110 protein-coding genes and 1 riboswitch (1 of these 111 running past the window's edge) are annotated in these 115343 nt (G+C 39.9%); of the genes, 58 read left to right on the top strand and 52 right to left on the bottom strand.

The window, feature by feature from the left end; translation table 11 throughout:
* The 7 genes from C7Y70_RS04090 to C7Y70_RS04060 all read left to right on the top strand — a co-directional run.
* A protein-coding gene (locus C7Y70_RS04090) for a TetR/AcrR family transcriptional regulator (RefSeq protein ID WP_167850788.1) crosses the window boundary here: on the top strand, positions 1–517 show its 3' portion. The gene continues 41 nt to the left of window position 1, outside the view; 517 of the gene's 558 nt are visible here — the last part of the coding sequence; its start codon lies off the left edge, out of view; the stop codon is at positions 515–517.
* Positions 518–723: 206 nt separating this feature from the next.
* Positions 724–1215 carry a DUF417 family protein gene (locus C7Y70_RS04085; protein WP_099293557.1) on the top strand — a complete coding sequence of 164 codons (492 nt, stop codon included), beginning with the start codon at positions 724–726 and terminating at the stop codon, positions 1213–1215.
* A 450-nt stretch (positions 1216–1665) separates the two neighbouring features.
* Positions 1666–2265, top strand: a complete 600-nt coding sequence (locus C7Y70_RS04080) for a class I SAM-dependent methyltransferase (protein ID WP_135473475.1) — start codon at positions 1666–1668, stop codon at positions 2263–2265.
* Positions 2262–3359 carry an HNH endonuclease domain-containing protein gene (locus C7Y70_RS04075; RefSeq protein ID WP_135473474.1) on the top strand — a complete coding sequence of 366 codons (1098 nt, stop codon included), beginning with the start codon at positions 2262–2264 and terminating at the stop codon, positions 3357–3359. The genes C7Y70_RS04080 and C7Y70_RS04075 overlap by 4 nt, the downstream gene beginning before the upstream one ends.
* 498 nt (positions 3360–3857) lie before the next feature.
* Positions 3858–4562: a hypothetical protein gene (locus tag C7Y70_RS04070; RefSeq protein WP_135473473.1), complete on the top strand. Its 705-nt coding sequence runs from the start codon at positions 3858–3860 to the stop codon at positions 4560–4562.
* Between the two features lie 78 nt (positions 4563–4640).
* Positions 4641–6485, top strand: a complete 1845-nt coding sequence (locus C7Y70_RS04065; RefSeq protein ID WP_135473472.1) for a hypothetical protein — start codon at positions 4641–4643, stop codon at positions 6483–6485.
* A 45-nt stretch (positions 6486–6530) separates the two neighbouring features.
* Complete coding sequence (locus C7Y70_RS04060) at positions 6531–8573, top strand: transposase (RefSeq protein WP_135473471.1); 2043 nt, start codon at positions 6531–6533, stop codon at positions 8571–8573.
* Between the two features lie 5 nt (positions 8574–8578).
* Here C7Y70_RS04060 and C7Y70_RS04055 read toward each other — a convergent pair whose 3' ends face one another.
* Complete coding sequence (locus C7Y70_RS04055; protein ID WP_135473470.1) at positions 8579–11731, bottom strand: DEAD/DEAH box helicase; 3153 nt, start codon at positions 11729–11731, stop codon at positions 8579–8581.
* 382 nt (positions 11732–12113) lie between these two features.
* Complete coding sequence (locus C7Y70_RS04050; protein ID WP_135473469.1) at positions 12114–12593, bottom strand: PD-(D/E)XK nuclease superfamily protein; 480 nt, start codon at positions 12591–12593, stop codon at positions 12114–12116.
* A gap of 691 nt (positions 12594–13284) precedes the next feature.
* Here C7Y70_RS04050 and C7Y70_RS04045 point away from each other — a divergent pair.
* The 6 genes from C7Y70_RS04045 (at position 13285) to C7Y70_RS04015 (ending at position 20249) form a co-directional block, all read left to right on the top strand.
* Positions 13285–13836, top strand: a complete 552-nt coding sequence (locus C7Y70_RS04045) for a hypothetical protein (RefSeq protein ID WP_135473468.1) — start codon at positions 13285–13287, stop codon at positions 13834–13836.
* Complete coding sequence (locus C7Y70_RS04040; protein ID WP_135473467.1) at positions 13829–14164, top strand: hypothetical protein; 336 nt, start codon at positions 13829–13831, stop codon at positions 14162–14164. The genes C7Y70_RS04045 and C7Y70_RS04040 overlap by 8 nt, the downstream gene beginning before the upstream one ends.
* A 628-nt stretch (positions 14165–14792) precedes the next feature.
* Positions 14793–15509: a hypothetical protein gene (locus tag C7Y70_RS04035; RefSeq protein WP_135473466.1), complete on the top strand. Its 717-nt coding sequence runs from the start codon at positions 14793–14795 to the stop codon at positions 15507–15509.
* A 99-nt stretch (positions 15510–15608) separates the two neighbouring features.
* Complete coding sequence (locus C7Y70_RS04030; RefSeq protein ID WP_135473465.1) at positions 15609–16457, top strand: MBL fold metallo-hydrolase; 849 nt, start codon at positions 15609–15611, stop codon at positions 16455–16457.
* Between the two features lie 667 nt (positions 16458–17124).
* Complete coding sequence (locus tag C7Y70_RS04020; RefSeq protein WP_135473463.1) at positions 17125–19008, top strand: AMP-binding protein; 1884 nt, start codon at positions 17125–17127, stop codon at positions 19006–19008.
* A gap of 152 nt (positions 19009–19160) precedes the next feature.
* Positions 19161–20249, top strand: a complete 1089-nt coding sequence (locus C7Y70_RS04015; protein WP_135473462.1) for a hypothetical protein — start codon at positions 19161–19163, stop codon at positions 20247–20249.
* A 5-nt stretch (positions 20250–20254) separates the two neighbouring features.
* Here the strand turns inward: C7Y70_RS04015 and C7Y70_RS04010 are convergent, their stop codons facing one another.
* The 4 genes from C7Y70_RS04010 to C7Y70_RS03995 all read right to left on the bottom strand — a co-directional run bounded on the left by C7Y70_RS04010 (position 20255) and on the right by C7Y70_RS03995 (position 22594).
* A complete protein-coding gene (locus C7Y70_RS04010) occupies positions 20255–21079 on the bottom strand; it encodes a transporter substrate-binding domain-containing protein (protein ID WP_210114656.1) in 825 nt (274 codons plus the stop codon).
* 104 nt (positions 21080–21183) lie between these two features.
* Positions 21184–21570, bottom strand: a complete 387-nt coding sequence (locus C7Y70_RS04005) for a response regulator (protein ID WP_099293553.1) — start codon at positions 21568–21570, stop codon at positions 21184–21186.
* A 35-nt stretch (positions 21571–21605) separates the two neighbouring features.
* On the bottom strand, positions 21606–22148 hold the full coding sequence (locus C7Y70_RS04000) for a hypothetical protein (RefSeq protein ID WP_135473460.1): 543 nt from the start codon (positions 22146–22148) through the stop codon (positions 21606–21608).
* Positions 22145–22594, bottom strand: a complete 450-nt coding sequence (locus tag C7Y70_RS03995) for a YaiI/YqxD family protein (protein WP_099293062.1) — start codon at positions 22592–22594, stop codon at positions 22145–22147. Before C7Y70_RS03995 ends, C7Y70_RS04000 begins: the two co-directional genes overlap by 4 nt.
* Before the next feature lie 150 nt (positions 22595–22744).
* On the opposite strand from C7Y70_RS03995, the gene C7Y70_RS03990 reads away from it, so the two are divergent.
* Positions 22745–23275 carry a lipocalin family protein gene (locus C7Y70_RS03990; RefSeq protein ID WP_135473459.1) on the top strand — a complete coding sequence of 177 codons (531 nt, stop codon included), beginning with the start codon at positions 22745–22747 and terminating at the stop codon, positions 23273–23275.
* A 231-nt stretch (positions 23276–23506) separates the two neighbouring features.
* Here C7Y70_RS03990 and C7Y70_RS03985 read toward each other — a convergent pair whose 3' ends face one another.
* The 3 genes from C7Y70_RS03985 to C7Y70_RS03975 are packed head-to-tail and all read right to left on the bottom strand — an operon-like array spanning position 23507 to position 25790.
* The gene (locus C7Y70_RS03985) at positions 23507–23842 is read right to left on the bottom strand and encodes a DUF3325 domain-containing protein (protein ID WP_099293058.1); all 336 of its coding nucleotides are present in this window, start codon (positions 23840–23842) and stop codon (positions 23507–23509) included.
* On the bottom strand, positions 23839–25449 hold the full coding sequence (locus tag C7Y70_RS03980) for a PepSY-associated TM helix domain-containing protein (protein ID WP_135473458.1): 1611 nt from the start codon (positions 25447–25449) through the stop codon (positions 23839–23841). The genes C7Y70_RS03985 and C7Y70_RS03980 overlap by 4 nt, the downstream gene beginning before the upstream one ends.
* Positions 25446–25790, bottom strand: a complete 345-nt coding sequence (locus C7Y70_RS03975; protein ID WP_099293054.1) for a hypothetical protein — start codon at positions 25788–25790, stop codon at positions 25446–25448. Before C7Y70_RS03975 ends, C7Y70_RS03980 begins: the two co-directional genes overlap by 4 nt.
* Before the next feature lie 307 nt (positions 25791–26097).
* Between C7Y70_RS03975 and C7Y70_RS03970 the strand changes: the two genes are divergently transcribed.
* From C7Y70_RS03970 to C7Y70_RS03960, 3 genes are all read left to right on the top strand, one after another.
* A complete protein-coding gene (locus C7Y70_RS03970) occupies positions 26098–26838 on the top strand; it encodes a ferredoxin--NADP reductase (RefSeq protein WP_135473457.1) in 741 nt (246 codons plus the stop codon).
* A gap of 80 nt (positions 26839–26918) precedes the next feature.
* A complete protein-coding gene (locus C7Y70_RS03965) occupies positions 26919–27701 on the top strand; it encodes a nuclear transport factor 2 family protein (RefSeq protein ID WP_135473456.1) in 783 nt (260 codons plus the stop codon).
* 168 nt (positions 27702–27869) lie between these two features.
* A complete protein-coding gene (locus tag C7Y70_RS03960; protein ID WP_099293048.1) occupies positions 27870–28190 on the top strand; it encodes a hypothetical protein in 321 nt (106 codons plus the stop codon).
* Here the strand turns inward: C7Y70_RS03960 and C7Y70_RS03955 are convergent.
* From C7Y70_RS03955 to C7Y70_RS03945, 3 genes are all read right to left on the bottom strand, one after another.
* Complete coding sequence (locus C7Y70_RS03955; protein ID WP_099293046.1) at positions 28187–29077, bottom strand: tetratricopeptide repeat protein; 891 nt, start codon at positions 29075–29077, stop codon at positions 28187–28189. The genes C7Y70_RS03960 and C7Y70_RS03955 overlap by 4 nt on opposite strands.
* A gap of 455 nt (positions 29078–29532) precedes the next feature.
* Positions 29533–30309, bottom strand: coding sequence for an EAL domain-containing protein (locus C7Y70_RS03950; protein ID WP_135473455.1), 777 nt, complete (start codon positions 30307–30309; stop codon positions 29533–29535).
* Between the two features lie 539 nt (positions 30310–30848).
* Positions 30849–32153, bottom strand: a complete 1305-nt coding sequence (locus C7Y70_RS03945) for an NAD(P)/FAD-dependent oxidoreductase (RefSeq protein WP_135473454.1) — start codon at positions 32151–32153, stop codon at positions 30849–30851.
* Positions 32154–32639: 486 nt separating this feature from the next.
* Here C7Y70_RS03945 and C7Y70_RS03940 point away from each other — a divergent pair, with 486 nt between their 5' ends.
* Together C7Y70_RS03940 and C7Y70_RS03935 are read left to right on the top strand one after the other, a co-directional pair.
* A complete protein-coding gene (locus C7Y70_RS03940; RefSeq protein ID WP_135473453.1) occupies positions 32640–34577 on the top strand; it encodes a RecQ family ATP-dependent DNA helicase in 1938 nt (645 codons plus the stop codon).
* 45 nt (positions 34578–34622) lie between these two features.
* The gene (locus C7Y70_RS03935) at positions 34623–34940 is read left to right on the top strand and encodes a YkgJ family cysteine cluster protein (RefSeq protein WP_099293038.1); all 318 of its coding nucleotides are present in this window, start codon (positions 34623–34625) and stop codon (positions 34938–34940) included.
* A gap of 44 nt (positions 34941–34984) precedes the next feature.
* Here the strand turns inward: C7Y70_RS03935 and C7Y70_RS03930 are convergent, their stop codons facing one another.
* Both C7Y70_RS03930 and C7Y70_RS03925 read right to left on the bottom strand, forming a co-directional pair.
* Positions 34985–36352, bottom strand: coding sequence for a TrkH family potassium uptake protein (locus tag C7Y70_RS03930; RefSeq protein WP_135473452.1), 1368 nt, complete (start codon positions 36350–36352; stop codon positions 34985–34987).
* Complete coding sequence (locus C7Y70_RS03925) at positions 36349–37008, bottom strand: TrkA family potassium uptake protein (protein ID WP_135473451.1); 660 nt, start codon at positions 37006–37008, stop codon at positions 36349–36351. Before C7Y70_RS03925 ends, C7Y70_RS03930 begins: the two co-directional genes overlap by 4 nt.
* A 181-nt stretch (positions 37009–37189) precedes the next feature.
* Here C7Y70_RS03925 and C7Y70_RS03920 point away from each other — a divergent pair, with 181 nt between their 5' ends.
* On the top strand, positions 37190–38512 hold the full coding sequence (locus tag C7Y70_RS03920; protein ID WP_135473450.1) for a DUF4118 domain-containing protein: 1323 nt from the start codon (positions 37190–37192) through the stop codon (positions 38510–38512).
* On the top strand, positions 38505–39173 hold the full coding sequence (locus C7Y70_RS03915) for a response regulator transcription factor (RefSeq protein ID WP_099293030.1): 669 nt from the start codon (positions 38505–38507) through the stop codon (positions 39171–39173). The genes C7Y70_RS03920 and C7Y70_RS03915 overlap by 8 nt, the downstream gene beginning before the upstream one ends.
* Positions 39174–39235: 62 nt before the next feature.
* On the opposite strand, the gene C7Y70_RS03910 is transcribed toward C7Y70_RS03915, so the two are convergent.
* Positions 39236–39853 carry a glutathione S-transferase gene (locus tag C7Y70_RS03910; RefSeq protein ID WP_135473449.1) on the bottom strand — a complete coding sequence of 206 codons (618 nt, stop codon included), beginning with the start codon at positions 39851–39853 and terminating at the stop codon, positions 39236–39238.
* A 41-nt stretch (positions 39854–39894) separates the two neighbouring features.
* The gene (locus C7Y70_RS03905; RefSeq protein ID WP_135473448.1) at positions 39895–40926 is read right to left on the bottom strand and encodes an NADP-dependent oxidoreductase; all 1032 of its coding nucleotides are present in this window, start codon (positions 40924–40926) and stop codon (positions 39895–39897) included.
* Between the two features lie 455 nt (positions 40927–41381).
* Between C7Y70_RS03905 and C7Y70_RS03900 the strand changes: the two genes are divergently transcribed.
* The 3 genes from C7Y70_RS03900 (at position 41382) to C7Y70_RS03890 (ending at position 43283) form a co-directional block, all read left to right on the top strand.
* Positions 41382–42212 (top strand): acyl-CoA thioester hydrolase/BAAT C-terminal domain-containing protein, encoded by an 831-nt coding sequence (locus C7Y70_RS03900; RefSeq protein ID WP_167850787.1) that lies wholly within the window; start codon positions 41382–41384, stop codon positions 42210–42212.
* 241 nt (positions 42213–42453) lie between these two features.
* Positions 42454–42921: a hypothetical protein gene (locus C7Y70_RS03895; RefSeq protein WP_135473446.1), complete on the top strand. Its 468-nt coding sequence runs from the start codon at positions 42454–42456 to the stop codon at positions 42919–42921.
* A gap of 152 nt (positions 42922–43073) precedes the next feature.
* A complete protein-coding gene (locus C7Y70_RS03890) occupies positions 43074–43283 on the top strand; it encodes a hypothetical protein (RefSeq protein ID WP_135473445.1) in 210 nt (69 codons plus the stop codon).
* Between the two features lie 72 nt (positions 43284–43355).
* Here the strand turns inward: C7Y70_RS03890 and C7Y70_RS03885 are convergent, their stop codons facing one another.
* Together C7Y70_RS03885 and C7Y70_RS03880 are read right to left on the bottom strand one after the other, a co-directional pair.
* The gene (locus C7Y70_RS03885; protein ID WP_055016941.1) at positions 43356–43970 is read right to left on the bottom strand and encodes a response regulator transcription factor; all 615 of its coding nucleotides are present in this window, start codon (positions 43968–43970) and stop codon (positions 43356–43358) included.
* A complete protein-coding gene (locus tag C7Y70_RS03880) occupies positions 43948–45093 on the bottom strand; it encodes a histidine kinase (RefSeq protein ID WP_013463100.1) in 1146 nt (381 codons plus the stop codon). Before C7Y70_RS03880 ends, C7Y70_RS03885 begins: the two co-directional genes overlap by 23 nt.
* 150 nt (positions 45094–45243) lie before the next feature.
* Between C7Y70_RS03880 and C7Y70_RS03875 the strand changes: the two genes are divergently transcribed.
* The 4 genes from C7Y70_RS03875 (at position 45244) to C7Y70_RS03860 (ending at position 48060) form a co-directional block, all read left to right on the top strand.
* Positions 45244–46413 (top strand): acyltransferase family protein, encoded by a 1170-nt coding sequence (locus C7Y70_RS03875; protein WP_135473443.1) that lies wholly within the window; start codon positions 45244–45246, stop codon positions 46411–46413.
* Positions 46414–46466: 53 nt separating this feature from the next.
* Positions 46467–46766, top strand: a complete 300-nt coding sequence (locus C7Y70_RS03870; RefSeq protein ID WP_013463102.1) for a hypothetical protein — start codon at positions 46467–46469, stop codon at positions 46764–46766.
* Between the two features lie 105 nt (positions 46767–46871).
* Positions 46872–47453, top strand: coding sequence for a hypothetical protein (locus C7Y70_RS20570; RefSeq protein ID WP_210114655.1), 582 nt, complete (start codon positions 46872–46874; stop codon positions 47451–47453).
* Positions 47454–47640: 187 nt separating this feature from the next.
* Positions 47641–48060, top strand: coding sequence for a hypothetical protein (locus tag C7Y70_RS03860; protein ID WP_099293010.1), 420 nt, complete (start codon positions 47641–47643; stop codon positions 48058–48060).
* A 193-nt stretch (positions 48061–48253) separates the two neighbouring features.
* Here the strand turns inward: C7Y70_RS03860 and C7Y70_RS03855 are convergent, their stop codons facing one another.
* Together C7Y70_RS03855 and C7Y70_RS03850 are read right to left on the bottom strand one after the other, a co-directional pair.
* Positions 48254–48766 carry a TetR/AcrR family transcriptional regulator gene (locus C7Y70_RS03855; RefSeq protein ID WP_135473442.1) on the bottom strand — a complete coding sequence of 171 codons (513 nt, stop codon included), beginning with the start codon at positions 48764–48766 and terminating at the stop codon, positions 48254–48256.
* Positions 48767–48790: 24 nt separating this feature from the next.
* Complete coding sequence (locus C7Y70_RS03850; RefSeq protein ID WP_135473441.1) at positions 48791–48979, bottom strand: hypothetical protein; 189 nt, start codon at positions 48977–48979, stop codon at positions 48791–48793.
* On the opposite strand from C7Y70_RS03850, the gene C7Y70_RS03845 reads away from it, so the two are divergent.
* Both C7Y70_RS03845 and C7Y70_RS03840 read left to right on the top strand, forming a co-directional pair.
* Positions 48953–49738 carry a DMT family transporter gene (locus C7Y70_RS03845; protein WP_135473440.1) on the top strand — a complete coding sequence of 262 codons (786 nt, stop codon included), beginning with the start codon at positions 48953–48955 and terminating at the stop codon, positions 49736–49738. The genes C7Y70_RS03850 and C7Y70_RS03845 overlap by 27 nt on opposite strands.
* 262 nt (positions 49739–50000) lie before the next feature.
* Positions 50001–51206, top strand: coding sequence for an anhydro-N-acetylmuramic acid kinase (locus C7Y70_RS03840; RefSeq protein ID WP_135473439.1), 1206 nt, complete (start codon positions 50001–50003; stop codon positions 51204–51206).
* 16 nt (positions 51207–51222) lie between these two features.
* Here C7Y70_RS03840 and C7Y70_RS03835 read toward each other — a convergent pair whose 3' ends face one another.
* Complete coding sequence (locus tag C7Y70_RS03835; RefSeq protein WP_135473438.1) at positions 51223–51720, bottom strand: hypothetical protein; 498 nt, start codon at positions 51718–51720, stop codon at positions 51223–51225.
* Positions 51721–52473: 753 nt separating this feature from the next.
* On the opposite strand from C7Y70_RS03835, the gene C7Y70_RS03825 reads away from it, so the two are divergent.
* The 3 genes from C7Y70_RS03825 to C7Y70_RS03815 all read left to right on the top strand — a co-directional run bounded on the left by C7Y70_RS03825 (position 52474) and on the right by C7Y70_RS03815 (position 55672).
* A complete protein-coding gene (locus C7Y70_RS03825) occupies positions 52474–52659 on the top strand; it encodes a hypothetical protein (RefSeq protein ID WP_135473437.1) in 186 nt (61 codons plus the stop codon).
* A gap of 371 nt (positions 52660–53030) precedes the next feature.
* Positions 53031–54125, top strand: a complete 1095-nt coding sequence (locus tag C7Y70_RS03820; RefSeq protein ID WP_135473436.1) for a serine hydrolase domain-containing protein — start codon at positions 53031–53033, stop codon at positions 54123–54125.
* A 110-nt stretch (positions 54126–54235) separates the two neighbouring features.
* A complete protein-coding gene (locus C7Y70_RS03815) occupies positions 54236–55672 on the top strand; it encodes an MBL fold metallo-hydrolase (protein ID WP_135473435.1) in 1437 nt (478 codons plus the stop codon).
* Between the two features lie 232 nt (positions 55673–55904).
* Here C7Y70_RS03815 and C7Y70_RS03810 read toward each other — a convergent pair whose 3' ends face one another.
* Complete coding sequence (locus C7Y70_RS03810) at positions 55905–56750, bottom strand: tetratricopeptide repeat protein (RefSeq protein WP_135473434.1); 846 nt, start codon at positions 56748–56750, stop codon at positions 55905–55907.
* 337 nt (positions 56751–57087) lie between these two features.
* On the opposite strand from C7Y70_RS03810, the gene C7Y70_RS03805 reads away from it, so the two are divergent.
* The gene (locus C7Y70_RS03805) at positions 57088–57507 is read left to right on the top strand and encodes a hypothetical protein (RefSeq protein ID WP_135473662.1); all 420 of its coding nucleotides are present in this window, start codon (positions 57088–57090) and stop codon (positions 57505–57507) included.
* Between the two features lie 32 nt (positions 57508–57539).
* On the opposite strand, the gene C7Y70_RS03800 is transcribed toward C7Y70_RS03805, so the two are convergent.
* Positions 57540–58430: a LysR family transcriptional regulator gene (locus tag C7Y70_RS03800; RefSeq protein ID WP_135473433.1), complete on the bottom strand. Its 891-nt coding sequence runs from the start codon at positions 58428–58430 to the stop codon at positions 57540–57542.
* A gap of 120 nt (positions 58431–58550) precedes the next feature.
* Here C7Y70_RS03800 and C7Y70_RS03795 point away from each other — a divergent pair, with 120 nt between their 5' ends.
* The 6 genes from C7Y70_RS03795 to C7Y70_RS03770 all read left to right on the top strand — a co-directional run bounded on the left by C7Y70_RS03795 (position 58551) and on the right by C7Y70_RS03770 (position 63498).
* Positions 58551–59036, top strand: a complete 486-nt coding sequence (locus C7Y70_RS03795; RefSeq protein WP_099292988.1) for a VOC family protein — start codon at positions 58551–58553, stop codon at positions 59034–59036.
* Between the two features lie 162 nt (positions 59037–59198).
* A complete protein-coding gene (locus tag C7Y70_RS03790; protein ID WP_135473432.1) occupies positions 59199–59510 on the top strand; it encodes a hypothetical protein in 312 nt (103 codons plus the stop codon).
* A gap of 34 nt (positions 59511–59544) precedes the next feature.
* Positions 59545–60372 carry an alpha/beta hydrolase-fold protein gene (locus tag C7Y70_RS03785; RefSeq protein ID WP_135473431.1) on the top strand — a complete coding sequence of 276 codons (828 nt, stop codon included), beginning with the start codon at positions 59545–59547 and terminating at the stop codon, positions 60370–60372.
* 335 nt (positions 60373–60707) lie between these two features.
* Positions 60708–62369: a diguanylate cyclase gene (locus C7Y70_RS03780; RefSeq protein WP_135473430.1), complete on the top strand. Its 1662-nt coding sequence runs from the start codon at positions 60708–60710 to the stop codon at positions 62367–62369.
* A gap of 14 nt (positions 62370–62383) precedes the next feature.
* Entirely contained in the window at positions 62384–62848 is a 465-nt protein-coding gene (locus C7Y70_RS03775; protein WP_135473429.1) for a thioredoxin, read from the top strand.
* A 56-nt stretch (positions 62849–62904) separates the two neighbouring features.
* Positions 62905–63498 (top strand): DUF4202 domain-containing protein, encoded by a 594-nt coding sequence (locus C7Y70_RS03770; protein WP_135473428.1) that lies wholly within the window; start codon positions 62905–62907, stop codon positions 63496–63498.
* A 522-nt stretch (positions 63499–64020) separates the two neighbouring features.
* Here C7Y70_RS03770 and C7Y70_RS03765 read toward each other — a convergent pair.
* Positions 64021–66441 (bottom strand): DUF2309 domain-containing protein, encoded by a 2421-nt coding sequence (locus C7Y70_RS03765; protein ID WP_135473427.1) that lies wholly within the window; start codon positions 66439–66441, stop codon positions 64021–64023.
* The gene (locus C7Y70_RS03760) at positions 66438–68009 is read right to left on the bottom strand and encodes an NADH-quinone oxidoreductase subunit L (protein WP_135473426.1); all 1572 of its coding nucleotides are present in this window, start codon (positions 68007–68009) and stop codon (positions 66438–66440) included. Before C7Y70_RS03760 ends, C7Y70_RS03765 begins: the two co-directional genes overlap by 4 nt.
* A 98-nt stretch (positions 68010–68107) precedes the next feature.
* On the opposite strand from C7Y70_RS03760, the gene C7Y70_RS03755 reads away from it, so the two are divergent.
* On the top strand, positions 68108–68986 hold the full coding sequence (locus C7Y70_RS03755; protein ID WP_099292972.1) for a LysR family transcriptional regulator: 879 nt from the start codon (positions 68108–68110) through the stop codon (positions 68984–68986).
* A 59-nt stretch (positions 68987–69045) separates the two neighbouring features.
* On the opposite strand, the gene C7Y70_RS03750 is transcribed toward C7Y70_RS03755, so the two are convergent.
* The 11 genes from C7Y70_RS03750 to ndk all read right to left on the bottom strand — a co-directional run bounded on the left by C7Y70_RS03750 (position 69046) and on the right by ndk (position 80414).
* Positions 69046–69282: a hypothetical protein gene (locus C7Y70_RS03750; RefSeq protein WP_135473425.1), complete on the bottom strand. Its 237-nt coding sequence runs from the start codon at positions 69280–69282 to the stop codon at positions 69046–69048.
* 112 nt (positions 69283–69394) lie between these two features.
* Positions 69395–69775: a VOC family protein gene (locus C7Y70_RS03745; protein WP_099293551.1), complete on the bottom strand. Its 381-nt coding sequence runs from the start codon at positions 69773–69775 to the stop codon at positions 69395–69397.
* A 150-nt stretch (positions 69776–69925) separates the two neighbouring features.
* Positions 69926–71389: a ribosome biogenesis GTPase Der gene (gene der, locus C7Y70_RS03740; protein ID WP_135473424.1), complete on the bottom strand. Its 1464-nt coding sequence runs from the start codon at positions 71387–71389 to the stop codon at positions 69926–69928.
* Between the two features lie 73 nt (positions 71390–71462).
* Complete coding sequence (gene bamB / locus C7Y70_RS03735; RefSeq protein ID WP_099292966.1) at positions 71463–72641, bottom strand: outer membrane protein assembly factor BamB; 1179 nt, start codon at positions 72639–72641, stop codon at positions 71463–71465.
* A 9-nt stretch (positions 72642–72650) separates the two neighbouring features.
* On the bottom strand, positions 72651–73271 hold the full coding sequence (locus C7Y70_RS03730) for a tetratricopeptide repeat protein (protein WP_099292964.1): 621 nt from the start codon (positions 73269–73271) through the stop codon (positions 72651–72653).
* A 16-nt stretch (positions 73272–73287) separates the two neighbouring features.
* The gene (gene hisS / locus C7Y70_RS03725) at positions 73288–74568 is read right to left on the bottom strand and encodes a histidine--tRNA ligase (RefSeq protein ID WP_099292962.1); all 1281 of its coding nucleotides are present in this window, start codon (positions 74566–74568) and stop codon (positions 73288–73290) included.
* Positions 74569–74689: 121 nt separating this feature from the next.
* Positions 74690–75808: a flavodoxin-dependent (E)-4-hydroxy-3-methylbut-2-enyl-diphosphate synthase gene (gene ispG, locus C7Y70_RS03720; protein WP_135473423.1), complete on the bottom strand. Its 1119-nt coding sequence runs from the start codon at positions 75806–75808 to the stop codon at positions 74690–74692.
* Positions 75809–75813: 5 nt separating this feature from the next.
* Entirely contained in the window at positions 75814–76653 is an 840-nt protein-coding gene (locus C7Y70_RS03715; RefSeq protein WP_135473422.1) for a RodZ domain-containing protein, read from the bottom strand.
* Entirely contained in the window at positions 76650–78584 is a 1935-nt protein-coding gene (gene pilW, locus C7Y70_RS03710; RefSeq protein WP_135473421.1) for a type IV pilus biogenesis/stability protein PilW, read from the bottom strand. Before pilW ends, C7Y70_RS03715 begins: the two co-directional genes overlap by 4 nt.
* A 111-nt stretch (positions 78585–78695) precedes the next feature.
* A complete protein-coding gene (locus tag C7Y70_RS03705) occupies positions 78696–79826 on the bottom strand; it encodes a bifunctional tRNA (adenosine(37)-C2)-methyltransferase TrmG/ribosomal RNA large subunit methyltransferase RlmN (RefSeq protein ID WP_099292954.1) in 1131 nt (376 codons plus the stop codon).
* 156 nt (positions 79827–79982) lie between these two features.
* Positions 79983–80414, bottom strand: coding sequence for a nucleoside-diphosphate kinase (ndk, locus tag C7Y70_RS03700; protein ID WP_008111339.1), 432 nt, complete (start codon positions 80412–80414; stop codon positions 79983–79985).
* Between the two features lie 230 nt (positions 80415–80644).
* Between ndk and C7Y70_RS03695 the strand changes: the two genes are divergently transcribed.
* The 3 genes from C7Y70_RS03695 to C7Y70_RS03685 all read left to right on the top strand — a co-directional run bounded on the left by C7Y70_RS03695 (position 80645) and on the right by C7Y70_RS03685 (position 83003).
* Positions 80645–81241 (top strand): hypothetical protein, encoded by a 597-nt coding sequence (locus tag C7Y70_RS03695; RefSeq protein WP_135473420.1) that lies wholly within the window; start codon positions 80645–80647, stop codon positions 81239–81241.
* A 118-nt stretch (positions 81242–81359) separates the two neighbouring features.
* Positions 81360–82754 (top strand): tRNA 5-hydroxyuridine modification protein YegQ, encoded by a 1395-nt coding sequence (yegQ, locus tag C7Y70_RS03690; RefSeq protein WP_135473419.1) that lies wholly within the window; start codon positions 81360–81362, stop codon positions 82752–82754.
* Positions 82755–82757: 3 nt separating this feature from the next.
* Entirely contained in the window at positions 82758–83003 is a 246-nt protein-coding gene (locus tag C7Y70_RS03685) for a YfhL family 4Fe-4S dicluster ferredoxin (RefSeq protein ID WP_135473418.1), read from the top strand.
* Between the two features lie 68 nt (positions 83004–83071).
* Here C7Y70_RS03685 and dld read toward each other — a convergent pair whose 3' ends face one another.
* The 4 genes from dld to C7Y70_RS03665 all read right to left on the bottom strand — a co-directional run bounded on the left by dld (position 83072) and on the right by C7Y70_RS03665 (position 86837).
* On the bottom strand, positions 83072–84760 hold the full coding sequence (dld, locus tag C7Y70_RS03680; RefSeq protein WP_135473417.1) for a D-lactate dehydrogenase: 1689 nt from the start codon (positions 84758–84760) through the stop codon (positions 83072–83074).
* A 13-nt stretch (positions 84761–84773) separates the two neighbouring features.
* A complete protein-coding gene (locus C7Y70_RS03675; protein WP_099292921.1) occupies positions 84774–85172 on the bottom strand; it encodes a ribbon-helix-helix domain-containing protein in 399 nt (132 codons plus the stop codon).
* A gap of 44 nt (positions 85173–85216) precedes the next feature.
* Complete coding sequence (locus C7Y70_RS03670; RefSeq protein ID WP_099292919.1) at positions 85217–85774, bottom strand: DJ-1/PfpI family protein; 558 nt, start codon at positions 85772–85774, stop codon at positions 85217–85219.
* Positions 85775–85952: 178 nt separating this feature from the next.
* A complete protein-coding gene (locus C7Y70_RS03665) occupies positions 85953–86837 on the bottom strand; it encodes a LysR family transcriptional regulator (protein WP_135473416.1) in 885 nt (294 codons plus the stop codon).
* A 124-nt stretch (positions 86838–86961) separates the two neighbouring features.
* Between C7Y70_RS03665 and C7Y70_RS03660 the strand changes: the two genes are divergently transcribed.
* The 3 genes from C7Y70_RS03660 to C7Y70_RS03650 all read left to right on the top strand — a co-directional run bounded on the left by C7Y70_RS03660 (position 86962) and on the right by C7Y70_RS03650 (position 89395).
* Complete coding sequence (locus C7Y70_RS03660; protein ID WP_135473415.1) at positions 86962–87594, top strand: NAD(P)-dependent oxidoreductase; 633 nt, start codon at positions 86962–86964, stop codon at positions 87592–87594.
* A gap of 62 nt (positions 87595–87656) precedes the next feature.
* Entirely contained in the window at positions 87657–88679 is a 1023-nt protein-coding gene (locus C7Y70_RS03655) for a kelch repeat-containing protein (RefSeq protein WP_135473414.1), read from the top strand.
* A complete protein-coding gene (locus C7Y70_RS03650; protein WP_135473413.1) occupies positions 88676–89395 on the top strand; it encodes a Sir2 family NAD-dependent protein deacetylase in 720 nt (239 codons plus the stop codon). The genes C7Y70_RS03655 and C7Y70_RS03650 overlap by 4 nt, the downstream gene beginning before the upstream one ends.
* 48 nt (positions 89396–89443) lie before the next feature.
* On the opposite strand, the gene C7Y70_RS03645 is transcribed toward C7Y70_RS03650, so the two are convergent.
* The 3 genes from C7Y70_RS03645 to C7Y70_RS03635 all read right to left on the bottom strand — a co-directional run bounded on the left by C7Y70_RS03645 (position 89444) and on the right by C7Y70_RS03635 (position 94050).
* Positions 89444–91516, bottom strand: coding sequence for a bifunctional diguanylate cyclase/phosphodiesterase (locus C7Y70_RS03645; RefSeq protein ID WP_135473412.1), 2073 nt, complete (start codon positions 91514–91516; stop codon positions 89444–89446).
* Between the two features lie 385 nt (positions 91517–91901).
* Positions 91902–92582 (bottom strand): SDR family oxidoreductase, encoded by a 681-nt coding sequence (locus C7Y70_RS03640; RefSeq protein WP_135473411.1) that lies wholly within the window; start codon positions 92580–92582, stop codon positions 91902–91904.
* 472 nt (positions 92583–93054) lie between these two features.
* Entirely contained in the window at positions 93055–94050 is a 996-nt protein-coding gene (locus C7Y70_RS03635; RefSeq protein ID WP_135473410.1) for a DUF4382 domain-containing protein, read from the bottom strand.
* A 257-nt stretch (positions 94051–94307) separates the two neighbouring features.
* Between C7Y70_RS03635 and C7Y70_RS20485 the strand changes: the two genes are divergently transcribed.
* A complete protein-coding gene (locus C7Y70_RS20485; RefSeq protein WP_167850786.1) occupies positions 94308–94451 on the top strand; it encodes a hypothetical protein in 144 nt (47 codons plus the stop codon).
* Between the two features lie 304 nt (positions 94452–94755).
* Positions 94756–95061, top strand: coding sequence for a hypothetical protein (locus C7Y70_RS03625; RefSeq protein WP_135473409.1), 306 nt, complete (start codon positions 94756–94758; stop codon positions 95059–95061).
* Between the two features lie 85 nt (positions 95062–95146).
* Here C7Y70_RS03625 and astB read toward each other — a convergent pair whose 3' ends face one another.
* Together astB and C7Y70_RS03615 are read right to left on the bottom strand one after the other, a co-directional pair.
* Entirely contained in the window at positions 95147–96487 is a 1341-nt protein-coding gene (gene astB, locus C7Y70_RS03620) for an N-succinylarginine dihydrolase (protein WP_135473661.1), read from the bottom strand.
* Between the two features lie 59 nt (positions 96488–96546).
* On the bottom strand, positions 96547–96777 hold the full coding sequence (locus C7Y70_RS03615) for a hypothetical protein (protein ID WP_099292901.1): 231 nt from the start codon (positions 96775–96777) through the stop codon (positions 96547–96549).
* 487 nt (positions 96778–97264) lie between these two features.
* On the opposite strand from C7Y70_RS03615, the gene C7Y70_RS03610 reads away from it, so the two are divergent.
* Positions 97265–97954 (top strand): alpha/beta hydrolase, encoded by a 690-nt coding sequence (locus C7Y70_RS03610; protein WP_245321354.1) that lies wholly within the window; start codon positions 97265–97267, stop codon positions 97952–97954.
* A gap of 9 nt (positions 97955–97963) precedes the next feature.
* Positions 97964–98977: an acyltransferase gene (locus C7Y70_RS03605; RefSeq protein ID WP_135473408.1), complete on the top strand. Its 1014-nt coding sequence runs from the start codon at positions 97964–97966 to the stop codon at positions 98975–98977.
* A gap of 65 nt (positions 98978–99042) precedes the next feature.
* Here the strand turns inward: C7Y70_RS03605 and C7Y70_RS03600 are convergent, their stop codons facing one another.
* Positions 99043–100053, bottom strand: a complete 1011-nt coding sequence (locus tag C7Y70_RS03600) for a zinc-binding alcohol dehydrogenase family protein (RefSeq protein WP_135473407.1) — start codon at positions 100051–100053, stop codon at positions 99043–99045.
* 88 nt (positions 100054–100141) lie between these two features.
* Positions 100142–100579, bottom strand: coding sequence for a MarR family transcriptional regulator (locus C7Y70_RS03595; RefSeq protein ID WP_135473406.1), 438 nt, complete (start codon positions 100577–100579; stop codon positions 100142–100144).
* Between the two features lie 121 nt (positions 100580–100700).
* Between C7Y70_RS03595 and C7Y70_RS03590 the strand changes: the two genes are divergently transcribed.
* From C7Y70_RS03590 to C7Y70_RS03575, 4 genes are all read left to right on the top strand, one after another.
* The gene (locus C7Y70_RS03590) at positions 100701–101129 is read left to right on the top strand and encodes an organic hydroperoxide resistance protein (protein ID WP_135473405.1); all 429 of its coding nucleotides are present in this window, start codon (positions 100701–100703) and stop codon (positions 101127–101129) included.
* A 187-nt stretch (positions 101130–101316) separates the two neighbouring features.
* A complete protein-coding gene (locus tag C7Y70_RS03585; protein WP_135473404.1) occupies positions 101317–103437 on the top strand; it encodes a methyl-accepting chemotaxis protein in 2121 nt (706 codons plus the stop codon).
* A 277-nt stretch (positions 103438–103714) separates the two neighbouring features.
* Positions 103715–104164, top strand: coding sequence for a hypothetical protein (locus tag C7Y70_RS03580; protein ID WP_135473403.1), 450 nt, complete (start codon positions 103715–103717; stop codon positions 104162–104164).
* A gap of 87 nt (positions 104165–104251) precedes the next feature.
* Entirely contained in the window at positions 104252–104704 is a 453-nt protein-coding gene (locus tag C7Y70_RS03575) for a hypothetical protein (RefSeq protein WP_135473402.1), read from the top strand.
* 607 nt (positions 104705–105311) lie between these two features.
* On the opposite strand, the gene C7Y70_RS03570 is transcribed toward C7Y70_RS03575, so the two are convergent.
* From C7Y70_RS03570 to C7Y70_RS03555, 4 genes are read right to left on the bottom strand one after another with little or no spacing between them, the layout of a single operon-like run.
* Positions 105312–107237 carry an EAL domain-containing protein gene (locus C7Y70_RS03570; protein ID WP_135473401.1) on the bottom strand — a complete coding sequence of 642 codons (1926 nt, stop codon included), beginning with the start codon at positions 107235–107237 and terminating at the stop codon, positions 105312–105314.
* The gene (locus tag C7Y70_RS03565; protein ID WP_245321352.1) at positions 107230–107910 is read right to left on the bottom strand and encodes a transglutaminase-like cysteine peptidase; all 681 of its coding nucleotides are present in this window, start codon (positions 107908–107910) and stop codon (positions 107230–107232) included. The genes C7Y70_RS03570 and C7Y70_RS03565 overlap by 8 nt, the downstream gene beginning before the upstream one ends.
* A gap of 45 nt (positions 107911–107955) precedes the next feature.
* Positions 107956–109263, bottom strand: coding sequence for an O-antigen ligase family protein (locus C7Y70_RS03560; protein ID WP_135473400.1), 1308 nt, complete (start codon positions 109261–109263; stop codon positions 107956–107958).
* Between the two features lie 47 nt (positions 109264–109310).
* Positions 109311–109718: a hypothetical protein gene (locus C7Y70_RS03555; protein WP_135473399.1), complete on the bottom strand. Its 408-nt coding sequence runs from the start codon at positions 109716–109718 to the stop codon at positions 109311–109313.
* 313 nt (positions 109719–110031) lie between these two features.
* Positions 110032–110116, top strand: a riboswitch (cyclic di-GMP riboswitch).
* 40 nt (positions 110117–110156) lie between these two features.
* On the opposite strand from C7Y70_RS03555, the gene C7Y70_RS03550 reads away from it, so the two are divergent.
* From C7Y70_RS03550 to C7Y70_RS03540, 3 genes are all read left to right on the top strand, one after another.
* Complete coding sequence (locus C7Y70_RS03550) at positions 110157–111752, top strand: calcium-binding protein (protein WP_135473398.1); 1596 nt, start codon at positions 110157–110159, stop codon at positions 111750–111752.
* A gap of 72 nt (positions 111753–111824) precedes the next feature.
* On the top strand, positions 111825–113447 hold the full coding sequence (locus C7Y70_RS03545) for an ATP-binding cassette domain-containing protein (protein WP_135473397.1): 1623 nt from the start codon (positions 111825–111827) through the stop codon (positions 113445–113447).
* The gene (locus C7Y70_RS03540; RefSeq protein WP_135473396.1) at positions 113440–114711 is read left to right on the top strand and encodes an HlyD family type I secretion periplasmic adaptor subunit; all 1272 of its coding nucleotides are present in this window, start codon (positions 113440–113442) and stop codon (positions 114709–114711) included. The genes C7Y70_RS03545 and C7Y70_RS03540 overlap by 8 nt, the downstream gene beginning before the upstream one ends.
* 62 nt (positions 114712–114773) lie before the next feature.
* On the opposite strand, the gene C7Y70_RS03535 is transcribed toward C7Y70_RS03540, so the two are convergent.
* The gene (locus tag C7Y70_RS03535; RefSeq protein ID WP_135473395.1) at positions 114774–115154 is read right to left on the bottom strand and encodes a hypothetical protein; all 381 of its coding nucleotides are present in this window, start codon (positions 115152–115154) and stop codon (positions 114774–114776) included.
* Positions 115155–115343 lie beyond the last annotated feature (189 nt).

Genomic DNA, 115343 nt, shown 5'->3' with positions numbered 1-115343 from the left:
GCTAATTCAACTCAAGGGGTTTAATGGCTTTAGCTATGCAGATTTATCAAAAACATTGGGCATTACCAAAGCCAGTATTCATCATCACTTTCCTTCAAAAGCTGATTTGGGTTTGGCGTATTGTCAGCAAAAGTGTGATGCATTAGCGCAGCTAGACTCACAACTTAAAACTAAGCAGCACGCGGTAGACCAACTAAAAGGTTACTTTGCGATTTTTGAAAGCTGCGCAGAACAACAGCAAATGTGTGGTATTTACGCCATGCAAACAGATTTACAATTGATGAGCGAGCCACTGCAAAAGCAAGTAAATAAATTGGCAGGTTTAGAGTTACAAATACTCTCACGTATTTTAGAACAGGGTAAGCAAAACGGTGAGTTTTCGTTTAAGGCAACACCTTACCAACAAGCCGTTATTATTTGTTGTGCCATAAAAGGCGCACTTATGCTTAACCGAGGCCAACATCAAGGGCTATTTGAGCAAACTTGCGAGGCAAGTATAAGCATGCTGGTGGCTTAACGCTAAGTAAAAAAAGCCACTAATTGTGGCGGTAAACAGATTATAAACACCTGTAAAATACATAAGCTAAAACAGGTGTCGTTAATACACGCTCGGTTAGTTGCGCTAGCAGCAAAACTAATCGGGTGCAAAGAAGTACTAAAAATTTTAACCGATAAACCTACCTACTAGTAGGTATGTAATTGCAAAATACACTGGAGCCCGTTATGAGCCTAACAACAACACAACTAAACACATTAGCAACCCTAGGTAACAAACTTGAAAAAGCAGGCTTGCCGTTAATCTATATTACTCTTGGCGTTATTTATATTTGGTTTGGCGGCATCAAGTTTAGTGCCGGACAAGCCGAGGGCATGTACGGCATGATTGCGAATAACCCGCTGGTATCGTGGATGTACGCTATTTTTTCAAAGCAGGGTATGGTTAACTTTTTAGGCAGCCTTGAGATCATCATCGGTTTATTATTTATTGGCCGCTTTGTGAATCCTGCGTTGTCGGTGATTGGTGGTGTACTGTCGATGGCGTTATTTACAGTCACAATCAGTATGATGGTATTTTTACCGGGTATCACAAGCGATGCAGGCTTCCCAGTACTGAGTTTTGTAGGTGAGTTTTTACTAAAAGACATAGGCTTATTTGCAGCGTCATTATTTGTAGCAGGTAACAGCTTAAAGGCATTGGTTGCTAAATCAGCTTAACGTTAAAGGTAAGTGATGTTACCTAAAGGCCCCAAGGGGCCTTTTTTTATTGGCGCGTAAAATTAAACTAACAATGTAAGATAAATAGCATTCAAGGTAAAAACCAGCTGCGTGAACCGCGCGACGCGCCTCGAAATAACCCTAGCACTACTTTGCGCGTTCTCTGCAATATAGACGTTAAGCTTGCTGACGCGTTTTACTTAAAATCAATTTGCACAAAGAGCAGTGAATGCGGGTAAATGAGAAAACAAAGCAGCAAGCTAATCCTAGTACCTAAATGCAACCCAGACTAAATACTTATTTTGTACTGTTTACTGCCTATGTACTTGGTACTCATCGGAAAACCCTATGTTTTTAATACATTTTTATGTTAGGTTAGGGTTAAACTTAATCAAAGCTTAACAAGCTAGTAGTTAAGTATTATTTGTTAGCCATGGAGCGGTAAGATTAGTGTCAAATAAAACACTCAGTTATTACAATCAAAACGCACAAAGCTTTAGCGACTCAACGCTTAATGTTGATATGTCGGCCCTTTATAATGAGTTTTTACCGCTTATCACTAAACACGGCCATATTTTAGATGCAGGTTGCGGCTCTGCCCGCGACGCCGCGTACTTTAAACAGCAAGGCTTTACCGTGAGCGCGTTTGATGCAAGCGCAGAGCTTGCAAAACTTGCTAGCAGTTACTTACAACAACCCGTTGCAGTTAAAACCTTTCAGCAGCTTGATTGCAGCAACCAATACGAGGGTATTTGGTGCTGCGCCAGCTTATTGCACGTGCCTAAAACCGAATTACCCCAAGTATTTTTAAACCTACAACACGCGCTAAAACCAAATGGGGTTTTGTATGTGTCGTTTAAATACGGCGACACTGAGCGGGAACATAACGGTCGTGAGTTTACAGACTTAAACGAAGCGGGTTTAACCTCGCTGATTACTCAGCACACTGAACTTAAAATAATAAAACAATGGCAAAGTGTTGATCAGCGCCCAGAGCGTGAAAGTGAAGTGTGGCTCAATGCGTTAATTAAAGCAGTGCCCGTTTTATGATTGGCGCAATGCAGCAGCAACTCGACTTTATTACTTACATACAGCGTATGCTGGTGGAAGGTGATTTTAGTGCAACGTACAAGTTTGCGTTATTGCATGCGTTGGCTGATGTATGTGTTGAACAACCGCTGGTATCAGACCAAGCAGAGCTGAAAATAGATTTAGCCACCTTAGCCGATAAACTTATTGTTTTATATTGGCATCACGCCGTGCCGTTTGCGTCAGAACAGAGCGGCAAAAACGGCTTACTAAAACAAAACAACGGCACACAGTCTAGAGTGATTTCATTACTTTATGAATGCCAGCAAAAAAATATTACACATTTACAGCAATTAAAACAGAGCAAGTACTACAAATCGACCCATAGAGAAGTGTTAAAAACTTTAAAGAAGCAGCCACTTTGGCGTTTACAAAAGCTATCAAAGCAAGATGTGTGCTTTTTATATCCACATACTAATAGTCATGATTACATCACTTTAAATCCAGGTATTGCTGGCTGTTTTAGACGTTTTTATGATTTAGTAACGTATTTAGCTAAAAGTGGTTGGCTTCAGAAAATTCAAAGCATTAATTATAATAAAACGTTAATTGGCCCATCGAGTGAATTGCATGATTTTTTGTTCAGTTTTGACCGTAATGCACTGAGCAAAGTAAAACCTGTGTTAATCGAGTTACAACACGGTAATTGTTTTTATTGTCAAAAACCCCTGAACAGCACAACCGATGTTGATCACTTTATTCCGTTTTCCCGCTACGCAAACGATTTAGGCCACAACTTTGTGGCAGCTCACAGTGAATGTAATAAGAGCAAAAGCAACTTTTTAGCTGCGCAACTTCACCGCGAGCGCTGGCAAAACCAAAATTTGGTTGTTAACAGCCAAATTATTAGTAACGAGCTAAGTGCGTACTTTCAATGCGATACAGAACAATCACGCTCAGTGAGCGATTGGGCATATCAAGTTGCAGAGGCGAATAGCGCTAAGCTTTGGTTAGCGAAAGATAGTTTTGAACAAGCCGCTGGTGCGGGGTTATATCTTAATAGAGATGCAGAGCTTAGTTTAGTGGCGGAAGGTAAGCCAAGGTATGACGCATAGGCGTGAATTTTGGTTTGTAGGCGGGAGTTTACCTCGCGCATTAACTTGTAGGCGCAGAGCTTGCTCGCGCGAAAAGCGAAGCTTTTAAATTGTAGGTCGTGCCGTAGGCTTGATTTTACATCGAGTTTTTTAATTGTAGGTCGTGCTTTAGCGCGTCAATGTAATTTATTGGTTTTGTGGGAACTGGTTTTAACCGTGATTTTTTATGGTTTTGGAAAGGGATTAAAAACCTCTATTTGAGGTTTTGCCAGATTGCTGGCGGCAACCAAGGGGCGGCTGCCGCCGACCGCCCCTTGGAACCCCACGGCGCCCCGAAGATCACACTGTGTCCTCAAGTTAAAAATTGATGTGAACGTAAGCGCCGTGTAAGGCACATCCATGTGCCAGTCACGGCTTAACTTGCCTCCATGCAAGTGATTACTCATCAATTTATAACTTTCGGGTGTGATCACGGGGTGTTGGAGTGTGTTGGTAGATTAGTGTTTATATGGACATGAAATGAAATTATCAAAAATAGTAACGAACTCGTTAGATGTTTTACAGAAGTATATTTGGCTGTTAACCATATTTCTATTTATTCAAGGTACAGCCTATTACTCCACATATCTATCTTATTTAAAAGTTGATGAAGATTATTACCCACTTAACATTGAGCAGGTGCTTTCTCATACAATGTCAATATATTTGAAGCCCTCATCTATATTTTTCATTCTATTTTGCTTTGTAATAGCTCTTATTGCCATTTTTATAAATAATAGCTTTTTAAGGTTTTTGAAGAAGAGGCTTTATAATTTTGGGGTCAGTAAAAAACGAAACAAAACTTACACAGAAAAAGATTTAATAAAACCCTTAGAGAATAATGAACCTAATAAAGTTCAAATTTGTGGCATCAACATTGTTGTTGTAGTGTACTTACTGTTTGTCTTTTTATTCGCTGCAATTGTACCTGCTACAATAATTGCTAAAAATGATGCTGCATACCTTATTGGATATGCTGATGCTCAAATTGAGTTAATGAAAAGTGATAAAAGCACAGTAAAAAGCAATATAAAAATAAAGTGTGACTCTGTTACAAAGTCTTTCTCAGGGCCTTTCTTTAACATCAAAAGCTCTACGCTTTATCACTCTATTTATGATGGAAAAACAACAATTACAATTCCAAATACGTGTATTGATTATAGAAGCTCAGAACACAAAAAATGAACAGAAACTGAATGTAAATTGCTCTAATTACAAATAGCTGTTAGCTTAGTAACCACATAATAAGAAAGGACTCTAAATATGAAACTCAACCAAGTTTTATCCATTGTTAACCAAGTCGAAAAATCTAAATTCATTTCATGCCTCGATCGCCTTTGCTCTGACGCTGCAAAAAATAATAAAACATTAGCTAAAACAATCGATAATATTGATGGCCAAATAAAAAATGCATCAGGTAGCGAAATAACTCAGTTATTTAATACCGTTCGTGAATTTTTTAAAGTCTCTGTGAAAGAACAGATTTTAATGAGTACAGCGCAGCTAAACTTATTGGTTAATATTTTAAGTCGTGACGGCAACGGGGTTGCCAGAATAAGCTGGATTGAGTCGCTCTATGAAAAAGAGTGGGCTGAACTATCTACGCTTTCAAAAGAATTAAAAGAATGTATTCATCAAGGCTCTGGTGAGAGCTTCTTAGAAAGAAATCGAGCACTAAAAATTTATCACGCTTGTATGAAAGAAGCATATTTCAATGACGAAAAAAATAACCGTGATGCCAAAGTTACCGATGATGAACGCAGTATTCTTAATGTGCTTGCAGATGAGTTAAATCTAACTACAGATGAGTGTGCAGCTGTAGAGCACTTAGTTGATGTTATTCCTAAAAATGGTGTATTAGATGCTTTAAATAGCCTAAGAGATATAGGATTGGTATTTATCAGTAAAAAGCGCCAAGAAGTATTTATTCCTGATGAAATAGTTACCTTACTGAATGAAATTCAAGGCAAAGATTTAGCTGATAAATATGTTCTAAGGATATTAAGAACTTGCACTGATGCCGAGCTTTCAAATGCACTTAAAGCACATGGTCGTAAAATCAGAGGCGTAAGCCGAACTGATAAAATCCAAACAATTATCCACTCAGGTATTAGCGCTGCTAAATTATTATCAGACGATCTTCATAACGTAGAAGATAACCAAAATCAGCGTAAAGACAGGCTAAAGCAGCTGATACAAGATTTAGAAATTGATACCGACAAACTAGGCACAACCTTAGATGAGCGCATTGGTCTGATATTGTCATCACTATCAGGTGCAACAGAAAAAGAGTTTGATTCACTTAGCGCTAGTGGATTTAAACAGCTACTAAAAACATTAGAAGAACACTTCCCAACAATGCAGGCTGTGTTAAAGGAAGCGTTTGAACTCGAAGCTAACGAAGTAATAGACACTGAAAAGCTTCGAGCTTTGAGTATCACACCACACGACATTTTATATTTACTCTCAAATGATGAAGTAAAAGAAGTTCGCGACAGTATGGGCTTATCTAAGCGTGGCAACCCACGCTTTGCTATTTTAGAGAGCTTTGCCAATGCGACAGATAAGTTGATTGAAAATTATGATGCACTAGCTCGTCGTGATATTAACGCGCTAAGAGAGGCGGGCGCTGATGTAATTGAAGCTGACATTGGCGTTAAGTTTGAAGAAGTCACAAAAGCTATTTTTGAAATATTAGAACTTAATATTGATGAAGATCTCCGAAAAGACTTAAACACCACTAAAGATAAAGCGGATATCGTAATTTCACTCAGCGATAACGACATAATTATTGGTGAAGCAAAAACCTGTAAAAATGGTGACTTTGCAAAATACTCAACAACTTCACGCCAAGTAAAAGCCTATGTAACACGCGCTGAAAATCAGGGGAAACGTGTAGCACAGGTATTGATAATTGCCCCCAGCTTTTCCGATGACTTTATCGAGTCAGCTGAGATGGATACCGAAGTAAATATTTCGCTACTCGAAGCACATGGACTTAAGTTAATACTTGATGCTTATAAGTCAAAACGTAACCCAAGTTTCGCGCCTAAGCTACTGACTAAAGGTGGTTTGTTGAAAGCTGAATTAATAGCGAAGAATATTTAAACTAGAAAATATCAAATTAATTAACCTTATCTAATGGGTAAAACTATGAGTAGAATTCAGTTACCAAAAGATGCACTCAAAAGAGTAAAGATTGGTCAGTCATTTGCTGAATATGACATTATTCGAAATGATCCAGATTTATTTGTCACCACACCTTCAACATTGACTTCAATTGATCCTGATGGTGATAGCTGTTTTTTTGTAGGCCGAAGAGGAGCAGGTAAAACCGCCATAACTTATCAGGTTCAAAGAAAGTTTTCGCGGACAATACACATAACGCCTCAGATTTTTGATTTACTGAACTTACCATTGGAACATCATGAGTTTTTAGATACTAGACAGCGACCTTTCAAGTCTTTGATGCATTCTATGGAGAGGGCGTTAGTGGATGAAGTCATTAAGACTTGGAGTGAGCAAAATTTATTTAAGTTTGATCGATGCTACGATTCTATAAGAAGAGAGCGGGGGTTGATAGAAGATTGTGACTTTGATCTTAGAATTTTGAACTTAACGGAAGAAATTTTTGAAGCATTTACAAAAGAAAATGATAAGTTATGGCTTCGTCAAATAAAAAGAAGTAAAGATATAATTAATGAAGCAAATAGTATAGCTGTAGATGGTAACTATGAATTTATTTTACTCATAGATCGTTTAGATGAGTCATGGGATGGTTCACAATCTGCAATAATATGTCTTATGGCGATGATGCATGCGGCTGTTAGGTTAAGAGCAACAACAAGCTTTCTGAGACCTTACATATTTATTAGAGAAAACATATATGATCGTATTCGCTCAATTGATAACGAGTTTTCTCGCTTGGAAACATCTTCTGTTTTTTTGGATTGGACAGAAGTTAAATTGCAGGAGTTAGTCGAGCGTCGATTAGTTAAACCTTTTAATACGAAACCAAAGCTTGGAGGTGAAGCTTGGAGCTACTTTTTTGATGACACAAATGATGTATCGTCATTAGAAAAAGTCATGGATCTCTGTCAGCATAGGCCACGAGATGTTTTAATGCTTACAAGTTACGCAATAGATAATGCAATAAATAACGGAAACCTCAAAGTATTAGCTAGTGATTTGGATGAGGCTTCTGTTCGCTATAGCACAAGTCGTTTAAAAGATTTAGGTGATGAGTACGCTGAGAACTACCCTAACATTAGTTTAATTCTAGAGCACTTTTATGGGTTAGGAAATCAATATACTTTAAATGCGCTTGAAGATTTTATTCAAAAGATAATTGTAAACGAATCTATTGCTAAATATTGTAATAGCTGGATTTTTGACTATACGACGCCATACAGATTTGTAGAGCTTCTCTATGGGATAGGTTTCTTGGGCATAAAAAGAAGAAAATCAATACAATATAAGGAGTCAGGTAAAGACTCAAATGCAAAGCCAGCCATAGATAATAACTCTATTTTTGAAATTCATCCGACTTATCATCAAGCGCTTAATTTGAGGACTATTCTTTTATCTGATTTAAAAGCTAGCACTACTTTAAAAAATGAAGGTATTTTAGAGGATTTACCAGAAAGTTTTAAATTAGATGATTATAAAAAGGCTTTAGAGGATACCCTTGATGAGTTAAGCAAATTACCATTAGGAACTGAAGGGGCTAAAAGCTTCGAAAAGATTGTTGGTGATATTATCAAACTATGCTTTTTTAGATCTCTTACAAACGTGCAACCGAGTGAAAGAACATATGACGGTTCAGCAATTCGTGATTGGGTTGCTTCAAACCGAGCTACAGGTGGCTTTTGGGAAATGGTGCGAAACAAATATGGGGCAACCCAAGTTGTTTGGGAGTGTAAAAACTATAATGAATTAAAGTCCGATGATTTTCATCAACTTCAATATTATTTAAGTGATAACTTTGGGCGTTTTGGAATCATTGCATTCAGAGGCGAAGATAAAGACTCATATCTAAAACATATTTCAAATATTGCAAATAAAAATAAAGCTGGTTTAGTTATTATTTTAACTCAAAAGGATTTAGAAGTCTTTTTAAGGCAAGCAATAAAAGGCGCATTTAAAGAAAGCCACATTCAAGATAGACACGACTACTACATAAGAAAAATTTCTTGATTTTATCACCCAACCGCCAATTTCCCAGCCTCATGCCACATTTCACTTGGCATGGGGTTGGTTAATTCCCACGTTATATTCATCGGCTGGCTGCCGTTGTGGCTTTGATATTTAACCTCGCCGTAGTTTACAAATCCCATAGTTCGGCCGTTTTCGTCTTTGCCTTGCTCGCGCACAAATAACAATATGGTTTTGCCTGTTTGCTGATGCTCAATATAGCTTAGGCCGCGGCCGTGTTCTGGGCGGGCGCTGTTTTGCGTTTGCCAGTGGAACAGGGAGGGGCTAATTGCGTAGTCGTGATATAGCGTGGTGGGCGAGTAGGTTTTCTCACATTTATTGAGAGTGACGAATAGTAGCTCAAGGTTTTGGTCGTTAAATACAAGAACACCCTCACGAGCAGATGACTTTTGCTCAAACGTGTGAGCGCCAAACGCGGCGAGTATTTGTTGGCGCGTGTAGCGGCTGTGTAATTTTATTGCGTGATTAGGTAGGCATGTTAAATCGCTTTCCTGCTGGTGAATGCGGTTTATTAACAGCGTAATCACTTGAGCAAGTTCCTGCTGTAACTGTTGGTGTTTAAGTGCTTGTAAGCTTTGCTCAAGTGTTTTAAACCCTAAACTTGTGCCAGTGGTATCCCAAAAGTTGTAATGCGCCATAAGCGCGTACTGTTGGTTTTGCGCTATTGGCGTAAAACTAAAGTCGTTGTTACATAAATCACGTAAAAAGCATAAGTAACTGAGCGAGTCGCAGCCGAGTAATTGGGTGTTTATAGCGCGGTAATACGCGGCGTAAATGTCGGTTTGCTGTGTTGGTATTTCATCGCCTTTTAACCAGTGCCAGCCGCCGAGCTTTTTATCTTTTGGTTTGTATATATCTTCAAGCGTGACTTGCGGGTTTATGCGTAAAAAATTACTGAGCGTAAGCGCATCATTAGTATCTTGTGGATAGCTATTTATCAGCTGCTGTAAACGGCGTTTAGAGTTTATAGCTTGCTGAATATTTTTTAATATTGTTTGTTGTGTTCGCTTTTGTAGCTCTATACGGCAACCCAGTGGTAAGTGCGGGAAGTTGTTTTCGATCTCGGTTTTAATTGGTTGATTACTTTTACCAATCAATGCGCGGAACTTACTGGCAAAGTAGTATTCTGGGCGGGCATTACCGACAAAGTCGAGTACGGTACAGCACTGTTTTTGGCTGTTGTCGGGCAGGCGCAGGCCACGGCCGAGTTGCTGTAAAAACAGCGTTAGGCTCTCAGTTGGGCGTAAAAATAACAGGGTATCGACCTCTGGAATATCGACACCTTCGTTAAAAATATCAACCACACACAGTATTTGTATTTCGCCTTGGCGCAGTGCTTGCTGTTTGAGCGCGCGCTCATTAGTGTTTTTACTGGTCAGCACATCGGCGTTTATGCCTGCTAAGTTAAACTTAGAGGCCATAAACTCTGCGTGTTTTTGGCTTACGCAAAATGCCAACGCTTTAATGTTGTGAACATTAGTCACTATATCGTCAAGGCTAGATATAATTTTATTTGCGCGGCTGTTCTCTCCTGTATAAAGGTTACTTAGCTCGCTTATATCGTAACGGCCACCGCGCCATGTTATTTGGCTTAGGTCGGTATCATCATCGAGGCCAAAGTATTGAAATGGGCATAAGTGGCGTTGGTTTATTGCCTCTGGCAAGCGAATTTCAGCGGCTATTACGCCGCAAAAATCATCAAGTATATTTGCGCCATCTTGTCGCTCTGGTGTTGCGGTTAAGCCAAGTAATATTGCGGGCGTAAAGTGATTTAAAATAGCGCGATAACTTGCAGCGCTTACGTGATGTACTTCATCTATCACTATGTAATCGTAGTAATCATGCGTTAAATTCAGCGATTTAATTTGGCTATTCAGCGTTTGAATTGACGCAAATAATTGGTTGTAACGCTGTGGTTTGTAGTTACCCACCCACAGCTCACCAAAGTCGTTGTTTTTAAGCACACCACGGTAAGCACTTTGCGCTTGTTTGAGTATTTCTTCACGGTGGGCTACAAACAAAAAGTGGGCGTTTGGGTTTTTGTCGTAAACGGTTTTAAAGTCGAACGCCGATATTATTGTTTTACCAGTTCCCGTTGCGGCAACCACTAAATTTTTAAAGCGATTATGCACGCTACGCTCAACGCTTAGCTTTTCTAAGATTGCGAGCTGATGGGTTTTTGGTGTTATATCAAAATAAAACTGGCTGCTTGCTTGGCCAACACCGCGTTGCTCGTTAAGTGAATTTATGAGCTTTTCTTTACATTCAGCTTTGCCAGTAAATAGCTCGAAATCTGGCGATTGCCAATAGGTTTCGAAGGTACTTTTGGTTTTTGCTATGATGTGCGGGATTTCTTGCGCGGTAATTTTTAAGTTCCACTCAAGGCCGCTGGTAAGCGCCGAATGCGATAAATTAGACGAGCCAATATAACCGGTATGAAAACCCGTATTACGCATAAACAAGTATGACTTTGCATGTAAACGCTCTTGCTGGTTGTTGTAACTAAGTTTTACCTCAGTGTTTGGTAGGTTTGCTAAAAACTCCACCGCTTTAGCATCCGTTGCGCCCATGTACGAGGTGGTAATAACTTTGAGCTTATTGCCGCTTTTGGTAAAGGCTTCAAGTTCGTTTTTAAAAATACGCAGCCCCGTCCATTTTATAAATGAGACAAGCCAGTAAATAGTGTCTGACGATTTAATCTCGCGTTTTAGCTCGGTTTCGAGCGATATACCCGCATTCGCCCCGCTGAATAATTCGCTTTGAGTAAGCCCTGTTAGCGGGAATATATCTTTGGAGTAATCTTTAAGATTTGCAGCAATGGGATTTTGGGTATTAAATAATGCGGTTAGAATACGGCCTTGGCTGTCGATAAGGTTTTCGTTGATCAGCTCGTCATCGCGGATATGATCTTTAAGCCAAAGCACAAGGTTGTTTGCGAGGTTAATTTGCTCCTGCAAACGCTCGCTTGAATTAGGGATTGCATCAATGGCATGTTCAACCAACTTGCCTAAAAAACGCGAAAGCCACGTAGCCGCCTCAGCTGACTCAAGCTGTCGTTCACCGACATAAAATTGATCGCGATTTAAATTTTGCTTAATTACTTGCGTAATCAACTGCTCGTATATACCAATTTGCTGCATTAAATCGCTCCCTGTTTGCGAGCATTCAGTTTACTAAAAAATGCAATGTAAACAAGCATTAACTCATTATTGAATTAAAGACTGCTACCAAGACAACTTCCCCGTGATCACACCCGAAATTGAATTAATGATGAGTAATAGCAGCGCATGGATGCGCGTTAAGCTGTGACTTCGCCATGGGTGAAAAACGTAGTTTTGAACGAGAGGGTATGGATACCCGAACTGGGGAGCGTACAGGGATGTGTAAGTTGGGCGAATACACAGCATTTACGTTCATATCATTAATTTAAATTGAGGAAGCAGTGTGACCCTCGGGGCGCCGAGAGATTCCAAAGAGAAGTCGGCGGTTACTTCTCTTTGGTTGCCGTCGCCAACGCGACACTTACTCGTTAATAAGATAATTAAGAAAGTCTTCTTTTGAAGAAAATACTTTGAATACTTTTTCTATACGGTTTTCAGTTTGTGTTAATAACCAGTCATAAGCTTCTTTTTTATAGCCTTTTCCATCGAAAACAATAACTACAGTTCTCTCGGGTGCATTACTTAATGACTCATAAAAGAATGGGAATTTTTGGTCGACAGAGCCACTTTGTACTTGTCGGTGAGCTTCGACTCTTAATAACCCTTTTCTTTTATGGTGTATCAAAAAGGTACTATGGCGCGTACTGCCATACATATCTTGATAGGCAGCCCGCTTTGTATATTTTTTAATTTTAGGTTGAGTGTCAGAACATTCAGTAAAGCCAATAGCTATTAACTCATCTTCGAGTTCTGTACAAAACTTACGGTTTGATTCCTGCGGCGATCCCGCGTACTCATTTTTAACTGGTATCTCATCAAATAGAGGTAATTGACCATCCATGAAATAGCACTCCTTTTTATTGAACATTAAACATACTAAACAAATGGGTACAAATGGAAGCTCTTTTAGGTGTTTACTTTTTAAAATTGAATGCTGCGGAGTAAAATATATTTAAATCTTATTGAGTATGTACTCACTAATCTCGTTGCTTTCGCCAACGCGACCCCTTGAAAATTTGCAATTAAAAACCAAAGCCGAATAAAAACTCCAGCCTACAATCCAAAAGCTGCGCTTTTCGCGTCAGCAAGCTCCACGCCTATGATAAACGTAAACGCCGTTACTAAGACAATTCCCCGTCATTGTGCCTGAAAAGACTCAATTGATGAGTAATAGATTGCATGGCTGAATTTTGTTCCCGACAAATTCCAAGTACCTAAATCCTTTTAGGCAATGCAATCAAAGCCGTGACAGGCACATGGATGCTGACAGGAACCCAGCTTCAGGGATGAATTACTTGCAGCAGAGTTAACTTTGAAAATCGTATGCCCCTTGGTTGCCGTCGCCAACGCGACATGTATAAATAAAGGCGACGAGCACCAAGTTGCGGACATCGGGTTTAGGGCTCTTTTCGCGCCAGCAAGCTATACAAATTAAGATTATGAAATAAATTTATTCATCAAGTGGGGTGTTGCTGCGCATAAAAAAAACAGATACCATCAAAATAGGAACGTATTTAATTTAAAGGATATAAATGAAAATAATCTACTTCATTTTCTTAGTTCTATGCTCGCTTCATGTAAATGCAGCTATTTTAGATTGCGACTTACAGGGTAAAGATCGCACTATTTATCAATTAGTAAAGCCAATAGCCCCCTTTGATGGCTGTAAAAAAGCGATTGATAATGAAGGCAATATCGTGGGTTATAAATTAAAGAAAGAGGGTTCTTATATTGATATTTCATTTGAAGATGAAAACTTCACTCATGAAGAACACTTCTTCGTTTCAGGTAATAAATTGACCGTGAAAGAACTCCTTTTATCTATATATACACCTCAAAGAGAAACTGAGAACGAATATATTAAAGCCCAAAAACAGAACCTTTTAAAATCGACTTCTAGCGGTATAAAATATGATAAAGTTGGGGTTTACTTCTTTGATTTTGATATGAAAAACTCAGCTTACAAAAACTATATTACTTATATTGAAGAAGGTAAACCTAATGAGTTTATTGGTATAGGAACCGACGCAAGCAAAGAATTGCTGATAAAAATAATGTTTAACAAAGGAATGGATGATGTCTAAAAAATATGAAGATATTGATAACAAGGACGTAAAAAAGATCTTAGAGGTGTTTTTTAGTAAAGGCACAGCTAGCCAAATTGAGGTCAACGACAAAGTAATTGAGTTAGTTTGGGAAATGTTAGCTTCATCTAAAGAGTGTTCAAAGGCCATGAACTTTGTACCAAGGCCACAAGGATTAGCGGCATCTCCTATGTATGTGGCTAAAGAACTCGCTAAAATAGCGTATAGATTATCTTCTGATAAAGATGATTCTGTTTACCATGTATGTAAGGTATTTTCAGCAAGAAGCTATGCTACAAAAATTAAATTAGCGGGCATGGGGTTGTAAAATTTGCAATTAAATACCAAAGCCGGATACAAACTCCCGCCTACAATCCAAAAACTGCGCTTTTAGCGTCAGCAAGCTTAACGCATACGGTAGTAAAGGTTCTAGGTTCTAGGTTAAAGGTGTTAGAAGCTAGGGAAGTGACTAGGGGTAATTTGTAGCCCGCCATTCGTTGCCATTCGCCCGAACCCCGTAGCTTTTTTTCTCATTTATCCTCATTGTTTTCTCTTTGTGCAAAATGGTTTTTAAGTGATTTATTCACAAAGAGATTAAGAGTCGCTGCGCTTTAGAGGCAGTAAAAAGGGCCTAGGCTCTAGGGAAATGACTATGTGCTAGGGTCAATCCGCAGCTCATCGCACGGCGCACGAAGCTATAACTCTTCTTCTTGGTGTAGCGTAGGGCCTCAGTGAACTCGGTGGTAAAATTGGTTGTAATAATCACAAATGAACTCGCTCATAAACGCGATATAAAGTCGCTGCTACGTTTGTTGTTTCAACTTTTAAATTCACTCCTTCAAACTTAATATACCTCGATGAGGCAAATAATAAGCCTCGAAAACCTCTAATAGAACGCCTTACTGTGAGTTTAAAAAATGATACGCTAATACTAATTTAACGACAGTGGTGTAGACATGATTAAAAGGACTTTATTAGCTGCGTGCTTAGTTTTTAGCGCTGACATTGTGGGGGCAGAGCAATACTCACAAACCCGATGTAATCAAATAGAAGCAGAGCGAGAAAAAATTAGAGACAGAATGCGCTCCAGCTATACGTCACAGCAAGGAGAGCGATTACGTCGGCGCTCTACTGAGTTATTTAAAAAGCTAGGTAATCATTGTAAACGTCCAACTAAGGGCTACAGCCGACGTGTATACGCAAATACCTACGTACCTTCTTCTGCTAATGAGTTATTAAATAAAAAAGTTTATGACTCTACAGTGTTTGGTAAAAGCTATAACAGCGATGATAAACGACTTGAATGGGGCCGTTTTTATCAGCTTCCAGGGCGTTGTCGTGCTAAACAAATGGAACGAACAGATTTTGTTTGGTGTAGTGAAAATCGGGCTGAGCAAAGAACAACGTTTGAAGCGCAGTGGCAAACAAAAGTCAAATCTGCAGCCATAAGAGCGCAAAAGCTACAAGATAGAACACCGTCCGTGACGTTACCGCTAAAAACGCTAGGCAAAGCAAACTCGATGACGTTAACTCCCGTATCAAAAGCTGATACTCGGTTAGTTGCTATTGCGCCAAGCAAAGAACAGCAAAGTTACAATGCTTGGCGTTTACTGGCAGTGGCCTGTTTTGCTTTTTTGCTTGTATTTGGCCTGTATCGCTGGTTTAAAAACTAAACCGTGCGTTCAGGTTAATTAGCTTTATAGTAAGAGTGAACTAAAATAGGAGTCATCACGTTCAATAATCATATTTTATTTTTAATAGCGATAACAATAATGAAAAAAATATTACCCGCACTCATCACTACCTTGTTTTTAAGTAATCACGCCATGGCGGATAAAAGCCCAGTAACAGCGACTCAATTGAGTGATAGTGTGTATGTGTTGTATGGTCAAGGTGGCAACATTGCAGCAAGCGTAGGTAAAGATGGCATTTATATTATTGACGATCAGTTTGCCAAGCTCTCAGACGACATTAAAAAAACAATTAGCGATTTAAAGCCTGGCAGTGCTGAGTTTGTAATTAACACGCATCATCATGGCGATCACACTGGCGGCAATGAAAACTTTGCCAAAGCGGGTGCGCATGTAATTGCCCACGACAACGTGCATAAACGCTTAAAAGAAAAGCACGGTGAGGGGTCTAAATATTTACCGCGTATTAGTTTTGGTCATGATTTAAAACTACACTTTAATGATGAGCACGCTCATGTGGTGCATTACGCACACGCGCACACAGATGGCGATTCAGTGATATTTTTCAGCAACGATAACATTGTGCACATGGGCGATATTTACTTTAACTTTGGTAGCTTACCTTTTGTTGATGTAGACAGTGGTGGCAGTGTTGATGGCGTACTTGCTGCCGTAGACGATGTTATTAAAAAGAGCGATGCGAATACCCAAATTATTCCTGGTCACGGCCCCATGAGTGACCGTGCTGGGTTAATGAAATACCGTGAACTGGTGCAAAAAGCGAAAGACTTAATGCTCACAGCCATGCAAAATAACGCTTCACTTGAACAAGTACTTGAGGCGGACCCACTCTCAGAGCTGGGTCTTAAATACGCTAATTGGTTACCAAAAGAAAAAGTAACCACCTTGTTTTATCGTAGCTTAAAGTAGTTAACCTGATCTTTGGTTAATAAATATATCTCCAGCGGCTACTTTAAGCGCTAACTGGGTTGAATTTATTTGCAATAGGCCAGCTATTGACGCATAAATTCGCCTTGTTAGCCCTGAAAGCCTCCGGTTGGAGGCTTATAAAAATATTATTTAATATCAGTATATTAGGGCCTGTTGACCTTTCAAGGTTAAATTTGCAGCAGTCTGTTTGGTATTTAGGCAAGGCAGCGCCTATGTCGTGTGGTTATTCCCCATAAATAGGTGATAACACAGCATCAATGCCAAACAGGCGCTGCCCTTCGGGTTCTGCTTAGGGGCGATTTACTCTTTGTTGCTCGGTTTTGACTTAGCCCACTAGGTTACAAACCTCGCGCCGCGATTAAACCGCTCCTAGTTTGAACAAATTTTAATCCGCAAAGGTCAACAGGCCCTAGTACATCTCTTAACCAGAGCTCAGGTTAGTTAACGTACGCTACGTAGCGTGTGGATTGATAAAAGCTGAGCAATTGCTCAGCTTTTTTATTGATCGCGCATAGCTACAGGCCATGGATAACGGGATTATCGCGTTTTTTGCTACAGTGTGCCGACCAAGGTCGCATATAAATTGTTCAACAAAGCACCTACATTTTATAGGGTCTCTCACACATTTATAGTTTTGGAGCCCTTTATGTCAGGCCAATACCAACAACAATATAAACAGTTTTTAAATGATCCGGCTCAATTCTGGTTAGCACAAAGTAAGCGAATTCCTTGGTTTACTCCCCCGTCCACAGCGTATACGCAAGATGAAAATAATTTTTACCATTGGTTTGCCGATGGGCAGCTCAATACTTGTTACTTAGCGCTTGATCAACATGTTGATGCGGGGTTTGGTGAACAAACTGCACTTATTTACGACTCGCCTGTAACCAATACTCAAAAGCAATACAGCTACTTTGAACTACAACAAGAAGTGGCTAAGTTTGCAGGTGTTATGCGTGATTTAGGGGTCGAGCAAGGCGATTGTGTGGTGATTTATATGCCCATGATCCCAGAAGCGGTGATTGGCATGTTAGCCTGTGCACGTATAGGTGCTGTTCACTCTGTGGTGTTTGGTGGTTTTGCGGCGCATGAGTTGGCGGTCAGAATTGACGATGCAAAACCTAAGTTAGTGCTCAGTGCATCTTGCGGGGTTGAGGTAAATACGGTTATTGAATACAAATCGCTGATTGATAGTGCGCTTGAGCTTGCAAGCCATAAAATTGACCACTGTGTTATTCATCAGCGTGAGTACGTTACGGCCAAGCTTGTACCTGGGCGTGATATTAATTGGGCAGAGGCAATGCAAACAGCCCAACCCGTTGCCCCTGTTGCCTTGCAAGGAGATCACCCGTTATACATTTTGTATACCTCTGGCACCACGGGCACGCCAAAAGGGGTGGTAAGAGAAAATGCCGGTCATGCAGTGGCTATGCATTACAGCATGGAAACCGTCTACGGCATGAAACCCGGTGAAGTATTTTGGGCGGCCTCTGATATTGGTTGGGTTATTGGGCATTCGTATATTGTGTATGCCCCGCTGATTTATCGTTGCACGACGGTGCTGTATGAAGGAAAACCAGTGCGCACGCCTGATGCCAGTGCCTTTTGGCGGGTCGTGGCTGAGTATAAAGTAAATGCCTTATTTAGCGCGCCCACTGCATTTAGAGCCATCAAAAAAGAAGACCCAAAAGCGCTGGGCTTTAAGCAATACGATACCTCATCATTAAAACGGTTATTTTTGGCGGGTGAACGATTAGATCCTCCTACCTATAACTGGCTTAAAGAGCATACACAGTTGCCCGTGCTTGATCATTGGTGGCAAACCGAAACCGGCTGGGCCATTGCCTGTAACCCTATTGGTATAGAAATCCTTGAAACAAAACCCGGCAGTGCCACAGTGCCAACGCCGGGGTTTGATGTGCAAATATTAAATATGGAAGGCGAGCAATGTGCGCCCAACGAAAGTGGTGCCGTGGTGATTAAACTGCCTCTGCCACCAGGTTGTTTACCCTCTATTTGGCAAAATGACGAACGTTTTAAAGCGGGTTACTTAAATGAATACCCCGGTTACTACTTGTCAGGTGATGGCGGTTATATCGACGACGATGGCTACTTGTTTATTATGGGCCGCACAGACGATGTAATTAATGTGGCTGGGCATCGTTTATCAACTGGTGAAATGGAGGAAATTGTTGCCTCTCACGATGCCGTTGCTGAATGCGCGGTATTTGGTGTAAACGATTCACTCAAAGGCCAGCTACCCATGGCGATGATCGTATTAAAAGACGATTACACCGATGAAGCCTGCCTTGTTGAGCAGCAGCTCGTTACGCTGGTAAGAGAGCAAATAGGGGCGATTGCCTGTTTAAAAACCATTGTACATGTTGCACGATTACCCAAAACACGATCGGGCAAAATATTACGTAAAAACTTACGCCAGCTGGTGGATGGCGAAGAACTCAACGTGCCCTCAACAGTAGACGATGCCAGTATTTTTGATGAAATAAAATCCACGTTAGTGGCAAGTTAAGCTGTCAACCTAGCCAGTCGCCATTAGGCTGGCTTAAACAACATTGTGATAGCATAGGGATTATTTATACTATATAAACTGTTTAGACCTCTTAATTGTTCTTTATTGTGGCTAAAGTCGCTACACTGATTTTTTACTTTTTGAGGTGAGTAATGCAGCAAAAGCCGTCGTCGTTTCCAACCCGCGTAATTATCGTTGTATTGCTAGGCTTTGCAGCTGTTCGCTTAGGCTGGGTGGATGCTGTAATGCAATGGTTTAACCCTGTGCCAACCTCAATGCAAGTGGTCGAAAAACCTGCCGAACAACCAATCAAGCGTGTTAAAGCGCAACGCCTTGTCGAACGGCCAGCGCCTGCGGCCCCGGTATATAAAAAAGCAAAACCCAAAGAACCCGAAGTAGAAGACTCATGCCAATTAAATTGGCACGACAAAGAGGCCGTGGCTGATGCCAAAGAGCGTTTATCGTTATTGGATGACAACCTCGAGTTTGAAAAATCACAATTTAGGCTAAGTAATTATGCGACGGTTAATTTAATTACCCCTAAGTTGAGCGATGATTACCATCAAACCTTAAAAACGCGTTTAAGTACTGCTTACACTCAATATCGGCGTTTCTTTCAAGTGAGTGCTCCTATGCCCTATAAAATTAACTTAGTGGTATTGCCACCGCGTTATTATCGGGATTACATATCGCAGTTTGGCTCCTCTTCCTCCACCAATATTGGTGTCTATTTTGGCGCGAGTAACACGGCTTTTGTTAAATATAACAGCCGTTACCCTGAGCAAAGCTTAACAACTGCCGTGCATGAGGCAATGCATGTATTTAATTATCGGCTGATTGGCAGGATGCCAAAGTGGTTAAACGAGGGACTCGCCGAAGTATTTGAAAATACACTTTACTTTGATAGTGAGAAAGTCATTAACGTACCCAGCCGATATTTTAAAGAGCGCTTGTTTATGTTATCGGTATTAATTGATTCTGAAGAAAGCTGGCAGGGCGCAGATACATTACGAATGTATAGAAACTCGGCGTTGTGGGTTGGGTTTTTAATGCAAAGCAGCCGGGGTAAGCAGGTGTTAAAAGCATTACTGCAACACGAAGCGACTAATGTGTGTATTAAGTTGAGCGCTGAACAGGTTATTCATACGCTAATAGATTACTACCCACGGTACGAAGAAGCCTTTAATAATTGGAGCAAAACTCACGTTAATACCAAAGCTGAATTTGTGCCTATTTTGTAAGTAATCTAAGGCTCGTCATCACTTTGCGTTTGAGCGGGGCGATAGTCCCCTCTGTCAAGGCCATTAAAATAGCTTTGGTAGCGACCATCCTTTTTAAATTGGGCTAATTGCTGGTTAAAAATACTTAACAGCTGTTGGCTTTTCTCCCCGTCTTTAGGGAACAGTAAAAAGCTTTGGTTGATTAACAGTGGCTTTGGGTGATGGGTTATTGTATTTGCAATATCAGCAAGTTCGTTGTTTAAAACATGATAACCCACGCTTTGCTCTTCGGCGAAAACGTCGATTCTGTTCATCGAGAGGCGTTTAAAGTTTTGCACGCTACTGTTCACGCGTGAGATTTCAAATATTTCATCTTCGAGTGCTTTATCGAACTCAGCGCCATAGCTATAGGCAAGGCCACCACCAAGAATAAGGCCTTTTAAATCATTGACCGATTGCCAATCAAAAGGACGGCTTTGTAGGTGAAAAAACACAAACCGCTCATTGAGCACAGCGTCACTGAACAAAAAATGGTTGGTGCGTTCTTTTTCAAACATCCACACGGCTGTGGCGGCGTATTTTTGTTTTTGCGTGTCGTGGTAGGCACGCCCCCACGGTAAAAAGGTAAAGTTTACTTTAATGTTGGCTTGTGCAAATACATCGCGAATAAGGTGGGCAATTACACCTTGCTCAGGCAGTGATTCACTTAAAAAAGGAGGCCATTCGCCTGCGCTAATTTCAATGGTGTTTACTTTGCTCGTTGCAAAAGAAGGCACAGCATCGCCACTGTAGCTTATACAAAGTAGTATCACAGCGCATAAGTTTGCTAAATACTGGCGTAATTTGACCAACAGAAATTCGTTCCCTCATAAAGTGCTTAAAAAATAGCATACCTTATTTTTTTTATGTTATATACCGATAACAAGATTATGACGCTTTTTTGCCGTGCGTTATGTCAACAATCTGGCTTAGGCTCTGGTACTTTGTTTATTTTTTTTAACTGATTTTCTAACGTGTTTAGATTAAACGGTTTAATGATAAAACCAGTGACTTTAGCTGCGATGATTTCTTTAATTGATTTTTTGTTGTCTTCGCAGGTGACCATCAACACTGGGGTATCACTTAAAATTAGGTCTTCGCGAATTCGGGTTAATAACGTTTTACCATCCATTTTAGGCATATGTAAGTCTGTTATTACTAAATCAAACGCTTGTTTTTGCATTAACGCTAAGGCTTGTTTTCCATCTGTAGCCTCAGTAATGTGCTCAAAATTTAGTTTGCGCAACATGTTGATTAACACGTGTCGCATAAGTGGCATATCATCAACAACAAGTACTTTCATAGTATACGTAGTTTTAAAGTTAGTTGATTTTAAGGTTAGCCACTCTTTGCGCAATTAGCTACTAATTGGCTTAATCGGGCTATTTTTATATTACTTAATTGTCGGTAATCAAAGTATGGGCAAACAATGACTTTGTGTTGCTCATTAATAGCAAACTCGTCATCAAGCCAATCTAACGTTATATTTAGTAAACCTTGGTTTATAAGGTTTTTAGCATGGGTGCGCCCTGCAATGATATGCAAAGTGTTATTGCCGTTTAATTGGGGCGGGCTAAATAATAGAGCGGTTTTACTGTTTGCTTGCAATAGCAATTCATCGCGATAGATTTGCCACGTAGCGGCTTGTTTGGCAAAGCTGTAATGTTCGCTGGGCAGTGCAAACAACACCTTAGCATACACATTAAATACTTTGCGCCAACCATTGCCACAGGCTTGGTTTATGGTGTTTATTTGGCCTTTGTTTAGTGGGGTGAGGTTTGTTAAATCTTGGTATTCTGGCATAGGTGGCGCTTTAGCAATGTATACCGCTACGTTGAAATGTGGATCACCTATGCCTAGGTTAGTCGCAGTGTTTATCATTTATTTTGCGCTAAAATACGGTCGAGGTTGTTGGCAAAGTTTTGTCGGTCAGTTTGGCTAAGTGGTGGTGGACCGCCGTTCATTTCTACGCCACTTGAACGCATGGTATCCATAAAGTCACGTACATTAAGTAATGAGCGAATGTTTTCTGAGGTGTATAGCTCACCTCGAGGATTCAGTGCTTGTGCGCCTTTTTCAATGACTTCAGCAGCCAGGGGAATGTCACCGGTGATAACTAAATCGTTGGCTGATACACGTTTTACTATTTCATCATCAGCTACATCAAACCCCGATGATACTTGCACGCGGCTAATGTATTTAGAGGGCGGTATGCGCATAGCGTGGTTAGCGACTAAAATAGTGTCGGTGTGTGTACGATCGGCGGCACGAAATAAAATGTCTTTGATCACCACAGGACAGGCGTCAGCATCAACCCAAATCTTCATTTATTTATACATCTTGTTAGTAAAAAATTGATCCTAACCTACCCGTTCATCAACAACCAGTATTTACTGATTTTTTTACCATTAAAGACGTTAAACTTTGCTTAAAAGCCGCTAAGATAATGGTTCTTTTAATGATAAGGATATAGCTTAATGAATAAATACCTTTTGGCCGCGTTTATCACGCTGTGTAGTGTGTTTGTTGTTGGTTGCAGTGGCTTGCCTGACGGCGTAAAACCTGTTGATGATTTTTCTCTCACGCGTTACCAAGGAACCTGGTATGAAGTTGCCCGATTAGATCACTCTTTTGAGCGTGGCTTATCAAATGTAACGGCCACATACAGCTTAAATGACGATGGCTCTGTTAAAGTGATAAATAAAGGGTTTAATGACGAAGAAGGTCAATGGAGTGAGGCACAGGGTAAGGCTAAGTTTGTCGGTGCCAGTGATGTGGGGCACTTGGAGGTGTCATTTTTTGGCCCGTTTTATAGCTCTTACGTGGTGTTTAAAATGGACCAACAAGATTATCAGTATGCCTTTGTATCTGGTTTTAACACTGATTATTTGTGGTTGTTATCGCGTACGCCTACGGTTAGCCAAGCTGTTAAAGATGATTTTGTTGCCACGGCTAAAAAGCATGGTTTTGACACCAATTCACTTATTTGGGTTGCGCATACACGCTAACAAAGAGTTTTATGTCATGTACTTGTAGGTTGTCATAAAACTGCAATGGTTAAGGTTTATGATTCTAACCCTACCATTTAAGGTCTAATTACCTTGATGTTGACATGCGTATCCCCTAATTTATAACCAGTTTATTGGATATACAGGCAAGCTTTTTAGCTTGCCTTTTTTTCTCGATTAGCGGTAATAAAGACCTGTGTTTTGTTCAGATCACATTTTTACTAACTAAGCCTAATAAACGACAAAATAGCTGCCACTTAGCAGTAATAAAACGACATTGAGTACACTCATGTGTTTTACCCATGAAGGCTTAAAGCTATAAAAAATCATTAATAATAAAACACTTAAGGCCATATAGCCGCAAAATAGTAGTCCACCATATCCTTGATGCTTTATCACACACAGCAATAAACTTAGTAAAATACTGATCCAGGCAGCGATCAAAAACTGCTGACTTTGCTTTTGGCTTGGTCGTGCTTTAAATACGTCACGGTAATGATTAAATTTTGCTAGCGCAAAACAGTTAAATGCCAGCAAACACAGGCTAAATTGCAAAAGTTCGGTCATGCTTTTTGCTCCACAAGGCTGTTTTTAGTTACGCGATTTGAACGTGTTGTTGGCGTGGGTGTGTGCAGTTGAGTACGTAATTTTTTGGCTTGTATTGCAAATAGCAGGGCGCACACTAAGCACACTAAATCAAAACTAAACAATGCCCATTGTGAGTTAAGTAAATAACTAACAATACCACCTTTGGTGGTGAGTGCGTTGATCAGCGGCACGCTAATACAAGCCACTGCATTGACCCACGCTAACAAATACCACTGCATTTTTGCTCGTTTAAAAAGACTAAACAAAGCAACAGCTAGCCACGCAATAAAGAACGCCAGTATTTCTTTGTCGGCTCGCTGGGTTAAGCTAAGTGGTAACAATCGGTTAGCAATAAAGAAGGCACAAGTTGCCAACGGTAAGCCCATAAGTGTGGCAAGGTTTAAACCTTCAACAAGTTTGAGCCCAAACGATGCTTTTTGGTCTTTCTTCATCCGCTCGCGGATACGCTTCGCCCACATAATACAGCCTGTTGCTATCATAATGCAGCCAGCAATACCGCATAAAAAGTATAGCCAACGCAGTAACGGGTTTGCTAAACGTCCGGTGTGCAAAGCGGTGAGTGAATCATAAAACACTTCTGTACTGCTATATTCATCAACGCTTTTTGCAATTAAGCTGCCATCAACACCATTAAAAAGCATGGTCGGGGTTTGGTCGCGAACGAGTGTGCCTGTTGAGGCACGTACGGTTATTGTTGCAGACGTTTTATTTGGGTCTTTAATTGAGAATCGAGTAAGGTCTGCATTAGGCCAGTTAGTATAAATTTGATCTAACACACTATCAATTGGCGTTAATGGGGCTGCTACATCACTTGATTTAGTACGTACGTTCGTTGGAGTAACGTCGTTAAATAAGCCCCGAACTCCGTCATCATAAGCGGTCATAGCAGGGTATGGAAACAACATAAATATTAATGTTATCAAACCAGTATACGTTATCATGATATGAAAAGGTAACGCTAATACTGACGACACATTGTGGCCATCAAGCCAACTGCGGCTGCCTTTGTTTTTTCTAAAGCTAAACATATCTTTAAAAATACGCTTGTGAATAACAACACCCGAAATCAGCGCCACCAACATAAATAAGCTAGCAAAGCAGACTATCCACCGCGCTGTTCTAACATCGATATAATGTAGGTCAAAATGCAGCCGGTAAAAAAAGTTACCGCCTTTGGTTTCTCTGGGTTGTTGTAATGAGTCACCGGTTGTTGGATTTATATAATAGTCTTGCCAACCGCCAAAACGCTTGCCTTCTGGGCGTGGTTTTTCGTAGGCATAATTAAGTTGTGGCTCTCGCTCTGTAGGTAAATAAATACCCCAACGACCTGACTCTGGTGCGGTTGCTTTTAAATAATCAACACCTGCAATAATTTGCTCTCGTTGTAGTGCAATTCGCTCCTGTGGTGCTTGAATGCTATGCAGTGCGGGTTGATTCCATAAGGTAACTTCGTCACGAAAAAAGCTTATAGTGCCAGCAAAAAATATTAAATACAGTAACCAGCATACTAGTAACCCAACCCAAGTATGCATCCATGTCATTGAACGGAAAAAACTCTCTTTCATAACCAACCCTTTAGTAAGGCAATGCTCAATCCGCATGCTGATGATGTTAGTAAAATAGTGATCCAAATGGTTTTTAAAGACTTAACCGCAAACGCCCAAATAAACACACAGCTATAAACTAAAATTGTCAGGCTAATACTCAAAAGCACTGCATCGGATTTTTTTAGCGGTAAAATGAGGCTCAATAATGAAGTAAATACAGCAGTGAAAATATAGCCACCAACAATGGCTGCGCTAAAGCGAGCAACTACACACAATGCATAAACATTGGCTTTGCAGGCCATTTTGAGCTTAAGTAATGGGTTACGAGTTGGCACTTTATTTACTGGTTGGGCATACATAGGTAATCCTTTGACCCTAGTGAAAGAATGGAGGCAGAGGATACTACATTATTAAGGTACGTAAAAGTGAGTGATTCGCATTTGTGTTACTTTATGTATTCTATACGGTTGCAAGCCCTTAATTAAACGTTTTTTTTAGCTTAGTAAAATAGTGATCTGAGAGTTGTAGGCGGCGTTAGCACCGCATGTGGGTTACTAAGGCGGGGTTTATTTTAAGTTCTGGTTGGTTAAAATTGACACCATTCTATTCCCTTGCCACTGTTACATAACGCAAAACACTTTAAATTCTATGCCAAAGGGGATTGTTATGTCTAATTGGGTTGATGCACGCGTCAAAGATGTTGTTTGGTACAGTGATTCCTTATTTAGCTTAATTGTTAATGCCGACGTTGAGCCTTTTAAGGCAGGGCAGTTTACTAAGCTGTCGATGATGCAAGGTGATAAACGCATTGCGCGTGCCTACTCTTATGTAAATGCACCGAGTTCGGCAGATTTAGAGTTTTACTTAATTAACGTTCAAGATGGTTTGCTATCGCAACAATTAGCCAAGCTTCAACCAGGTGATACGGTGATGATAGAGCGTCGCGCAAGTGGGTTCTTTACCTTAGGTGAAGTCCCGCAAAGCGAACAGTTATGGATGCTCAGTACAGGTACTGCGATAGGTCCTTTCTTGTCGATGCTTGAGCAAGGTGATGTATGGCAGCAATTTAAGCAAGTAACTTTAGTGCATGGAGTGCGGTTGAACAGCGATTTAAGTTATCAAAATACGATTGCTGCATTGCAGCAAAAACACGCAGGATTAAAGTATGTACCTGTGGTAAGCCGTGAACATCCCGAAATGGGGTTGCACGGTCGGATCACTGATCACGTTAAGGCTCAGACGTTATTTTCACATGTTGAGTTAGTACCAACGCCGCATAGCGCGCAGTTTATGATTTGCGGTAATCCCGACATGGTGAAAGACACAACAACACTGCTGATTGAACAAGGCTACAGTCGAAACCGCCGCAAAGAACCAGGGAATATAACCGTTGAGCAATATTGGTAAATTGCTTGCCTGGCGATAACTACTATCTTGAAGGCACAATTTTTGCTATTTTATTGTTTCTTCAATTATTCAGGAACAGTATGAAATCGTTATTTTTTGCAATCAGTTTACTCTCTTCAGGGTCATTATTAGCCGTTGAGGCAGAGCAAAGTTCAGAGCAGCCTAATAAAGCGCCTCAAAAAAAGACTGAGACTAAAAAGAGCGACGCCGTTGTACAGCAAAAAGCGTTAGAAGATAGTCCTGCCGTTATTACCTTAACACCAGAAAAAAAAGCAGTCGTAGAGGCAGTAGAAGCTGATATTGAGCCGACGCAACCTATTGTAAGTGACCCAAGTACGGCGAATATGGTTGATGTTGTAGATAGCAGTAAGGTGTTAGGAACGCAAGAAGTCAAACCTGTTGATGCACCAAAAACCAAGCAAGAAAAAGAACAAGCCATTGAAAAAGCTGCACAAGCTGTTGAAAAAGCCAAAGAGGCTCTTACCTTAAAACAGCAAGAGAAAGCTAAGCAATCTCGAGAGGCATTAGCGGTTGTTGAAAAGTTAATTAAGGCATATAACGCGCGCAATATTGATGCATTTGTCAGTATGTACTCAGAGGATGTTGAGTTTTATGTGTTTCCCAATGAGCTGCTATTTAAAGGTAAAGAAAAGCTAATTGCCCGTTATGGCATTATGTTTAAAAAGTTAAAATGTGTTAAGTCATCACCAATTAAACGTATAGTGACTGGCAATATTGTAATAGACCATGAACTGTCAGAGACCTGCACAAAGGATCCAAACATTGTTGATAAGCGCTCTGAGTTTGTATCCAGTTACAAAGTCGAAAACGGCAAAGTAACCAAAGTATTATTTTTTAGATAAGAGCAATAAAATAAAGCATATCGAGTTATCGAATAGTAAAAAACAATACTAAATTCAATCTAAGCGTTTTGACTGTTTTAATAGAATAGGCTAGACGCTTTTACAACCAAACTAAATGATTTTTAGTTTGTGCTTTACCACATAATTACAAAGTATAGGAGTAAGGGCATGGAATTAGCGGATGATAAAAAGCTGCGTTTACTTTATCGTGTTGAACCGGGTTGTTTAGGTCCTACCGGTGCAGACACTATTGAGCGTTTTTGTGAATACGCGAATCAGCAAATTACTCCGCCTTATTTTGCCGGCTACCATTTTGTACCGCGCTTTGACAAAACAAAGCCAGAACGCCAGTACAGCATTAATCAAAAATCACTTTCAGAGCAGCAAGCTCAAGCGTATTTAGGTCACTTTAAAACAAGTATTGATGTTTTTGAAGAGCAGCTCGATGAACTGCTCACTGAGGCTATTGAACGATTTCTAAACCGTTAAACTTTTTCACCTGATAAAATAATGTTAAAGCTTGTATTGTCGTGCAAGCTTGCAAATGCACTCTCATGCAATAGCTCGTTGCGTAAGTTAGGTGAGTAATCCAGCGCCATTTTAATGTCTGCTAATGCATCTGCATGTTTGTGAGTAAGCGCATACGCACAAGCTCGTTGCCAATAGGCGTAGCCGTAGTCACTGTCGATATCAATTGCTTGATTACATAACTCAATCGCTTGCTTGGTTTCGTTTAGTTCTAATAAAGCATCGGCTTTGTATGCAATTGCCTCAACATCTTCTGGTTTACGATTAAGGATCTCATCAAATATTTCGATTTTATTTGATACGTCGCTTTCTAAATTCGCACGCATCCATAATGAATGAACCTCATTAGTAACGGATATTTTTTCTTGGTTTTTCAGTATTTCTTCAGAGCGTTCACGCAGCTTTTCTTCAAAGGTGTTTAAGCGCGCTTCGTATTCATTGGTTATAACGCTTACACGCGTATTTACAATATCTTCTACTTTATTTTTAACATCGCGCAACGAGTTCCAACCTACTAGCACCAAGATAGATGCAGTTGCGGTAATAATAAAAAATACATTATTAATTGTATCCGTTGTGTATGTGAGTGCTCTATCTGCGGTATCCAGCTGCGCGTGAGTCACTTGTTTTGTCACATCTTCGCGAAGCTTTTGTTGGTCTTGACGCACGGCTTTGAGTTCATCAAGAATGTAGCGCTCCATCAATGGCTGAAACATCGGTTTTTGCACTTGTGCTAACGCTTGCTCTTGTTGTTGCTCTGTTGGGGCAGGGCGTGGTTCTTCTGCATTGCTATGCAATGAGCAAACAAATACAAAAAGAAGTGTTATAAGTATAAAGTAATGACGCATAGTGCTGCCTAGTAATTAAATTCAAACCAACAACGGGTACAAACGTGATACCCAGCAAATTATGCGAACTTTAACATGACTACTTATGAGTAACTAGGCAAAAAAAAACCAGCTCTAAGATGAGCTGGTTAAACTGCTTAAACAACAAACATGTCGTTAGGGGTATCAACAGGAGTGAGTGGGTACATTAACGAAATTAATCTGAACAACTACTTAATAATAAAAGTTTTCTAGAGGAAAAAAGAAAAAAGCGTATTGGGCTTAACAATACGCTTTTATATCTGTGCTAAAAATACAATTATGGTGAAGGTGACTAAATTGTGCGACACCGCGGTGCCCACTTCCATACCCTTCACATAACATTACGCGGGTTAAAAACGAATCGATCAATGTGATTGCTAATTTTATAAAAAAACAATTCACTTTTTAGCCACTGTGAATATGAGTGCTGGGGGTTAAAGAGAATCCAGCGGAGAAAAGCTCACCTCGGGCAGCGACTCAAACCCCGGTTTTGCAAATAAATACCCCTGCATCAAGCTTATGCCTGCATTGTGAAGCCATTGATACTCTTCTATAGTTTCAATACCTTCAGCAAGCGGTGTGATGTTCATTTCTTTGAGCATGGCAATATTGTGTTTTACTATTAATTGGCGTGCTTTGCTCAAGTGAATATTACGAATGAGCTCCATGTCAAATTTAACAATGTCAGTTTGAAAGTCTGCCAATAAATTTAATCCCGAATAGCCTGAGCCAAAATCATCAGTGGCAGTTGTAAAGCCCAGCGATTGATAATACTCAACAACACGTTTTATATGTTGGGTGTCGTCAATTTTTTCGACTTCGGTGAACTCAAACATGATTTTATTGGTTGGGAAATTATATTTTTTTGCCGCTTCCAATGTTGTACGAATACAGCGCTCAGGTTTATAAATTGCGTTGGGTAAAAAGTTTATACTTAATACAGAGTCTAACTTAAGCTTTGCTGCTAAGGCGATAGCTCTAATACGACATTGTTGGTCAAAGGTATACCTATTGTGCTCATTTACTTGAGAAATAACACTGTAAGCTGACTCGTTGTTAACGCCGCGTACCAGCGCTTCATAACCAAATACACGGCGACGGTCGCAATCTACAATCGGTTGAAAAGCCATTGTAAAATCAAAATCTAATTGGTCTTCATCTGCACATTGGTTACAAGTTAACTTTTCACAGTTAGCTGGTTTAGAGCTCATTATCTCACCTTAAAGTCTTCAAATTGTATTTTTATTACAGTATTTTGTTTCGATAGCATTTCATGCACTTAAAGTGATTTTATTTAAATCTATTAATAAGTGTTTGTTACACCACACATTTAAGCGTAGACAAGGTTGCTTACTTTTAAAAGGTAAAAGTAGATTCTTTACTACGCCGTTATTTTTAATTAAGTTAATTTAACGCACTGACTATCAATGCTAAATAATGTGTTTTAGGGCTTTATAAAAAGCGTGTTTAATGCAAAAAACACATATAAATTTATTAGGGTCTGTTGACCTTTACGGATTAAAATTCGTTCAAACTAGGAGCGATTTAATCCGTAAAGGTCAACAGATCCTAAAGTATATACTCTATCAAAAACACAGCTGTCGTGCTTGTTATTCGCTATTTAACGTTGATCCTTATGGTGCTGATTTAGAAACAAAAATGCTGCAGAACGTCCTTTTATTGTGATTAACTTACCGCACATAATTAGCTGCGGTAAGTACGGCGAAAGGGGTAAAAAGTTAACGTAGCATCAATGCAGCTTCATTTTTGGTCTAACAACACGCAAGACTTTTTCGCTGATCCACAAAGCAAATGTTTTGGCACTGCCGTGTATAGCACGCTGATGCATACGATAAAGCGAAATATACATAAACCGTGCAATACGTCCTTCAATGAAAAAGCTGTTACTAGTGAGGTTGCCCATTAGGCTGCCTACTGTGCTGTAACGTGAGAGGTTTACTAATGAACCATGGTCATTGTATTCAAATTTTTTCAGTGGTTGTTGGCGTAGCGTTGCGATGAGATTCTTTTCAATACATTGCGCCATTTGGTGAGCTGATTGGGCCCGCGGTGGCACTTGTTGCCCGTCTTGTTGAGTAAACGCACAGCAATCGCCTAATACATAAATGTGCTCATCAGCGTTACTTTGTAGGTAATCATTTACCTTAATTTGATTATTGCGGGTTAGCTCAAATATACCGAGTTCTTTAATAAAGTCAGGCGCTTTCACACCGGCAGCCCAGAGCATGATATCAGCACTGATTTGCTGGTCATCTTGGGTAATAAAGCCTTGCTCATTCGCTTGTTTAACTTGGGTATTTTCTCGTACAGTCACGCCTAATTTTAGTAACTCTCGCTTTGCCGAATTTGCAATACGCTCAGAGAGTGCGGGCAATATGCGCGGCCCGGCTTCAATGAGGTGTATATGTAATCGTTTGGCTGTCATGTTGGTAAGACCATAGATTTTTAATAAATCTGATACATGATATAGCTCTGCCGAAAGTTCGACCCCCGTTGCGCCGCCGCCGACAATAGCGATGGTTAATGCATGTTGTGGGTCTTCATCTTGGTGTAAGCGGGTAAAGTTATCGAGCAGGGCATGTTGAAAGCGTTCAGCTTGTTGGTTTGAATCAAGGTAGAAGCAATGTTCTTTGATACCAGGGGTGTTGAAATCGTTACTAACGCTGCCGATGGCAATAACCAGGTAATCATAGTGAACGGTGCGCTGTGGTAGTATTTGATGACCAAGCTCATCATGTAATGGGCTTAAGGTAAGGGTTTTTGTGGTGTTATTTAAGCCGCAAAAACTGCCTAATTGAAATTGATAATGGTGTTTAGCTGCATGGGCTGAGTAAACAACGCCATCTAAATCTGCATCAATAGAGCCCGTAGCTACTTCGTGAAGTAACGGTTTCCATATGTGTGTGCGGTTTTTATCTATAAGTAAAATATCAGCGTGTTTTTTCTTCCCTAGTTTGTGTCCTAATTGGGTTGCAAGCTCTAAGCCGCCAGCGCCCCCACCGATAATCACGATTTTAGGATGTGTTGTTATCATTACGTTGCCCTCAAAAAGTAGAATACCTAAATAGTCTGGGCAAACTACTTAGGTATAGCGCCCATTAGGGCAATACCTTGGCAACGGGTTTATTGTGCGCCTTTTAAACAGGTTTGTCAGTAATATACCCAAATTACCTCAAGATGCAGAATTCAGCGTTTCACAGGGGCTTAATATCAAGGCGTTACTTTGCAGGAATGGCACTCCCTTTTAAGAAGCAACAACGATGAGAGTAAGTTCCTGTGAAACGCCCAACGGGTTGGTTTAAAAGCGATTTATACTGCGTTATTGATTTTAACAATAGAACCACTATTATTTGCAAATCAATGCCTTGCCTAAATCGCTTTTAATTCCAACTGAAACTCGCAGCTTGAGGTGATTTGGGTATAAAGCAAAGAAATCAAGCGGCAAAAAAGGTAACATGGCAGCTTGTTAAATTTACGGCTACTATTTCCTTTATTAGGGAATTTAAAGCAAAGGGATAATATGACGGCTTCATTGCACGGTACACTTGAACAGCACTTTGGTTTTAATCAATTTCGCCCAGGTCAGCAACAAACGATAGAACAACTGTTAAATAATCAATCATCGTTAGCTATTTTTCCTACAGGCTCAGGTAAGTCTTTGTGCTATCAATTAACCGCTTTGCATTTACCCAACCTAACCTTGGTGGTATCGCCTTTATTAGCCTTGATGAAAGATCAAATCAGCTTTTTAAATAATAAAGGCATTTATGCCGCCAGTTTAGACTCAAGCCAAAGTAGTGAGCAAAGCCACACCGTGATGAGCGATGTACGCGCTGGTAAAGTTAAAATACTGATGGTGTCGGTTGAGCGCTTTAAAAACGAGCGTTTCCGTGAGTTTATTAATCAAGTCGCTATTTCGATGCTGGTGGTAGATGAAGCGCACTGTATCTCTGAGTGGGGCCATAATTTTAGGCCTGATTATTTAAAGTTACCGCGCTACCGCGAAGAGTTAAATATCCCTTTGGTATTGTTATTAACAGCCACGGCAACAAAAAAAGTAAAACGCGATATGAGCGAACGCTTTGCTATCGCCCCTGAGTGCATTGTGCAGACTGGGTTTTATCGCAGTAATTTAGACCTATCAGTGTTGAGTGTTAAAAGTGCCGATAAAGACACAATACTGGGCGATATTGTAAGGCAGCAAAGTGGGCCCGGCATAGTGTATGTCACTTTACAGCAAAGTGCAGAACAAGTTGCTAATACACTTAGCCAGCAAGGCTTGCAGGCTGTTGCGTACCATGCGGGGTTAGAAGATACTTTACGCTACAGCATTCAAGATGATTTTATGGCGGGTAAAATTAACGTAGTTGTAGCTACTATTGCGTTTGGTATGGGCGTTGATAAATCAGATATCCGTTTTGTTATTCATTATGACTTACCTAAATCGATTGAAAACTACAGCCAAGAAATTGGTCGTGCGGGGCGAGATGGGCAACCGTCGCAATGCTTTACCTTAGCTAATTTAGATGGTTTGAACACGGTTGAAAATTTTGTTTACGGTGATACCCCAGAGCTTAATGGTATTGAGCATGTGATAAATGATATTCGCCAGCATACGAGTGCGAATCAACAATGGGAAATGCAAGAGTATAGCCTCTCTAGTGATAGTAATATTCGCCAGTTAGCGCTTAAAACTTTATTAGTGCAATTGGAAATGCAAGGTGCGATAACTCCGCTCTATGCCTATTACGCTGACTTTAAATATAAATTTTTAGTTGATAAGTCACAGCTACTTGCGCAGTTTGATGCCGATAGGCAAGCGTTTTTAAACCAAATATTTAGTCACACCCAGTTTAAAAAAATATGGGGAACGCTTAATTTCGATAGCCTAACACAAGCGGCTCAAGTGGATCGCAAGCGCGTTGTTGCAGCCCTTGATTACTTGGCCGAGAAGAATTTAATTACGCTTGAAACAAAGCGCATTACCCAAGTGTACCAAGTACATGACGAGGTTATTAGTAACCCTGAATTAGCAAAACAACTGCATGATTATTTTGTAGATAAAGAGCAGGCCGAAATAAAACGAATTGCAGCATTGATCCGCTTTTTTGAACTCAAAAGTTGCCTAAGTTATAACTTAGCGCGTTATTTTGACGACCATCAGGCGCCAGAGCAATGCGGACATTGCTCTGTGTGTCGTGGGCAGGCGGTCACACTTGAGTATTCATTAGCACATGAGTTTGCGGCTGATGAGGTAATCTATGAAAAAGTAGATGAGTTACTCGCGCACCTTGCAACCAAGGGGATTCATGATGTGGGTATTGAAACTCAATGTCGTTTTTTAGCCGGAATGAGCGTTCCTCTTTTTGCACGCAATAAGGTACGTCAGCTCAGCGGTTTTGGTCTATGCGAGCAGCAGCGTTACAGTGAAATAAAAGCAAAATTACTGGCGCGTTAGGCTCACTCAGGTATGCTAGGGGCTTATTCTTAAAAGTAAGCACCTATGCCCCAGACCGTCATACCTAATCAGATCCCAATCGTAGTCAGTACTGAAAATGAGCCTGTCTTATGCAGTAACTGCCAAGCGTGTTGTTGCCAGCTAGAGGTGCAAATACTCACAGACACCGGCGTGCCTTTTCATTATATTGATTACGACCAATGGGGCAGTGAAGTGATGAAGCGCGCGGATGACGGCTGGTGCCAAGCCCTAGACCGCAATACCTTAATGTGTTCAATCTACGAAAACCGCCCGCTTATATGTCGCGAATTTGAAATGGCCTCTGACGAGTGCATAACCGAGCGTGAAATCGCAGGAATATAGCTTGTAGTATCATTTTTTCCCTTTGGTAAGTATTTAAATTGTTGTTAGCCAATTTGTATTGATGTGGCTGGGTAAGTTAGCGGTTGCTTTTTTTGTCTGGCAAAACAATACGCAAACGTTAGTGGGCCAACACGGCCAATTAGCATTAATAATATAATCAAGCATTGGCTTGCAGTCCCAAGCTCCCCTGTGATGCCTCTTGAAAGACCAACGGTACTCAGAGCTGAAATTACTTCAAAGCTAATATCCATCACCGCGAGTGGTTCAATACGTGCGATGATCATAATGCTGGTGAAGGCGATAAACATATATAAAATCATCACACTCAATGCTTTTATCACTAGTTTGTCACTGAGTCGGCGGTTAAACACAGTCACCGTGGCTTGTTGGCGTAAGTAGCTGTACATGGCTAATAATAAAATAACAAAAGTGCCCAATTTAATACCGCTTGCTGTACTTACAGAGCCGCCACCAATCATCATTAGCAACATAGTGAATAATGTTGAGTCGGTAGTCAGCGATTCAATTGGTAACGTATTAAACCCAGCGGTACGTGGGGTTACAGCTTGAAACCATGCACTGATAAGCTGCTCATTCAAAGGTAAATTTTCCAGTGTTAACGGGTTTGAATACTCAAATAAAAATATCAGTACAAAAGCTAAGCTATTGATGATTAAAGTTGCAAGCAACACAATACGGGTATTGGTTGCTAGCTTCTGCCAGCGGCGCTGCTGGTAAATATCAATCAGCACAGTAAAGCCTAATCCGCCGATTATAAACAATGCGGTGATCACTAAATTGACCATCAAGTCACCACGAAACTGGCTAAGGCTATCAGAGCTCAAAGCAAAACCAGCATTGTTAAAGGCTGAAATGGTATAAAATAGGCTTTGATAAGCGCCCTGCCAAAAGCCGTAGTCATCAAACCAACTAACCCAAAGCAGTACAAAAGCGATGCTTTCGATAATTAAAGAATACACCACCACATACTTAGCCACTTTGATCACACCTGATAAGTCGTTAGTATCAAGCGCTGTACTTGCTAGTAACCGCTGTTGTAAGCCCAAAGTTTTGCCTAAGCTCAACAGTGAAATGACCGCGACTGTCATAAAGCCAATACCACCAATTTGAATTAGCACCATAATCACACTTTGGCCAAATACCGTCAGTGCACTTGCAGTATCAATGACAACCAGCCCTGTAACTGTTACCGCAGAAGTGGCGGTAAACATAGCTTGCATCAAGCTTAGCGGCTGTATGCTGGCAAGCGGAGTCAGTAATAAACCGGTGCCGATAATAATTAAAACAATAAAACCACAGGTTAGAATAAGTGGTGGATTTAACTTGCGCTGTTTATAGCGGCTACCTTGTACAAAGGTTTTGGGGTAGCTATTTGCCTGCCAATTGATCATAGCGCTTTGAACCTTTTGGCTAGTTTAGTTAGGTAGGTTTTTGAGCCTAAAAGCACTAAACTGTCGCCATGGCGCAGCTCGGTATCTAAGTTTAATTCGGTATTGAAGTTTTCGTCACGGCGCAGAGTCAGTGGCTTAATATCGCTGCCACGTTCTTTTAATAACCAGCCGATGGTGCGCCCTGATAAGTGTAAATCAATCGCCAGTTCTACAATAAATGTGCTTTGAGTTAAGGCAAAATATTGATTCACCATTGGATAATTTAGAGCTTGTGCAACGCGTACACCCATTTCTTCCTCAGGGTGAATAATTCGAGAGACACCCAACTTACTCAAAATTTGGTGGTGGCTTTTTGTGCAGGCTTTTACCCAAATTTCTTTTACACCTAGGTTTTTAAGGTGTAATACACATAAAATACTGGCTTCAATGTTTTCACCTATAGCAACCAGTACTGCCTGGCAGCTGATCAAATCAAGACGTGCTAATTGCGCTTCATCGCTGGCATCAATTACGACGGTATAGCTAAGTTGACTTGCATAATGATTTACCGTGCTGTCACTTATATCTGCAGCGCAAACATTATGGCCGTGATGAGCCAGCTCTAAACAGGCCGTGACACCAAACCGCCCTAAACCAATAACTGCAAACTGTGCCATGTTCATTACTCAATAAAATTAAAAGACCAGCAGAGTGTAAGCTGTGCAAATTAAAAGTCAGTGGCTCAGCGCTAAGCTTTATAAAGATTTAATACTTAGGATAAAAATCTTTATAAAAACTTTATAGTCGCCGCCCAGTAATCGCAGTAAGCTAAGGTGTAAACCTTTACCGAGCGATATAATGAAGATACAACAATACCTCAGTGCAACTGCTGCGAGTGTGCTCATGCCAATACTGATTGTGTTGGCTATTTTTCCGGTGCGTGATTGGTTTACCACTACTGACATTGTAATGCTGCAACTGTTATGGGTTACTTTAGTGGCACTGCGCAGTAATCGTCGCGTAGCGGCTATGACCACCTTAGTCAGTGTGGCTTGTACTGATTGGTTTTTTGTTAGCCCGTATTTCACGTTTCACATTGAAAATATTGAATATGTTGTGACCTTTGCAGTAATGCTGATAGTGGGGTTGGTGATAAGCCAATTAGCAGGCCAGCTTACGCGTAAAATTAGTGATATTAAACATCATGCGAGTAACACCAGTTGCCTATACGAGCTTGCTAAAGGATTAAATGGACTCGATGAAGTAGACAGTCAGCGCGACTATTTCCAAGCGGTAGTTGAGCAACACTTACAGATAGAACTTGATTGGCAACAAGCTAGAATGACTCAAAATGGACAATCAACACATTACTTTGCGATCGGTAAAGTTGATAGTCGTTGGGGCGGTTTTATTGCCTCAGAACCACTTGATGAGGCGCAAAGTGCATTTTTAAATACTTCAATTTCAGTGCTATATCAGGCACATGAGAACACTCAGCTACGCCAACAGTCAGCTGCTATATCAGTGCAAGCAGAACTCGAGCGTGCTAAAAATGCTTTATTACGCAGTCTGTCACATGATTTACGAACCCCGCTTGCGACTATTATGGGGGCATCAAGCATGCTAGCGGATAAAAACATTGTGCTCAATGAGGCAATGGCCGCAGAGCAAGCGCGTAATATTTATGAACAGAGTAAAATTCTTAACGAACATTTTGATAAAGTTATGGAGCTTAGTCGGGTTAATAAGATGGGCGAAGACTTGCAATGGCAAACGATTAGCTTGCAAACTTTGATCAGCGAAGCCCAAGCGCGTCGCCAGCAACTATTATTTAATTTTGAGCTAGCAGCCCACATAGGTGAACAAGACAACTGCGAAGGGGATATCACCTTGCTTGAAATTGCCTTGGCGAATATGCTTGAAAACGCCAGTCGCTATGGTGATGGTCACGCAGAGCTCACCTTTAGTTATCAACAACATGGGCAACAAATTGACTACCAACTTTGCGTTACCAATCAATTGCCAAGCCCTGTGCTAACCAGCACTGATCAAGGTGTTGGTTTAGGTAGTGTGATCTGTGATGTAGTGGCTAAATTTCACCATGGAAGTTTTACTTTAGATATAAATGGTCAACAACAAACTGCCAGCGCTTGCTTAACATGGAGTAAGTTAAATGATTAATATTTTAGCTTTAGAAGACTCGCCGCCGTTGCAAAGCTTTCTTAAAACCCTATTAGCTGCCAGCGGTTATCAGGTGAGTGTGAGGGCTAAAGGGCTGGATGGTTTTGCGCTTTTAAGTGAACAACAGTTTGATTTAGTATTATTGGATTTAGGCTTACAAGATATGGATGGTCAAGATTGGTTACTCGAACTGAGGCAGTGGAGTCAATTACCCGTATTGGTATTGTCAGCACGTGATGGCGAGGTTGAAAAAGTAACCGCTCTTGATAATGGCGCTAATGATTACTTAACTAAACCTTTTAGCGCTAATGAATTATTGGCTCGAATTCGGGTTTTATTGCGTACCAATACACATACTCGCTTAGCTTTAACTTGCGGCAGTATTAAGGTTAACCCACATAAGCATACTGTTACAGTTGCGCAGCAAGAAGTTAAACTGACCAAAAAAGAGTATGCAATTTTACTGTTGATGCTACAAAATAAAGATAAAGTGCTTACTCATAATGCAATATTAAGCCATGTATGGGGGGAGCAATATATTAATCGCCCTGAATATGTGCGCGTACATATGGCCCAGTTAAGACAAAAGCTCGAACAAAACCCCGCTAGCCCAAAGCATTTACTAACAGAGCCTGCGGTCGGTTACCGTTTAGTTGATTGAGGTGGTTTGAGTATATAGCGTAAAGGGGCTTTACAGCCCCTTTTGTAAATGCTTAGAAAGCATTATCCATATTTTTGCTCGAGTTCTTCAGCGGTATGAAATTTTTCATGAGAGTGTAATTGCTCGTCGTATTTCACTAGATTTTTAAAGTGGCCTAATTGACCTGAGTTTTTCACAATTTCAACAATAAACGACATCATGAAATCGGCACCTGTCAGCGTATCACCTACTAAGTAGCGTTTATCCGCTAAACGGTCATTAAAGTAACTAATTACTTTGGCTGTTTCTGCATCGGCGTAGCCTTCTAAAAACTGTGTTTTAGCGCCATCTTTTTGTACAAACATTTTCAGTAAAAGCGGTAAAATGGCAGAGCTTTCTGCAAAGTGTAGCCACTGTTGATAGTCAACATAGTCAGCGCTACCCGCTTGTGGCGCAAATTTGCCATTACCGTATTTAGTAATAAGGTAATCAGTTATCGCACCTGACTCAGTGACAATTAAACCGTCGTCTTCTATTACCGGTGACTTACCCAGTTGATGTACGTTTTTTAATTCATCAGGCGCTAAAAAGGTCTCATTGTTTCGCTGATACGCAACAATTTCGTAATCGACCTCTAGTTCTTCAAGTAACCAAATAATGCGTTTAGAACGTGACTTATTTAGGTGGTGTAATTTAATCATGGTTGTCCTTAAAAGCGCAGCCCTTGCTGCGCAGGGTAAATTTAAAGTGGTTGATTAACTTGTACAACGGTTTTGCCGAAGTTTTTGCCATCAATCATATCGTTAAAAGCAGTGAGGGTGTTTTCAAAGCCAGTGACCAAATGTTCGCGGTAATGAATTTTTCCTTCACTCAGCCACTTTTGCATGTCAGTGGCAAATTCATCATAACGATGGCCGTAGTCATCAAAAATAATGAAGCCTTGCATTTTTATACGCTTAGTAAGTATTTGCCCCATTAGCGCCCCCATACGATCTGGGCCCTGTGGCAACTCAGTCGCGTTATATTGCGATACTAATCCGCACAGCGGTACGCGAGCTGCTGTATTTAGTAAGGGTAATACGGCATCGAACACCTTTCCGCCTACATTTTCATAATAAACATCAATTCCGGCGTCACAAGCGTTGGCTAATTGCTCATTAAAATTGTCGCTGCGGTGATCAATACAGGCATCAAAACCTAACGTATCAACGGCGTATTGGCATTTTTCATTGCCGCCAGCAATACCAACAACTTTACAGCCTTTAAGTTTAGCAATTTGCCCAACAGTGGCACCGACTGGCCCAGTTGCAGCAGCAACAACCACTGTTTCCCCTTCTTTAGGAGCGCCAATATCAAGTAACCCCATATAAGCGGTAAAACCAGGCATACCCATAATACCAAGTGCATAAGAAGGATTACTTGGATTTTTACCCAGCGGCATCAGGCCTTCACCATCTGAAATGGCATAGTCTTGCCAACCTGTATAGGCCAGCACCCAATCACCCACTGCAAATTTATCATTATTTGATTGCTCGATTTGGCACACAGTCGCACCCACCATCACTTCACCAATTGCCACAGGATCAGCATATGATTTTGCATCGCTCATGCGACCACGCATGTAGGGATCGAGCGATAAATAAATGGTGCGTAATAATACTTCGCCTTGTTTTAAGGCATCAACAGTCACCTTTTTAAATGAAAAGTTATCGTTCGTTGGTTTGCCATGTGGGCGCGATGCTAAAGTAAATTGTCTGTTTTCAATGGTCTGCATAAAACCTCTCTATCCGTTGTAAGGACTAATATGTTGCTTTGTGATCTTCAATAATAAAGAAGTGGGGTTTTAGAGTATTAATTCAATTGTTGGTTTATCTCTGTATGGGTAATCACTATTGCAAGGCTGCAACGGTGATATTTGCGGCTGTTGTTAGGTCGCTATTGTATTTTAAATGCCAAAATAAATTTATTCCTTTCAATGTTCATAATATAGAAAAGCAGCAAAACAGGCTGTATTAAAAAGGGAAGCCCTTTTAAGCCTAAACTTGCCATTCAAGCACCTGTAATTCCATCAAAAACATCCTAATAAAATAATAGCAAATCCTCTTTTTATGATTTACGTAAAACCGAATTAACCGATTGAACCCAAATAGGAACTCAGCTATGGTTGAATCATCAATAATAAATTAAGAACGAGTTAATCTAGGCTTGTTAGCACTACAAGGAAACAGCGTGCATAAATCCATATTATTACTACTCATTATTCCATTAATTTCTTTTTCACTAAAAGCTGAGAATGATGATTACGAGGTGAATAAAGTCGAGTATAAAAACTTAGTTGCTAATTTATATTTACCAAAAACTGAGAAAAAACTTCCTGTAGTAATTGCCTTTGGTGGCTCTGAGGGCGGATTAGGTACTGGTAATGCTAATGGTGAAATGATCGCACCTCACGGTGTTGCTGTATTAGGGCTAGCTTATTTTAAAGAAAAAGGTATTTCTCAAACGCTAGATCAAATACCAATGGAATATTTCATTGATGCAGTTGACTATTTAGAAACTCATCCTTTAATAGACTCATCTAGAATTGGTGTGGTTGGTGGCTCTAGAGGTTCAGAGGCTGCATTTTTATTAGCAAGTATGGATTCCCGTATTAAATCTGTGGTTGTTACAACGCCAAGTAAGGTTGCTTGGCATGGTCTAACAATACCGAAGTCGGCTTGGACAATTGAAGGCCAAGATATTCCAGCTTTAGGCCTAGAGTTGGATTCAAATGCAAAGTTAATCGACAGGTTTAGAGTTGCATTAAAAAATAAAAATCAGGTAAATAAATCCTTATTCAAATTTGAAAATATTAACGGTCCAATACTTTTGATTTCAGCAGAAAGTGATCAAGTTTGGCCATCTTTTCAAATGTCTAAAGACATAGAGGTTTATTTAAAAAATAAGCATTTTAAGCATAAAGTAGTTCATAACTCTTATAAAACTGGTCACGGTTTCAGCCAAGATACAGCCCCAGAAATTAAAAAATCGATCATTAATCACTTTGTAAAAACATTGTAGTGCTAACAGTTGCACGGTTTCGCTGCGCTACACATTGTTTCACCCAAATAGCATAATATTTCTTTTTAATGGGTGACAAAATTAACTATTTCACTTCAGTTTTGGGTTAATTAAGTCAGAGTAACGTGAAATAGAATAAAGCGTGAATATCACAGCTGATAGTGTTGGCTACAACTCTGATTTTAACAAGCTATGTATGTGCCGCATGTTGCGCACGTTACGTGTTTAGAGGCGTTCATTGATGTATCGAAATGTATTAACAGTGGTTGTTGTTTTGGTTTTCCTTTCAGGTTGTGCTGAACGCGCAATTGATATTACTGATAAAGAGGGAAAAATCGTAGGAGGCTGTAATGCCGGTTATGATTGGCACTTTTATGGCTTACAAGACTCAATTGATTATATGCTTTATGAGTGTGCTAAAGGGTCAATAGCAAACGGTTTAAAAATATCAGATGAAAGGCTACTTACGCTTGATTTTACACTGCCACCGCCGCCAGACGGTGAGTCGTGGAATAAACAATTAGCGATGTATCACTTTCATAAAAACACGATTACTGAAAGAAAACTTGGTTATATTCTTGCAGCTTTAGAGTTTGACTATCAGAAAGTCGTTTGGTCAGCTGAAAATGATTTAGCCAGCGGAAACATCACGCAAGCTGAATTTGATGACATAGCGAAAGAGGCCAAATTAAAATGGCTTGGTGAATAAAACTCACTGTAATAGTTTTAAATAAACAAGATATAAACTATCCGTCATGAAAGTTAGCTTACTTATTTAATAGGTTTAGGAATTTGGTTATGGTTAGACCATAAGCATGAGTAAATTTATGGGCTCATCAGAGGCTAAAAAAGGAATTTATAATGGATAACATTGCTGAAATATTTATATCTTGGTTTCCCTTGCTGCTTGTTTTATTCATTATGTGGGTGATGCCAATTATACTCATTGCTAGGTCACAAAAAGTGGGACGCCAAGAAAAGCTCGCATGGGTAGTTGCCTGTTTGTTTATTAGTTGGTTTTGTTTACTCTTATTTATGTTGATTGCACCGCTTAAGCCTAATGACAAATAGTGGCACTTAAAAAGCGTTTTGTGTTCATCAATATACCTTAATCAAAAATAGTAACTTGGTGATGTTCGCGTGTTAAATTAGGTTTTGATTAATGGCTTTTATAACGGCCTGAGTGCGGTCTTTTACCTCTAATTTAGCAAGGATTTGTGACACATGGTTACGAATAGTCCCCTCAGAGTTATCTAACTTTTTGGCAATCACTTTGTTCGACATGCCTAAAGACAAACACTGCAATACGGTTTGTTCTTTGCCTGTTAAGCAGAGCTGAGGGCTTAGTTGCTTTTTGAGTAAAAAATCAGTCACCGCACTTTGCAATACTCGCTCACCTGCAACGACCTGCTTGATAGCGCTAATGAGTTCTTCAAGTTCAATGTTTTTAAGCACATAGCCACGAGCACCTAAATTAAGGGCTTTGACTAATACATCACAATCTTCAAATGTGGTGATGATCAGCACAGGGGTTTTATCACCCTTTTCACGCATTTTTTGCAGCACGCCGAGCCCATCTAAATTCGGCATTCTCATATCGAGTAAAGCAATGTCAAAACTATGCTCAGCTAATAGTGCAAGCGCTTGTAAGCCATCTTCAGCTTGGGCTTCGATATTAATGGCGCTATCGAGGTTGAGTAAATTAGCGAGGCCTAAACGAACTAAGGTCTGATCTTCAACTAGTAGGCACTTTATCATGGCTTTTTTCTTCTAAATTTAGTGGTAGTGTCATGGTATTGATCAGTGTTTCTTGCTCAAGGTGTTGTGAAAATTCACCGCCAAATTGTGCCATTCGCTCATTTAATCCTGCTAATCCGTTCCCTTGTTTTGGTAAATGGGTTTCTGGTTGATTGTGATACGCTTTTGCAATTAATAGCGGCTGTTGGCCAACGTGGGAGACATTTACATGCAAAGTAAAATGGTTTGCTTGGGTATGTTTAAGGGTGTTGCTGATCATCTCTTGGGTAAAGCGCAATACACACAGGGCAAAGTCTTGCGGGAGCTGCTCTGTCTCCTTACTTAGTTGGAGATCACAGTGTAAATTAGGTGTTAGTTCGCAAATGGCCTCAAGAGCTTGCTTAAGTATCGTTTTGTCATTGCGCTGAGTGGAAACGATTTCGCGCACCTCAGCCAATACTTCTTGGCTAAGTTGGTGGCAAAGAGAGAGGGTTTCAACGGTGGCTTCATTTGCAGCTCTTTTGGCAAAATCTAAATTAATGCTGAGCGCGGTAAGCTTATGGCCGAGTGAATCATGGAGCTCGCGTGATATATTTTGTCGCTCTTGCGCTGCATGCATCGCCCCCATCATGTGTTGGGTGGCTTTTAACTCTTTGTAGTTTTGGCGGGATTGGTAATGTGTATTTAAACTTTCGACAATCCGGCGACTGACAAACCAATTCATCAAGCAAAAGAAAAACCAAATTGTAAACGTGATCCAAGGAATGCCATTTTCCCAGCGCGCATAATGCGTTAAACCATACACCAGCATGGCGGCCACAACACAAGCCAGTATCTTAGGAAGCGAAAAATGAGGACTAAAAACCGCGGTAAACATCACTAGGTGGATAAAAACTAAGGATGTTGAACTCAGTTGTATCATTGCCAAAATAAGCAGGAAATAGCCAAGCGCTACGCCGTGAACAAATTTGTTGGGTTGTTTTAACACATACAGCAAAATAGCTAAAATGGAACCACTTACTATGATTTGCAAATATAGTGCTAATTCTGAGTTGGCATAATAGGCACACGCCGATGTCACCCCAAGCCACGATGCCAATGTTGAGAAATGCCAATCGGTTGTATGTCGTATAGTTGATTCCATTACTGTGGCCATATTTTTTTAGCAATTATTGCAGAACTCGCGTTGTAAAAACAGTGACATCTGTCATAGCTCGGGCTATGAGCTTTGTGACTAGTGCCATGAAACCTCATTCATTTATGCTTAATTAATAAAAGTTAGTTGGGCACATTAATGAATAAAGACAGTCGATTACACTACATTGATAATTTACGTAGCCTCGCGCTATTGCTCGGCATCGTATTTCATGCCGCTTTAGCCTACAGTCCGTTCTTTAGCAATATTTGGTTTACGGCAGACCCAAGCACACATGGTCTATTTGATTATATTACGCATACGCTGCACTTATTTCGGATGCCGTTATTTTTTATTATTGCAGGGTTTTGCAGTGCACTTTTAATAGATAAATCGAGCAACGCGCGCTTTTTACATCATCGCAGTAAACATATTCTACTGCCTTTTATTGTATTTTTACCGTTAAGCTTTGCCGTTTACTACCATGCCTTGAGTTTTGGAGCCGGTATAGCTAATCCAATACCGCCGATTTTTGCTGTGTTTAAAGTTATTAAAGAACCTGTTGTTAGCACTATGCACTTATGGTTTTTGTGGAACTTATTCCAGTTTTGCTTAATTCACTGGTTGTTGAAAACAACTAACTTATTAGGCAATAAATTCGATGCGCTTAGCGCTCATCCTTTATTTATGTGGGTTGTACTTCCCATCGTGTTAACGTTTTCATTAATGGGGCAATCTATTCCATTTCCTGCTCCTGATAAACTCACGCCACAGTTATGGTCGTATGGTTTTTACGGCAGTTTTTATTGGTTGGGAGTGGGGCTTAATACAAAACAGCAGCTCATTTGGTCATATCATAAGTACTTATGGCCTCTTATTTTGGGTGTTGCACTATCACTGACTGGTTATTTTTCTTTATTACCAGCCGCGCCAAGCTTAGATGACGTGATTGCCGCCGCAACTACGGGGTATTTTGCCGCAGCGGGAGAGCTACATGTATTGCATGTTTTATCACAAGGACTGAGTGTTATTTTGTTAACCGCCATAACGTTTTTACTTGGGCATCGTTTTTTAAATCACCAAAGTAAGCTCAGTCGCAGCATCTCAAATGCATCATATTGGATTTATTTAATACATGTGCCAGTGCTGATTTATATTCAGATGCCATTGATTAATACTAATTGGCCAGTTTTAGTAAAGTTTATAGTTAGCGTGGTGGTTACATTACTTATTGGTCAAGTAAGTTATTTATTATTAGTTAAAAATACGTGGTTGGGCGCACTACTTAACGGTAGGCAAACCAAGAGAAAGGTAATACAGTCAGCTTAAATGTTGTCACTTGGTAATGACTTAAAAGTAGTACTACATAAAGGAATACTATTATGCATGCAATAACAATCAAATCGACCATCGCCACGATTCAACAGGGGGCAATCAAAGCCGACGGCAAATTTTGGCTAACCAACACCGATATTCATTTTGCGCCGTTGAATGCACAATTTGGGTTAGGGCCTTATATGTTTGCACGGTGTGAAATTGTAAAAGTGAGTAAGTGCTCTGGTAAAGTTGCGGGTATTTTGCCTTATACACATGATGCAATTGAAATCGTATTAAAAGATGGTAATAAATATCAATTCATTGTCTCGAATCCAATTGAGTGGATTAAATTAATTAACCAATAGTTTAAAGTACAAACGCTGGTAGTCCATAAAAGTAACTATTGTTTTAATGTACCTAATAATGCACGATAAAACATGTCACTATTTTATTGGGTATAGAGTAAGCACATGGATTTGATAAATACGCTTTTGCTTAAGCTGTGTTTGGGTAAAAAAGCCGAACCCCTCGTCGTTTTAGGGAAAAAACTATCAAACAACAATGACGCGGTAGTTAAGTCGCTTGAGTTATATTGTTTTACGCCTGATGCGTATTTCGACGATATTAGTGAGTTTGAGAAAGACAATTGTTTTATTGAATCTGTAGATGATATAACCCCTGTTGATGCATTAGTGAGAGCGCTGAGTAGTGCAAATGCCGTTGTTTGTGTCGATAATCGCTCTGAGCCTTTGCTTGTTTTGTCACTACTACAAAAGCTCACGCCCATTGGTTTTGAAACGTCAGGTTTGTTTAAAGATCTTGAGGCTTTTTACAGGGAAACAAATTATGGTTTTGGTGCTTTAGTTGGTAGAGAGTGTGTTGAGCATTCCCCTACGCTGTTTGATTGCTTGCAATCAGTGAAACTTAAAATGCTTGCAATAAATGATGGTTCAGATGCGTTAATTTTGTTTCTTTGCCATGAAGATGAACACACACAAGTGATTGAGCTGGCTAACAAAGCCCATATAAACCTCTACTTTGAAGAGATGTAAATGCTTACTTAAGGGGGCAGGAGGTTATATTAATGAAAATTGACCTAGAAGCGTAGAGCGCAACATGATTGATATAACCGTATGCAGATGAGCAGATAATCACAGTGTGTAGTTATAAACTTAAGATTTATTGAATTAGATAATTCACAGTAATTGATATTTGAGTTACTTATTTATAAGGAATAGCATGAATAAAAACTTATTACTCCCTTGTGTTGCTTTGCTGTTTGCAGGGTTCAGTGTTAATGCAAATAATCAGGTGTTATCTGTTGACCAAGTTGCACTGCAAGGCGTGCAATTCGCATTCGAGAATGATGCGCATACTAGACCAAAAAACAGTGATTTTACGCTGCTCAACACCGTGCTTATGAGTAGTGAGCAAGGTCATCGCGTAGCGGTTGTTACGGTACGTAATGACGCTTCTGGATCTCGAATACTCGAAGGTTCACACCTTATGGCACTGTTTGCTGATGGCCAGCGCAAAGCTCCTGTATCTATGACTGAAGGAGTTAAGTTAGACCGAGGTGAAAGACGTTCATTTACGGTGTCGTTTGGTGAGGCTGACTATCCAATCTTAAGCGTTTACAGTAGTAATGATATCGAGTAGAAAAGTTAAAAAATCATCATTAATTTATGTGCTTTTATGTTGGTAACACCCAGAACAGTGTTAAACACGAGCGAAGTCTTGGCCATTAACAGGCTTTAGATCTGCATAGGTGATAGGCCGCCAATATACTTATAATCAAAACGAGTCGTGGGGTAAATTCCCACGCATACCGTTCTACCGAAAGAGCCCGCCTTTATCGGCACTCACTTGCCAATTTCTGTGCAATTATGAGTGATTTTTTCCCAAGTAAAGGCCAGCTTTGCATCAACCCTTCATGTATTAGTAATAGCTCATCTTCATAACCTTTAAGATCTAGAGCATTCGCTAACCTATTGGCCACTTCAAATTTATGGCGAGTTAATAGCTCTGATAAAGCTTCACTGTTTGGGTAGGCTGCTACTGCATTGTGGAATAGGCAGCCGCTTGGGGCGTATTTGTTCATCCAGAATTCTATTTGACTAAATACGTGCTCAGCTATCGGGATATCACTGTCATTTAATGAGTTGAAAATAGTGCTTAAATACCGAGTGTGACGGTACTCAAGTGCAGTGACTATCATCGCTTCTTTTGAGGGACAGTATTTATACAGGGTTCTTAAGCTTACCCCTGTGGCTTCTTTTAACGCATCAACACCTTGTTCTGCAAAGCCATGTTGGGCGAAAGCAGTTTCTAAAGCGCTGGCTATCTTTTCTTGAGTCTTGTTCATAGTTGACATGGTAAAACGATCACTCTACCATTGCAAGTAGAGTGATCGTTTTACTTTTGGGGTGAATGTGTTTAATAAGTTGAAATCAATACCGGTATTAGAAATAGGCTTAGTCGTCGCATGGAGTTCTGGCTTTATCGGAGGGACGTTGGCGTCTAATACTGGTTCCATTTTTACCGTTTTGTTTTGGCGGTTTTTAATCACCTCCGTCATTTTGCTCCCCTTTACATTAAAGGTTTAGCAAAACTAACTACACGGGATTTAATACAGCAATGTGTAATTGGTGGCTTTGCTATGTTTGGTTATCTAGCAACAATCATCGCAGCAATTGATATGGGCGTTTCTCCAGGAACCGCAGCGTTAATTGCCTCTTTACAGCCTATCGTCACCGCTGCTCTCGCTGGTATTGTGTTGTCTGAGAAGGTTGTTTTTAAACAGTGGGTAGGTTTATGCTTAGGGTTTATTGGTGTCGCAGTTACTGTAGTAGGTGGGTTAAATGATTCGCCGTTACTTGCTTACGCTTTGGCCTTACTTAGTATGGTATGCATTGTTGTTGCAACCTTTGTAGCGAAGGCGAGACCGAGTAAAGTGACATTATTGCCATCGCTTACTATACAGTGCTTAATCACCAGTGTGTTGTTTATGCCACTTGCCTACTTTAATGGCGGTATAGTACCCGAAATTAGCCTTAACTTTGCTTATGCAGTTGCTTGGTTCGTACTATTTTCTACTCTTGGCGCTTACGGACTTTATTGGCAGATCTTATCCAAAAGTTCTGCAACGCGGGTGTCGAGTCTTATTTATTTAACGCCACCCGTAACAACACTATGGGCTTGGATTATGTTTGGCGAAGCAATCACTGTACCTGCTATTTTAGGTCTGGGTATAAGTGCAGTGGGTGTTTACTTAACGCTGGTGAAGATAAAGGATAAAAAAGTCACAACAATACATCCTTGTAGTCTTACCAAGTAATTAGGGCGTGCAATCGGCAACTATAATTAAAAGCGCACAGGGCAGTGTGCGCTTTAAAGGGGGTCATGTGAATACTGCCATTGTTACAAACTATTTTACGTTTGGTATCGTGGAAAAAACTCGACCTAATGCTAGCTTAGGCTAAAACACTAGAATAACAATGATAGGTATCCCTTTTAAGCAATTTTATTTATTGCAGTAATTATTTTTACTATTAGTATGACGTTCGGTAAGTTTATTCAATTATTAAAAGGTAACCGACATGCACCCACACATTGCTAAGCTTTATGAAAGCGCGAATAAATCGCATAAGCTTATTATTGGCCTAATGAGTGGCACTTCGTTGGATGGCCTTGACGTGGCACTGTGCAAAATTTCAAACCATGGTATGAACACTAATATAGCATTGTTAGCGTTTGATACAGTGCCTTATGATGACGACTATAAACAAAAAATTAAAACGGTATTTGCCAAACGTGAATGCGATCTAGAGCAGGTAACTTTATTGCACCCATGGATTGGCCAGTTACATGGCACTATGGTAAACCAGTGCCTTTCAAAATGGGACGTGGCAGCTGATTCTATCGATGTGATCGCCAGTCATGGTCAAACAATTTATCACTGTCCTAAAAGCCAACATGGGCAAGACAGTTTTGGTCATGGCACGCTACAAATCGGGGATAGCGATCATATAGCAGTCACTACAGGTATCACCACTGTGGGGGATTTTCGTCAAAAACATATTGCTGCAGGGGGAGAGGGTGCTCCGCTTGCTGTTTATGGTGATTACTTGTTTTTTACCAGCCGTGATGAAAATCGCATTTTGCTTAATATGGGAGGCATTGCTAATTTAACCTATCTTCCGAAATCCGCAGATGCACGTGCCGTATTTAGCTCAGATATAGGCCCTGGGAATACCATTATGGATGCATATATTCAGCAGTATTTTAAGCCATTGAGCTACGATGTTGACAGTAAAATAGCGCGCCAAGGACAGATAAACCAAGCTTTATTAAATGCGCTGTGTGATGACCCGTTTTTTAAACAGCCTTTTCCAAAAACAACCGGCCCTGAAGTTTTCAACATGCAATATTTAGCACGTGCACAGGCCTTATCTAATACAACAGAGCTGAAACACAGCGATGTAATGGCCACTTTAACACGCTTTTCAGCGCAGGTAATTGCCGATGCAATTAACCGTAGTAGTGCAGCTCTAGATAGTGTGAGTGTATATGCCAGTGGAGGTGGGGTTCACAACCCATTGTTGATGGAACATATTCTATCTTTATGCCCTCAGTTAACGGCGATTCAAAATACGCAAGCACTGGGTATTAACCCTGACGCGAAAGAAGCCGTTTTGTTTGCCATTTTAGCGAATGAATGTCTCAGCGGGGGGCAGATGCGTTTTGGTAATACAGCACAAGGTATTCCCAATGTGACAATGGGCAAAGTTAGTTTTGCTGATTAGTCCTCGTTTACCAGTGCTAAAAAATAGATAATAACGCACTGCTACAACTAGCAAAAAAATGGCGAATCGAGTGGTTTTTAGGTGTGTTAGCTGTCGCAGGTAGCTGCTCAACATAGCCTTTTTCGTGCGGGGTGATCACAACATCAAACTGGGCACTGTCTTTCAATGTTGCATGTAAACCATGCAGCATTAACTGCATCACAAACTCATTGCTGCCTTCAGGCACATCTATTTTAGATAACACTAAATTGACTTCACCAGCTTCAAGGTCTTGTTGAGTAACGGTGTGCGCTGCTGTGTAACGGGCATTTCTTGCAAGCAAATGGGTGACATTAACTGAAATAATATCATTCTCATGGGCGTCATCTGGTAAAGCGCAGACAAGGTTTATCTCGTGCTGATCATTAGCAACTAGGTGCAAGCTATCGAATTCAGATGTGTGGGCCATTGCAGCCGACAATGGATCTTCAAGAGATTGTAATGCGAAGTTCAATCTCACATGAGCGGTGTTCATTTAATTCAGTCGTCTTTTAGTCGTTATACCAATTCGCTTAATTAAGTATTATTGCGGATTGGTATTATTTAAATTGAATAGAAATTATCCTTTAGTTAGATTACAGAATTATGACTGTTGAATAAATCGGCATAGTTTATCGACCAAAACATGAAATTTTGTTTTTCTGTTCCAAAACATGAAACGGTTTATTACAAGGCTGCTATAGTAAGCTTTTGTTGCAGAGTAATTTTTATGTAGTTTTTAACTAACTATGGGCCTTGTCATCAAAACACGTCACTCAACCATTAGAAGCCCCCTCTAAAAAACAGCATATCCTCTTGTTATATTTTTCGTAAAATTAAATTGAACAATTGACCCGAAATAGGAACTCGGCTATTTTTGATGTATCAATAGAAATAAAGTTAAGACGAGTTAAGCTACAAGTTTGTTAGGTTTACTAATTAGTTAAGGATAGAAAATTGAATTATTCAAAATAGTTAAAAAAGACATTTCCTAATTTGTGTGATACGCCAGAACAAACACTTCAATCATATATCGGTGAAGCAAACTCTAATAGTCAACTGTTCAGAGAGTTTATAAAAGTATTAGGATTTTTGTTTTTTGTTATACCGTTTAATTTGTTTCTTTTGGCTTCAGGAGTTCAGTCGCCGCTATATTGGGTGCTACTGCTAGCCTCTTTCTTGGTTGGTAGCTTTTTTTCTGTTTATTGTGATCAGCTATTAATTAAAAAGCGTTTACGCAAAGTTGCCAATGAAATCAGGTACAAATAAGTCAAGGCCAAGAGATGGCGTAGATCCAAAGGAATTAATAAAGATGCAAACAGAAGTAGGTTTGATTGAATCAATGTTACAGTCAAAAACACTCACTATATTAGTGATCGTTGCTCTAACTTTGATTGGTGGCTTTTTTATATTTTTATCTAAAATGGCTAGCTAGAGACTGTCAATAAATGAATGGGGTAAAATTTTTCCTTTTGTGTGAGTGATTTACGTTTGCTCGGCTATACCTTAGATAATTAGATGGTTTTTTAATTACATTGTTCGTGAGTAAACAAGACAGTGGTAAAACCAGAGCCTTATAACCATTCAATCTTTTACACCCATCGACTATCCATCTTATTCTACAGTTGCTTGCGTTTAGTGGGGCATAACGACATAAGTACGCTGTACTGCAACAGAATCAATTTGTTGTGATTCTTTAGGTAAAGATTTTAACCTAAACCAAAAAGTTAATAATGAAATTCAAGGTAAATATACTATTCAACAACCTAAGCATTTTTTGTAAGGGTTTTAACCACAAGGAAAGTTATGATTAAATCTATTTTAGTAATATCGGCGCTTGTTTTAGCCAAGTTTGTTACTGCCGAAGAAATTACTGACGTGTCTGAGCTTACAGCGCGTTTGGACGATGCCGTTCCCAAAATTTTAGATAAACACAAAGCACCGGGTGTTGCAATTGCGCTTGTAAATGGTAATGGACTCGTTGGGTTTCGCTCCTATGGTTTTGCAGATGTAGCAACGAAAACACAAATAACTCAACGTACAATGTTTAATGTAGGTTCGATTTCTAAGTTGGTGACTGCGTGGGGGGCAATGCAGTTAGTCGCCCAAGATAAAGTCGATTTAGATGCGCCAATTAATCAATATCTTAAACGCTGGCAGATTCCTAACGCTGAGTTTGACGTACAAAAAGTAACGTTAAGAAATATCCTATCTCACACTTCAGGTTTGTCGCTGGGACCCTATTCAGGGTGGGACTCTCGTGAAAAGTTATCCTCTATTGTTGATTCACTAAAAGGTGATAACAATAATGCTGGACCCGTTGAACTTATTCATGCGCCAGATACAAAGTGGTCTTATTCTGGTGGTGGGTATTCAGTGGTGCAGCTGCTAATTGAAGATGTATCCGGCATGACATTTGATGACTACATGCAGAAATATGTATTCGGCCCACTAAATATGCAGGATTCTACTTTTATTATTACTGAAAAGGTAATGAATAAGTCGGCAACACCTTATGATAATACTGGCAGAATAACGGGTATGGTGTACTTCAACGAAAAAGCTGCGGCAGGTTTACAAACTACCCCCATAGATTTAGCACGCTTTAATATGGCTGTATTACGCAACAAAGAGGGTCATTATAACGGTTTAACATTGTTGTCAGAAAGGCTTATTGATCAGATGATAAAGCCAGCTCCGAATACTAATGGACGTTGGAGTATGAGCTATGTCGTGGACGCAGAAAACAATAGTCTCGGCTTTGCTGGGTTTAATCGGGGTTGGGTTTCGCTATCACGCTCTGTCACCGACTTAAACTTTGGCTATGTGATATTAAATAACAGCAGCATTGGTGCTGTAAATAATGAAATTGATAGCCTTATTCTCTCTACTGTTAAGTAGAGTCGTAATTAAAATATAAGCATTTAGCGAATAAACCGCTTAATGCATTTACTATTTTTATCAGGAAGTTTGGTGGGGTATCTCACTTAATCTATAAAAAGGAATTTATTTTGAGGGTTTATTTTAAAGCACTTCTTTTGGTAGTGGCTCTTAGCTGCTTTACTTTCAGTACCTATGCCAATGAGGCTAAATCATTTATCAGCTTAATTAAGACTCACTATCAAAGTACATCTTCTATTGAAACCTTTTCATTAACTCATAGTTATTTAGGACGAAGTGATCCTTATCAGTCATGGGATTTTCAAGCGCCTACACGCTATAAAGCTTTTAAAATCACCGAGATTGATACTAAAAAACAGCATTACTATCAAAATGTTGTTCATAATTTTACTGGAGGCCAGTATTTTGATGAAGTGCACTTTCAAAATGATGAAGAAAGCTTACGTTACGAACGCAATGGGATTTCTTTAGGTAAAAGTGCAATTGAACAAAGCGTGAATAGCTTTATACGGTATAAGAATCTCACGTTAATGAATTTAGATTTTATGGCAGTTAGGCCGTTAATAAATGAAGTGAATACTGATGAGAAAATAGCATATCATCAGGATGATAAGGCCAATACAGTGACGTTAATTCACCGCCCATCTGAAAAGAGCACAATGGAATATGTATTTAATATTGAGCCTTTGCGTTTAGTGTCAATCACCAATAAAAGTAGAAAGCGCATTTATCTTTATGACGACTACAGATATAACAATGGTTTCTATTTTGCTCATTCGCTCATCAAAAAATATAATGGGGACGTCAATCCTAGTTTTATTACTCGAATTGAAAAATTTGAAGAAATAGATCAAATAGATACAGAAAAGTTAATGCTACCCGCTGGCTACTTTAAAGCTGCTTCAAGCAAAAAGTTAGACCTCACGGTTAAAGCGATAGCCAATGATCTCTACTTAGTCACCGATGATTTAGCAACTAGAAACACCCTATTGAAAATAAATAATAACGATATTACAGTGTTCGGTGTGTCAAGAAATACTAAATCATCGAAACACGTAATCGATGCTATTAAACAGCGTTTTCCAGCTAAAAACATTACAGCGGTCTATGTTACTCACCCCTACAGTGACCATATTTCAGGTTTATTACCTTATGTAGAGCAGGGCGCGGTAATTTATGCGGACGCCTATACTGTTAATGCTATAAAAGCCTTTCCCCGTTTTTCTAAGGTAATAAAAAAATTCAATTTTAAAACGCTCTCCAATGAACAAGTTATTGATGGTGTACGTTTTTACGTTTTAGAAAATACACGGTCAAAGCGTCAAAGTTTTGCCTTTTTTGAGCAAGATGGGATTATATTTCAAACTGACTTTTTGGAAGTCGCTTTCGATAATACCATCGCTAAAATACTGCCCAGTTATAGTAAGCGATTTATAGAGTTTGTGAGAAGTGAGCAATTAAAAGTAAATCGCATAGTAGGGTTTCACCGAAATAATAACATATTGCCAGAGGTTGTTAATCAGTCTTATCAAGCCAATACTATGTGACGCAAGATACCCTACATATTGATTAATTAGGGTTCCTAACAGCTTGTTCATTTTAGCTTTACTCATTTTTTTGCAAGCGAGCACCGTACGCTCATGAGTGCGTTGAAGTTGTAGAGTTGTTTTTTGGTTCCAAAAAGCATCAGCTTACATGGGTTGACCATTGTTTGCTGGAGCAGCAAATGAATTACCTTACAGCTTTTAAAAAGTTGAAATGCCGATTAAGCTACATAGTTTAGAGCTGTAGTTTCAGTTTATTGTAAAGGGCGAGATCATGGGTCAGTAGGTGTTTGGTCTCAATATTAACGATTGCTGATTTGGCTGTGTCGGGCAGCTTTTTCTTTATAGCGATTTGAGCAATACGTAAATTTGTTAAGCTTTGGTATGACGCTTCATTTATCGCTTTTGCTTGTAAGATGACATCTTGAAATAACGGTAATGCTTCATCTAAACGACCCATAAAATGCAGTGCGCGCGCTATATTATAATGCGCCATAACTAAGTAATGAATATCATCATCTTTTTTTGCATTTTCTAATGCTATTTGTAAATAAGTGAGTGTAGCGTCTAAATCATTTTGTTTATGGGCTAGGTAACCTAATATTGTATAAATTTGTTTTTTTATATGGCTATTAGGGTGATTGTTAAACTTGGTTTCCAGCTCTAACAGCAGTGATGAGCCTTTTTTATAATCACCGGTATACAGTTGAAAGGTGGCGTAATCAATAATACTTTGCGCATCCCATTGTGCCATGTTTGAAAATGCGGCATCGACACTTTCAATATATTCACTTAAATCTGCCTCTTCATCTTGGCTTGCAAGTTTTACTTTGTACATATAACTGTGTATTTCAACCCGCTTAGGCAATGAAGGCAGAGTCAGCAAGTCGTCTACTTCTTTATGTAAACGGTTATATTCTTGGGCTTTAAATAGCAAATCCATTAATGTGAGTTTTTGATGGAACCAAAGGTGTGTCGCAGCAGGCGTGTGCGTTAAAGTGGCTGATAGATCAGCAATACACTGTGATAAATTTTTCTTACAGGTATCGGTTTTAAGTTCGCTCGCTAAGGCAAATGACAAAAATGAACTTAATGTAAGGCAAATTATTACAACTTTTGAGAACATTTTGCTGGTAATTTATTTCCTAAATTTATCTTTCAATAAGATAGACTATTTTACTGAATAATATAAGTCATTATGTTTAAGAATGACAAAACAGATCATAAATAGTGCTGATTTGACTTATTTCGAACATGAATGTCTTTTAAGCTAAAGAGCATCTTTAGTAAGTTTAGTTTTTTTAAATATCGGGAGTTTATTCACTTGAATAACCTCCAGTCCAATTAGTGTGTTGATTTTGTTTATGAAGTTATGTGTAATGAAGTCAGAAAAGTTAACTGCTGGCATGGAAGTATATATGAATATTTGGCTGATTATTGCGGGCGCATTAAGTGCACTTGCTGCTGTGTTACATTTGGGTTGTATTTACTTTGGTGCTACTTGGTATCGTTTTTTTGGTGCTGGCGAATATATGGCAATACGTGCAGAGCAGGGTAGCATTGAGCCTACATTAATAACATCTGCAATAGCATTAGTGCTCTTAACATGGTCGTTGTTTGCTTTTTCTGCCGCTGGACTTATATTTAAATTGCCATTTGTGCGCCCAGTTTTGATGCTTATTACATTTGTTTATTTAGCACGAGGCGTTGCCGGGTTCTTATTCATTAATAACCCATTAGGGCGCTCGCCTGATTTTTGGGTTTGGAGTTCGCTAATATGCCTAAGTTTGGGCGTAGTTCATTTAATTGGCTTAAAACAACAGTGGACAAACCTTTAAACTCTTACTTTTAAGCGACACCTTTTTATACGCTAATCACCCGTTAGTTTATGTATCACGTTTATGAGCGCTTTATAGCGTTCAGGCAACGTTCTGTTTTTCTTTTTCACGGTATAAAGCGTTTCAATAACCGGGGTTGGCGGTTTAATAACGGTGAGCAGTTCTTTTTGAGCAAAATTCTCAAGCGCGTTTTTTGGTAATACAGTAAAACCTAAGCCTTTAGCGACAGGTGAAAGAATTTGACTGAGCTGATTAATGTAGCTGACAACGGGAATGTCTGTGGGAACTAATTTTTTTAGGCTAGGTTCTTGGCATTGCTCGAAGTACATCGATAGGTAATGCTTGGCATCTGGATGATCGACTAAGCCTTGATTTATAAGTGTTTCTGCTAATGTGCCAGTTGGTGCGATATTTTTAGGTAGCACTAAACATAGCTCTTCATTTGCGAGCTTATTTATATCAAACTCACGCATATTGGGTACGTCGGTGACAATGCCCAATTCTATGTTACTTTTTTGAATGTCATTTAAAATTTGGTGATTAGGCGCTGCAGTTAGTTTGATAATAAGTGAAGGATGACTCATTTGTAAATCTAACAAAGCAGGATACAGTAAAAGCGCCATTGAGCCTGAACAGGCAATGGTGCAGTTTCCAGCATGTGGGTTATCAAATGCTAATGCCTCAAGGAGTGTCTGCTCGTTCTTTTTCAAGGTGGTAGCATAATCATAAACTAGGCGACCTTGCTCAGTTAAATCGAAACTTTTTTTATCTCTTTTTATCAGTGTAAAGCCACATGCTTGCTCAAGCTTACTTACCTGTTGGCTCACACCTGGTTGAGTCATAAATAGCTTTTCAGCTGTTTTAGTAAAGTGCCCAGTGTTAATTAAGGTTACAAACGTATTTAACCAAATAGGGTTTAGCATGTTTCACCATAATCTTAAGTTATTAAAGTGATTATATTTGATAATTTAATTTAATCAATCTTCTGCTCTACACTGGTGTTACTGATTTAATAGTTAAGCAAACTTTTGTAGGAGAAAGCGATGAAAATGAATCATGTAGGCCTAATGGTTGGTGATATGGACAAGGCGGTTGAGTTTTACACTGAGGTGCTTGGTTTACGCATAATCATGAATAATACCAAGGTGCAAGAAGAAAGAGAAACCGCCATTGGCAGAATGTGCATTGCTGTTTTTGGTGAAGGTTTTAAAGGGTTTAACATTGCACACTTAGTAACAACAGATGGTATCGGCGTTGAGTTGTTTGAAATGAAAGAGCGAGATCAACGCCATCATGTTGACTTTTCACGGTTGGGGATTTTTCATTTTTGCTTACAAACTGACGATTTTGAAGGTGTAATGAAAAAGACAGAGGAGTTTGGTGGCAAAGTTAGAATGGATGTCATGCGATATCACCCTGAAGATGACAATAGACCTGCAAAAATGGTGTATCTAGAAGACCCATTCGGCAACCTATTTGAACTTTATTCTCATACCTATGAAGAAACGTACTCTTCAGACTATGATTAAGTAATCCTTAGAGCGACAATTGAGTCGCTCTTTTTGTACGTAAAGAGAGGTCGTTAGTTATTTTTAGAGTGTTACATAGCGGGGCTCTTTAGGATGTGTTAAGTTTATTAATACTTGTTATGTGGCATTTTCATCTAGTTGTAATCTTAAGGAGTACAGGCTTTGGAAGTGGTAATTTTAGTTACGTTAGTAACGGTTTGGGCAGCCCTTATGTTACGCTCAGTGATGGCTGAATATACTTATTATCAATCAGTTAAAACTCGTGAGCCGCAGATATGGCAGCAGCTAGGTGCTCCTCGTTTTCTTAAAGTCCCGATAGTGTTTGTTTCAGCCAAGGGCAATAAGTTGCTAAAACAGGTAACCGATACTACAGTGCGTGAAAATGCATTAAAGCACCACCGTGCCGGCAGACAATTTTTGTTTTATATCGTTGCTGTATTGGTTATAGGTATTGTTTATTTGAAACTGACTTAATAGACTAGCAGAACTTTTATAATTAAAGAATTATATGCCTGTGAAGCCTATTTTTATCATTGTTTTTTTACTGTGTACGTTTGCTACTACTGCAGAGAATAAATTTGAAATCCCCCGCAGTAATATCGTCGAAATTAAAGACCCTCTTTCTGGCCGTATTTATCGTCTTTTCGTTAAATTACCGCGGTCTTATGCAGCAAACAGTAATAAAGCTTATCCAGTTATTTATTTAACGGATGCGATGTACAGCTTTCAAGTTGTGTCTGGCGCTACCCGCTTTGCGATGAACAGTGCAAAAATGGACGAAGCCATAATTGTGGGTATTTCATATTCAAAAGGATCACGAGGTCCATCAAGCCGAGTGCGCGACTATACTCATCAGGTAGCCCTTAATTGGAAACTAGAAACAGGTAAAGCCCAAGCGCATGCTCAGTTCATTAAAAAATCTGTTTTTGGCTATCTTAACAAGCACTACAGAGTGAGTGGTTCGCGTACTTTTGTTGGTAATTCTCTTGGTGGGTTATTTGGGGCGTATATTCTTTTTACTGATCCAACTATGTTTGATAATTATGTGTTGGGCAGTCCTTCAACTTGGTACAAAAATAACGATATATTGAATGTTAAAATTACGCCAAGCCTGCGCTCTCATAAAGTGTACATTGGTGTGGGAGAGTATGAAACGCCTGAATTTGACTCGCCAGATCACGATATGGTTTTAGGCGCCAAACAGTTAGGGTTGAAATTATCTGATCCGCTATTGCCACATATTCAGGTAAGACTTAACGTTACTCCAGGTGCAAGTCATGAAACAGCGTTTCCTACTACCGCTACTCAAGGCCTGTATTGGATATTTAAAAAGTAATAATACAAAATTTGATTACGCGCAATCCAACGTATTTTATTTCAAGTCATTTAGGTACTTATGCAAGTTTAATACTATATTAATATTAGCAGTACTTATGTTGAATAAGTTAATATGTACCTAAAACAACTCATGATGCAAATTTTGGCGTTTCACAGGGATTTAATATTAAGGCGTTATTTTGCCGCATTGGCTATCCCTTTTAATTCCAACTGACAATCGTATCGTGAGATGGCTTGGATATAGGTAACGTATTGGCGTATCTTATCCACTTGATCAGTGCTAATGCATCGCTTTGCACGATATTAAAATCATGCCTTTTGGATGGAGTTATTTTGAGAACAACAATAAACATTATTTTTAGTGTCGTTTTTCTATTTGTTGTTATTTTTCCCCTCCGAGTATGCGCTGAAACAGTTACTCTTAATAGCGATACTGCGTTAGTCATTAATGACAATAATTTGTGGAAACGGCTGCCTGATAAGTTTGACCCACATAATATTGATGCGATAGATGATTGGTACAATAAACAGCAAGCTGTTGATTCAATTATTGGTAAGTCTGGGCGTTTTGTTACCAAGTTAACTGTCGTTGCTAACAGCACCGAGCGATGGTTTATAGTGCCCAAAACTAATTTTATTGACCAAGGACTTGGCTATTATTTTAACCCCATCGATTCAATCGTTATTACACAAGAATTTTCTCAGTTAGCAGATAATAAAACACCGCAATTACTGCACTTTCAAGCATTTAGCCTTTCTATGAATAAAGGTGAAAAAGGGGAGCTTTGGGTGGTTATTTCAGCACAAAAATACCCATCCCCTGTGTCTATTAAATTATTAAATAGTGAATCGTTTTACCGTTTTCAAACTGTTAATAATGTATTGTCGGTTGCGGCTATTTTTGCCATGTTACTTTTAGCTTTATTAACATCATTTATTTACTTTGGTACCCGTAATCGTATTGCGATAACGTGTGCTGGCTACTTAGGCTTTCATGGGATTGGATGGGCGGTGGCATCAGGATTAATTGATGATTTGCTTAATCTCTCCTTCAATACTGTTTATTTAGGCATGTATATTTTCCCATTAGCCGTCGCTTTTGCCGCCCAGTTTGTGTCTGATTTATTTGAATGTAAGGAGAATCATCGCAAAACGTATAAGTTTTTACATTGGCTAACTATTGCCAGTGCAGTCGCCGCAGGTGTGATTGCGTTTACTTCTTTCTCATTTGCTTTTGCTGTTTCACATATATTTGCAATGCTTTGGATAAGCGTGACGATTGTTATTGGCGTTTATATGCTCAAATTAAAAGACTTTAGAGCGAAGTACTTTTTATTTGGTAACGTGCTTTATGGGTTGTCGCTTATTTATTACATGCTATCTCATAGTGACATTTTTGGTGAGCTTGACTATGCTGAGTCGTTAGTTGTGTCTGCATTGGCCATTGATTGCATGTGTATTATGCTCTCTCTCACTGAATGGTTTAAGATAAAACAATCAGAATATAACCGTAACTTTTACTTATCGCGCTTAGATCCACTGACAAAGTTAGGCAATCGCTATGCATTGAATGAGGGGATCTCAAAATTAGGGCCACACTATGTGGTGGTTTATTTAGATATTGATGGTCTTAAAAAAATAAATGACAACCTAGGTCATGGCGAAGGCGATAAGCTTATCACTTTCGTGGCTAAATATTTACTAGAGACATTTGCCGCTCATGGCAGTATTTTTAGAACAGGCGGCGATGAATTTGTTATGTTGCTACCTTTACTTCGCTTTGAGCAATTAACGAGTAAGTTAGAGAGCACGCAAAAGCTATTGGATATATTGCCTGACAAAATTCACGAAAAGTGGGCGCAAGCAGGCATTAGTTATGGTATTTGTAATAGTGCTGAGCAAGACACGCCCTCGAAGTGTTTATCACAAGCGGATAAGCGCATGTACCTGCAAAAAGAGCAGCATCGTACAGAGCACAACGTATTACAACAATAATAAAGGAACATAAAATGTTTAAACAATTTCTATTGGTGCTTGCACTGTTCGTTGCACCTTTAGCCATGGCAGATAAAGGCCCTTTTGTGGGCGAAATTTCAACTACACGTTTATTGGCTGATTATGCAAAGTTTAATAAGGAGTTTACTGTGTTTACTCCTTCTAATGATGAACTTGCAAAAATTCAACAGCTTGATGGTAAAGATATTGTGGTTCTGTTTGGAACCTGGTGCCACGATAGCGAACGTGAAGTACCTCGATTACTGAAGCTTATTGCGCAGTCTGAGGTGGCACTTAAAAGTTTAACCTTGGTAGGCGTAGGATACGACAAGCGTGACCCGCAAGGAATTGCACAGCAATACAATTTAGAGTATACCCCAACAATGATTGTGCTGGATGACGGAAAAGAGATTGCACGCATGATTGAAAAACCAAAGGTCTCATTAGCCAGCGATCTGAGTCAATTTAACTCACTATAATGGGATATACCCATTTAAAATCAGGTTAAATAAATATTGAGAGCGGTATTGTTAGTATGTTTAAGCAAGTAATACAGTTAATTGATGAGGCAAATAGCCACGATCCAAATAAAGAGCAGTATGCACACGAGATTTGGCCAAAGGAGCGGTTATATTCAGAGCATATGACCAATATGCTAGATCGCTTTGCGCCAGGAAGCGATCAATTAATGCATGTTGCAGTGCGTGCCCAGCATATTGAGCGCTGGAAATCGCCACGCAGTGATTATCCTATGAATAAGCAAGGTTATCACCAATGGCGCAGTGCGCTTTATACTTTTCATGCCAGTACGGTTGTTAAGATAATGCAGCAAGCGGGCTTCTCACTGCAACAGCAAGACCGTGTTTATGCAGCAGTGGCTAAGCAACAAATAAAACGCAACCCAGACAGCCAACTGGTTGAAGATATTGCAAGTCTTGTGTTTATAGAGCACTACATGTTGGCATTTGCAGCAACCAAGCCTGACTATGATGAGCAAAAGTGGATCGGGATTTTACAGCGCACGTGGCAAAAAATGTCACCACAGGCACATGAATTTGTACTAGCCGGTAACATTACATTGCCAGCACCTTTAGTGCCATTGATTGAAAAAGCGCTGGCAGATAACTAAATTAACCAGCGTTTAGTCTAAATTATCAGTGTAAATGGATAACTTTAAGGGTTACAAAGTTGACAATACATGGGGGGCCCCTTCGGCGTGTTTACTGTGATTTATATACTCTTTAACTTGTTTGGTTGGTAGTGAACATTGCGCGCATATTAGCCCCGGTGGGGGCTTTTTAAATTACAAAGTTTGCTGTATCACACCAGGGCATTTGGCGTTGAGCCGCTTTGCTAAGTCTTTCGCGGTGTTGACAATCATAGCTTATCTTTGCGGGCTGTTCATTGCCCTTAAGTCTGGCATGAGCTGTCTTATGAGCGGCTTATGATGATTAAATCGCGCCTGCAATTGGGTTCGATTTAGCACTTTTTCCAAAGCATTAGGCAAGGTTAATATCCAGTGCCGGTTTTAAATTGAGCACTCGTTTTCCACTGTTTTAGTGGTTACTTGCTCACCAATTGTTAAACCACGAGAAGCAAAAGTGTCTGTTTCGCTTGCGTTATAGCCTGCGGGGCTAACACAGGTGCATGGTTATTCGGCTTTGGCTATTTGGCTATGCCATGCGTTTTTGTACAAGCGTTCAATTTCATTGCTGTCTCCCCAGCGCAGTAGAGTTAACCAATCATTATCTACGAGGTTTTTAATCATGCTGTGCTTTTGATATATCGCAAAGATTGCATCACGTGGTGCGGCAATATATACACTCAGGCGTAAGGGCTCGTGCATCCATTGGTTGCCATTGTGAAGCGATTGCATAGCGAGTCCTATACGTAAGTCGCCACCATTGCCCTCAAATACGCCTATGTTACCCCCTACCGCATTATGTAGCACTTTATTGCCACTGCCGTACTTATAGTTATCAGTCACGGAGGCATTGTATTGGGTGTTGATCCAGTTTGTTACAATCATCGGAGCTGTCATAATTAACTCTAAAAGAGCAAACTCAGTATCGTGTTGCCATTGGTAATCATGTAAAAAGCTGCGCCCTTTTAAGTCAACGTCGCGGGTCCAGTTACGCGGTGCCACAATAAATGCAGCGTTATTTGCAAGTCCCCATTCAGGGCGCACTTGTGACCAATCATTAGCACGTTTTTGATAGGCGTGATTAATTTGATTGTGTGACGCATTCGCTAAACGTGGGTCGATGTGCTGCAAACGCTCTTGTTGAGCTTGTTTAGTGGCTGTTCGCAGCCATTGCGACATGGTTGGATTGAGTGATGAATCAAAAAGGGTGATTTCATCAGTTGTAGTATTGTGCAAAGCGGCTACAAATTGGCAATCATCAGGCAGTGATATACCACGGTTTTGTAGTTGCTTACGTACATCAGGCTCATTAAGTAAGGATGCTAATACTCGCACATTTACTTCCCCGGTCTGCCCGCCACATGCGCCGCAATCAAGGCCAGCAGCATGTAAGTTATTGGTACTGTGGCTGCCGTGTCCTACCAATAGTATTTTTTCTGCATACTCAGTAAGTCCCATTGCATTAAGCACGGTGTAAGCCAGCTCAGTTTTGTCCTCTGTATTGAGCTGAATGTTGTCTTTGCTCAATTGCCATTGAGTATCATGACAGTGGTGGTTTGACGTATTGTTTGCTAAAAAGGTATTTTTTAAAAGCTTGAGTGCATAGAGCCAACCCATTGATTCAACCATCGAAAACGCTGACGGAGCGGCTTTAGACCAATTTTGCCATGCGGCAGTTAAGCTGCGCTCTGCCGTTATTTTATGGCTGCCTTTTTGCTCGCTGACTTGAATGATCGGTTTTAATAAACCGGGCAATTGCGGACGTTTTAGCGCGCTTGCATTAGCTTGATACTCAATAGGTAAGCCAAAAAAACCGGCAAAGCCAAAGGTTTCAATTGTTTGACTTTGCGACTCTAGCGCACGACGCATGACCTCGGAGCGTACATCGATACAAAATACGGCTTGAAGCTGCACTTTGGCAGGTGTGGCTTTACTTGCATTAAGTAGAGTTTCATTTAACGTTTGCTGATAACTTAGTTCGTGTGCCTTAGCCCACACCCAACCTGGTTGTTGAGCTATTTTATGGTTATTGAAACGCTCAAATAGTTCAGCTTTTTCGTGTTGCCATTGTGAACGCAGTAATTGAAAGCTTTTGGAGTCATGTTGCTCAACGTATTGCCAAATAACTACGTCCCAGGCCATGCGAATTGCAAGCAGCTGATGCATTTCCTCATGAGGCTGTTGATACAAATCTCCTTGCCAGCGAAGATAAGCAAGCCATGATGCCCATCCATTAATATCCAGTAACAGTGAGTGGGCATAATATTCTAAGATATCTTCGCTAATCCCCAAGCAATCAATCGCCATGGCAATTAATTCATCTGCTGTGTCTGGCAGCTTAGCAAAATAATGGTTAAGGTGTTTTTCATCCATAATAATGCTCACACCCTTGTCAGCTTTGATTACTTTTAGCCAATGAGCGTAAAGGTCGTCAACCTGCGACACATTATTGCGATGCAGCATGGGGCCAAGTTGCTGATAATGGGCTGCACAAAACTGACTAATTTGCTGAATGATTTCATCATGCCAAGCCATTTTATGAGGGTCTCGTTGGGTATCAAGCAAATCTGAAATGTTATGCCAATGCTTAACTGGCAATTCAATATTAAGAGAGTCTTTGAGCTGCTCAATGGTCATATCGACGCCAAGTACAAAGGCGGCATCCTGTAGATGTTTATCGGTAATAGTATGCTGTTTATATTTTGCTTGGTAATACGCTTTGGGCATTTGTAGCTTGGCATTGCTAAGGGTGCCAATGCGCGCAGCAACGTGCTCTATCGGCATAGTACGCATTTGCCAAAATGGGTTTACGGCAATCATTTGGTCTAACGGCCAACTAGGTGCAATATAGCCACATACTGTGTTTAATATGTCTTTGTGTTTTGGGCTGAGCGTATTTTTTTCGCATTGTGCGATTGCTGCGTTCATGATTTTGACTCCAGTATCGTCACTATTTTAGTGTGATTTTTAGTATTTGTGCGCGCATTAACTGGCAAGCGAATAGGCCAAATTTTTAATGTGAGGCGGGTAAACCATTCATCCAAATATAACCCTGCAAATAACAGGGCTGAGAGGGCTTTTACTTTAGGATGTTGACTCTGATTTTTTAGTAGATAGCTCAGCCCGACTAACACAACAATAAGCAGGGTAGCCCAGTTATCAGCTGAGCTGAAAGCAGCTTCTCGCCAAACAGTGGTGCCGATAGCTAGAGTGAAAATGGCTTTTAAACTTATATAGCTAAGTGTTGCTATCACAGCTGCCATAATCGTGGAGATGATGACTGAGCCATTTGTAGTGCCATGTTTTGTTGCGATGAGCATTGTCAAAGCACACGTTAATAATAACCAAATACTTACAGCACCACTGTACCCGCTGAGATACCAAGCTAAACCAACAAGCACTGAAGACACACTAAAACCCAGTAACCAATTTGCAGTAGTGGGTACGTGTTCAGGAGCATGACGGCGCTTTATATCTTCATTTATCGCATTGCCTGCGTTTAAAAAAGCATAGGCCTTGTACATAGAGTGGGTGACTAAGTGGAGCAAGGCTAATTCAAATAGCCCTAGCGCGCATTCTAATAACATTAACCCCATTTGCGCGCTGGTAGACCAAGCCATCCTTACTTTAACACTGACTCGTGTTGTCATTACTAGCGCACTGATAACTGTGGTTAAACCTGCAACAACTAATACCAACCACTGTGCGACTGTCGCTTGCATAAACAAAGGGGCAAATAAAATCAGTAAAAAACCGCCAAGGTTTATAACCCCAGCGTGCAGTAATGCACTCACCGGCGTTGGAGCTTCTACCACTTGTATAAGCCAACCATGCAGAGGCAACTGAGCACATTTTATTAGTGCAGCAATCGCAATGAGCACGCCTGCAAGTTGTTCACTTACGCTAAGCGGGCCGCTGTTGTTAGTATAGGCAAGGCTCAAATCGCTAATAAACCACGTGTTATGAACGTTATAAAGTAAAACGAAGGCCAGCAGTAAGCTGGTTTCGGCTACACGAGCCACAATGAACTTTTTGTGCGCCGCGAGGGCTGCACGGGGTCTGTTTGGGTAAAACATAAGGAGTTGATGCAATGCCAAGCTAATACATACCCAGCCGAGCCAAAGCAATACTAAATGATTACTGATCACCACCAAGGTTACTGCAGACAATGTGGTGAGTAGCCAGCGCCAAAAATAATTAATGCGGGGCTCTCCTGCCATGTAATTTTGACAGAATTTGACCAAGCTTGTCCCTATAAACACAATCAGCGCAAGCATAATAAGCCGTGTGGGCGATAAAGATAAAAATGAATGGGGGGTAAATGAGAATACAGTGTGCGCAACAGCAACAGTTGTTACTAAAGCCGCATTGGCAATGAGCAAATAAAATAGATGTTTCCCATCGTTTGATTGAGTTTTGACGCCTACTTTATACGCTGTCATCATTAGGCTAACGGGGATTGTTAAAACCAATAATGACATGATTAATTCATTCATTGTCGACTCCTTTTAATAATGGAGCCAGTATGGCAAAGTTGTAAATCAAAGAAAAATAGATATAATCTAATCAATCGTTCTGTTTTAGTTAACTATATATGAGCCGTCTTAATTACCATCATTTATATTATTTCTGGCGCGTAGCGTTACAGGGCAATTTAACCCACGTTGCAAAAGAACTACACGTATCTCAATCAGCCTTATCCAGCCAAATAAAACAGCTCGAGCAAACTATGGATGTCAGTTTATTTGAGCGAAAAGGGCGTAGCCTAAATTTAACGGACATGGGCAAGCGTGTTTTGACATACGCAAACGATATCTTTAATACAGGCGAAGAGTTATCTTCTTTTTTAACGAAGGGAGTCATTGCGCAGAAGCAGCATTTGTCGATTGGCGTGCTCAATACGCTTTCGCGTAACTTTATTGAAGAGTTTATAAATCCATTGTTGAATGACCCTGACATTAGTTTTTCGCTCACCGCACGGCGTATGGATGGTTTATTGAATGGCTTAGCAGAGCATGAGTTAGATCTTGTGTTAACTAACAAACCCGTTGGAACAGAGCATTACGATCAGCTGTGGCAGAGTCAACTTGTGTCACGCCAACCATTAGCGATTGTTGGACCTGCTAATAAAAAAGTAATGAATGACTTTCCCGTTGGTTATGAAAATGCGCAATGGGTACTACCTAGTAAAACATCAGCAATTAGAGATTCATTTAATGCACTGTGTGCGCAGTGGCAATACAAGCCTGAAATTAAAGCCGAAGCAGATGATATGGCCATGTTACGTCTACTTGTACGCGACAGTGGTGCTTTTTCGGTACTTCCGCCAGTTGTTATTAAAGATGAAATAGAGCAAGGAATTTTATCGCAGTATCAGCGACTAACTGATGCTTATGAGCTGTTTTACGCAATTACTGCTCAGCGAAAATTTGTGCCCGAAATTTTAACGAAGCTATTGGCCAAAAGTGGTTAATTAACGAAGCGATTCATCCATATAGTGTCATGCTTGATGTGACAGAATTAAACAGCCACTTACTCTTGTGTTAGCGGCTGTTGTTCTGTTTGTACTTTTGCCAAGGTTTGTTTATTAACCTTGATAGCAAAGAGTGGCTCTGCATTTTTTAGCGTCGCTGATATTTCGGCTTTTAGTTGCAATTCGTGAGTTGTGTTCATTGCTTTTAAAGTGTGCGCGGTTTGTTGCTTTATCTGTTTATCTAATGCGATGTCAGCAGGGCTAAGTAGTAATAAAGTCAGTAGTAATGTGTTCATTGTCATCTCCTTATTTAGTTGGCTATAAATTAACTAAAGTTAATGACAAAACGGTGTTTCTAATATGTCTACTTGGTTAAGCTTTCATGGTATTTCGATGAAGGGTGACAGTTCAGGCTTGGTATAGGCAAATTAACGTTCCCTCTATTGCCCTAACATACGCATAATGCTGCGTTTCTCTAAAACTTGGAGAACAAAGTGGCTCGGCACCTGCAAGTACTGCTTTATCGTAACTTTCAATCAGGTTTGTACAGCTAAACCTTAGTTCAAAGCCTAGTGCTGGTTGCTTTGGATGTGCGCGAATATACCCTTGTTTAAAATGCGCTTGCGCGTAGGGGTGAGCGGCAAATGCTATTTTTATATTGCCAGTAGAGAGCTCTCCATATTCAGCGTTTTCACTTAATGAAAAAGTAACAAAGCCAAATGCTTGGTAATAAAAGTCTAAAGTTTCTTCAACGTCATCAACATAGATAACTTGGCTCATTAATTCCATATACAGCTCACTGATGTTCATTTATCTTCTAAATAAAGCACAGTTTTAGCGTATTTGCGAAAAATAAAATACTAAACTATTAATTTTAATAATAAAAAAACCTTACGAGTTCACTCAGTAAGGTTTTTAAATTGCGTATGAAAAGCGCTACTATTTGTTACGATTTTCTTTACTAAACGCGCGGATCTTACGTTTTTGCGAAAGCGTTACTTTGTTTGTACGCCCAGCAAATGGGTTGTCGCCTTCTCTAAATTCAATTTTGATTGGCGTGCCCATAATTTTTAACGCTTTACGGTAGTAGTTCATCAAGTAGCGTTTATAGCTATCAGGTAAATCGTGAACTTGGTTACCGTGAATAACGATACGTGGTGGATTATAACCACCTGCATGGGCATATTTAAGCTTAACACGACGGCCACGAACAAGTGGCGGCTGGTGGTCTGCTTGTGCCATATCCATGATACGGCGTAGCATGGCAGTACTGATACGCTTAGTCGCTGACTCGTACGCTTCGTCGATTGACTCAAATAAATGACCAACACCCGTACCATGTAACGCTGAGATAAAATGAATACGTGCAAAATCAATAAAGCCTAAACGACGATCAAGCTCTGATTTGATGCGATCTTTTACGTAGGTGTCTAGACCATCCCATTTGTTCACTGCAATCACCAATGAACGACCGGAGTTCAATGCAAAACCAAGTAAGCTTAAGTCTTGATCCGAAATACCTTCGCGTGCATCAACAACCACAAGTACTACGTTAGAATCTTCAATCGCTTGGAGTGTTTTGATCACGGAGAACTTTTCAACGACATCGCTTACTTTTTTACGTTTACGTACGCCTGCCGTATCAATTAATATGTACTCTTTGTCATTTCGTGTCATTGGGATATATACCGAGTCACGCGTTGTGCCTGGCATATCGTAAACAATAACACGTTCTTCACCGAGTATGCGGTTTGTTAGTGTTGACTTACCTACATTAGGACGACCAATGATAGCTAATTTAACTGGTTTGTCAGCAAACGCTTGTTGTTCTGCTTCACCGTCTTCTTCTGAGTATAAGTCAATGAGTTCGTCATCTCTGTCTTCACCATCATCGTTCTCTGCACTAAGCTGAGCGATTACAGGCTGTAACGTGTGTTCTAGCAGTAATGTAATACCACGGCCATGCGCTGCTGCAATATGGTGTACTTCACCTAACGATAATTGGTAAAACTCTGCACAATTAGAATCAGCATCAATACCATCGGTTTTATTGGCAACAACAAAGCTTTTCTTCTCTTGCTTGCGCAAGTGATTTGCAATGGCTTGATCGGCAACTGTCATACCCACACGGGCATCAACCAAGAACAATACGATATCAGCTTCTTCAATCGCTAGCAGCGACTGATCGGCCATTTCGATTTCAATGCCTTCTTCAGAACCATCAATACCGCCCGTGTCTACCACGATAAATTCATAGCCATCATAGTTAGCTTGGCCATATTTTCTATCTCGTGTTAAGCCTGGAAAATCGGCAACGAGTGCATCACGAGTACGTGTTAAACGGTTAAATAATGTGGATTTGCCCACATTGGGTCGCCCAACTAGAGCGATCACGGGAAGCATAAACTACCTCTTTAAAAAACAACAAAAGGCTTCGCAGTGCGAAGCCTTATAAAAATACATGTAGATTAGTGTGTTAGTTAGGTATGGTTACCGCACTAACTTCACCATCTCGGGTGTATAAAATCAGTTTATCGTCTGCAACAATTGGCTCAACAAAAAAGCCTGAACTGTCGAAGTCTTCGCGCGATACAAGCTCGCCTGATTCTTTATTTAGCCAGTGTAAGTTACCTTCTTGGTCACCTAATGCTAAATAATTCCCTGCTACCGCAGGCCCTGTTAAATACCAACCACGAAGAGCTGGTTGACTCCAGCGTTCAATGCCAGAGGTTTTATCTAATGCGTATACAACACCATCGCTATCAACAACGTAGATAGTCAAAGCGTCCATCGCTATTTCACGGTAACTGCTGTATTCACGTTTCCACACAACATTACCAGAGCGAATATCAACCGCTGCTAAGTTACCATTATAGGCGATAGCATAGGCATATGGGCCGCTAATAAGTGGGCGAGTGTCAACATCAACAAGACGTTCAAACTCAGATGCACCTTTAGGCGTTGCTATTTCAGCACTCCATGCAGAATAACCACTTTCAGAAATAAGTACGCTTAGCTTTCCAGTTTCAAGCCCAACCAGAACACCGCCATTAGCCACAGTCGGTGAGCTTTGACCGCGAAGTGTCAATGGAGGGACTTCTTGCTCGTGACTCCAACGCTCTTCACCGGTATCTGGATGAAGCGCAAGTAGTTTGCCCGAACCTAAATTAACAAAAATTAATCCATCACCGGCAGCAGGAGAAGCAAGTACTTCACCAGGTACGTTTTTACGCCATACTACTTCACCGGTTTCACGATCAAGGGCAATTAAAAACCCATGCTCTGAGCCAACAAATAATTTACCGTAGGCTTGTAGTATACCACCAGATAACTTGGCACTGATATCACTTTCCCATGGCCAAAATGTAGAATTCTCACGTACGTCCGTTTCCCAGAGCGTATCGCCAGTTTCAACTGATAGTGCTTCTATATCACCATCACGACTGGCTACAAAAACGTGATCTTTATAAATAGCTGGTGTTAAGCGTGAAAAGTAATGTTCTACCCCATCACCAATGCTTTCTTGCCATACAACGTTCGTTTCAAATTGATTAACGATTTCAGGCAATACTAGTTCTTCTTCGTCATCACTTGATGAGCAACCAACCAGAGTCGCCATACATAAAGCAATACTTGCCGCTGTTAACTTTTTCATGGTAACCCCTTATGCCGCTGGGCTAGTTACTGCTAAGTCATCAAGTTTGATTTGCAATAATGGGTTGTTTTCAAGGCCACCTGCATCAGCCGCTGTTTGATAAGCAACGCGTGCTTGCTCAGCGTTACCTTGTGCTAAATAAATGTCGCCTTTAATTTCAGCAACAGCCGCTTTGTATGCGTCATTTTGTGTTTTGTCTAATGTAGCTAATGCATCATCGTATTGTTTTTGAGCAACTTGTACACGCGCTAAACGCGTAATTGCTGTTGCTTTTAAGTCAGCGTTATCAACATTTGACATAACCCAAGTTAATTTCTCACTTGCTACGTCAAGTTGACCTTTTTCTACCGCTTCTTTTGCTGCAACAAATGACGCAAGTACGCTGTAATTAGAGTCTTTATTTTCAGCAATAAATGTATCGGCTGCGCCTAATACTTCACCACTTTCTACTAATGTAGTGTAAGCATCCGATGCACTTTCTGCTGTTGTAATTTGGTGCTGGTTATATGCTTTCCAGCCGTATAAACCGCCTAAACCGATAACAATACCTAGCGCAAGTGATACGCCATTTTCGCGGAAAAATCGTTTAATTGCTTCTGCTTGTTGTTCTTCTGTTGAATAAATATCCATTATTACCTCTAATGTTTTAGCTTTGTACTAGCTCAGCTAAAAGCGTTTTAACTTGTTCTAATTCTAAGGTGACTTGTTCTTTACGTTCACGTAAATATTTAACAGTCACTACGCCTTGTTCTAATTCGTCTTCACCGATAATTAGTGCCACAACAGCATCACTTTTATCTGCGCGTTTAAGCTGCTTTTTAAAGTTACCACCACCTGCGTGAACCATGACTCTAAGTCCTGGCACATCAGCACGTAGTTGAGCTGCGATTAGTGGGGCTTGGATACTAGCCTTATCACCCATTGCTGCCAAATATACATCAGCGTTGCGGCGTATGTCACCTACACATTCTAATGCTTGTAACAGTAATACCAATCGCTCAAGGCCCATGGCAAATCCAACGGCAGGTGATGCTTTACCACCTAGTTGCTCAACTAACCCATCATAACGGCCGCCAGCACAAACAGTGCCTTGAGCGCCGAGGCTGTCAGTGACCCACTCAAATACAGTTCGGTTGTAGTAATCTAAACCACGAACGAGTCGTTCATTTACCGTGTATATGACGCCTGCAGCGTCTAAACGTTCACATAAACTTGCAAAATGTTCTTTTGATTCAGCATCTAAATGTTCTGACAGTTTTGGTGCATCGACTAAGATGGCTTGAACATCAGGGTTTTTGCTGTCTAATACTCGCAATGGGTTTGAGTGCATACGACGCTTAGAATCTTCATCTAGTACGTCAACATGTTGTTCTAAATAGCTAATTAGCGCATCACGGTATTGTGCTCGGGCTTCATTTGAACCCAGTGAATTAAGTTCTAAGCGAACATGGTCACTGATACCAAATTGTTTCCATAGTTGTGCAGTAAGCAAGATAACTTCTGCGTCGATATCGGGTGTTGCAATACCGAATGTTTCTAGACCAAATTGGTGAAATTGACGATAACGGCCTTTTTGAGGACGCTCATGTCTAAACATTGGACCCATATACCATAAGCGCTGCTCTTGGTTATACAGTAATCCGTTTTGGTTACCAGCACGTACACAAACTGCAGTACCTTCTGGGCGAAGAGTTAAGCTATCGCCATTGTTATCTGCAAAAGTGTACATTTCTTTTTCTACGATATCGGTTACTTCACCAATAGAGCGTTTGAAAAGATCGGTTGATTCTACAATTGGAAAACGAATTTCTTGATAACCGAACGATGCGACCGTCTCGCGTAAAATGTTTTCTACTTTCTGCCAAACTTGGGTGTCGCCCGGCAGACAATCGTTCATTCCACGTATTGCCTGAATTTGTTTTGCCACTGATAAATCCTAAAAACTGTATTTGCGCACAGGGGTGCGACAACAAAAATGCTAAAAATTGACCCGCTATTATAGCTGGCATGCGTGCGGCAAACCACCCAGTTTGCCGACTATATTAATTTTATTCGACGATTTTAACGTCGATAGGGGTTTGCTGTTCTTTTTTAGCGATAAAATCGCGAACATAGCCTTCAAGCTCCTCAACAATATTATTATTGTCGATACGTGCTTTTTGACGTTCGCCATTGATATATAAGCCAGAGCGACGATTTGCACCAGCTAAACCAATATCGCTAACGAGTGCTTCACCTGGGCCGTTAACTACACAACCAATCACCGACACAGAGACCGGCTCAATGATATCTTCAAGGCGCTCTTCGAGTTGGTTCATGGTGCTTACAACATCAAACTCTTGGCGAGAACAGCTAGGGCAAGCAATAAAGTTAATACCACGAGAGCGGATGCGTAATGATTTTAAAATATCAAAACCGACTTTAATCTCTTGAACAGGATCTGCGGCTAGTGATACGCGCAATGTGTCACCAATACCCTCAGCGAGTAACATACCCAAACCAACAGCCGATTTTACTGAGCCTGAGCGCATGCCGCCGGCTTCAGTAATACCTAAATGTAATGGTTGGTCGATTTCTTTAGCAAGCAGGCGATATGCGCCAACGGCTAAAAATACATCAGATGCTTTTACTGAGATTTTGAATTGATCAAAGTCCAAACGTTGTAAAATCTCTACATGGCGCATGGCTGATTCAAGTAATGCTTCTGGCGTTGGTTCGCCGTATTTCTCTTGCAAGTCACGCTCAAGAGAACCGCCATTTACACCAATACGAATCGGAATGTTGTGTTCACGCGCAGAATCAACCACAGCGCGAATACGTTCTTCACTGCCGATATTACCTGGGTTTATACGTAAACAATCAGCACCATACTGCGCCACTTTTAAAGCGATGCGGTAATCGAAATGAATATCGGTCACAAGTGGAATCGTCACCTGCTCTTTGATGCTTTTAAATGCTTCAGCGGCAGCCATGGTTGGCACGGATACACGAACAATATCGGCTCCCGCATCTTGTATAGCTTGAATTTGAGCTACAGTGGCATCAATATCCATGGTATCTGTGTTGGTCATAGATTGCACAGCAATAGGTGCGCCATCACCAATAGGGACATTTCCTACATTAATACGGGTTGATTTTCTGCGTTTGATTGGAGATTCTGAAAACATAGCGACTACTCTGCTAATGGTAAATTAAATTTGGCTAAACGATTCTTAGGAAAATTCGAAATATCGATGGCTTCACCATTGAGTGTAATTTCAACTACTTGGTGTTTTCCTAATACCACTGAAAAAGGAGGCGTGCCAGTTAGGGTCATTTCATAGCCTGCTTTTTTTACGCCAAAAGCGACCTTTTCGCCTTCACCGTCGTGTATTTCTACCCAGCTATCTTCGTTAAACAACATTACAACCGTGCTTAAACCATTTTGTTCTTGTTGTGCTGGCTCAGAAACTGGCTCTTCACGCATTTGCACTGGCTGTTCAGGTGCGTTGTTTTCAAACTCAGGTTGAATTGGTTCTGCGTCATCAGCGCTAATTGGTTGAGGTTGCGATTGCACTGTGTCGTTTACGTTCAAATCAATCAACGGCTTGGTGACAGTTTGTTGATTTAATGGGGTTGAATTTTGCCACCACCACAATGCTGATGAGCCAATAGCTATTGCTAAAATAATGTAACTAACAAGCATTAGCCGACTGTCATGCGCTTCTTTTTCGGTACGCTTTGAGAAGCTCTGCATATTCGATTTTTTTACGGTTTCCTGACTTTCAGGAAATAATGCCATTACGGCTGCGCTGTCTAAATTAAACTCGCGGCAATAACATTTAGCATACCCTTTTACAAAAGTTGCAGGGCCGAGTAAGTGGTGTTCGTCATTTTCTAAATGCTGCAACTGCAACACCGATAGCTTTAATTTTTCAGCTAATTGTTCAAGGCTAACACCTGCCGCTTCACGGCCTGTTTTTAATGTTTGGCCTAAGCTTGGTTGAGTTGATTCTGTATTTTCATCATTCATAATGCGTATGATTCGGGATCCACTAGTAAGAGTCTATGTCCAGGTTTGAGAGCAATATCTGGGCTTAATTTATTCCATCGCATTAACTGATCAATTAACAAGCGACGCTCTGTGGCAATACTATACAAAGTATCGCCTGCGTTTATTTTATAAAATATATTGGGGTCATTAAGGTAAATTTTAGTTCCATTGACCAGTCGATCAGATTCTCTTAACCCATTCCATTGGAGTAATTTTTGTAGTCTAACATTGTATCGTACTGAAATGCTAAATAGGTTTTCACCGGCCTGTAAAATATGAAACGGAATAGTTGGAGGAGATAGTCGTGAATTCAATAGTGGTGCTTCGTCAATCGTGTCAATATTATTAAATTGCACCGTTGTTTGACGGTTAGTACGGGTACTTTGCGTTGCAAAAACCGCTGCATTTTTTACGGGTTGATAAAACTCAACTTGCTCACCTGCTGATTGAGAATCACTTTTACTCGGTTGTGTTGCATTGACATTTGTTTGTGCACTGAGCATTTGCTCGGTTTTTGGTGCGCCAAATGACACAATTTTAACCCCATCCTTTGGCTCATTTTTGCTGGGCTTAGGCTTCGATACACTTGGTGTTGCAGTAGACACTCCCAAATTTTCGACCTTTGACGTAAAAAAGCCATCAGAGACGGGAGTTGACACTTGATTCACATTATTTGAATCTACTACCGATAGTGCTGACAAAACGGCTTGTGCATTGGAGTTTGTTTTTGCAAGAACAGGCTCGCTTGCTTGAGTAGCCAAGGGGGCTGTGGTGGCTACAGTGGTTAATGCACCCATTACTGCGTTAGTATCAATTGGCGTGTCATCGATATGAATACTTGCAGGGATCAGCGTTGCTTCGCTTGTTTTCGGTTTTTGTGGTTCTTCATTATTTACTTGTGTTTTAGTAACTGAAGCGGTGACGTCTTGTGCTGTTCGAGTAGATGAACCATTTTGCGTTGCTTTTGTCGAATCAGTGGCCAGCTCTACTTTTGCTGCTGCAAATTGAGGTACCTTTTTCTTTTTTACAATACGCATTTTCGGGTTTGCGTTCACCATAACAGATGAATTTTCAGACTTAAATTCATCGAGTTTTGCTTGGCGATATTTAAATCGTAGAATTTCAAATTCACTTTGTTTTAAGCGTTGTTCGCGAATTAAAACGGCTTCGTTCGACACCGGGTACGTTTGTAATATGGTTGCAGCGGTGGTCTGGGCTTTTTCAATATGGCCCATACGTTGATCAATTAAATAATCCAAAAGTAACGAGCGTGGCGAGACCTGACCTGATTTTTCATACCGAGTGAGTAACTCTTGTGCTTTATGTAAATCACTTTTTGCGTAATACAGTGCAGACAAACTAATAATTGAAGATGCGCGCATGGAGCTATGCTTGATTGCAGAAAGAAAGTACTTCTCAGCTTGTTCAAAGTCATTAAATTCAATTGCACATAACGCTAGGTTTTCATAACTTTCTGCGACGCGAATATAACTTGGGATTTCAATGGCTTTAATAAATTGTTCGGTTGCGCGATCGTATTCATTGATACCACATAAAAATACCCCGTAATTATTACGAGTATTTGGATCATTAGGATTAATTTTTAGCGCTTTTTGATAGGCATCATCTGCTAGGCTGTCTTCACCGACTTGTTGATAGTAATAAGCAAACGAGTAGTGTACTTCGGGCAAGTCTGGCGCAAATGAGGCTGCGCGTTCTAAGTTATACTTGGCCTGAGAGCTGTTGCCGGTATTGAGGTATTCTAATGCAAGTGCAATACGTGTGCGCGCTGCGCCAGTATTATTGATGGTGTTTTCGACAACGGGTTTATCATTGCCTTCGTAACTGTTTTCAGTCACACAGCCGCTAAGCGCAATGACACTGGCCGCTAAAGCAAGTAAAGATCGCATTACCTTATCTCTTATTATTATCCATATCAGCCTATCTTACCGAAAAGCACTTGTGTTGCATCAACTTTTTGAATTTAATGCATTACACAAGTGTTTCAGTCATTAGATTAGTTAAGCTTGTTGGATATTGACCGAAATTGCATTTTCATCACGCATTTTCTTTTTTGCCATACGCTTGGTACGGTCAACCACATCACCCGCTAACTGGCCGCAGGCTGCATCGATATCGTCCCCTCGGGTACGGCGCACAATACACGTAATACCGCCAGCTTGTAACACCTTAGAAAAACGGTCTATACGACTGTTGCTTGAACGGGTGTATTCATTGCCTGGGAACGGGTTGAATGGAATTAAGTTTACTTTAGATGGTGTGCCCTTAAGCGTTTTAACCAGTGCGTGTGCTTGATCAGTGCTGTCGTTCACGCCATTAAGCATAACGTATTCAATAGTGACGTCTTTGTTAGCTTTAGAGCCATCAATATAACGACGACATGCCGCTAAAAATTCTTCAATTGGGTATTTTTTATTAATTGGCACTAGCACATCGCGTAATGCGTTATCTGGCGCATGCAATGAAATCGCTAAAGCAACGTCAATTTTTTCTTTTAGTAAATCAAGCGCTGGTACTACACCTGAGGTGCTTAATGTTACGCGGCGTTTAGATAACCCAAAGCCCCAATCGTCCATCATCAGTTCCATTGCTGGTACTACGTTCTTAACGTTGAGTAATGGCTCACCCATACCCATCATTACCACGTTAGTGACAGGGCGCTTTTCACTATTGCCATCAAGGCCGATATCTTTGGCTACGCGCCAAACTTGACCAATAATTTCTGATACTTTTAAGTTACGGTTAAAGCCTTGTTGAGCTGTTGAACAAAAAGTACATTCAAGGGCGCAGCCAACTTGTGATGATACACACAGCGTTGCACGCTCTTTTTCTGGGATCCATACGGCTTCAACCTCTTGACCACCTTCAAGTACTAAAGCATACTTGATGGTGCCGTCGCTTGCTTGCTGACGAACAGAGATTTCTGGCGCGACGATTTCACATTCGTTTTTTAGCTTTTCTTTAAGCTTTTTATTTACGTTGCTCATGTCGTCAAAGTTATCAACGCCAAAATGATAAATCCATTTCATCACCTGATCGCCACGAAATGGCTTTTCACCGAACGATACAAATAATTCGCGCATTGCATCTCGGTTTAAATCTAATAAGTTAATCTTTTTTTGCTCGGTCATGAAACAACCTCAATCAGTGACGGTGGTGATAAAATTTACGGGGATGAATTGTACACAATTCGACCAGTTTAGTCATTAGCTAAACATTTTAAATTGCTTAGCTAATCACTAAAAAAGGGCCCGAAAGCCCTTTTTATTTTGCACAGCGGGCTCGAATTAACGAGTACGTGGGCAAAGCTCTTCGTCAGCGAAGAAGTACGCGATTTCGCGAGCAGCAGATTCAACAGCGTCAGAACCGTGAACAGCGTTTTCGTCGATGCTGTCAGCGTAGTCTGCACGTAAAGTACCTGCTAGCGCTTCAGCTGGGTTAGTTGCACCCATGATTTCGCGGTTTTTAAGAACAGCGTTTTCGCCTTCAAGAACGGTAACCATTACTGGGCCAGACGTCATGAAAGAAACTAAAGCACCAAAGAAAGGACGCTCGCTGTGTTCAGCATAGAAACCTTCAGCTTTCTCTTGTGAAAGGTGAACCATTTTAGCTGCAACGATTTTAAGGCCAGCAGTTTCGAAACGGTTGTAGATAGCGCCAATGTGGTTTTTAGCTACTGCATCAGGTTTTACGATTGAGAAAGTACGCTCTAAAGCCATCTTTATGCTCCAATAATTTTTAAGTAAAAGTGTGAATATTAACGGGCGCGAATTATACGCGTTTTATAGCAAAATGCCTAATTTTATTAAATAGGGTCTATGTGGCAATTTAATGAAAGAATAAAATACCCACAAAAACCTGCTCGGTAATGTGTTCCCAAAAACGATTGTTGTATTTTCCACAAAACTTGACTAACGTTGTTAGTTCACATTAAAGGGATTTAAAAAGTATGAAAAAGTTTATGTTTATCTGTATGTTGGGTGCATTTTTAAGCGCGTGCGGTTCAGATAAGGAAGGGGAGTTACCGTGTCCGCCAACAGCAATTGGTGTGGATGTTAACGCAATCGATTTATCAGTAGACGGCAACGTGTCTCAAGATAACACAGCCGTGGTGTTTAATGATCTAGTGTTTAACTTTGAGTCAAGTGGCGAGGCTGTTTTTGCGCCGGGCAATGAATTTGATCCAAATAAAAAATACAGTACCGACTGTGTTGGACTGCCGGTTATTTTAGGCTCAATTAATACACTCTCTGAGTTTAATATTTATTCTACGGCTGACTACAATTCAAAGCTAACCGCCGGAACGAGCCTTAATGAGGTATTTTCAGTTCAGAGTATTGATACGGGGGATTTTGACTATGGCGAATCACTCACACTGAAACAGCTACAAGGTGACTTACCTATCAGCGCGCCGCGATATTTTTCTTTAATATTAAATCAAGCCCCAGAGGTTGAGAGTAGTCATCTATTTTATATTGAGTTTATGGTTGATGATAAACAAATTATCATTGAGTCAACTGAGCTATTAATTACAGGCAATGAATAGCTCTATTGAGATTTTGTGATCAGGATCAACATTCCTTTTTATTAGCTATTTATACTATCGCGCTCTATTTAATTATTCATGCAACTGGCTTGACCCCAGTTCGATGTATGGAGCGCACATGTCGTCAATATCCTCTTCAAATACGTTTGTACCAGAATTACTCTCACCAGCTGGTAGTTTAAAAAATATGCGCTATGCGTTTGCTTATGGTGCTGATGCTGTTTATGCAGGTCAACCACGTTATAGCTTAAGAGTGCGTAATAATGAGTTTGACCTTGATACCCTTAAAGTTGGCATTGATGAAGCTCACGCATTAAATAAAAAGTTTTATGTGGTATCCAATATTGCGCCACATAACGCCAAAGTGAAATCGTATTTACGTGATATTGAACCGGTTATTGCGATGGGGCCAGATGCCTTGATCATGTCTGATCCGGGCTTAATTATGTTAGTGCGAGATAAATGGCCTGATATGCCCATTCATTTATCAGTGCAAGCCAATGCAGTCAATTACGCCAGCGTTAAGTTTTGGGCAAAGCAGGGCATAGAGCGCGTTATTTTATCACGCGAATTATCGCTTGAAGAAATTGCTGAAATTCGTCAACTATGCCCTGAAACAGAATTAGAAGTATTTGTGCATGGTGCGTTATGTATGGCGTACTCTGGGCGTTGCTTGCTCTCAGGTTACATAAATAAACGCGACCCTAACCAAGGCACCTGCACCAATGCATGTCGTTGGGAGTACGACGTAAAACCTGGCACTGAAAACGAAACCGGTGAAATGGTGCACAAAATAGACCCCAAAGCAGTAATTCCAACACTGGGTGAAGGCGCCCCTAGCAATGATGTATTTATGCTTGAAGAACAAGGCCGCCCAGGTGAATACATGCCGGCGTTTGAAGATGAGCACGGCACTTACATCATGAATTCAAAAGACTTACGAGCAGTGCAATACGTAGAACAATTAACAAAAATGGGTGTGCATAGTTTAAAAATAGAAGGGCGTACTAAGTCATTTTATTACGTAGCCCGCACTGCGCAGGTATATCGTAAAGCAATTGATGACGCCGTTGCAGGTAAACCGTTTGATGCCGATTTATTTAAAACTCTTGAGAGCCTCGCACATCGGGGTTACACCGAAGGCTTTTTAAAGCGCCACGCCCATCAAGACTACCAAAACTATGAATACGGCCACTCGGTCTCTGATAAACAGCAGTTTGTAGGTGAAGTGCTCGGTCGAAATGACAATGGGCTAGTTGAAATTGACGTAAAAAATAAGTTTTGCGTGGGCCACTCACTGGAATTAATGACCCCGCTGGGTAACTTTAACTTTACGCTACAGGCGATGAAAAACAAAAAAGGCGAGGAAATTAGTGATGCAAAAGGCTCTGGCCACGTTGTCAAAATACCACTGCCTGAAAGTATTGATTTAGAGCACGCCATTTTAATGCGCAATCTTGATGAAAATCAAGACACCCGCAACCCGTTTAAAAAAGCCGTGGTAGGTGTTTGAACCGTGGCTTTACTGATAAACAGCAAATGCATTAACTGCGATATGTGCGATCCAGAGTGCCCAAATGAAGCCATTTTCATGGGCGCTAAAATCTACCAAATAGACCCAAATAAATGCACCGAATGCGTAGGCCACTACGACAAACCTACGTGCGTGAGTGTATGCCCAATTGACTGCATAAAGTCCGATCCTAATCATCGTGAGAGCTTAGATGAACTGGCAGAGAAATATGTAAGGTTAACGGGGTAACTATTAGCGCACTATACTGAAGCTATTGAGTACTGTGCGCTTTTAAATATGGACTAACTCTCAACAACTCACTCTGCGTAATCACGTTTTTTAGACATGCCGCCAATGCCTGCATTTAAGGTGTTGGTTGGGTCCAAATTGCGGTAATTATCAGCCAGTGCTGGCTTTGCATGATAATGATGCCCTACGTTATGCTCAGCTGGATACTCAGCGCCGCGTTGCTCTAATAGCTCAAGCAGGGCGGCTTTAACAGCTTCGCAGTCTTCTCCTTTTTTTACTAAGTAATCTTGATGGAATACGTGGCATAAAAAATGGCCGTAGTAGAGTTTGCTTATGAGTTTATTGGTAATGCTAGGTGGCAGCTTTTCAAACCAATCGGTGTCGTTACGTTTTAAGGCAATATCCAGTGCGAGTATATCTTCTACTTGGTGGTGATTTACTTTGGCGTACTGCACAGCAGCGCCTGCGGCTGCAAAACGCAGTAAATAGGCCGCTTTAGTTTCTTGCTCGTCGCACTGGAAAAAATCGAGAAGATATTCTTTTTGTACTTGCTCAAGTAACATTAAGGTGTGTTGATATGCATTGCCTTTAACGGTCAAGATTAATTGATGTTGATATTGCGTATTATATTGCTTTAGCGTTTGAGGCGTTTGACTTGGGAATAGCTTTGTAAGTCGGTAAACGAGTTTATCGACTGCGTTTTTTGATAAAAAAGGCAGTTTTTGACAAACTGTATCTAATTGGCGTTTTATATTAAAAAATTTGGGCAGCCAGTTAGTGCCTAAGTTCTTGATTAGAAGCACTGTGTCGCGGCCATAATCATCCGCAAGTTCAAACATATCACGATGCAAATACTCGGCATACACTGGTAGGCTAGTGGCTTGCTCGAGTAGTGTTTTACGTACAGCTTGCAATGCGCTACTTGAATTAGTGCCTAAATAAAACGTATGTTCAAGTTCATTTTTAGCAAAGGTGTCTACACGCACCGCAAATACTGCAAGTTTACCCGCACAGCCGCTGGCTTGATATAAGCGCCTAGGATCTGCGTTAAAACGTGCTGGCGTGTCTTGATCTGTTTTTCTTACCCAGTCGGCATAGTCGCGGTCTGATGCGTGTTTTGAGGTTGTTTTGATATCAGACTGAGTGTAATTTTTATTTTGTAAGTTAGTGAGTATTTGCTCGGGTGTGGTGCCTAGTTCAATATCAAGGTTGTTAATTAAGCTGACTGTTCCGTTGTTGTTTATTTGTGCGTATATGGCCAGCTCCGTGTAAGCTGGGCCTCGCTCTACCAATGCGCCACCTGAGTTATTGCAAACGCCGCCAACAATTGATGCACCAATGCATGATGAGCCAATTACTGAGTGAGGCACGCGCCCAAACGGTGTTAATGCTTTTTCTAGTGAGAATAAGCTGGCACCTGGAAATGCGACAATTTGTTGCTGCGCTGGCAGTACCTGAATATCTTTGATACGCGTGGTGTTGATGATCACCGTGTTTCGGTCGCAATTTTCAGTTGGGGTGGAGCCACCCGTTAACCCTGTATTGGCAGCTTGCATAATAATAATCACTCCTGCGTCTACACAAGCGTTTAAAATATGCCATTGCTGCAATAATGTCGCAGGCTTTACAACCGCAAGTGCCGGGCCTTGGCCTTCTCTAAAGCCTTTACGGTATGGGGCTGTTGCGCGTTCAGAGGTTAGTACATGCCGCGCGCCCACTATGTCTTTTAATGAGGCAATAAGTGATAAATGTGACATTTATGTTCTCAGATTAGTTTATAGCGGGTTTTATAGGCGAGTCTTCGAAGCGTGTTTTGCGCAGTGTTGTACGAAGTTGTTCCTGCTGTAAAACGTGTTTTGCATCGATATCGTTAAGTGCCACAGTCTCATCTCGTGCTATATCGCCATCTGCCACCAGCGATAAATAGCGTGAGCAACAGACCCGTAAGAACGACGTAAAGTTGCCAATATCATGGTCAGCATCAAGAGATTCAAGGTAGAGTTTGGTGATCATTTGATTAACTGTCATTTGGTCACGAAACGCCACCTCAGCTAGAATATCCCAAAAGAACTCTTCGAGACGAATAGAGGTGACTACGCCATCAATACGTAAAGATTTGGTACGACATGTCCATAGTCGGCTGTCAGCATTTATAAAAAGTTGGCACATATCATTTAACCCTTGATGCTTTGCTTTGTACGTTGATATTATGTTTATAACAATGCCACAAATTGTTTTAACATGGCAGGGTGGGCAGGCCATGCAGGCGCAGTGACTAATTGGCCGTCGGTTATTGCACCATCCATAGGAAGTTCAACATATTCTGCACCGGCCATTTCTACTTCAGGTTGGCATGCAGGGTAGGCAGAGACTTTTTTACCTTCAATAACACCTGCCGCTGTGAGTAATTGTGGGCCATGGCAAATAGAAGCGATTGGTTTGTCTGCCTTGGCAAAATGTTGAATGATTTCAATCACAGTTGGGTTTAAACGTAAATACTCAGGGGCACGGCCGCCCGGTAAATAAAGCGCGTCATAATCGTTCATATCAATTTGTGCAAAGCTCGCGTTGAGTGCAAAATTATGACCACGTTTTTCTGTGTAAGTTTGATCCCCTTCAAAATCATGAATTGATGTTGCTATGGTATCACCGGCTTTTTTATCAGGGCATACGGCGTCAACATCATGTCCCATTGCTAATAACGCTTGAAAAGGCACCATGTTTTCATAGTCTTCTACAAAGTCGCCAGTGATCATAAGTACTTTAGCCATTTTATGCTCCGTTTATGTGTAAAAAATGTAGGTATAAGTACCCTACGTATTGTTGATTTATAGTAAAACATACACAAATCGGGAACGGGTAATATACCTATACTACACGCTGTATTTGTAGTGCATTGGAATGACTTTAAAATGGGGGAAATTAATTTAGGTAAGCGCTAATCAAAAGTCACAGTATGTCGTGTTGCCAACGCTGGGCTAAAAAGTCGATAAAAGCTCGGACCAAATTTTGTTGAAAGTTGCGTGATAAGTAAACGGCCCATAAATGGTTGCCAGGGGTAGAGTAGTTGGGCATTACTTTAACCAGTTGCTTTGTTTTCAAATATTCTTGCGCTAAATCACAAGGTAGATTTGCAACTCCTATTCCACTGATTGCTGCTTTTCGTAACACCGTCATATCATTGGCTTCAATATTACCTTTTACTGAGATTTTTTCATCTGAGTTTTCCCCCAAGAAATGCCATGTTGAACTACCACTGTGTGATAAACAGTTATGCTTTAATAAATCTTGTGGAGTGATAATGGGACTGTTATTAGCTAAATAGTCTGGGGATGCACATACAACTGTACTTATAAACATTAATTTACGAGCAATAAGCTGTTCATCGGGCTGGTGAGTATAACGCAGGGCGATGTCTACACGTTCATCCACTAGTTTCGATAGGCTATCAGAGAGTACCATTTGAAATTTCGTATTCGGATGTAAACCTACAAACTCCCCAATTGCATCAAATAATAAGTTTTGTCCAAGGCCAATTGGGGCTGCAATTCTGACGGTGCCCACCAGATCGTTATTATGACTATGGGCTCTACTTTGCAAATCCGATACGGTGCTGAGTAATTGCTTGCAGTAGACAAGCGCCTCTTCGCCTTGATTGGTTAAACTGACTTTACGTGTAGTGCGGTGAAATAACCGCAAACTCAGCCAATACTCAATGTCTTGTACGTGGCGGGTAACTTGTAAGCGACTTAGGTCTAAGTTGTTAGCTGCTTTTGTGAAGCTGCCAGTACGGGCGACTTCAACAAAGCTTTGGATTGCAGTTATTTTGTCCATTAGTATCCTAATTTGAACTAATGTGTGTCTATAAAGTTTATTTATCATCAATTAGTGAGCAAGTAAACTGATTATCAACAGCTGAGGTACGACTCAGGTGATAAAACTTTTTAAGGATACAGATATGAATATAACTATTTTAGGTGCAACGGGTTGGATTGGCGGTGAGCTCACTGCACAAGCATTGCTTCGTGGCCATCAAATAACAGCAGTAGCCAGAAACCCTGAAAAATTAACCACAAATAATATCACCGTAAAGAGCTTTGATTTGCAATCAAATGACGATATAACCCCTTTGCTTACGGGTACTGATGTGGTTATTGCGTCAATTGGCGGGCGTGCCGAAGGCAATCATGAGTTGGTTGCCCGTACTGCAAAACGTTTGTTAACGGCTCTGTCAGGAAGTAATACTCGTTTACTGTGGGTCGGTGGTGCAGGAAGCTTAGAGGTTTCACCTGGAGTTACTTTAGTATCATCACCAGATTTTCCTGCAGAATATAAAGATGAGGCTTTGGCGCAAGGTGAAGCTTTAGATGTTTTTAGAGCAAGCAACACTGCCACAAAATGGACATTTGTAAGCCCCGCAGCTGTTATTTACCCAGGCACGAGTGAAGGCGCGTATCGTATTGGGGGGGACGCCTTTTTTACTAATGAACAAGGTGAAAGTAAAATTTCAGTCGCTGATTACGCCCGTGCAATGTTAGATGAAGCACAAAATGCCGCGCATATTAATCAGCGTATTAGTGTGGCTTATTAAGGTTTTTTTCAAAGGCACATAAATGTTATTCTTGATCAACATGTGATCAGTGAATGATATTTATGAGCCTACTTTTCTCCATTGCTTTAGCAAGTTTACCTGCCTTACCTGAGCCCGTTGCAAATAACGCGGTTGCTAAAGTTGTTGTAAACAAATCCCCTTACTTTTTAAGCTTTATGGGCTTAGGTGCAAATAAAGATCACCACAGTGTGCATAACAAAGTGTGGGCGCTAAAACTCGGTGACAAGCAGTGGCAGGCAAAATCACCTGTGCCCAGTAGTTTGCAGCCTAAAGGGCGTTTAGCCAGCACCGCTGTAGGCCTTGGCGAATATGCTTATGTATTTGGCGGCTATACGGTTAGTAGTGATCACACAGAAATATCCAGCCCAGATGTCTATCGTTATGATTTAAAAAATGATCGCTATACGCAGCTTGCAAATATGCCGGTACCTGTGGATGACAGTGTGGCATTGAGCTATCAGCAGCGTTATATCTATTTAGTGAGTGGCTGGCACAATGATGGCAACGTTAATTTAGTGCAGGTATATGACACACAAACAGATACTTGGCAACAAGCCTCGCCGTTTTTAGGTGAGCCGGTGTTTGGTCATGCAGCTGCGATCAGTGATAACACCATTGTGATTTGTGATGGCGTCAAAACTCAAGCAAACGCTGATAAACGACGCTCATTTGCTCCAATTGCTCAGTGCTTAAAAGGTGCCATAGACGCTACCAACCCTTTAAAAATAGACTGGCGAACATTGCCTCACCCAACCAGTGTGGCGCATTATCGTATGGCGGCTACAAGTTTGAAAGGTCGCATTTACATGGTGGGGGGATCTGCAAATCCTTATAACTACAATGGTATGGGATATAATGGCAAACCAGCGCCAGCGAGTAATCATGTTTGGCGCTTTGATGCAGTTAAAAATAATTGGCAAATAATGACAAAAGCCGATACAGCGAGTATGGATCATCGTGGCTTATTAGAACACCAAGGCAGCGTGTACCGTATTGGTGGCATGAATAATGATCAACAAGTAATAGCCGACGCACTTGGTTATAAGGTTAAGTTCCCCTTATGAACACACTTTATATAACAGGTGCTGGTGTGAGTGCAGCTAGTGGCATTCCAACTTTTCGTGGAGAAGATGGCTATTGGACTATTGGCAGTCAAAACTATACGCCAATGGAAATGGCCACTCGCGCAATGTATAAAAACAATCCTCGTGAGTTTTTAGCATGGTATTACCATCGTTTTGCGACTTATCGACATCATGGTCCTAATGAGGTACACCATTGGCTTAGCGATAAAAACTTAATCACGCAAAATATCGATGGACTAGACGGCAAAGCAGGAAACAGCGAGTACATTGCTATTCATGGCCGGCTTGATCAAATGACGTTGTTTCATCATCAGGGGGATGATGTCACACCACAAGCTACACCTTGGGATAACGTAAACGAAAGTTGTTTGCATAATTCGTTGCTTGAACTGTTTAAAATTGAAAACTTCCAGCCGGTGCTTAACCAATCGCTAAAGCCCTTTGTGCTGCTATTTGATGAATATTACACTGAACTTTATCGTATTAGTGAAGCGCAATCGCGAATGCTTGCGGCTGATAAAATCGTGTTTATGGGGACGTCATTTAGCGTCAATATTACGCAAATGGCATTGGAAATTGCACGCAACTACGACATACCGATTGAGGTTGTTGACCCCGCTCCGGCCCATGTTATGCACTCAAATGTCACTTATAAGAAAATGACAGCACTGGAGTACATTCAAAACCACGGGTAATTTGCTTTAACCACATAAGCCAAAAAACCGTAATTAGACTACTTTTCGTTATTCTAGTGAGAAGGCGATCATTTGCTCGGCGGGTAACGGTTTACTTAAATAAAAACCCTGAGCGATGTCGCAGTCAAGCGCATTAAGTAAATCGAGCTGTTCTTTGGTCTCGACGCCCTCTGCGACTACCTCTATTTCTAGGCTATGTGACATGGCAATAGCCGCTTTAACTAAATTACAATTCGCTTTATTGTCCGTTATGACACTGATAAAACTACGGTCTATTTTGAGGACATCGAATGAATATTGACGTAAGTAGCTTAAAGAAGAGTAGCCTGTACCAAAGTCATCCATTGATAACTTTATACCTAGCTCACCAATTCTCTTAAGTGCATCAGGTATAGAGTCTTGGCTATTCATTAATACACCTTCGGTGATTTCTAATTCTAAACATTCGTGATTTATATTATTTTCATTTAATGAATGAATAATCATATCGAGTAGCTCAGGGTCTCTAAACTGACTGGGTGATAAATTAACAGCCATCGTGTACTTTTGTTTGTTAGTTGCTTGCCATCTTTTTAAGAATAGCAGAGCTTGTTTCATTACAAACTCGCCTATAGGGATAATTAAACCAGTTTGTTCAGCAATGGGTATAAATTCATCCGGCGTAATTGCGCCAAGTTTGTTGTTATGCCAACGCAGTAATGCCTCTGCGCCAATGAGCGTATTAGTTTGCACATCTATCTGAGGTTGGTAATAAACTTCAAATTCACTTTTTGCAAGTGCGCCACGCATTTGCTCTTCTATTTCAAAGCGGCGTTGCATAGCTGTATTCATTTGCGGGGTAAAAAAAGAAGAGGTGTTTCGGCCAAGTGCTTTTGCTTGATACATCGCGGTGTCTGAATTACGTAATAATTCAGACGCTGACGTTCCATCTTTGGGTGACATTGCGATACCAATACTTAATGTAAGAATTAATTCTCTTCCCTCTAGTCTAAAAGGTTTTCTAAACGCGTTGAGTAAGCGTTCAGTGATAGCTTTGGCATTACTTTCATCATTTAAATTAGAAATTAAAATAATAAACTCATCACCGCCTAATCGACCAATAGTATCGCCTTGTTCTAAAACATTTTTTAACCTACACGCAGCTTCAATCAAAAGTTTATCGCCTACTTCATGACCTAATGAGTCGTTCACTTTTTTAAAGTTATCAAGATCTAAAAAGAAAACTGCGGCTTTTTCATGTTTGCTCTTTACTGAGCCTAACATTTGCGATAACCGGTCAAGTGACAAAAAACGGTTAGGCAATGCGGTTAAGCTATCAAAATGCGCTTGATGGCGAATCAACTCTGCTGAACGATGGTGATCTGTAATATCACGAATGATCATCATGATTTGGTTTTTCTTTGGCAGCAAGCGCATTCTGGCTTCATAATAACTAGTGCCATCAGGCATACTTAATTCATATTCAAAATTGACCATTTCATTGTATGTGAGCGCTTTTTCTATATTCAGCTTAAACATTTGCGCGACTTTATCAGGTAGCACATCAACCATTTTTTTACCCACAAACTGTTCAGGTGAGATGTAGAGGTCATTTTTATTGCTTGCATGATAATCAGTGATTGTCCCATGGTGATCTAACACAAAAAATAAGTCAGGTATTGCTTCAAATATCGTTTGTAACATACTGGCATTTAATGTGGCTTCGGCTTGTGCTTTATGTACGTCGGATAAATCAATGTCAATGCAATACATTTGCTTGGCGTTGTATTGATTAGTAAGCATTACATGACTTGAAAATACCGCAACCTCACTGCCATCTTTATGACTCAACGTAAGTTCTGCTGCTGGGATTTCGATTCCTAGCGTAACCCAATCGCTATGAGCTTTTATAACGGGTTCTTGCATAGGTTCTGGAATAATTAAACTTTCGAGCCTCTTGCCCATAGCCTCTTGCTTAGTATACCCGTAGAGTATTTCACTGCCTTTGTTCCAGTAAGTGACTTGCCTTTGCTCATCATAGCCTTGCACCGAAATAGAATCGATTGCATCAAAAAGTTGATGCAATGGATCATTAGTCACATAGTGGCCTGTGGGCAAACTCTTGGCATTGTCTGTAGCCATTCACAGATGTCCTATCATTGGGTTTATCTAATCTATAGCATAGACAAAAAAGCGTGATTTTTAGTAGTTATTCACTGTTGTTTTTGCAAGAAGCGCTTATTTTATTATTGATATTTCGAGGTAATTAATGAAGCCGAGGAGGTAGATAGGCTTAAAGCCTATCTACTAATTATATTAGGGTTTGTTGACCTTCCAAGGTTAAATTTGCAGTAGTCTATTTGGTACTTGGGCAAGTCAACGCCTGTGGTGTGATGACTCCTCATAAATAGGAGATAACAGTATCAATGTCCAACAGGCGGTTTTGTCGAGGGGCGGTTTACTCTTTGTAGCTCGGTTTTGACTTAGCCGACTAGGTTACAAACCTCGCGCCATGTTTAAACGGCTGCTAGTTTGTTGGCATTAAAAATAACTCGCGCACGTTACAGCGAGGGTTGGCTTCAATAGCAAATAAAACCGCTTCCGCTACATCGGTTGGATCAAGCTTGTCTGGTTTGGCTTCATCAAAAAATGGGGTATTTACCATGCCAGGCGCTATTGTAGTACAGCGGCCTTGCCACTCTTTCATCTCTTCTGCGAGGTTTTGGCCAAAACCGTAAGCAAACCACTTGGTTGCTCCGTAGATTGAGCCTGGAATAGTAACCCTTCCAGCAGCAGAGCTGGTTAAAATAAAGTGCCCAGTGGTTTCACGTAAATGAGGCAAAGTAAGCTTTGCGGTGTAAAGTAACGCATTAATATTTATATCGAGCATCTGGCGCCATTCGTCTACATCACCATTCTCTGTGCCGGCTGTGCTTACGCCCATTCCAGCATTAGCGAAAGCAACATCCAAGCGGCCATATTTTTCTATACCTTTTTTAACGACATTTTCTAGCTCATTAAAGTCAGTTGCATCTGCAGTAATAGCATAGGCATTTTCAGCTCCTAACTCATCTACAAGAGCTGTTAATTTGTCTTTGCTGCGTGCGGTTAAAATGACTTTATGGCCATTTTCAACTAATGTTTTTGCTGTAGCTTCCCCAATACCACTGGAAGCGCCTGTAATAAGTACTATTTTTTCTTCGACCATGTTTACTTCTCCTTAATTACATATTCAAAAGAGTGTGATACTAACTAACTTTAATTAGAGCGTGTTGTTCACACTAACATCCCTCGATTAACTCAAATTGAATAAGCTGATGTTAAGAAAATATAATTATAAAAATTTAAGTGGCTAACTTTGGATATGTGAAATGAAATAGTTTTAATTGCGTTATCGCCATATACTCGCGCGACTTTTATTTGATGGTTAAATTTGAGCTAGCTTATGCGAAGTGGTGGCCTTTAGTTAGAAGCTATGGGGGTTTGCTTATTTTTATATTGTGCTGAGTTACAGCAATAATCAAAGAAATTAAAACGTGAAAGTATGCTTTTAATATTTTCGCAACGTACGCTGCACATTGCAGAGTCGGTGACCTTGAATAGGTACCAGAACGTAGATAAAAAAGCCCGCCAGCGTTAACTGATGGGCTTTTCTACCTAAACAGGACAAATAGTTTTTGTTACTGACTAACAGTAAAAGTCACGTCAAGATCATCACCCGCAGTTACCGTAACCGGTTTAACTTGATACAGTGTAAATGCCTCATCGCGTAGTTCAGCATCATCAATATGTGCTGCACAGGTATAAGCTAATTGGTAATCACCAGCATTGATGAAGGCAAGCTCAAACTCATATTGATTGTCGTCACTATCAAATACCACATTGGCTGTCGCTAAAGGCGCATCAGCAGGAGTTTCATCTTCGGTTACTTCGTAATTATCCAGTGGCTCGGCTACATCATTGCTATAAAGGTAAACAGCATGACCAAATGAGCCATCTTCAGCAGCCAGTGCGATATTGTCTGTTTCGCAGTTGGCAATAAGTGCGTCGCTTATAGTACCTTCAATTTCTTCTGACTCAGCTAAGTTTTCTAAACGAACGCCGCGAGGTTTTAAGAATATTTCATCGCTGTTTTGTGGATTTACAAGCGACTTCTTCAAGTCGAATTCAAGTACAAAATCATTATCAGTTTGATTTAGGGTAAAGCCGTCAAGTTGAATTTCACCAATACCGTCGTTACCCTTACGTTTAACAACCAAAGGTGCAATGCTTCCGTCTTCATACACAACGTGTGAGGTCATAGTAAGGTCATTTTTATCGCCATTAATAACATCGGCACGGATCCATGAATATTGCCCAGTTGGCACGTCTTCATCATCTATTAATGAGAAAACATCATCGCCAGTGTAATCAAGCAAATTTACCATTTCAGGTTTAGTTTGGTCATCTGTCTGGCGTGTTTCAAAGGTAATATCTTCTGCGCCATTAGTTTGTCTTAAGGTGATAGAGTTAAATACAACGTTAACCTCACGTAACCCGCTAACCGGTGCATCGGAAACACCTAAGTTAAATTTTGCCGATTGTGGAGTTGTTGGCGAATCAATATTGTCTGAACCACCACATGCCGTGAGTGCAACTAAAATAGTGCTACTTAAAAGTGTTGTTTTGATGTTCATAATTTAACCTTTCCCTTCTCAGTGTTGGCGTCAGTATAGGAGTTAATACTTAACACAACTTGAATTAGGATTGATTAATACCTATTAGATTTAGTCGGTTTAATTGGAGGCCTAGATAATGGTTAGCACTTATATTTGCTGATGAAACTCATTACTAGTAATTGCTTAAACCATATCCGTCATTTCTACATTTTTGCTCCATATTTGTTGGGTAATTTTACGGTGTTAACGCCAGCCCCATAAAATCAGGAATAAAAATGCACGTCTTAGATTTAGAAAAACAAGGTGAAGTAAACACATTAATGACGTTAGTACTCATCAATTTATTAGGGCGTGTTGACCTTTGTGGATTGAAATTTGTTCAACCTAGGGGCGATTTAATCGCGGCGCGAGGTTTGTAACCTAGCGGGCTAAGTAAAAACCGAGCAAAGCTACCGCGTCCTGCTAGCGCCCCTTACCTACATCCATGTAGGTAACAAAGAGTCAATCGCCCCTAGGAAGAACCCTTTGGGCAGCGCATGTTTGGCATTTATACTGCGTTATCGCCTATTTATGGGGAACAACCACACTGCATAGGCGCTGCCTTGCCTAAATACCAAACATACTGCTGCAAAATTAATCACGAAAGGTCAACACGCCCTAATATTATTGGCTAACCTAATCAGCCCTGATGGTTGGCTGAACATACTAACCTATAGTTTAACTGTGTTAGTAACAGCTGTTATTGTAGTATTGCTTGGTAATGGCAAGAAAACACTCACTATATGTAAGCATGGTGTGCATACGCTTTCTATTTTTAAGCGAGCAAATTATTTTTCGGCTAAACAAATTAACCATATTCGTCCTTATTCAATATGTGGCATAAAAGGTGTGATTATTACGGGTGAGAAGTTTATTTGTGTGGCGCCTTTCTATACGCTTACAAATAAGCACCAACAACGTTTAAAACGCTATGAAAATGGCTTATATGAATGGCTTATAACATTACAAAATCGTAATGATTACTGCTAAAAAAACCTTTTTGTATCGCTGTAAGTTACTTATTACTAACAGCGATAGTCCTAGATGGAGCGTTAAAATCAATACTCAGTACAAGTTAACGCTGGAATGAATATACAGAGCCCAGTTTTAATATTTGCGTTAATTCGTCGAGCGCTTGTCGGCTTTCCAATAATAAGTTCGTATCTGCAAAATCATCACTGGTCAGTCTATCGCGGTAGTTGTCGTTGGCCCATGCACACAGCTGCAGGTATTTATCATCTGTTAAGATAACCTCTGGGTTAACAGCTGCGAGTTCTTGTTGGTTAAGTGCAACACGTAACCGTAAGCACGCAGGCCCGCCTCCATTTTGCATACTTTGCTTTAAATCAAAAAATTGAACCTGATTAACAGGGTTATCTGCCGCGATCATTTCATTTATAAAGGTATTTACGGCGTTGTTATTTTGGCATTCTTGCGGCGCTACGAGCATCATATTGCCATTATTTAAACTAACAAGTTGGCTATTAAAAAGGTAGCTTGAGACAGCGTCTTGGATACTTACTTTAGCTGTTGGCACCTCAATGATATGCAGTGCTTTTTCGCCTATATAGGCACGCTTTATTTGTTCAATAGCTTGCGGCTGATTAATAAAGGCTTGTTCATGACACAGCAGGACATTTGCGTTACCCACGGCAATAACATCATTATGGAATACACCTTGATCGATTACATCTGGGTTTTGCTGTAGCAAAATTTGGCTGGTGGGCTTTAAATCATGTAACCGGCAGATAGCTTGTGAGGCCTCAAGGGTTTGACGTGCTGGAAACTTGGCGGGTTTTGGTAACGTGCAATTAAAGGCGCTGGCGCCATATACAAACATTTCAAGCCCTGTGCTGGCATGATCATCCGCTAATCGAGTGTGGTTTGCTGCGCCTTCATCACCAAAAAAACCTTGTTCAGGAAGATGAGTGTGATGACTAAAGTAAGTGTCATTATTGAACATAGCTTTTAATAAACGCGTAGTCGTTGCAGGCTCTAGAGAACGATGAAATTTATTGTTTAAATTTGCGGCAGTAAAGTGAACCTTGCCATCAAGTGTATCAGCTGATGGAGAAACGGTTGCAGCATTTGCAGTCCACATCGCTGACGCTGAATAGCACGCGCGCAGCAGAATTGGGTCAACCTTAAAGGCTTTGGTTATTACATCTGTATCGCTGCCACTAAAACCGAGGTGGCGTAGAATATCTACGTCGGGCCTTGCATGAGGAGCGAACACACCTTGGGTTAAGCCTAAGTCATGCATGGCTTTCATTTTAGCGAGACCTTGAAGTACCGCCTCTTTAGGATTGGAATAACTTGTCGCATTATTTAGTGATGCGACGTTTCCGTATGATAATCCTGCGTAATTGTGAGTCGGGCCTACAAGGCCATCGAAGTTTACTTCTACTGCTTTAATCATTATGAGACAACATTTTTAGGTTTTGTATAACTATAGTGAAATTTATACGTTTTTGATCAATTTAAATTAGCTAATTCTAGTTCTACAGTTTGCAATGTTTGCTGTAAACGCTTTTGTACTGCGATTAAGTACGCTTTTTGTTTGGTATTTTTAGCTTGTTGTTGGCGTAAGGCTTTATAAATGACACGTTTTGGTAAATCATACTGCTCTGCCGCTTCAGTAATCGTTAGTTGATAACCACTGAGTTTTTGCAGCACTTCATCCAGATGAGGGGCGTTATTTAACATATCGACGCTCCTTTTCAGCTGTTGTATGTGTATCGTTTGCCTCATGTACATGCCAAACGCTTATATCTAAGCGCCATAATAGATACAGAGTGTGGTAAAAATTGGTCATAGCTCGTGCTCCCTGTAGAAGAGGTGTAATTTCGCATGTTATGTAGCCTAGCTACCTACTTTTTAAAAATTAAAATTTTTAAAAAGACTTATCATTACCAATGAAAGATCCATGCCAGCCGATAAGTTAATTTTACTACTTTAAAATCAATGGTTTATTTTATTTTAAATAATCATCAAACAACAGAAGCACTAAAACGGTGAAACTTTTTATGTTGTTGCACTTTGCTGGCGCAATAAAGATGAAGGTAAGGACCGTGTTATTGAGTTCAGAGCCAAATTTGCAAATAAGTAATTAGGTAGTAATCGCCTATTGGTAAAAAAGCTTGGTTAGGGTATTGTTTTATAATTAATTTTATAAATTTCAGAGTGTATTTTTATGGCTTTTGATGCCCGTTCGGCTATCACCATGTTTTGGATGAGTATTAAGCTACTGTTTGTTGTATTTTTTCCCTCATCGATCTTTGCGGCAGACGTGTACGAGCAATTTCCTGACAAGGTAGAAAGATCGCAAAAATACGTATTTTATTCTCATGGCCTAATTGTTGAAGGCACTAACCCGACACCTGTTAATGCTCGGTGGGGGAAGTATGAATTTCCAATGATAAAAAAAGCCTTGGCAGATGCTGATTATAATCTGATTGCATATCACAGGGCTAAAAATACCGAGCCTAAAGCGTTTGCCCAAAAACTAGAAAACGATGTTCGTTTGCTCATCGCACAAGGGGTTTCTGCGAGTAATATTTCACTGATTGGCTTTTCTCGTGGTGGTGCGATTACTATCGAGGCATCAAATTTGTTAGCAAATGAGAAGGTAAACTTTGTTCTTTTGGCAGCTTGTGGCCGCTATGTGGGTAATCAACCCAGCTTAAAAATGTACGGCAATGTTTTATCAATTTACGAAACCTCGGATGAGGTGGGTTCTTGTCAGTTTTTGATTGATCGTAGTAAACAGGTTGCACATTTTACTGAAATTGCGATAAGTACATCGAAAGAGCACGGGGCTTTTTATACTCCAATACCGCAGTGGGTTGACCCCGTTAAAAAATGGCTAAAAGATGCAAAGTAAGGAGCAGTTTTGCAAATCAGAAAATTAAATTCACTGCGGGGACTCGCTGCAATTATTGTTTTTATTACCCATTTTAGTGATATCACTCAATGGTTTGATGGCGCATTAGGCGGTGGTTCAGGTGCTTACGGTGTGATGCTGTTTTTTATGTTAAGTGGCTTTTTAATGTCGCACCTGTACTCACAAAAAGCGTTCAATAAAGCAACCGTAATGACTTACTTTTTGGCTCGTGCAGCCAGGGTAGTGCCATTATATTTAGTGGTTGTATTGGGCTCTTATATTTTTACCTTGTTAGAACTCCCTCTGCTGTACGACATTTCTGGCGTCAACGTGTTAATTGGCCACCTGTTATTTTTACATGGCGAGAGTGTGTTGTGGTCAATACCACCTGAAGTGCATTTTTATTTTGTTTTTATTATATTTTGGACGCTTTCTAAAAATCGGCAGGGGTATATTTATATTGTTATCATTGCAGTCATGATTTTATTATTTTTGACTAATTTTCCCAGAATAAGTGGTGAGGTTAATAGCATCCCTTACAATGTATTTAACACCATTAGGAGCTTACCTTACTTTTTTATAGGTGTTATTTTGGGGCTAAATTATTCAACGTTAACAATCCCTAATTACTTGAAAAGCCATGGCTTTGTACTAACACTTTGCTTAATCCCTTTACTTTACCCTGCTTTTTCACCCGTAACGAGTGATGCCAAATACAGAATGTGGCTAAGCTATGAAGTACTTTTTATAATGGCGAGTGTGTTTTTTGCCATTGTATTTTTAGTACCGGATAACAATCGAATATTAGCTAATAGGGTAGGTGATTTATTAGGTAAGATTTCATATTCATTATACTTACTGCATATGCCAGTTATTTTATTGGTCAATAACCTGACTGTGTCAGTCGAGAGCAAGTTATTTATTTCTCTGGTTGCAAGTATAGCAATCGCCTTTGTATCGTATACTTATTTTGAAAAGCCAGTAGCAAACTTAATTCGAAACAAAAGAGCAGCTAACCTGTAGTTTGAGCAGTAAAGCGAATGCCTCAGTGATTGAGGCATTATAAGTAATAAATTAAAAAAGCTGCCTTAAAACCCTTCTAGGACAAGTTTTCCGCGTGACTGATAGGATTCTAAAATTTGGTGCGCTTTTACTAAATTCTCAACGCTGACTTTTCCTAGATGTTGGCCTAAAGTCGTTTTAATGGTGCCATTATCAACTAACTCTGCTAATTCAGTAAGTAGCTGATGTTGCGCAATCATGTCGTCGGTTTGATACATCGAACGGGTATACATAAACTCCCAGTGAAGTGAAATACTCTTACGTTTTAATTTTAAAATATCAAAGCTGGCAGGATCGTCTATTAACGCTAACTTTCCTTGTGGTTTAATAACATTAATAATTTCATCAAGGTGCTGATCTGTATGCGTTAAGCTAATTACATAGTCAAACTCATCCATGTTACGTTGAGTGCGTTGCTCATCAAGGCTTTGCGTGTGATCAAGCACTTCGTCTACACCCAACTTATTTAGCCAAGCAACACTTTGCGCGCGTGATGCTGTAGCCACAACGGTTAAATTAGTAAGCTGCTTTGCTAGTTGCACTAAAATAGAGCCTACACCTCCTGCTGCACCAATGACCAAAAGTGATGCCGGTTTTGCCGACTGACTCTTTGAAATTTGAAGACGGTCAAACAGAAGTTCCCATGCAGTAATACTTGTTAAAGGAAGAGCCGCAGCTTCTGGGTTGCTCAAGGTGCTAGGGGCGCGGCCGACAATTCGCTCGTCAACAAGCTGTAACTCAGCATTACTGCCTTGGCGGGTTAAATCGCCAGCGTAGTAAACACGATCGCCTACGTTAAATAAAGTTACTTTATCGCCAACGGCTTTAACTGTGCCCACAGCATCCCAACCAATTACTTTATAGCCTTGTTCAGAAGATACATTAGCACGAATTTTTGCATCAACAGGGTTCACTGAAATGGCTGATACTTCAACTAATATATCATGGCCGTGTGCCTTTGGTGTGGGAAGCTCAATCGCTTGAAATGACTCAGGTGTGAGTGTTTTAGTTGCTTGTGTATAACCAAATGCTTTCATGTTTACTCCGATAAGTTAACGTTATGGCGTTACTATAACGCAGTTCTCGTAGATAAAAAGTCCCGCTAGATAGAATGACATTCAAAAATTATTGGCTAATTAAATCATTATTCAACTTATCGAGTAAGGTTATTAGCTGCGCGGCTTCTTGTTCAGAAATTGAAGGAAACTTACAGCGGACTTGCATTGGAATTTCAGCTGCTTTATGTTGCAGTTCATGCCCAGCTTGTTGCAGTTTTACTAACCTTTTTCGCTTATCTTGGTCATCATGTACAATTTTAAGCAGCTGTTTATCCGTCATCTTTTTTAATATTTGCGTCATAGCACCGCCATCAATGGCTGTTTTTTCAAGCAGCGTGTTAATACTATTATTATCTTTTTCCCACAGCGCCATCATTACAACATATTGCGGATAAGTAAGATCAAGCGCGAGTAACGCTTCTCGGTATGCACGAACAATGCCGTTTGACGCCATGTATAAGCGATGACAAATTTGATTATCTAACTTTAATTGTGAAAATTTCATACTGACTCAAAGTGTAATGTATTACTGGTATTTTAATTTGTACACAAAGTATTTGCAATGTTGGATTTTTAATTTTATTATTTTGCATGCAAAATAAATCAATCAACTTAAAGAGGCATTCATGAAAGAATTACAAAGCGTAGCGTATACGGCAAAAGCAGCGGCAACAGGTGGACGTGAAGGCACGGCAAAATCAGATGATGGTCGCCTCGATGTTGCTTTATCAACACCAAAAGGCTTGGGTGGAGATGATGGTAGAGGTACTAACCCAGAGCAATTATTTGCAGCGGGCTATGCAGCATGCTTCATTGGTGCATTAAAACTTGTTGCAGGACAAGCAAAAATCAAACTACCAGCAGACACGCGTATTGATTCAGAAGTATCTATAGGCCCAATCGAAGGTGGTTTTGGTATTGCTGTTAAGCTTGCGGTTTATGTAGGTGATGTGGATAAAGACACAGCCAACGCACTTGTTAATAAAGCGCATGAGGTGTGCCCATATTCAAATGCAACTCGCGGTAACATAGCCGTGGAACTTTCGGTTATCTAATTTATGTAGTGCCTATCAACCAAGTAAGTTATTAGGTTGGTAGGCTTGTCTTTACACTCATTATTCATATCACTATTACGTATCAAGAATTGCCATGTTAATCACGTTTTTTCAATAATATGCTGTAACTTTTCATAATTAGACTAAACTCAAAACAGCAGTTTAATTAAGGGTTAGGAATAGGCGAATGCAGCAATTAGCATTATCTAAAAAGTTACTTTGGATAACCGTAGGAAGTATCTTTATTACCGTTTTTGTTTTATCGAGTATTTTGTGGTGGGAATTATCAAATAGTAATAAAGATTTATCTGCTGATTCAAGAAAACTAATTGTTGCTGAAGTAGAAGAAAAACTCATCGCTAACGCTTCATCGTATGGGGAGCGAATTGCAGGGTTTATCAATGAGTCATACCGAGTGCCGTTTTCATTCGCAGCAATACTCGGTGATGAAAAAACGGCAAGCACATTAAGCCGCGAGTCTGTGGTTGCGTTGAACGAGTCGCTACTTAAGAAAAACACAAACATTTCATCTATTTATTCGCAATTTGAAGCGAATGGTTTTGATGGCAATGACGATCAATATCAATCAGGCTTTAAGCATTCAGTTGCCGGTGAAGGCACGCTAGAAGTGTATTTTACACGTAGTCGTGATGGTGTGATTGAACAGCAAGTTGTTGAAGATATTAATGAAAAGTACTTAACTAAACTTAATGAGTTTGGCCAACGAGAAGCTGAGTGGTATTTATGTGCTAAAGACACTAAACAACCCTGCATTATGGAACCTTATCTTTATGAAATATCGCCGGGATATTCTGAGATGATGACATCCCTTGTTGTGCCAGTTATGAGAGGTGGCAAATTTATTGGGATTACAGGGGTTGATTTAACATTACCGGTTTTTCAAACCATGACTGAGCAGCTTTCAAAAGAGCTCTACAATGGTAAAGCGAGAGTGACCTTACTGAGCTCGTTAGATTTAATTGTTGGTAGCAGTCATTACAAAGATAAACTAGGGCGTCCGCTTAAAGAAGCGACGTCTTCAAGTTTAGCAACCAGTTTTGACCGTCTGAAACAAGACAGTGGCATTCATAAAGTAAACGATGATTATTTAGTTAACTACCCAATTTCCATTAAGTTAGCGGGTAAACAATGGAATTTACTGATTGAAGTACCTACAGAGCTTGCATTATTAGGCCCGCAAGCATTGGCAGACACCATGGATAAAAACGCCAATACACTAGGTGGTATTATTCTAGTTACAGGCATTATTATCGCTGTAGTTGCCTTCATAATAATGACTCTTGTTATCAAAAGTATTATTGCGCCACTGCAACAAATTCAAATGCGAGTAGATAATTTAGCGAGCTCAGAAGGTGACTTAACGCAAACATTAACCGTTGAGTCTCACGCTGAATTAATTGCTCTTGCTGACGGTTTTAATGCTTTTTTAGCCAAACTACGTGATTTAATCGCCCAACTAAAAGATGTGTCAGGGCAAACTAAACTACAGGCACAAACCGCGGCGCATGTTGCTGTTGATACTAAACAAAATGTGCAGGCTCAGTTTCAAGAGATTGAAAGTGTTGTAACAGCAATGAATGAAATGAGTGCCACTGCACTTGAAGTAGCCCGTGCATCTGAGCAATCCGCCCAGCAAGCAGACGAAATAAACTCGTTAGTAAATAGCAGTGAATCTAGCTTGTCGTCTGCGGTCACCCAAGTGAAAACCATGTCTGATGAAATTAAACAGGCCAATCAAGCCGTTGAAAAAGTAGCGGCGCGCAGTAATGACATTACACAAATATTAGATGTTATTCGTACAATTTCAGAACAAACTAACTTACTTGCGCTTAACGCAGCTATTGAGGCTGCTCGAGCTGGTGAGCAAGGACGAGGTTTCGCTGTTGTTGCCGATGAGGTTAGGGCGCTGGCATCAAAAACCCGTGCTTCAACCGATGACATCAGCGGTTTAATAGACAGCTTGCAACTCGAAGTAGGTAATGCCTCTACAGTAATTGAGAAAGGCGTTGTCAGAGCGCAAACGGCTGTGGATGAAACCACTGTGGCATTTGATGCACTACACAGTGTAGTGACTAAAGTTGAAGATATTACCGGGCAGATAACACATATAGCAACAGCTGCCGAAGAGCAAAGCTCTGTCACAGAAGAGATTAACCGCAATCTTACTTTGATTTCGGATGCTGCGTCACAACTAGCGGAACTTTCAACTCAAGCTGGCGATGGCAGCCAAATGCTAAATCAATTAGTTGCTCAGCAAGATGATGAGTTGAATAAGTTAAAAACCTGATAAGAGATTTAAACGCTGCTATACCAAGCGAGTGGTTAAGGTATAGTGGCGCTATTTTGTTCTGAAAAGCAGCTATGAGAAACGACTTAAGCACCTGTCATACCTTCCAAAACACAATTTAAAGCAACAGCAAATCCTCTTTTATATTTTATGTAGAATCGAAGTAACTGGTTGAACCAAAATAGGAACTCGGCTATGGTTGATTCACCAATAAAAATAGTTTAAACGAGTTAATTTACAGGCCCGTTATGTTTTCATTTTAGGAAGGAGTCAACGGATGAAGCAGAGTTTTATTTTTGGTGCGGTATTAACCTTTCTTGGTAGCTTACTTCATATAGCAATAATAATTGGTGGGCCAGATTGGTATTTAGCTTCAGGAGCAGGTGAAAGTTTAGCTAAACAAGCTGAATCAGGCTCTTTGTATCCAGCTTTTGTAGGTTCCATTTTAGTGTGTATTTTTTTAGGTTGGTCTATATACGCACTTTCTGGTGCAGGTATAATTCGTAAACTTCCATTTTTAAAGTTATTCCTAATATTAATTGCTGCCTTATGTATAATCAGAGGCACGTACGGCTTTTTCATCCCAGTGCTATTTGATAGTCCATACGTTGTAAATTTAGGAGTTTGGTTTTGGGTATCAAGCTCAGTCGTATGGTTAGCAATCGGTTTATCTTACGCTGCTGGTATCAAATCAAACTGGTCATATATCAGTGCAGTAAAAACATAACGACTTGCAAACTCGGCTGTAATATCGATATCACGGAGAGATAAAATTAGTAAACTAATCACAAAAGAACGCAAGCTACTGCTGGTTTTGGGTATATCAGTTCTTCTTGCAATTTTTGTCGTTAAATGGGCAAATGTAGATAGTCCTGTTTATAGACCGCTTATTCAAGATATGCGCTTGGTTGACTCAGTTAAAATCGCAGATGTTTTAGAACAAGAGCGCATTTATTACTACGCCGACGTGAAAAATCATATGCTTTACGTAAACCAAGAGCAGTCAGAATTAGCTCGTGTCTCGCTAGCGAAAATCGGTATTGTTATTGAGTACCCAGAAATTACTAAACACACTGACCTGAATAAAGCTTATGATGAATTCATCAAACAGAAGAAACGAGAAGTAGAAACAGGAAATGTATGGCAAAGACCTTGGTTCTTTAAACTGGTTAAATCGGTTTTGGGAGCACTCGTAATTATTATTTTAGTTCTCGCTGTCGTTCGCCCAGCTTTAAAGTCAATAATTTATGACAGAGACGAAAAGTAGCTATAAAACATATAAGTCTTAACTCTGTTAGTCGGCACTCTTATTCTTTTCGACCGTTTTTATAAAGTTACGGTTAGCCCCAAATCATTAAACACATTTGTTTACTTTGTCAGTCGATAAGACTGTTAAGCCAGTAGCTTACGGTAAACACATCTAGTGTGCGTTACGCAGTAATCTCTTATTGCGATCTCATCGCAGCCAGGCTTTTCCTATATCCTTTTGGAGTTGCTGGGGCACTAGACATTCATCAGTTAACCTGAGCATAGCACTATTCAAGGCGGCTGGTTTCATCATTGTGATACAGTTAGTTTAAGGTGCCTAACGCAGTTATCAAGTCAGGTGTAAGCGACTTTGGTTATTGTATTAATGCACGCGTACTGAGCGTCTAATCAAGGCAAGTGGCTTAGGTCTTCAGTCATATAATCAGGTTAAACCTTATTGGTTATTCACTCACCCAATTAATTGATGCTCAGCCTTATATGCAGTTAGGTGATTTGCTTACTCAGTATTGTGGCTACCTCTTTGGTATCTATTATTTAATACCAGAGAGGCTATTGAGGCACATTTAGTTCTAATGATTAATATGTCAATAAATACTCAAGCCAAGTTAATTAATACATATGCTAGGCTCAGCTAGGTATCGGCCTTGGAAGTATTCACAATTATTCTCTTTCAAGATTTGGTAGGTTTGTTGGTCTTCAATTAAACATGCAATAAATTTAATGCCTAAGCCATGTGCTAAAGTAATTAGGGTCTTCAAAAAGTATTGGTCATCAATACTATTTAAATCATTTGTGAACCCACCATCTAACTTAACATAATCGATGTTTAGACCTTGTAAGTATTTAATTGAGGTTAAGTTGATAGCAAAATGTTCAATGCATACTTTGAACCCAAGTTGCTTAAGCTTTGCAATAATATGTGAGGCTTGATCCTGGCTATCAATAATTACCGTTTCTTTTATTTCAAATATAATTTGCAGAGACCTCTCGTTTGCTTTTTTACTGATCAAGTCTAACCACTGAATGAAGTCTTCGCTGTAGAGAGATTGTTTGGCCAGGTTAATGGCTATAGGCTTTTCATAATGCACCAAATTCAGTTCTAGTAGAGCGCTTATAATTGCTTTATCTAACTCAACTGTTAACTCTAGGCGTTCAGCCATAGTGAATATTTGGCTATTATTTAATGCTTTTTCGTTGTGCAAAATATTCGAGAAAAGTTCATAATATTCAACCTCATCATTATCGGCCACTATTGGTTGAACACTGAAATTGATGTTTCGATCGACTATTACACAGTTAATAACATCACGCCATTTTGAAAATGAGATAGCTGTTAAGTTTGAGTCAGTAGCGATGTCGATCTCTTTTGGGGTAGTGTCTAGACGTGAAAGTAAATCACTTAAACTGCAGTCGTTGCTATAATCAATAGCAGTCAATGTCGCGTACGGAGAGTCGAGTTCTTTTATCTGCTTCTGAGAGACCTGTATTGTTAAGTTTTCAAACATTTCTTGACGATATTCAATACCTACGTTTAGCATCAAAATAAATGTTCCACCTGAAATCCTAAATATTTCACTTTCTTGGGAATGGCTAAAACAATTTTTGATTAGGTTTTTAACTTCAGATACGTATATATCACCGGCAGAAAAACCAAAACGTTTGTTTATCGGGCTTAAAGAATCAAGAGAAATGAATACTAAAGAAGAGACATCTTCATTAGTCATACCCTTTTGGCAGGCACTAAATTGGTTTTCAAAAGCGCGACGATTACCAAGCTTCGTTAACTCATCTTGAAATACTTTTTTAGACAACCCATCACTGTGATCTGATAGTGATTCAAACGTTGCGTTTAGGTTTCTTACCATGTCATTCATGGCTTTGGTCACTGTTCTCAACTCTTTGGAAAAGGGTACGTCTTTATTGATAATAAATTGCTTATTGGTAACAGATAGTGCTTGATTTTCTAGTTTTTTCAAAGGTTTAAATATAGCATTTAAGATAAAATAGCCTAAAGTTAAGCTAATCACTAATAAAATTAAGGTGCTAACACAGGTGCTAATAGTATGTTGCCATAATTTATCATAAGAAAGGCCAGGATGACTTTGGACGATTAAAGTGCCGGCTATATTCCAGCCACCATTTACTTCACTTGACTCTATTACTTGTGGAAGTTCAAACAGGTTTACAAACCATATAGGGATCTCAGCTGCTTTTATTGGGTTTTCTCGCTCAATTAAGGTGGTTCCACGAGTATCTACATAGCGTATGTTCTGATAATAACCGGAGTCAAATATGGCGGCGATCATTGTTTCTGCAATTACCAGGTTTTCTTCGTCTGTGTATGGTGAAATTGAAAGTCCTAAATTTGTTGCTGCGTCATTTGCGTGGACGCTCATTTGCTCTATGAAATAGGCTCTAGTATTTTCAATATCAATTACTAAACGTGCAAAAAATGAAATAGATATTAATGTAAATATTAATCCATATATTTGTGTTTTAAGGCTCAAGCCTGTTTTGTTATTATTAGTCAATATTGTCTACTCCATTATTGGCGCTTAGGTCTTCTTCAATTCGATCAATCATACTTTGCCAAGATTTTAAACCGTGTTGGTTACGTACCTTACTCCCTATGCCTTTTGCCTTTGATAACCAGAGACCGTAACCATTAAAGCTATAAATAGGTTTTAAATCAGGGCGTTTTGTTGCTGGAAGTACTTTACGTTTGAAGTTATCCAACACAAGAGGGGTCGCATTTTCTTCTTCAAAATAAATTAATACCATGTGTGGTACATTAAGAGTTAACTGACGCACATACATTAACCTTAATTTATTTTCAGGAACACCTAGGGCAAGTAATGAGAAGTACTTAGCAATGGCGTAATCTTCACAATCACCACCTCCTCGGCCTAATGTTTCAATTGGTGAAGCCCAATAGTCTTTTTTCCCCCAAAATGCGATATCCTCGTAATAATCAACATGACGATTAAAAAACGAATTGACAGCATTAAGTTGCACCCATGCGTTATCGCTTTGGTGCTTCTTCAAAAGAGTCAACCAATCTGTATAGCGATCAACGCCGTCTTGATTATATTTATTCGCAACGAATCGTAAAAGTTTTTCGTCGCTTAGTCTTTCTTCAATTTTTTGAGCTAATGTATACAATGAAAAGGCGAATATACATACAAATAGGAGAAGTTTATTCAAGCTTTACTCTAAGTCAGACGTTAGTAAAAATAATTTCATAGTGTTTTAATACCGCCGATTCGTCAAATTTTCATCACGATTACAGAGTAAGCCTAAACACATAATTGCTATGTATGTCATGGCATTTGCGGTTGCTTGCAAAGGAAAGTCGACAAATATGTGGATCATCATAAATAGCATACTTGTGGCTACACCAAAACTCACGCCTTTGTACAATTGTGTTGCTTTTTTTGTCATATTTTTTAATGTTATAAAAAGTATGTAGAGGGATAATATAAAGACTAGGAACGAACTGATCAGTCCGAACTCGATAGCAAATTGAACATATTCATTATGAGCGTGATCATAAAAACCCGAATAGGGCAGAGATTGACTAGTTGGAAATAATCCGTAAAAGCTACCCCCTCCGTTGCCAATTAAGGAAGAGTTTTCGATCAACGTGAGTGAATCACGTACAACTTCATCGCGGGACTCTTCAAGAAAACTTGTTTCTATTAAGCGCGTTTGAAGCTTTTCGGCATCAAATATTGTTCCAACAATTATTATGTCAATAGCAAAAAAGCTGGTAATTAAATATTTTAAGGACCATGGCTTATTAGAATAAAAAAGTAATGCATACAGACCTACAATAGCCAAAGATACAAAGAAAGCCACATTTCCCATTCTAGAGCGTGTAAGCAAAAGAGCAGTAACGACTACAATTAAACACAAGCGAATAATTAATTTTTTCGATAACATGCTTTGTATAATATCTCTTACATAATAACGGGCTTTAGTGTGTGAATTAGGAGAAACTTTCAATTCGCTAATAATAAAGCCGATGCCTATAGCTAAAATCATAGCAAGGTAATTGGCTAAATGGTTGTGATAAATAAATGAGCCGTTCGCACGTTCAGCATATTGAAAACCAAAAAAGGGAGTGCTTGAGTTGGGGGAGAGGTTAAGAATAGTAGCATAAGTGGCTTGAAATAAACCTGCAATAATTAACGTATAAACAACCTTTGAGATTCGTGCTTTACTATTTGTATAAACACACACCAGCCATCCGAATAAAAAAAAGCTAATGGTTTTTAATAATAAAATTTGTGTCTGTATAGGGTCAACGCTCAGATAGAATGCTAATTGTAAAATAAGGGTAGAAACTAAAGTTCCAATTAAGCAGAAAATTGGCCATGTATTGGTTGGCGGGAAAAAGGCAGTCTTCGTTTTTGAGTGAGAAAATAGGTGCAGAATAAAAAGCGCAAAAACAACTATTTCGGAAATTGCCCATGCCCAAGGCCTATTGCTGCCCAGAGGAATTGGGAGCCAAACTATTAAACAGCAGATACTATAAAATATAAACTTATTAATCATATATTATAAAAAAGCCCTGCTATTGGGCCCCCTAGAATCATAATGGGCTAGTTGTCTGAGACAGCACTACCACCGCCACCACTACCTGAACCGGTTGCACTTGCCAATGGTGTACCTGTACCAGAATTGATACCTAAGTTATTTTGTCCACCGACTGCTGTTCCAGAGCTAATCAATTCTAGATTTAGATTTGGGTTTGTACTTGCATAAACAAGCAATTCATCTTCGGTGAGACCATTAGCTTTAGCGAATGCGAAAAAAGATTCTTGCTGCTCGTCACCTAAAGCCAGGCCATTAATTAACTGTGATAAACATTGTTCCTTATCTTCATCAATTAAAGTTAAACACTGACTTAGTTGCTCTAAAGGTAGGTTAGACGCTTCACCCGTGTTTTGATTAGCAGAGGCCGATGAAGATAGAGCAAGTAATCCAAAAATCAAAAATGTTTTTTTCATATTCCTAGTTATCCTTACTTAGTAATTGTTTCAATATTCAGCATCGTTGATAAGAATGATTATATATATTCTTAGCTTTTTTGCACCTATTTCTTTGACAAAAGAGATGGTAAGTAAAAGAAATGACAAGGTTGTCATTTTGGCATTAATGCTATTAATACAACAATATAGGAAAAAATATATTTCTCTTGTATTGTTATTTTAGGGACGCTAGACTTGTACCTAATAAACGCATCTTGATGATCAAATATACACTGTATATTCATTTGGATTTGATAGATCAAGTAGGTAGATGCGTACATTAAATACACGAACTTAAAAAAGCCAAACTTGGTGTGAGTCAAGGACGGAAAGCCACGGGTCTCCTAATTAATTAGGATGACAGCCGGGTTGCTGAACATTATTTTTACAAAATTTATATGTGAGGCATCTCTTATCATGAATCTGCAACAAACTTTCTTTGGTACAAACGGAATAGACCTTTTTGATACGCTTATCAACGGTAAATATATAAATACTTTGGCTGGTAATGATTCAGTTACCGTTAATCACGTCGATTTCGGCGCAAGATTAAATGGTGGTAACGACACTGATTTATTATCTTACAGCTCTTCAAGTGAAGGCCTGTATATACGTCTAGATCAAGGGTGGGTCACAAGTATTGATAATAAATCTTTATTTAGTTGGAAAGAATTAAATGCAAAAATAGCTGATGGAACTGTTGCGCACGATACAGTTGAAAATTTTGAAATTTTAATTGCATCTGACTATGCAGATATAATTCAAGGTTCAAGTAAATCAGATACAATTTATGGCATGTCAGGAAATGATTATATAAATGGCGGTGCTGGACTTGACTCACTCTATGGCGGCACCGGGGACGATGTTATTAAAACTGGCAAAGGCTGGGGCGATTTTGTAGACGCTGGCGAAGGTAACGATACTATTAACTTCTTTGGTGAAACAACGGAGCAAGGTGTCTACGCTCGCATGGATAAAGGTTGGGCAACTGATTACCAAAATAAATTTGATTACACATGGAAAGAAATAAATAGCAAAATAGAGTTAGGTGAGGTTGCGGCCGACAAATTTGTTAATGTTGAAAATTTCACAGGCACAAATTTCAGAGATGTCATCCAAGGCAGTTCTGGTGATAATATTATTAAGGGTGCTGGAGGCTCTGATTACATTCACGGTGGTTTAGGCTCCGATACTGCTAGCTATTTCGGTAGCACAGTTGATGGTCATGGTGTCAATGTACGTTTAGATCAAGGTTTCTCAGTAAGTATGGCTGATAAGAACTCTCTAAGCTGGAAAGAGCTATTACAAGCCGTAAAGTCTGACAAGATTGAAGCCGATAATCTTGTTAGTATCGAAAATGCTATTGGCTCAAAATATAATGATGCGATCCAGGGCGATAAATTTGATAATCGCTTAGAAGGCGCCCAAGGCAACGATTTCTTAAATGGTGGTGATGGAAACGATGTACTAGTTGGTGGCAGTGGTATAGACAGATTAGTTGGCGGACGTGGGAATGACACTTTTTATGCCGAAGAAATTGACCGACCTATAAATGGCGGTCAAGGTTTTGATATGATTGCCCAAATGGATGACGTAAATGGTGATAATGCCGTTAATATTGATTTAGGTGAAAGTAAGTTTAATAGTATTGAAGCGTTTATTGGTAGTAATGAAAGTGATGTTAACTACGCGCTTAACGTATCACTTGATAAAGTTGCAGAGCAATCGGATGGGGCATACGATGATATGTTCTTTGCAATAGGTATTGATACGTTGACGTTCTCAGAGCAGGTTGAACAGCAATCCACTCAAGAATTAGAAGGCGATTACGAAGCTGAACTAGTTGCATTGTTAGGTCTTGAAGCTTCTACACAACTCAAAGAGACTGTTTACTTAACTGAGAACAATAACCTTGTAACTGTTATTGAGGAAGTGATTGAAGAGTCTGCAAATGACTCAAGTGGCGCAAGCTCTTTTGATTTTATACACCAAGAACAAACATATATTGCTTAATTTAAGCTTTATATAGTGAAACAGCAGCTCTTTTAGCTGCTGTTTTTTTATTTCCTTTGAGTTGGAATTGGTGTGAAAAAAATTAAGCAGCACGTGATAAGCCGTGTTAAATGGACATTTTTTTTTAGTTTATTGACTAGCATTCTGATGTTAGTTGTACCTATTTATTCGCTTCAGGTTTTTGACCGCGTACTAAGTTCTTTTAGTTTAGATACCTTGTATTTATTAACGGCAATTGCATGCTGGCTAGTTATTGTTTATGGCGTTTTAGATTGGGCTAAACAACGGTTAGTTTATGCCACAGCGAATGAGTGGCGTGAGCAGGCTAATGCTTTATACGCCGAGGTAGGGTTTGCAAAAAGTGAAAATGGCAAACTAATCAGCGATATAAAGCAAGCGGAAAACGGATTACAAAGCCACTTGCCAACAGTCGCAGATATTCCCTGGACGAGCCTTTTTTTATTTGTATTGTTAATCATTCACCCAACTTTTTTTAGTATCGCACTCGCAAGTATAGTGGTACTTATGATACTTGCGTTTACTAATTATAAATTTAGTCAACGCGCCAATCTGCAGTCTTTATCTGGCAATGTTCACACAACCATAGTACAAAATAATCGCTACTTAACGGCATCTGGTCTTATTGCTCCAATGGTTAAACTATGGCGAAAATATATTGATAAAACCGCTACAAATCAGCTGAGTTATAAAACCCAAACTCTAAATGTAAGCAGTTTTTCAAAAACCTATCGACTAATAATTCAAATAATGATCACCTGTGTGGGTGTTTACTATGTACTTAATCAACAACTATCCGTTGGTGGTATGATTGCTGCTAGCTTAATTGTTGGTCGCGCATTAGGGCCTTATGAACAAGCCGTTATGCAGTTACAACACTGGGTAACCTGTTACAAAGCCTGGAAAAGAGTCACAAATCACGAGAATGATTTAGCCCCAACTGAGCAGACTCAACCACCTTTACCAACGGGCTCTGTAATTGCACAAAAGATTATTTATAAATATCAAAATGCAAATAAAGTGTTTATTAAAAACTTCAGCGCAGAATTTAATTCATCCCATGTCGTCATTGGTGCAAATGGCGCGGGTAAAACTACATTACTAAAGCTTCTATCAGGTGAATATGCCCCGTTTTCTGGCGAAATAAGAATAGATGGAAGCCAATTATCCAGCTGGAATTACGCGAATAAACAAAAAATAATTGGAATTTATCGTTCTGATTTGCCATTGACACAGGCCACAATTATTTCAAATATGTCCACTGATGCTGAAAATCATTCTTATGCAATAGAGCTTTCACAACTACTTGGTCTACACGAAAAAGTGATGCAGCATGAGCAAGGTTATGATACCGAATTGGTCGATATTCAATCACAACTTAGCAGCTCTGAAATTCAATTAATTATCCTTATTAGGGCATTGTGTAATAAGCCACATGTATTAATAGCAGACAATATTGATGATCATCTAGATACACGTTCAGAGTTAGCGCTGGCAAAATTATTAGTGCAAAGAAACGAGCAAGGAAAAATCACCATCTACAGCGCCAAAAAAATGAATTTAATTAGTAAAGCGCAAAATGCGCTATATCTTGAAGATGGCAATGTTAAATTCAACGGAAAAACGGCAGATTTTTTTGCTAGCCGCAATAAAGTAAAAGAGGCTAGTAATGGCTAAAAATAGTAGTAAAAGATGGATCGTCGTAAGCTTTTTAACATTTATTTTCGGATTTGGTACGTTTATTTTATGGTCCACACTATCTCCTTTAAGTTCAGCTTCAATAGCTGTGGGCAGTGTTGTTGTAAAAGGACATAAAAAAAGTGTTCAACACTTAGAAGGGGGAATAATCGAAGCCATTTATGTAGAAGAAGGCCAATATGTTGAGAAGGGTGAGGTACTATTTAGACTGGCTAAAGATCAGGCTTTAAATTTATTTGAGCAAACTCAGACTCAATATCTTCATGCAAAAGCCGCTTTTCAACGAATTCAAGCAGAATTATCAGGAATAGAAGTTTTATCATTTTCAGATTTTGATAACAATAACCCAAAAATAAAAGCGATGTTAGATTATCAAGTTGAGCAATTTCATGCCAATACACATAAATTAAACAGTTTAATTTCTCTTCAGCTTGAGAAAAAAGAGCAAAATACTCAACAGCTACAATCACTACTAGCAAGGCAGTCTTCAGATAAAAAACAGTTAAAAATTTCGAACGAACATGTAGCTATGTATCAAGAACTAGAGAAAAAAGGCTACTCATCTAGATCACAGTACTTAGCGGCAAAAAGTAACCAAGAGTCAATTCTAGGTCGTTTAAATGAATATGTGGGTTTAATACAACGGGCTCAAGCTGCTATTAATGAATCTGAACTTTCTTTAGCAAGTATTAAAATCGAGAACCAAAAACAACTCAGAGAAGTTTTTGAAAAACAGCAAGAGTTATTAAGCATTAGAAAATCAGAGTATCATCGTATTAAAGATGTATTGGATAGAACAACCATAATTAGCCCTATTTCAGGGTTTGTTGTGAATTTATCAGTAAACACACTGCAAGGTGTTATTAGCCCTCGTCAGGTATTGCTAGATATTGTGCCAGATACAGAGGATTTAATTGTTGAAGTATTATTAAATCCAAAAGACATAGAGTCTGTAAATATTGGGATGCAAGCAAAAGTCAGATTATCATCATACAATATGCGTCGTGTTGCTCCAATAGATGGTGTGGTTGAAAACGTGTCTGCTGATAGGATCTATGATAAAGAAAAAGAAATATCAGCGTATAAAGTAAAAGTAAAAATAGATTTTGTACCTGAAAATATAGAACTATTTCCAGGAATGCCAGCAGAGGTTATGATATTACTAGAAGAAAGGACTCCTTTAGATTATTTATTATCACCATTACTTGAGATGAATTATAATGCGCTAAGAGAGCATGGCTAATTTTACATTTCCAAGAATAAAAAACGCTCATTACAGAGCGTTTTTACCACGATAATTTATAGTTAGTTATCAGAACCACCACAGTCATCATCATCACCATCACGAGATCCTGATCCTCCGCCAACACAGCCATCCCCTGGGCCATCATCATCATCGGATAAGAAATTTTGGCCACGACGAGCCAGCCACCACTCAAATTGCTGACGAACTATTTCTTCTTTATTTGTAACTGTAGGCGCACTTACTTGTTGCATTGCAACAAGTAAGTCACTTAATGCAAAATCATCTAACTGAAATTTAGGATCAATCGATGTGTTTTGCATTATATAAGAATAAAAAGCTTGATATACCTCTGCGCGATTATATTCATCCGCTTTAGTCGTTGTTGTAAATAACATGCTCGCACCAAATGCTGTTATTAATAGTGCTTTTGGAAATTCCATTTTTTAAACCCTTAAAGTAAATAACACAGACATATTTTATAATGAAAAAGAATTGAAATACAGTGAATGTTCAACCTTTGGGTATATTTATTGTACTGTTTTATGACTGCAGCTCTTTGAGTTATTGTGCCTGCTATAAAAACTCTTCATATATTTTATCTATAGATAGGCTGTCTCTTATACACATCT

The organism is Pseudoalteromonas sp. KS88 (assembly GCF_004766475.1).
In the GTDB taxonomy this organism is placed as follows: domain Bacteria; phylum Pseudomonadota; class Gammaproteobacteria; order Enterobacterales; family Alteromonadaceae; genus Pseudoalteromonas.
The sequence above is the reverse complement of the archived record's forward strand: the minus strand, read 5'-3'. Positions and strand labels throughout refer to the sequence as shown.

Excerpts from the sequence above, each read along its gene's own strand:
- C7Y70_RS03980 (WP_135473458.1), bottom strand. The coding sequence starts at position 25,449 with ATGAAAGAGAGTTTTTTCCGTTCAATGACATGGATGCATACTTGGGTT.
- C7Y70_RS04020 (WP_135473463.1), top strand. The coding sequence starts at position 17,125 with ATGTCAGGCCAATACCAACAACAATATAAACAGTTTTTAAATGATCCG.
- C7Y70_RS04060 (WP_135473471.1), top strand. The coding sequence starts at position 6,531 with ATGAGTAGAATTCAGTTACCAAAAGATGCACTCAAAAGAGTAAAGATT.
- C7Y70_RS03825 (WP_135473437.1), top strand. The coding sequence starts at position 52,474 with ATGAAATCAGGTACAAATAAGTCAAGGCCAAGAGATGGCGTAGATCCA.
- C7Y70_RS04000 (WP_135473460.1), bottom strand. The coding sequence starts at position 22,148 with ATGATAAACACTGCGACTAACCTAGGCATAGGTGATCCACATTTCAAC.
- C7Y70_RS03770 (WP_135473428.1), top strand. The coding sequence starts at position 62,905 with ATGTTTAAGCAAGTAATACAGTTAATTGATGAGGCAAATAGCCACGAT.
- C7Y70_RS03840 (WP_135473439.1), top strand. The coding sequence starts at position 50,001 with ATGCACCCACACATTGCTAAGCTTTATGAAAGCGCGAATAAATCGCAT.
- C7Y70_RS03955 (WP_099293046.1), bottom strand. The coding sequence starts at position 29,077 with ATGCGTCATTACTTTATACTTATAACACTTCTTTTTGTATTTGTTTGC.
- ispG (WP_135473423.1), bottom strand. The coding sequence starts at position 75,808 with ATGTTTTCAGAATCTCCAATCAAACGCAGAAAATCAACCCGTATTAAT.
- C7Y70_RS04065 (WP_135473472.1), top strand. The coding sequence starts at position 4,641 with ATGAAACTCAACCAAGTTTTATCCATTGTTAACCAAGTCGAAAAATCT.
- C7Y70_RS03930 (WP_135473452.1), bottom strand. The coding sequence starts at position 36,352 with ATGATCAATTGGCAGGCAAATAGCTACCCCAAAACCTTTGTACAAGGT.
- C7Y70_RS03945 (WP_135473454.1), bottom strand. The coding sequence starts at position 32,153 with ATGATAACAACACATCCTAAAATCGTGATTATCGGTGGGGGCGCTGGC.
- C7Y70_RS03785 (WP_135473431.1), top strand. The coding sequence starts at position 59,545 with ATGCCTGTGAAGCCTATTTTTATCATTGTTTTTTTACTGTGTACGTTT.
- C7Y70_RS03765 (WP_135473427.1), bottom strand. The coding sequence starts at position 66,441 with ATGAACGCAGCAATCGCACAATGCGAAAAAAATACGCTCAGCCCAAAA.
- C7Y70_RS03695 (WP_135473420.1), top strand. The coding sequence starts at position 80,645 with ATGAAAAAGTTTATGTTTATCTGTATGTTGGGTGCATTTTTAAGCGCG.
- C7Y70_RS03905 (WP_135473448.1), bottom strand. The coding sequence starts at position 40,926 with ATGCAGACCATTGAAAACAGACAATTTACTTTAGCATCGCGCCCACAT.
- der (WP_135473424.1), bottom strand. The coding sequence starts at position 71,389 with ATGCTTCCCGTGATCGCTCTAGTTGGGCGACCCAATGTGGGCAAATCC.
- C7Y70_RS03925 (WP_135473451.1), bottom strand. The coding sequence starts at position 37,008 with ATGGCACAGTTTGCAGTTATTGGTTTAGGGCGGTTTGGTGTCACGGCC.
- C7Y70_RS20485 (WP_167850786.1), top strand. The coding sequence starts at position 94,308 with ATGCACGTCTTAGATTTAGAAAAACAAGGTGAAGTAAACACATTAATG.
- C7Y70_RS03835 (WP_135473438.1), bottom strand. The coding sequence starts at position 51,720 with ATGAACACCGCTCATGTGAGATTGAACTTCGCATTACAATCTCTTGAA.
- C7Y70_RS04030 (WP_135473465.1), top strand. The coding sequence starts at position 15,609 with ATGAAAAAAATATTACCCGCACTCATCACTACCTTGTTTTTAAGTAAT.
- dld (WP_135473417.1), bottom strand. The coding sequence starts at position 84,760 with ATGTCACATTTATCACTTATTGCCTCATTAAAAGACATAGTGGGCGCG.
- C7Y70_RS03915 (WP_099293030.1), top strand. The coding sequence starts at position 38,505 with ATGATTAATATTTTAGCTTTAGAAGACTCGCCGCCGTTGCAAAGCTTT.
- C7Y70_RS03895 (WP_135473446.1), top strand. The coding sequence starts at position 42,454 with ATGTATCGAAATGTATTAACAGTGGTTGTTGTTTTGGTTTTCCTTTCA.
- C7Y70_RS03550 (WP_135473398.1), top strand. The coding sequence starts at position 110,157 with ATGAATCTGCAACAAACTTTCTTTGGTACAAACGGAATAGACCTTTTT.
- C7Y70_RS03940 (WP_135473453.1), top strand. The coding sequence starts at position 32,640 with ATGACGGCTTCATTGCACGGTACACTTGAACAGCACTTTGGTTTTAAT.
- C7Y70_RS03800 (WP_135473433.1), bottom strand. The coding sequence starts at position 58,430 with ATGCTAAACCCTATTTGGTTAAATACGTTTGTAACCTTAATTAACACT.
- C7Y70_RS03745 (WP_099293551.1), bottom strand. The coding sequence starts at position 69,775 with ATGGAATTAATGAGCCAAGTTATCTATGTTGATGACGTTGAAGAAACT.
- C7Y70_RS03960 (WP_099293048.1), top strand. The coding sequence starts at position 27,870 with ATGGAATTAGCGGATGATAAAAAGCTGCGTTTACTTTATCGTGTTGAA.
- C7Y70_RS04045 (WP_135473468.1), top strand. The coding sequence starts at position 13,285 with ATGAAAATAATCTACTTCATTTTCTTAGTTCTATGCTCGCTTCATGTA.
- C7Y70_RS03590 (WP_135473405.1), top strand. The coding sequence starts at position 100,701 with ATGAAAGAATTACAAAGCGTAGCGTATACGGCAAAAGCAGCGGCAACA.
- C7Y70_RS03665 (WP_135473416.1), bottom strand. The coding sequence starts at position 86,837 with ATGGACAAAATAACTGCAATCCAAAGCTTTGTTGAAGTCGCCCGTACT.
- C7Y70_RS03970 (WP_135473457.1), top strand. The coding sequence starts at position 26,098 with ATGTCTAATTGGGTTGATGCACGCGTCAAAGATGTTGTTTGGTACAGT.
- C7Y70_RS03990 (WP_135473459.1), top strand. The coding sequence starts at position 22,745 with ATGAATAAATACCTTTTGGCCGCGTTTATCACGCTGTGTAGTGTGTTT.
- C7Y70_RS03585 (WP_135473404.1), top strand. The coding sequence starts at position 101,317 with ATGCAGCAATTAGCATTATCTAAAAAGTTACTTTGGATAACCGTAGGA.
- C7Y70_RS03655 (WP_135473414.1), top strand. The coding sequence starts at position 87,657 with ATGAGCCTACTTTTCTCCATTGCTTTAGCAAGTTTACCTGCCTTACCT.
- C7Y70_RS04035 (WP_135473466.1), top strand. The coding sequence starts at position 14,793 with ATGATTAAAAGGACTTTATTAGCTGCGTGCTTAGTTTTTAGCGCTGAC.
- C7Y70_RS03660 (WP_135473415.1), top strand. The coding sequence starts at position 86,962 with ATGAATATAACTATTTTAGGTGCAACGGGTTGGATTGGCGGTGAGCTC.
- C7Y70_RS03595 (WP_135473406.1), bottom strand. The coding sequence starts at position 100,579 with ATGAAATTTTCACAATTAAAGTTAGATAATCAAATTTGTCATCGCTTA.
- C7Y70_RS03920 (WP_135473450.1), top strand. The coding sequence starts at position 37,190 with ATGAAGATACAACAATACCTCAGTGCAACTGCTGCGAGTGTGCTCATG.
- C7Y70_RS03995 (WP_099293062.1), bottom strand. The coding sequence starts at position 22,594 with ATGAAGATTTGGGTTGATGCTGACGCCTGTCCTGTGGTGATCAAAGAC.
- C7Y70_RS04050 (WP_135473469.1), bottom strand. The coding sequence starts at position 12,593 with ATGGATGGTCAATTACCTCTATTTGATGAGATACCAGTTAAAAATGAG.
- C7Y70_RS03535 (WP_135473395.1), bottom strand. The coding sequence starts at position 115,154 with ATGGAATTTCCAAAAGCACTATTAATAACAGCATTTGGTGCGAGCATG.
- C7Y70_RS03560 (WP_135473400.1), bottom strand. The coding sequence starts at position 109,263 with ATGATTAATAAGTTTATATTTTATAGTATCTGCTGTTTAATAGTTTGG.
- C7Y70_RS04055 (WP_135473470.1), bottom strand. The coding sequence starts at position 11,731 with ATGCAGCAAATTGGTATATACGAGCAGTTGATTACGCAAGTAATTAAG.
- C7Y70_RS03675 (WP_099292921.1), bottom strand. The coding sequence starts at position 85,172 with ATGTGCCAACTTTTTATAAATGCTGACAGCCGACTATGGACATGTCGT.
- C7Y70_RS04075 (WP_135473474.1), top strand. The coding sequence starts at position 2,262 with ATGATTGGCGCAATGCAGCAGCAACTCGACTTTATTACTTACATACAG.
- C7Y70_RS04070 (WP_135473473.1), top strand. The coding sequence starts at position 3,858 with ATGAAATTATCAAAAATAGTAACGAACTCGTTAGATGTTTTACAGAAG.
- C7Y70_RS03580 (WP_135473403.1), top strand. The coding sequence starts at position 103,715 with ATGAAGCAGAGTTTTATTTTTGGTGCGGTATTAACCTTTCTTGGTAGC.
- C7Y70_RS03795 (WP_099292988.1), top strand. The coding sequence starts at position 58,551 with ATGAAAATGAATCATGTAGGCCTAATGGTTGGTGATATGGACAAGGCG.
- C7Y70_RS03600 (WP_135473407.1), bottom strand. The coding sequence starts at position 100,053 with ATGAAAGCATTTGGTTATACACAAGCAACTAAAACACTCACACCTGAG.
- C7Y70_RS03610 (WP_245321354.1), top strand. The coding sequence starts at position 97,265 with ATGGCTTTTGATGCCCGTTCGGCTATCACCATGTTTTGGATGAGTATT.
- C7Y70_RS03935 (WP_099293038.1), top strand. The coding sequence starts at position 34,623 with ATGCCCCAGACCGTCATACCTAATCAGATCCCAATCGTAGTCAGTACT.
- C7Y70_RS03985 (WP_099293058.1), bottom strand. The coding sequence starts at position 23,842 with ATGACCGAACTTTTGCAATTTAGCCTGTGTTTGCTGGCATTTAACTGT.
- C7Y70_RS03950 (WP_135473455.1), bottom strand. The coding sequence starts at position 30,309 with ATGAGCTCTAAACCAGCTAACTGTGAAAAGTTAACTTGTAACCAATGT.
- C7Y70_RS03805 (WP_135473662.1), top strand. The coding sequence starts at position 57,088 with ATGAATATTTGGCTGATTATTGCGGGCGCATTAAGTGCACTTGCTGCT.
- C7Y70_RS20570 (WP_210114655.1), top strand. The coding sequence starts at position 46,872 with ATGGATTTGATAAATACGCTTTTGCTTAAGCTGTGTTTGGGTAAAAAA.
- C7Y70_RS03775 (WP_135473429.1), top strand. The coding sequence starts at position 62,384 with ATGTTTAAACAATTTCTATTGGTGCTTGCACTGTTCGTTGCACCTTTA.
- C7Y70_RS04085 (WP_099293557.1), top strand. The coding sequence starts at position 724 with ATGAGCCTAACAACAACACAACTAAACACATTAGCAACCCTAGGTAAC.
- C7Y70_RS03910 (WP_135473449.1), bottom strand. The coding sequence starts at position 39,853 with ATGATTAAATTACACCACCTAAATAAGTCACGTTCTAAACGCATTATT.
- C7Y70_RS03715 (WP_135473422.1), bottom strand. The coding sequence starts at position 76,653 with ATGAATGATGAAAATACAGAATCAACTCAACCAAGCTTAGGCCAAACA.
- C7Y70_RS03890 (WP_135473445.1), top strand. The coding sequence starts at position 43,074 with ATGGATAACATTGCTGAAATATTTATATCTTGGTTTCCCTTGCTGCTT.
- C7Y70_RS03555 (WP_135473399.1), bottom strand. The coding sequence starts at position 109,718 with ATGAAAAAAACATTTTTGATTTTTGGATTACTTGCTCTATCTTCATCG.
- C7Y70_RS03650 (WP_135473413.1), top strand. The coding sequence starts at position 88,676 with ATGAACACACTTTATATAACAGGTGCTGGTGTGAGTGCAGCTAGTGGC.
- C7Y70_RS03820 (WP_135473436.1), top strand. The coding sequence starts at position 53,031 with ATGATTAAATCTATTTTAGTAATATCGGCGCTTGTTTTAGCCAAGTTT.
- C7Y70_RS03670 (WP_099292919.1), bottom strand. The coding sequence starts at position 85,774 with ATGGCTAAAGTACTTATGATCACTGGCGACTTTGTAGAAGACTATGAA.
- C7Y70_RS03870 (WP_013463102.1), top strand. The coding sequence starts at position 46,467 with ATGCATGCAATAACAATCAAATCGACCATCGCCACGATTCAACAGGGG.
- C7Y70_RS03760 (WP_135473426.1), bottom strand. The coding sequence starts at position 68,009 with ATGAATGAATTAATCATGTCATTATTGGTTTTAACAATCCCCGTTAGC.
- ndk (WP_008111339.1), bottom strand. The coding sequence starts at position 80,414 with ATGGCTTTAGAGCGTACTTTCTCAATCGTAAAACCTGATGCAGTAGCT.
- C7Y70_RS03755 (WP_099292972.1), top strand. The coding sequence starts at position 68,108 with ATGAGCCGTCTTAATTACCATCATTTATATTATTTCTGGCGCGTAGCG.
- C7Y70_RS03855 (WP_135473442.1), bottom strand. The coding sequence starts at position 48,766 with ATGAACAAGACTCAAGAAAAGATAGCCAGCGCTTTAGAAACTGCTTTC.
- C7Y70_RS03750 (WP_135473425.1), bottom strand. The coding sequence starts at position 69,282 with ATGAACACATTACTACTGACTTTATTACTACTTAGCCCTGCTGACATC.
- C7Y70_RS03875 (WP_135473443.1), top strand. The coding sequence starts at position 45,244 with ATGAATAAAGACAGTCGATTACACTACATTGATAATTTACGTAGCCTC.
- C7Y70_RS04015 (WP_135473462.1), top strand. The coding sequence starts at position 19,161 with ATGCAGCAAAAGCCGTCGTCGTTTCCAACCCGCGTAATTATCGTTGTA.
- yegQ (WP_135473419.1), top strand. The coding sequence starts at position 81,360 with ATGTCGTCAATATCCTCTTCAAATACGTTTGTACCAGAATTACTCTCA.
- pilW (WP_135473421.1), bottom strand. The coding sequence starts at position 78,584 with ATGCGATCTTTACTTGCTTTAGCGGCCAGTGTCATTGCGCTTAGCGGC.
- C7Y70_RS04005 (WP_099293553.1), bottom strand. The coding sequence starts at position 21,570 with ATGAAAGTACTTGTTGTTGATGATATGCCACTTATGCGACACGTGTTA.
- C7Y70_RS03540 (WP_135473396.1), top strand. The coding sequence starts at position 113,440 with ATGGCTAAAAATAGTAGTAAAAGATGGATCGTCGTAAGCTTTTTAACA.
- C7Y70_RS03975 (WP_099293054.1), bottom strand. The coding sequence starts at position 25,790 with ATGTATGCCCAACCAGTAAATAAAGTGCCAACTCGTAACCCATTACTT.
- bamB (WP_099292966.1), bottom strand. The coding sequence starts at position 72,641 with ATGAAAAAGTTAACAGCGGCAAGTATTGCTTTATGTATGGCGACTCTG.
- C7Y70_RS03705 (WP_099292954.1), bottom strand. The coding sequence starts at position 79,826 with ATGACCGAGCAAAAAAAGATTAACTTATTAGATTTAAACCGAGATGCA.
- C7Y70_RS03730 (WP_099292964.1), bottom strand. The coding sequence starts at position 73,271 with ATGGATATTTATTCAACAGAAGAACAACAAGCAGAAGCAATTAAACGA.
- C7Y70_RS03965 (WP_135473456.1), top strand. The coding sequence starts at position 26,919 with ATGAAATCGTTATTTTTTGCAATCAGTTTACTCTCTTCAGGGTCATTA.
- C7Y70_RS03860 (WP_099293010.1), top strand. The coding sequence starts at position 47,641 with ATGAATAAAAACTTATTACTCCCTTGTGTTGCTTTGCTGTTTGCAGGG.
- C7Y70_RS04040 (WP_135473467.1), top strand. The coding sequence starts at position 13,829 with ATGTCTAAAAAATATGAAGATATTGATAACAAGGACGTAAAAAAGATC.
- C7Y70_RS03885 (WP_055016941.1), bottom strand. The coding sequence starts at position 43,970 with ATGATAAAGTGCCTACTAGTTGAAGATCAGACCTTAGTTCGTTTAGGC.
- C7Y70_RS03850 (WP_135473441.1), bottom strand. The coding sequence starts at position 48,979 with ATGACGGAGGTGATTAAAAACCGCCAAAACAAAACGGTAAAAATGGAA.
- C7Y70_RS03640 (WP_135473411.1), bottom strand. The coding sequence starts at position 92,582 with ATGGTCGAAGAAAAAATAGTACTTATTACAGGCGCTTCCAGTGGTATT.
- C7Y70_RS03645 (WP_135473412.1), bottom strand. The coding sequence starts at position 91,516 with ATGGCTACAGACAATGCCAAGAGTTTGCCCACAGGCCACTATGTGACT.
- C7Y70_RS03635 (WP_135473410.1), bottom strand. The coding sequence starts at position 94,050 with ATGAACATCAAAACAACACTTTTAAGTAGCACTATTTTAGTTGCACTC.
- C7Y70_RS03615 (WP_099292901.1), bottom strand. The coding sequence starts at position 96,777 with ATGTTAAATAACGCCCCTCATCTGGATGAAGTGCTGCAAAAACTCAGT.
- C7Y70_RS03880 (WP_013463100.1), bottom strand. The coding sequence starts at position 45,093 with ATGGAATCAACTATACGACATACAACCGATTGGCATTTCTCAACATTG.